100 protein-coding genes (1 of these 100 running past the window's edge) are annotated in these 115,343 nt (G+C 34.5%); 34 read left to right on the forward strand and 66 right to left on the reverse strand.

Annotated features, from left to right (window positions below; all coding sequences use genetic code 11):
• Positions 1-365: 365 nt before the first annotated feature.
• Positions 366-2,033 (forward strand): tetratricopeptide repeat protein, encoded by a 1,668-nt coding sequence (locus IRZ80_RS12685; protein WP_194641940.1) that lies wholly within the window; start codon positions 366-368, stop codon positions 2,031-2,033.
• A gap of 173 nt (positions 2,034-2,206) precedes the next feature.
• On the opposite strand, the gene tpiA is transcribed toward IRZ80_RS12685, so the two are convergent.
• From tpiA to IRZ80_RS12705, 4 genes are all read right to left on the reverse strand, one after another.
• Entirely contained in the window at positions 2,207-2,959 is a 753-nt protein-coding gene (gene tpiA, locus IRZ80_RS12690; protein WP_194641941.1) for a triose-phosphate isomerase, read from the reverse strand.
• A 47-nt stretch (positions 2,960-3,006) separates the two neighbouring features.
• Positions 3,007-3,510 carry a TlpA family protein disulfide reductase gene (locus IRZ80_RS12695; RefSeq protein WP_194641942.1) on the reverse strand — a complete coding sequence of 168 codons (504 nt, stop codon included), beginning with the start codon at positions 3,508-3,510 and terminating at the stop codon, positions 3,007-3,009.
• A 215-nt stretch (positions 3,511-3,725) separates the two neighbouring features.
• Positions 3,726-4,826: a BT_3928 family protein gene (locus IRZ80_RS12700; RefSeq protein ID WP_194641943.1), complete on the reverse strand. Its 1,101-nt coding sequence runs from the start codon at positions 4,824-4,826 to the stop codon at positions 3,726-3,728.
• Between the two features lie 46 nt (positions 4,827-4,872).
• On the reverse strand, positions 4,873-5,409 hold the full coding sequence (locus IRZ80_RS12705; protein ID WP_194641944.1) for a DUF1599 domain-containing protein: 537 nt from the start codon (positions 5,407-5,409) through the stop codon (positions 4,873-4,875).
• Between the two features lie 170 nt (positions 5,410-5,579).
• Between IRZ80_RS12705 and folP the strand changes: the two genes are divergently transcribed.
• The gene (folP, locus tag IRZ80_RS12710) at positions 5,580-6,395 is read left to right on the forward strand and encodes a dihydropteroate synthase (RefSeq protein WP_228520903.1); all 816 of its coding nucleotides are present in this window, start codon (positions 5,580-5,582) and stop codon (positions 6,393-6,395) included.
• A gap of 2 nt (positions 6,396-6,397) precedes the next feature.
• Positions 6,398-7,018: a hypothetical protein gene (locus tag IRZ80_RS12715; protein ID WP_228520904.1), complete on the forward strand. Its 621-nt coding sequence runs from the start codon at positions 6,398-6,400 to the stop codon at positions 7,016-7,018.
• A gap of 76 nt (positions 7,019-7,094) precedes the next feature.
• Here IRZ80_RS12715 and IRZ80_RS12720 read toward each other — a convergent pair whose 3' ends face one another.
• The gene (locus tag IRZ80_RS12720; RefSeq protein ID WP_194641945.1) at positions 7,095-7,562 is read right to left on the reverse strand and encodes a CHRD domain-containing protein; all 468 of its coding nucleotides are present in this window, start codon (positions 7,560-7,562) and stop codon (positions 7,095-7,097) included.
• A 227-nt stretch (positions 7,563-7,789) separates the two neighbouring features.
• Positions 7,790-8,263: a 23S rRNA (pseudouridine(1915)-N(3))-methyltransferase RlmH gene (gene rlmH / locus IRZ80_RS12725; protein WP_194641946.1), complete on the reverse strand. Its 474-nt coding sequence runs from the start codon at positions 8,261-8,263 to the stop codon at positions 7,790-7,792.
• A gap of 469 nt (positions 8,264-8,732) precedes the next feature.
• Here rlmH and IRZ80_RS12730 point away from each other — a divergent pair, with 469 nt between their 5' ends.
• Positions 8,733-9,515, forward strand: a complete 783-nt coding sequence (locus IRZ80_RS12730) for a sulfite exporter TauE/SafE family protein (RefSeq protein WP_194641947.1) — start codon at positions 8,733-8,735, stop codon at positions 9,513-9,515.
• 74 nt (positions 9,516-9,589) lie between these two features.
• Here the strand turns inward: IRZ80_RS12730 and IRZ80_RS12735 are convergent, their stop codons facing one another.
• The 21 genes from IRZ80_RS12735 to IRZ80_RS12835 all read right to left on the reverse strand — a co-directional run bounded on the left by IRZ80_RS12735 (position 9,590) and on the right by IRZ80_RS12835 (position 34,893).
• Complete coding sequence (locus IRZ80_RS12735) at positions 9,590-10,039, reverse strand: GNAT family N-acetyltransferase (protein ID WP_194641948.1); 450 nt, start codon at positions 10,037-10,039, stop codon at positions 9,590-9,592.
• Between the two features lie 243 nt (positions 10,040-10,282).
• Positions 10,283-11,185, reverse strand: coding sequence for a hypothetical protein (locus tag IRZ80_RS12740; RefSeq protein WP_194641949.1), 903 nt, complete (start codon positions 11,183-11,185; stop codon positions 10,283-10,285).
• A 198-nt stretch (positions 11,186-11,383) separates the two neighbouring features.
• Positions 11,384-12,388, reverse strand: a complete 1,005-nt coding sequence (locus IRZ80_RS12745; RefSeq protein ID WP_194641950.1) for an XdhC family protein — start codon at positions 12,386-12,388, stop codon at positions 11,384-11,386.
• Between the two features lie 29 nt (positions 12,389-12,417).
• Positions 12,418-13,944 (reverse strand): alkaline phosphatase family protein, encoded by a 1,527-nt coding sequence (locus IRZ80_RS12750; RefSeq protein WP_194641951.1) that lies wholly within the window; start codon positions 13,942-13,944, stop codon positions 12,418-12,420.
• Between the two features lie 42 nt (positions 13,945-13,986).
• Positions 13,987-15,036, reverse strand: coding sequence for a deoxyribonuclease II family protein (locus tag IRZ80_RS12755; protein ID WP_194641952.1), 1,050 nt, complete (start codon positions 15,034-15,036; stop codon positions 13,987-13,989).
• Positions 15,037-15,143: 107 nt separating this feature from the next.
• Positions 15,144-16,574 carry a hypothetical protein gene (locus IRZ80_RS12760; RefSeq protein ID WP_194641953.1) on the reverse strand — a complete coding sequence of 477 codons (1,431 nt, stop codon included), beginning with the start codon at positions 16,572-16,574 and terminating at the stop codon, positions 15,144-15,146.
• Between the two features lie 208 nt (positions 16,575-16,782).
• A complete protein-coding gene (locus tag IRZ80_RS12765) occupies positions 16,783-21,375 on the reverse strand; it encodes a molybdopterin cofactor-binding domain-containing protein (protein ID WP_194641954.1) in 4,593 nt (1,530 codons plus the stop codon).
• A 616-nt stretch (positions 21,376-21,991) separates the two neighbouring features.
• Positions 21,992-22,753 carry a tryptophan synthase subunit alpha gene (gene trpA / locus IRZ80_RS12770; RefSeq protein ID WP_194641955.1) on the reverse strand — a complete coding sequence of 254 codons (762 nt, stop codon included), beginning with the start codon at positions 22,751-22,753 and terminating at the stop codon, positions 21,992-21,994.
• A gap of 92 nt (positions 22,754-22,845) precedes the next feature.
• Entirely contained in the window at positions 22,846-23,220 is a 375-nt protein-coding gene (locus IRZ80_RS12775; RefSeq protein ID WP_194641956.1) for a four helix bundle protein, read from the reverse strand.
• 136 nt (positions 23,221-23,356) lie between these two features.
• Positions 23,357-23,677 carry a gamma-glutamylcyclotransferase family protein gene (locus tag IRZ80_RS12780; RefSeq protein WP_194641957.1) on the reverse strand — a complete coding sequence of 107 codons (321 nt, stop codon included), beginning with the start codon at positions 23,675-23,677 and terminating at the stop codon, positions 23,357-23,359.
• Between the two features lie 139 nt (positions 23,678-23,816).
• Positions 23,817-24,998 carry a tryptophan synthase subunit beta gene (gene trpB, locus IRZ80_RS12785; protein ID WP_194641958.1) on the reverse strand — a complete coding sequence of 394 codons (1,182 nt, stop codon included), beginning with the start codon at positions 24,996-24,998 and terminating at the stop codon, positions 23,817-23,819.
• A gap of 72 nt (positions 24,999-25,070) precedes the next feature.
• Positions 25,071-25,703, reverse strand: coding sequence for a phosphoribosylanthranilate isomerase (locus IRZ80_RS12790; RefSeq protein WP_194641959.1), 633 nt, complete (start codon positions 25,701-25,703; stop codon positions 25,071-25,073).
• A gap of 81 nt (positions 25,704-25,784) precedes the next feature.
• Positions 25,785-26,564, reverse strand: a complete 780-nt coding sequence (gene trpC, locus IRZ80_RS12795; RefSeq protein WP_194641960.1) for an indole-3-glycerol phosphate synthase TrpC — start codon at positions 26,562-26,564, stop codon at positions 25,785-25,787.
• A gap of 18 nt (positions 26,565-26,582) precedes the next feature.
• Positions 26,583-27,938: a Fic family protein gene (locus tag IRZ80_RS12800; RefSeq protein ID WP_194641961.1), complete on the reverse strand. Its 1,356-nt coding sequence runs from the start codon at positions 27,936-27,938 to the stop codon at positions 26,583-26,585.
• 28 nt (positions 27,939-27,966) lie between these two features.
• A complete protein-coding gene (gene trpD, locus IRZ80_RS12805) occupies positions 27,967-28,959 on the reverse strand; it encodes an anthranilate phosphoribosyltransferase (RefSeq protein ID WP_194641962.1) in 993 nt (330 codons plus the stop codon).
• Between the two features lie 95 nt (positions 28,960-29,054).
• Positions 29,055-29,462 (reverse strand): GNAT family N-acetyltransferase, encoded by a 408-nt coding sequence (locus tag IRZ80_RS12810; protein WP_194641963.1) that lies wholly within the window; start codon positions 29,460-29,462, stop codon positions 29,055-29,057.
• Positions 29,463-29,526: 64 nt separating this feature from the next.
• Positions 29,527-30,363 (reverse strand): c-type cytochrome, encoded by an 837-nt coding sequence (locus tag IRZ80_RS12815; protein WP_194641964.1) that lies wholly within the window; start codon positions 30,361-30,363, stop codon positions 29,527-29,529.
• 107 nt (positions 30,364-30,470) lie between these two features.
• The gene (locus IRZ80_RS12820; protein ID WP_194641965.1) at positions 30,471-31,037 is read right to left on the reverse strand and encodes an anthranilate synthase component II; all 567 of its coding nucleotides are present in this window, start codon (positions 31,035-31,037) and stop codon (positions 30,471-30,473) included.
• Between the two features lie 45 nt (positions 31,038-31,082).
• Positions 31,083-32,483, reverse strand: a complete 1,401-nt coding sequence (locus tag IRZ80_RS12825) for an anthranilate synthase component I family protein (RefSeq protein WP_194641966.1) — start codon at positions 32,481-32,483, stop codon at positions 31,083-31,085.
• A 265-nt stretch (positions 32,484-32,748) separates the two neighbouring features.
• Positions 32,749-33,321: a YceI family protein gene (locus IRZ80_RS12830; protein WP_194641967.1), complete on the reverse strand. Its 573-nt coding sequence runs from the start codon at positions 33,319-33,321 to the stop codon at positions 32,749-32,751.
• A gap of 294 nt (positions 33,322-33,615) precedes the next feature.
• The gene (locus IRZ80_RS12835; protein ID WP_194641968.1) at positions 33,616-34,893 is read right to left on the reverse strand and encodes a hypothetical protein; all 1,278 of its coding nucleotides are present in this window, start codon (positions 34,891-34,893) and stop codon (positions 33,616-33,618) included.
• A gap of 251 nt (positions 34,894-35,144) precedes the next feature.
• Between IRZ80_RS12835 and IRZ80_RS12840 the strand changes: the two genes are divergently transcribed.
• Positions 35,145-36,671: a choice-of-anchor I family protein gene (locus IRZ80_RS12840; protein WP_194641969.1), complete on the forward strand. Its 1,527-nt coding sequence runs from the start codon at positions 35,145-35,147 to the stop codon at positions 36,669-36,671.
• Between the two features lie 135 nt (positions 36,672-36,806).
• Here IRZ80_RS12840 and IRZ80_RS12845 read toward each other — a convergent pair whose 3' ends face one another.
• Positions 36,807-37,847: an agmatine/peptidylarginine deiminase gene (locus IRZ80_RS12845; RefSeq protein WP_194641970.1), complete on the reverse strand. Its 1,041-nt coding sequence runs from the start codon at positions 37,845-37,847 to the stop codon at positions 36,807-36,809.
• 1,099 nt (positions 37,848-38,946) lie between these two features.
• On the opposite strand from IRZ80_RS12845, the gene IRZ80_RS12850 reads away from it, so the two are divergent.
• Complete coding sequence (locus IRZ80_RS12850; RefSeq protein WP_194641971.1) at positions 38,947-40,206, forward strand: OmpA family protein; 1,260 nt, start codon at positions 38,947-38,949, stop codon at positions 40,204-40,206.
• A gap of 74 nt (positions 40,207-40,280) precedes the next feature.
• Here IRZ80_RS12850 and IRZ80_RS12855 read toward each other — a convergent pair whose 3' ends face one another.
• The 4 genes from IRZ80_RS12855 to IRZ80_RS12870 all read right to left on the reverse strand — a co-directional run bounded on the left by IRZ80_RS12855 (position 40,281) and on the right by IRZ80_RS12870 (position 42,942).
• On the reverse strand, positions 40,281-41,168 hold the full coding sequence (locus IRZ80_RS12855; RefSeq protein WP_194641972.1) for a carbon-nitrogen hydrolase: 888 nt from the start codon (positions 41,166-41,168) through the stop codon (positions 40,281-40,283).
• 65 nt (positions 41,169-41,233) lie between these two features.
• On the reverse strand, positions 41,234-41,779 hold the full coding sequence (gene hemG, locus IRZ80_RS12860) for a menaquinone-dependent protoporphyrinogen IX dehydrogenase (protein WP_194641973.1): 546 nt from the start codon (positions 41,777-41,779) through the stop codon (positions 41,234-41,236).
• Between the two features lie 95 nt (positions 41,780-41,874).
• Positions 41,875-42,294 carry a hypothetical protein gene (locus tag IRZ80_RS12865; protein WP_194641974.1) on the reverse strand — a complete coding sequence of 140 codons (420 nt, stop codon included), beginning with the start codon at positions 42,292-42,294 and terminating at the stop codon, positions 41,875-41,877.
• A 327-nt stretch (positions 42,295-42,621) separates the two neighbouring features.
• Entirely contained in the window at positions 42,622-42,942 is a 321-nt protein-coding gene (locus tag IRZ80_RS12870; protein WP_194641975.1) for a hypothetical protein, read from the reverse strand.
• A 432-nt stretch (positions 42,943-43,374) separates the two neighbouring features.
• Here IRZ80_RS12870 and IRZ80_RS12875 point away from each other — a divergent pair, with 432 nt between their 5' ends.
• Complete coding sequence (locus IRZ80_RS12875) at positions 43,375-44,382, forward strand: LLM class flavin-dependent oxidoreductase (protein WP_194641976.1); 1,008 nt, start codon at positions 43,375-43,377, stop codon at positions 44,380-44,382.
• Positions 44,383-44,633: 251 nt separating this feature from the next.
• On the opposite strand, the gene IRZ80_RS12880 is transcribed toward IRZ80_RS12875, so the two are convergent.
• The 6 genes from IRZ80_RS12880 to IRZ80_RS12905 form a co-directional block, all read right to left on the reverse strand.
• The gene (locus IRZ80_RS12880; RefSeq protein WP_194641977.1) at positions 44,634-45,320 is read right to left on the reverse strand and encodes an HAD family hydrolase; all 687 of its coding nucleotides are present in this window, start codon (positions 45,318-45,320) and stop codon (positions 44,634-44,636) included.
• Positions 45,321-45,392: 72 nt separating this feature from the next.
• Positions 45,393-46,262: a DUF808 domain-containing protein gene (locus tag IRZ80_RS12885; protein ID WP_194641978.1), complete on the reverse strand. Its 870-nt coding sequence runs from the start codon at positions 46,260-46,262 to the stop codon at positions 45,393-45,395.
• A 323-nt stretch (positions 46,263-46,585) separates the two neighbouring features.
• A complete protein-coding gene (locus tag IRZ80_RS12890) occupies positions 46,586-46,810 on the reverse strand; it encodes a heavy-metal-associated domain-containing protein (RefSeq protein WP_194641979.1) in 225 nt (74 codons plus the stop codon).
• A 63-nt stretch (positions 46,811-46,873) separates the two neighbouring features.
• On the reverse strand, positions 46,874-49,291 hold the full coding sequence (locus IRZ80_RS12895; protein ID WP_194641980.1) for a heavy metal translocating P-type ATPase: 2,418 nt from the start codon (positions 49,289-49,291) through the stop codon (positions 46,874-46,876).
• A 77-nt stretch (positions 49,292-49,368) separates the two neighbouring features.
• Complete coding sequence (locus tag IRZ80_RS12900) at positions 49,369-49,929, reverse strand: helix-turn-helix domain-containing protein (protein WP_194641981.1); 561 nt, start codon at positions 49,927-49,929, stop codon at positions 49,369-49,371.
• A gap of 868 nt (positions 49,930-50,797) precedes the next feature.
• On the reverse strand, positions 50,798-51,397 hold the full coding sequence (locus IRZ80_RS12905; protein ID WP_194641982.1) for a nitroreductase family protein: 600 nt from the start codon (positions 51,395-51,397) through the stop codon (positions 50,798-50,800).
• A gap of 478 nt (positions 51,398-51,875) precedes the next feature.
• On the opposite strand from IRZ80_RS12905, the gene IRZ80_RS12910 reads away from it, so the two are divergent.
• Positions 51,876-53,336: a hypothetical protein gene (locus IRZ80_RS12910; RefSeq protein ID WP_194641983.1), complete on the forward strand. Its 1,461-nt coding sequence runs from the start codon at positions 51,876-51,878 to the stop codon at positions 53,334-53,336.
• A 230-nt stretch (positions 53,337-53,566) separates the two neighbouring features.
• On the opposite strand, the gene clpB is transcribed toward IRZ80_RS12910, so the two are convergent.
• On the reverse strand, positions 53,567-56,173 hold the full coding sequence (gene clpB / locus IRZ80_RS12915) for an ATP-dependent chaperone ClpB (RefSeq protein ID WP_194641984.1): 2,607 nt from the start codon (positions 56,171-56,173) through the stop codon (positions 53,567-53,569).
• A gap of 151 nt (positions 56,174-56,324) precedes the next feature.
• Between clpB and ytxJ the strand changes: the two genes are divergently transcribed.
• Positions 56,325-56,723, forward strand: a complete 399-nt coding sequence (gene ytxJ, locus IRZ80_RS12920) for a bacillithiol system redox-active protein YtxJ (protein WP_194641985.1) — start codon at positions 56,325-56,327, stop codon at positions 56,721-56,723.
• Between the two features lie 29 nt (positions 56,724-56,752).
• Positions 56,753-57,427: a hypothetical protein gene (locus tag IRZ80_RS12925; protein ID WP_194641986.1), complete on the forward strand. Its 675-nt coding sequence runs from the start codon at positions 56,753-56,755 to the stop codon at positions 57,425-57,427.
• Positions 57,428-57,516: 89 nt separating this feature from the next.
• Here IRZ80_RS12925 and IRZ80_RS12930 read toward each other — a convergent pair whose 3' ends face one another.
• Complete coding sequence (locus tag IRZ80_RS12930; protein WP_194641987.1) at positions 57,517-58,704, reverse strand: hypothetical protein; 1,188 nt, start codon at positions 58,702-58,704, stop codon at positions 57,517-57,519.
• Positions 58,688-59,686, reverse strand: a complete 999-nt coding sequence (locus IRZ80_RS12935) for a DUF2157 domain-containing protein (RefSeq protein WP_194641988.1) — start codon at positions 59,684-59,686, stop codon at positions 58,688-58,690. The genes IRZ80_RS12930 and IRZ80_RS12935 overlap by 17 nt, the downstream gene beginning before the upstream one ends.
• A gap of 223 nt (positions 59,687-59,909) precedes the next feature.
• On the opposite strand from IRZ80_RS12935, the gene IRZ80_RS12940 reads away from it, so the two are divergent.
• On the forward strand, positions 59,910-60,536 hold the full coding sequence (locus IRZ80_RS12940; protein WP_194641989.1) for a hypothetical protein: 627 nt from the start codon (positions 59,910-59,912) through the stop codon (positions 60,534-60,536).
• A 70-nt stretch (positions 60,537-60,606) separates the two neighbouring features.
• Here the strand turns inward: IRZ80_RS12940 and argH are convergent, their stop codons facing one another.
• From argH to IRZ80_RS13005, 13 genes are all read right to left on the reverse strand, one after another.
• Positions 60,607-61,887 (reverse strand): argininosuccinate lyase, encoded by a 1,281-nt coding sequence (argH, locus tag IRZ80_RS12945; RefSeq protein WP_194641990.1) that lies wholly within the window; start codon positions 61,885-61,887, stop codon positions 60,607-60,609.
• Between the two features lie 209 nt (positions 61,888-62,096).
• Positions 62,097-63,167, reverse strand: coding sequence for a M20 family metallo-hydrolase (locus IRZ80_RS12950; RefSeq protein WP_194641991.1), 1,071 nt, complete (start codon positions 63,165-63,167; stop codon positions 62,097-62,099).
• A 67-nt stretch (positions 63,168-63,234) separates the two neighbouring features.
• On the reverse strand, positions 63,235-64,038 hold the full coding sequence (argB, locus tag IRZ80_RS12955; protein WP_194641992.1) for an acetylglutamate kinase: 804 nt from the start codon (positions 64,036-64,038) through the stop codon (positions 63,235-63,237).
• A 37-nt stretch (positions 64,039-64,075) separates the two neighbouring features.
• Positions 64,076-65,029 (reverse strand): N-acetylornithine carbamoyltransferase, encoded by a 954-nt coding sequence (locus tag IRZ80_RS12960; RefSeq protein ID WP_194641993.1) that lies wholly within the window; start codon positions 65,027-65,029, stop codon positions 64,076-64,078.
• A gap of 68 nt (positions 65,030-65,097) precedes the next feature.
• Positions 65,098-65,811, reverse strand: coding sequence for a DUF3307 domain-containing protein (locus IRZ80_RS12965; protein ID WP_194641994.1), 714 nt, complete (start codon positions 65,809-65,811; stop codon positions 65,098-65,100).
• On the reverse strand, positions 65,808-66,452 hold the full coding sequence (locus IRZ80_RS12970; protein WP_194641995.1) for a hypothetical protein: 645 nt from the start codon (positions 66,450-66,452) through the stop codon (positions 65,808-65,810). The genes IRZ80_RS12965 and IRZ80_RS12970 overlap by 4 nt, the downstream gene beginning before the upstream one ends.
• Positions 66,453-66,564: 112 nt before the next feature.
• A complete protein-coding gene (gene proB, locus IRZ80_RS12975; protein WP_194641996.1) occupies positions 66,565-67,335 on the reverse strand; it encodes a glutamate 5-kinase in 771 nt (256 codons plus the stop codon).
• A gap of 63 nt (positions 67,336-67,398) precedes the next feature.
• Complete coding sequence (locus tag IRZ80_RS12980; protein WP_194641997.1) at positions 67,399-68,202, reverse strand: GNAT family N-acetyltransferase; 804 nt, start codon at positions 68,200-68,202, stop codon at positions 67,399-67,401.
• Positions 68,203-68,268: 66 nt separating this feature from the next.
• Positions 68,269-69,465: a glutamate-5-semialdehyde dehydrogenase gene (locus IRZ80_RS12985; RefSeq protein ID WP_194641998.1), complete on the reverse strand. Its 1,197-nt coding sequence runs from the start codon at positions 69,463-69,465 to the stop codon at positions 68,269-68,271.
• A gap of 105 nt (positions 69,466-69,570) precedes the next feature.
• Positions 69,571-70,719 (reverse strand): aspartate aminotransferase family protein, encoded by a 1,149-nt coding sequence (locus tag IRZ80_RS12990; RefSeq protein WP_194641999.1) that lies wholly within the window; start codon positions 70,717-70,719, stop codon positions 69,571-69,573.
• 88 nt (positions 70,720-70,807) lie between these two features.
• Positions 70,808-71,785, reverse strand: coding sequence for an N-acetyl-gamma-glutamyl-phosphate reductase (argC, locus tag IRZ80_RS12995; RefSeq protein WP_194642000.1), 978 nt, complete (start codon positions 71,783-71,785; stop codon positions 70,808-70,810).
• Between the two features lie 78 nt (positions 71,786-71,863).
• Entirely contained in the window at positions 71,864-73,063 is a 1,200-nt protein-coding gene (locus IRZ80_RS13000) for an argininosuccinate synthase (protein WP_194642001.1), read from the reverse strand.
• A 51-nt stretch (positions 73,064-73,114) separates the two neighbouring features.
• A complete protein-coding gene (locus tag IRZ80_RS13005) occupies positions 73,115-73,744 on the reverse strand; it encodes a GNAT family N-acetyltransferase (RefSeq protein ID WP_194642002.1) in 630 nt (209 codons plus the stop codon).
• Positions 73,745-73,948: 204 nt separating this feature from the next.
• Here IRZ80_RS13005 and IRZ80_RS13010 point away from each other — a divergent pair, with 204 nt between their 5' ends.
• The 5 genes from IRZ80_RS13010 (at position 73,949) to IRZ80_RS13030 (ending at position 77,361) form a co-directional block, all read left to right on the forward strand.
• Positions 73,949-74,107, forward strand: coding sequence for a hypothetical protein (locus IRZ80_RS13010; RefSeq protein ID WP_194642003.1), 159 nt, complete (start codon positions 73,949-73,951; stop codon positions 74,105-74,107).
• 276 nt (positions 74,108-74,383) lie between these two features.
• The gene (locus IRZ80_RS13015) at positions 74,384-74,860 is read left to right on the forward strand and encodes a nuclear transport factor 2 family protein (protein ID WP_194642004.1); all 477 of its coding nucleotides are present in this window, start codon (positions 74,384-74,386) and stop codon (positions 74,858-74,860) included.
• A 132-nt stretch (positions 74,861-74,992) separates the two neighbouring features.
• Positions 74,993-75,274, forward strand: a complete 282-nt coding sequence (locus IRZ80_RS13020; protein WP_194642005.1) for a hypothetical protein — start codon at positions 74,993-74,995, stop codon at positions 75,272-75,274.
• Positions 75,275-75,516: 242 nt separating this feature from the next.
• Positions 75,517-76,179 carry a carbonic anhydrase gene (locus IRZ80_RS13025; protein WP_194642006.1) on the forward strand — a complete coding sequence of 221 codons (663 nt, stop codon included), beginning with the start codon at positions 75,517-75,519 and terminating at the stop codon, positions 76,177-76,179.
• Positions 76,180-76,185: 6 nt separating this feature from the next.
• Positions 76,186-77,361, forward strand: coding sequence for a porin (locus IRZ80_RS13030; RefSeq protein ID WP_194642007.1), 1,176 nt, complete (start codon positions 76,186-76,188; stop codon positions 77,359-77,361).
• A gap of 49 nt (positions 77,362-77,410) precedes the next feature.
• Here IRZ80_RS13030 and IRZ80_RS13035 read toward each other — a convergent pair whose 3' ends face one another.
• The 7 genes from IRZ80_RS13035 to tsaD all read right to left on the reverse strand — a co-directional run bounded on the left by IRZ80_RS13035 (position 77,411) and on the right by tsaD (position 84,347).
• Positions 77,411-77,977, reverse strand: coding sequence for a hypothetical protein (locus IRZ80_RS13035; RefSeq protein ID WP_194642008.1), 567 nt, complete (start codon positions 77,975-77,977; stop codon positions 77,411-77,413).
• Between the two features lie 2 nt (positions 77,978-77,979).
• Positions 77,980-79,161, reverse strand: a complete 1,182-nt coding sequence (locus tag IRZ80_RS13040; RefSeq protein WP_194642009.1) for a THUMP-like domain-containing protein — start codon at positions 79,159-79,161, stop codon at positions 77,980-77,982.
• 1 nt (position 79,162) lies between these two features.
• The gene (locus tag IRZ80_RS13045) at positions 79,163-80,254 is read right to left on the reverse strand and encodes an AI-2E family transporter (protein ID WP_194642010.1); all 1,092 of its coding nucleotides are present in this window, start codon (positions 80,252-80,254) and stop codon (positions 79,163-79,165) included.
• A 158-nt stretch (positions 80,255-80,412) separates the two neighbouring features.
• Positions 80,413-81,363 carry a zinc metalloprotease gene (locus IRZ80_RS13050; protein WP_194642011.1) on the reverse strand — a complete coding sequence of 317 codons (951 nt, stop codon included), beginning with the start codon at positions 81,361-81,363 and terminating at the stop codon, positions 80,413-80,415.
• Between the two features lie 609 nt (positions 81,364-81,972).
• Positions 81,973-82,611: a DUF4159 domain-containing protein gene (locus IRZ80_RS13055; RefSeq protein WP_194642012.1), complete on the reverse strand. Its 639-nt coding sequence runs from the start codon at positions 82,609-82,611 to the stop codon at positions 81,973-81,975.
• Positions 82,612-82,614: 3 nt separating this feature from the next.
• Complete coding sequence (locus IRZ80_RS13060) at positions 82,615-83,322, reverse strand: 16S rRNA (uracil(1498)-N(3))-methyltransferase (protein ID WP_194642013.1); 708 nt, start codon at positions 83,320-83,322, stop codon at positions 82,615-82,617.
• Between the two features lie 2 nt (positions 83,323-83,324).
• Entirely contained in the window at positions 83,325-84,347 is a 1,023-nt protein-coding gene (gene tsaD / locus IRZ80_RS13065) for a tRNA (adenosine(37)-N6)-threonylcarbamoyltransferase complex transferase subunit TsaD (RefSeq protein WP_194642014.1), read from the reverse strand.
• A 203-nt stretch (positions 84,348-84,550) separates the two neighbouring features.
• Here tsaD and IRZ80_RS13070 point away from each other — a divergent pair, with 203 nt between their 5' ends.
• The 5 genes from IRZ80_RS13070 (at position 84,551) to IRZ80_RS13090 (ending at position 92,700) form a co-directional block, all read left to right on the forward strand.
• The gene (locus IRZ80_RS13070) at positions 84,551-88,990 is read left to right on the forward strand and encodes a translocation/assembly module TamB domain-containing protein (protein WP_194642015.1); all 4,440 of its coding nucleotides are present in this window, start codon (positions 84,551-84,553) and stop codon (positions 88,988-88,990) included.
• Positions 88,991-89,308: 318 nt separating this feature from the next.
• On the forward strand, positions 89,309-90,295 hold the full coding sequence (pfkA, locus tag IRZ80_RS13075) for a 6-phosphofructokinase (RefSeq protein ID WP_194642016.1): 987 nt from the start codon (positions 89,309-89,311) through the stop codon (positions 90,293-90,295).
• A gap of 46 nt (positions 90,296-90,341) precedes the next feature.
• Complete coding sequence (gene gap / locus IRZ80_RS13080) at positions 90,342-91,346, forward strand: type I glyceraldehyde-3-phosphate dehydrogenase (protein WP_194642017.1); 1,005 nt, start codon at positions 90,342-90,344, stop codon at positions 91,344-91,346.
• 124 nt (positions 91,347-91,470) lie between these two features.
• Positions 91,471-92,322 carry an N-acetylglucosamine kinase gene (locus IRZ80_RS13085; RefSeq protein ID WP_194642018.1) on the forward strand — a complete coding sequence of 284 codons (852 nt, stop codon included), beginning with the start codon at positions 91,471-91,473 and terminating at the stop codon, positions 92,320-92,322.
• Between the two features lie 3 nt (positions 92,323-92,325).
• A complete protein-coding gene (locus IRZ80_RS13090) occupies positions 92,326-92,700 on the forward strand; it encodes a methylglyoxal synthase (protein ID WP_194642019.1) in 375 nt (124 codons plus the stop codon).
• Here IRZ80_RS13090 and IRZ80_RS13095 read toward each other — a convergent pair.
• Together IRZ80_RS13095 and IRZ80_RS13100 are read right to left on the reverse strand one after the other, a co-directional pair.
• A complete protein-coding gene (locus IRZ80_RS13095; RefSeq protein ID WP_194642020.1) occupies positions 92,681-93,061 on the reverse strand; it encodes a RidA family protein in 381 nt (126 codons plus the stop codon). The two genes, IRZ80_RS13090 and IRZ80_RS13095, sit on opposite strands and share 20 nt — an antisense overlap.
• A 189-nt stretch (positions 93,062-93,250) precedes the next feature.
• Entirely contained in the window at positions 93,251-95,977 is a 2,727-nt protein-coding gene (locus IRZ80_RS13100; RefSeq protein ID WP_194642021.1) for a putative LPS assembly protein LptD, read from the reverse strand.
• A gap of 94 nt (positions 95,978-96,071) precedes the next feature.
• Between IRZ80_RS13100 and IRZ80_RS13105 the strand changes: the two genes are divergently transcribed.
• From IRZ80_RS13105 to IRZ80_RS13160, 12 genes are all read left to right on the forward strand, one after another.
• Positions 96,072-96,914 carry an N-acetylmuramoyl-L-alanine amidase family protein gene (locus tag IRZ80_RS13105; RefSeq protein ID WP_410504231.1) on the forward strand — a complete coding sequence of 281 codons (843 nt, stop codon included), beginning with the start codon at positions 96,072-96,074 and terminating at the stop codon, positions 96,912-96,914.
• Between the two features lie 229 nt (positions 96,915-97,143).
• Entirely contained in the window at positions 97,144-98,286 is a 1,143-nt protein-coding gene (locus IRZ80_RS13110) for an N-acetylmuramoyl-L-alanine amidase (protein ID WP_317174767.1), read from the forward strand.
• Between the two features lie 51 nt (positions 98,287-98,337).
• On the forward strand, positions 98,338-99,297 hold the full coding sequence (locus IRZ80_RS13115; RefSeq protein ID WP_194642022.1) for an MlaD family protein: 960 nt from the start codon (positions 98,338-98,340) through the stop codon (positions 99,295-99,297).
• 4 nt (positions 99,298-99,301) lie between these two features.
• Positions 99,302-100,633: a (Fe-S)-binding protein gene (locus tag IRZ80_RS13120; protein ID WP_194642023.1), complete on the forward strand. Its 1,332-nt coding sequence runs from the start codon at positions 99,302-99,304 to the stop codon at positions 100,631-100,633.
• Positions 100,634-100,729: 96 nt separating this feature from the next.
• Positions 100,730-101,521, forward strand: a complete 792-nt coding sequence (locus IRZ80_RS13125) for a (Fe-S)-binding protein (RefSeq protein ID WP_194642024.1) — start codon at positions 100,730-100,732, stop codon at positions 101,519-101,521.
• 152 nt (positions 101,522-101,673) lie between these two features.
• Positions 101,674-102,159, forward strand: a complete 486-nt coding sequence (locus IRZ80_RS13130) for an ABC transporter ATPase (protein ID WP_194642025.1) — start codon at positions 101,674-101,676, stop codon at positions 102,157-102,159.
• Between the two features lie 12 nt (positions 102,160-102,171).
• Positions 102,172-102,786, forward strand: coding sequence for a phosphatase PAP2 family protein (locus IRZ80_RS13135; RefSeq protein ID WP_194642026.1), 615 nt, complete (start codon positions 102,172-102,174; stop codon positions 102,784-102,786).
• Between the two features lie 544 nt (positions 102,787-103,330).
• Positions 103,331-104,464 carry an N-acetyl-alpha-D-glucosaminyl L-malate synthase BshA gene (gene bshA, locus IRZ80_RS13140; RefSeq protein WP_194642027.1) on the forward strand — a complete coding sequence of 378 codons (1,134 nt, stop codon included), beginning with the start codon at positions 103,331-103,333 and terminating at the stop codon, positions 104,462-104,464.
• 328 nt (positions 104,465-104,792) lie between these two features.
• On the forward strand, positions 104,793-105,764 hold the full coding sequence (locus tag IRZ80_RS13145) for a zinc-binding alcohol dehydrogenase family protein (protein WP_194642028.1): 972 nt from the start codon (positions 104,793-104,795) through the stop codon (positions 105,762-105,764).
• A gap of 347 nt (positions 105,765-106,111) precedes the next feature.
• The gene (gene aroC, locus IRZ80_RS13150; RefSeq protein WP_194642029.1) at positions 106,112-107,173 is read left to right on the forward strand and encodes a chorismate synthase; all 1,062 of its coding nucleotides are present in this window, start codon (positions 106,112-106,114) and stop codon (positions 107,171-107,173) included.
• A gap of 94 nt (positions 107,174-107,267) precedes the next feature.
• Complete coding sequence (locus IRZ80_RS13155; RefSeq protein ID WP_194642030.1) at positions 107,268-108,536, forward strand: dicarboxylate/amino acid:cation symporter; 1,269 nt, start codon at positions 107,268-107,270, stop codon at positions 108,534-108,536.
• 190 nt (positions 108,537-108,726) lie between these two features.
• Complete coding sequence (locus IRZ80_RS13160; RefSeq protein WP_194642031.1) at positions 108,727-110,934, forward strand: response regulator; 2,208 nt, start codon at positions 108,727-108,729, stop codon at positions 110,932-110,934.
• Between the two features lie 89 nt (positions 110,935-111,023).
• On the opposite strand, the gene IRZ80_RS13165 is transcribed toward IRZ80_RS13160, so the two are convergent.
• Together IRZ80_RS13165 and IRZ80_RS13170 are read right to left on the reverse strand one after the other, a co-directional pair.
• Positions 111,024-112,274, reverse strand: coding sequence for a DEAD/DEAH box helicase (locus IRZ80_RS13165; RefSeq protein WP_194642032.1), 1,251 nt, complete (start codon positions 112,272-112,274; stop codon positions 111,024-111,026).
• Positions 112,275-112,385: 111 nt separating this feature from the next.
• Positions 112,386-113,426, reverse strand: coding sequence for a formimidoylglutamase (locus IRZ80_RS13170; protein ID WP_194642033.1), 1,041 nt, complete (start codon positions 113,424-113,426; stop codon positions 112,386-112,388).
• An 86-nt stretch (positions 113,427-113,512) separates the two neighbouring features.
• Here IRZ80_RS13170 and IRZ80_RS13175 point away from each other — a divergent pair, with 86 nt between their 5' ends.
• On the forward strand, positions 113,513-114,388 hold the full coding sequence (locus tag IRZ80_RS13175; protein WP_194642034.1) for a hypothetical protein: 876 nt from the start codon (positions 113,513-113,515) through the stop codon (positions 114,386-114,388).
• A 64-nt stretch (positions 114,389-114,452) separates the two neighbouring features.
• On the opposite strand, the gene hutI is transcribed toward IRZ80_RS13175, so the two are convergent.
• On the reverse strand, positions 114,453-115,343 hold the 3' portion of the coding sequence (gene hutI, locus IRZ80_RS13180) for an imidazolonepropionase (protein ID WP_194642035.1). Its footprint extends 360 nt past the window's final position; the window shows 891 of its 1,251 coding nt (coding positions 361-1,251); its start codon lies beyond the right edge, outside the window; the stop codon is at positions 114,453-114,455.

The following is a 115,343-nucleotide window of genomic DNA, read 5'->3' on the forward strand; positions in this document are numbered from 1 at the left end:
GCTAAAGCGGGATCCACTGAAAGTGCATAGTTTTAAACTCTATTTGAGACCAATAAATAATTTTCTTTTTCAACTCTTATATCTTTTTTGCTGTATAATCTGGAATATTATTTTGTAAATGAATTGATTGAGTTTTTTATTGATTAAAGGAAAGTGGAAATAAAACTTTTTTAGCAGAAATTATACTTTTTTTGAATGATATAAAATATGATTTTTATCATGTTTTTTAAAATATAAATCATTGAATTACAGTTAATTAACTCTTTAAAATTGATGTTTTTATTTTGATTTTTTTTATCTTTGTAATACTGTTTTAGGAAAGTTTTAAACAGTGTTATTCTAATAATCAAATTAATAAATCTATTATGAAAAAAGTTTTTATTTATACCGCAGCACTACTGTTTTTTGTTGTATTTGGGCATGCACAGGATATAAAACAAGTAAAGGAGGCTATCGATGCAGAACAATATGAAAAGGCAAAAAATATTTTAGAAACCCTTACGGCAGCTAAACCCTCAGATGGTTATGCAAAATTTCTTTTGGGGAATGTTTATCTGTTAATAGGTGATCAGGAAACGGCCAAAAAACATTTTGATGCTGGAATTGCATATTCATCCAAAGGAAATTTCAATTATATTGGATTGGGTAATATCGCATTGGATAAAGGTGATAATGCCGAAGCTGAAAAGTATTTTGCATTAGCAGTTAAAAATACCGGCAAAAGAGATTTAGAAGAAAAAGTATTTATTGGTAAAGCCTATACTTTTTCTGATCATCCGGATTATAAAAAAGCGATTGAGATTTTAAGTAAGTCAAGAGAAATTGATCCTGCTAATACTGCTGTTTTATTAGCCTTGGGAGATGCTTATAAAATCGATAAAAAGCAAAATGAAGCTTACGAATGTTATCGTGAGGCTTTTCGATTGGATAATACTTTGCTGAGAGCAAAAATGGGATTGGGTACATTAATCAAAAATGCCCATAATTTTCCAATTGCTTTAACCTCTTTTGATGAAGTAATTGCTATGAATCCAAATTACGGTCCAGTTTATCGCGAGCTTGCCGAGACACAATATCTTTGGGCGTTAAACGATGCTAGGAAATATGAAGAGCATATCTCAAAAGGTTTGGCATTTTATGAAAAATATATGTCTTTAACGGACTACTCTTTGGATTCCCGTATGCGTCATGCTGATTTTTTAATTCTTGCAACCGATTATAAATCACTTGAAAAAGAAGCGAATGAAATGAGTAAATTGGATAATGTAAATCCAAGAATATATCGTTATTTAGGCTATTCTGCTTACTATAATAATAATTTTGATACGGCTATAAGTTCTTTATTGTCTTTTGTTTCAAATGCTTCAAACCGTGTTATCGGCAGAGATTATTTTTATATTGGCGCTGCAAAATTAAGTAAAGGATTGAATGAGGTTCCAGTTGATAATACATTAATCAGCGATGGAATTTCAGATTTTAAAAAATCATTTGAAATGAGCCCGGCTGTAGCAGCAGAACTTCCCGATCAGGCCAAAAAACTATATGAGAAAAAATTATACGCTGATGCGGCATCTGTTTATGAAATCGCGATTGGCAACACGGAAACAAAATCCTATTTAATGGATAATTTCTTTTTTGCATCATCAGTTTATTGGTCTTATTATAATGCTGAGAATTTAACTGCACAGCAAACCGATCTGCTGAAAAAGGCAGATGCTTCTTTGGATATCATTATTCAGTCTTCACCATCAACTCAGGATGCTTATCTTTTTAAAGCCAGAATACAGGTCTTACTTAAAAACGATGTTCTTGTGGCAAAAAACTACGAAGATTTTATAGCTGCTGCTAAAAAGAAAAGCGTTGAAGAGTTGAGTTCCAAAGGAATGAAATCTAAATTAATAGAAGCTTATAATAATTTGGGAGTTATTTATGCTGCGAATGATAAAGTAAAAGCAAAAGATACTTTCAATAAAACATTAGGAATTGATCCAGCCAATCAATATGCAGCAGATCAATTAAAATCGTTACAATAGAGGTTGTTTATTTGATTATTGAAAAGCCAGCGGTATTCCTGCCGCTGGTTTTATGTTCTAAAATTTTAAAAAAATATATAGAACATAAAAAAAGGAGCTGTTTCAAATTGAATTGAACAGCTCCTTTTGTATTTGAATAATTGAACTTTTAGAAGTTAAATTATTTAAGGATTTTAGATTGATGTTACAATAGAAATAAAATCTTTTGCATTAAGTGCAGCACCGCCAATAAGTCCTCCGTCTACGTCTGGTTTAGAGAAGATTTCTTTGGCATTATCTGGTTTTACGCTTCCTCCGTAAAGGATCGTTAAGTCTTCGGCGATATCGCTTCCAAAAGCTTTACGAACAGTTTCTCTGATGAATTCGTGCATTTCCTGTGCTTGCTCAGGTGAAGCAGTTTCTCCGGTTCCAATAGCCCAAACTGGCTCATAAGCCAAAACGATTTTTTCCCAGTCTTTTGCTTCAATGTGGAATAAGCCGTCTTTTAATTGGTTTTCAACAATGTTGAAATGATTTCCAGACTGACGGTCTTTTAATTCTTCACCGAAACAGAAAATTACTGTCAAATCATGTTTCAATGCTGTATTTACTTTGCTAGCGATAATAGCATCAGTTTCATTAAAAATAGCTCTGCGCTCTGAGTGGCCTAAAATTACGTTGCTTACACCAACGCTTTTAATCATATCAGCAGATATTTCACCTGTAAAAGCACCGCTTTCTGCTTGGTGTAAATTTTGTGCAGCAACTGCTATATTTGAATGTGTTAAGTTTTCTACGGCTGAAGCCAAGTTTATAAATGTTGGAGCAACAATTACCTGTGCAGCAGTTTCAGCTGGAATTTGAGTTAGTAACTCGTTTAATAATTCTTTTGTTTGTGCAGCATTTTTATGCATTTTCCAGTTTCCTGCAACAATCTTCTTTCTCATTTTTGTAGTATTTATAGTTTTGTGTAATTAATATATGCTGCAGTTTTTTATTGCAGTTTTTTTAGTGTTTCATCAATTTGTGCAAAATCGGTTTCTATAGCACGGTATACAGCGATTTTTCCTTTTTTATCTATAATGATATATCTAGGAATCCAATCTAAGTCTATTGCTGTGCCAAAAGCACCTTTCATTCCGTCGTTTGCCATAAAATGCAATCCTTTTAATTCATGTTTTTCGATGCCCAGTTTCCACTTTTCAGCAGTTTTGTCCATAGAAATAAATACATACGAAACTTTTGGATTACCAGATTGAAGTTCTTTTAATTTTGGCATTGCTTTTACACAATCACCACACCAGGAAGCCCAAACTTCTATTACAGTAGTTTTTCCTTTTTGTTTTTTTAAAATATCTTGAAATTTAACCTGTTTATCATTTGAATCTAATAAGGTTTCAGAAAGTGCTTTTTCAGAGAATTCTGTTTTCTGAATTTTTTGGGCTTGAGTACAGGAGAATGTTACAAAAGAAATAATTAAAAGAGCAATTTTTTTCATTTAAATTAAGTTTTTACAAAGTTAACCAAAGAATTGTAAATTAAGTAAGCAGATTTTATAATTTTAAAATAAAAAACCTCAAAAAAGGTCACAATATCGTTATAGTTAATATTTTTTTCCTGTGCTTGATTTTAATTGATAACGGCATTTTAAAAAAAAGCCCTGCAGGAAAATAATATTTCTGCAAGGCTGATTTTTATAGTTAAAGATGAAATTTAGAAAACTAAATCATCGGTATCGTTATAATGTACTTTTTGTTTTACAGTTCCTTTTTCAAGAATTACAAAACTTGGATTAGCTCTTTCAATTGTTTTCAGCGGAATGGCATCACAGAAATAAAAATCGAAAGTGATTCCGTATTGTTTTTTGATTTCTGCAATCTTTTCCGGAGATGAAGCAGTCATACCGATCACTTTATAACCTTTTGCGGAAGCATTTTTATTAATCAGCTCCATTTTGGCAAGACCGTCAGCATTGGCAAGGGCTAGATCATAAGCAACTATCATTAGCAGTTTTGGCTCCTGAAGCAGTTCTTCTTTATAATCAGATCCGTCTTTTTCCATTGCAAAATCGTGGATAGGAGGAACGTAGCCTTCAGTAATAACTTTATCTTTTCGGTCTACAAAAGTGGCTCCAGCTGGAATATTCGATAAATCTTTTTCTGTGAATTCTTTGTCAACACCATTTACTTTGTAGATAAAAATCATTTCAACAACTGATTTTGGCGCACCTTCAGGAATTTCCATTCCTTTTTGGATGTTATTTCCAACTTTGTATGGACGAAAATCTTTTAAAGGCAAATGATTGATTACCCAATACCCCATGAATGCACAGAGTAAAACCGAAAGTACTGCTAAGCTATTTTGGATTTTATCAGAAAATAGAGGCTTTATCAATTTCATATTAATGTATAGAATCAATATAAAAAATAATAAAACAACGTCTTTTGTAAATGACTGCCAAGGTGTAAGGTGCAGTGCATCGCCAAAACAGCCACAGTCTTTGACCACATCAAAGTAAGCTGAGTAAAAGGTAAGAAAAGTAAATTTGATGATTAAAAGCAGTAAAAGCCAAATCGTCAGTTTTGATTTGAAACCAATTAGCAGCATTACGCCTAAAACTACTTCCAGAATTACAATAAACAAAGCAATTGCCAAAGAAAAAGGCACAAAAACAGGCATATTGAAAACCGGTTCGCTAAAGTATTCGGCCAGTTTGTAGGAGAAACCAACAGGGTCATTTAGTTTAATCAATCCTGAGATTATAAACAATACTCCGACAAAAATCCGGGAGAATTGGGTGATGATGTTTTTCATTTTAAGTTTGTTTTAGTTTGGGGTATTGTACAGAGATATTTTTAATCTATTTTTTCATTAAAATCAACGCAAAAACCGAATAATTAATCATATCCTGATAATTAGCATCAATTCCTTCGGATACTATTGTTTTTCCTTTATTGTCTTCGATTTGTTTTACGCGAAGCAGTTTTTGCAGAATCAGATCTGTAAGTGAACTTACGCGCATTTCACGCCAGGCTTCTCCATAATCGTGGTTTTTGTTTTCCATTAATTCTTTGGTCAAAGCTACTTTGGCATCATATAATTTTGTTGCTTTTTCGGTTTCCAAATCAGGCTGATCGACCACTCCTAATTCCAGCTGAATTAACGCCATAATCGAATAATTGATAATACCTATGAATTCTCCGCTTTCATCCTCGTCAATTTTTCGAATCTCATTTTCCTGTAAACTTCGTATTCTTTGTGCTTTGATGAAGATTTGATCAGTTAGAGAAGGAAGTCTCAAAATACGCCAGGCACTGCCGTAATCTTTCATTTTATTGATAAAAAGTGTGCGGCAAACAGTGATTACGCCATCATATTCTTGTGAAGTTTTCGTCATTATTGGTGTATATTTGTATAAAATTGCTTCAAAAATAAGAATAAATTTCGATTGAAGATTGCTGATTAACGATTTTTGACTGCAGAATGAGAAATGATTTCGGAAAATTTTTTGATTGAAATTGTCATTGATTTTTGAAATTGCTTACCAATTGTAAAAACTAATAAAGAATGAACTGTAAAGGCCGGCTTATCGATTTATCTGCTCCAAAAGTGATGGGTATTTTGAATATAACTCCAAATTCTTTTTTTGATGGAGGAAAATATAAAAATGAAGAAGAACTGCTGAAGCGAGTTGATAAAATGCTCAGTGAAGGCGCTTCATTTATTGATGTCGGTGCTTATTCGAGCAAGCCGAATGCAGAATTTGTTTCGGAAGAAGAAGAAATTTTAAGAATAATCCCTGTTGTGAATCTGCTGCAGAAACATTTTCCGGAAATTATATTGTCTATAGATACTTTTCGTGCTGGAGTAGCAAAGGTATGTATCGAGAACGGCGCTGCAATTATCAACGATATTTCGGCAGGATTGCTGGATGACAAAATGCTCGAAACCATTGCCGAATTTCAGGTTCCGTATATCATGATGCACATGAAAGGAACACCGCAGACGATGCAGACTTTTACTCAATATGAAGATATTATCAAGGAAATGCTGTTTTATTTTTCGGAACGTATTGCAGCAGCAAGGGCTTTGGGAATTAATGATTTAATTGTGGATCCTGGCTTTGGCTTTGCCAAAACATTGGAACAAAATTATGATGTGATGAAAAAAATGGAATTGTTTCAAATGCTTGAACTGCCTTTGTTAGCAGGGGTTTCCAGAAAATCTATGATTTATAAAGAGCTAGACACAAATGCCGAAATGGCTTTGAACGGCACCACTGTTTTGAATACAGTTGCTTTGATAAAAGGAGCTAAGATATTGAGAGTTCATGATGTGAAAGAAGCAATGGAATGTATAAGATTATATAGTAAATTAAGTTAAAAATGATGAAGTATATATTAGCAATAGCTGCGCTGCTATTTTTTTCCTGTGGCAATAAAGAAGATGTTCTGCTTCCAAAGGCTGATCGGACCATTGTAAAAGAAGTAGTGGATTTGTCTCCAATTTACATTTTTTTCAGAGTAAAGGATAGAGATACTTTAGCCGAAGTAAATAGAAATAACAGCATTAGTACAACAAATTGGATTTTGAATATTGACAAACGCCTGCCATTGCGACTGGTAATTCCTGAAGTAATAAAACTGCAGGCAAAAAAAAGCGGAGATGGTGCCCACAAAAATATAGCTGCCCAAAACTATTATTCGTATGCTGATTCTATTGGTAAAAATTTAGCTTTTCTGCCTTTTACGATGATACATTATAAAATGGAGAAACCATTAAAAGGCATAGTAGTTTTTTTCTCTAAAGATGGAAAGATAAAAGTAAACAATGAATTGGTTTCTAAAAATGAATTGCAAAACGTCATCAATAATTTTAATGATGGGCTGCAGAAAATAAGATATTGTTTTGATAAAAACAGCAGTTATGGGAGTTATATTCAGAATAAAATTTTTATTAGGACAATTGAGCTGAAAAATGTAATTTCTGAAGAATGTGTTTATTAATTTGATTTCTTTATTGTTTTAAATAACAAAAGTCTTTCTGTTTTGAATAGAAAGACTTTTTTTTAAAGTTTTAGAATTAATATCCTCCGCCGCCACCTCCGCCTGAAGTTCCTGCTTTGATCAGTGTGCCGCTGATTTCACCCGTTGGAAAAGCATCAGTATGCAGGTTTACATAGTAATGATTGGCCATCAGTTCTGCAATTTGGGCATCATTTATATCAAATGTCAGTTTTATTGGAGAGGCAGCAACAACTGCATCGGAGAAAGGAAAAACTATAGCGCCGTCTGCAGCGTGGATATGGCCATGCTTAGGTGTTATTCCTGTAAAAGTTACAGTAATTTCAAATGTCTTAGCTGTCTGGTTGAATTTAAGCTCAGCATTTCCTGATGCCATTGAGCCTGTACCAGATACTGGAGTTAGTGCAGCATTGAAAGTTACAATAACAGGAGTCGGAGTCGGAGTTGGGGAGTCGTCACTGCTGGAACAAGAAATTCCAGTAAAAAGCAATAGCAAAATTGCTGTAAAACCAAGTAAAGATTTCATAATTATGTATTTTTTAGGGTTAAAAAAAGGTTGAAAAAATACAATTATTAAATTTTATTAAGATTTAATAAAAATATAATAAATTTACGATTTATATTTTTAATTAAATCTCTTTTTGGTGTAAAATATTGATTATGAAACTTGTATTTTTATTAGTCAAAAAATAATGTGAATCCAAGGCTGATGCAGTATTACCATTTTGAATAAATAAGCGACAAATATGAGTTTTACTGATGATGGTAAGGCTCATTTCTCAAAATGGTAAAGCCTCTGTACAATTGTTCAATAAAAAATAAACGTACCATCTGATGAGAGAAAGTCATCAGCGAAAGCGATATTTTTCCATTTGCTTTTGCATAAACCGTATCCGAAAAACCATAAGGTCCGCCAATTACAAAAACCAGTGTTTTGATACCAGAATTCATTTTTTTCTGTAATTCGGCTGAAAAGGCTACACTGTTAAAGGTTTTTCCGTTTTCGTCAAGCAAAATAAGCTGATCTGTCGGAGTTATTTTGGATAAAATGAGTTCACCTTCTTTTTCTTTCTGCTGGCTTTCAGATAGATTTTTAACGTTTTTGATATCGGGAATAATCTCTAAATCAAACTTGATGTAGAAAGACAGTCTTTTGGTATAATCATCAATTAACGTCTGCAATGATTTATTGTCGGTCTTGCCTATAGCTATTAGTCTGATGTTCATATTTGATGTTTGAAAAGGCGAAGTTACAAAAAAGCAGTTTGTGTTTAGATTTATGAAAAATTCTTCTCAGTAATACTTTTGATGTTTTCTATAGTGGTTTAATTCAATTTTAAAGCTGCATTTTGCGCTTTCAGAACTTCTTATTACCGAAAACCAGTTCTAATTCGTAAGAAAAATATTTATTTTTAAAATAATTTTATTAATTTTTTATATAATCTAGTAAGTCCATAGGATTATTATTAAATTTATAAAAAAATGCGCGAAATGTATTTAATTTCTATGGTTTTAGTCGAATATTAAATGATTTTGGCAGCAAATTGCTTTTATATGCTATAATGCTAATTTGGAAATGATGCTTTTTTGATACTAAAGCAATGAATTTGAATGATTGAAGAGGTTATCGAGAAGCTCTGTGATGCATATAGTATTGGAGTTTTTTCTATTTTTGCCAAAAAAAAATTTCAATTTTATGGATTTTCAGATAGGTTTAATTATTGCCGGATTAGTTGTAGGTTTTATTGTGGGTATGACAGGAGTAGGGGGAGGGTCCTTGATGACACCTATTTTATTGTATTTTAACATACCGCCGTCTACAGCGGTTGGAACTGACTTATTATATGCTGCGATTACTAAATCTGGAGGAGTTTTGGTTCATAACAAAAAAAAGAATATCAATTGGACTATTACTGGCTGGCTTTCTCTTGGAAGTGTGCCTGCAGCCTTAATTACATTATGGATTTTGCACAGTCTGCATGCTGATACGACAGCTTTAAATAATATTATAAAATACAGTTTGGGATGGGCTTTGGTCTTTACTTCGGTAGCGATTTTGTTCAAAAAGAAACTTTTGGTTTTATCTCAAAAACATGCCGGAGATAAATTTCATAGCGAGAGCAGAACACAAAATTTATTGACTATTGCAATTGGTGTCTTATTGGGAGCAACTGTAACGCTGACTTCTATTGGTGCGGGAGCATTAGGAACGGTTACATTGTTTTTCTTATACCCGCTTTTGCCAACACCTCGTTTGGTTGGTACCGAAATTGCTCATGCAGTGCCTTTGACTCTTGTAGCAGGATTGGGACATGCCTCAATGGGTAATTTAGATTTGGCATTGCTTGGCCAATTATTGATGGGATCACTTCCTGGAATTTATGTTGGAAGTATGTTAAGCGGAAAAATGCCGGATTTATTGTTAAGAAATGCGATTGCAGTTATGCTGTTTTTTGTTGGATTTAAGCTGATCAGCTAGTAGTTTTTTAAGAGTTTATATATTTTTATAGAGCAGTAACATTGGACTTTTGTCTAAGGTTACTGCTCTTCATTTTATATTAGCTTTTTTAGGCAAACACTGGTTTCTACATTTTCATATTGGCCGTAATTGGGGATAATTTCGTAACCCGATCTGCGGTACAAAGCAATTGCTTTTGGATTGTTTGCTCCAGTTTCGAGAACACAGCTGGAGTAATTATTTTCACCTGCCCAAAGTTCCAGTTCTTTCAAAACAGCACTCGCAATTCCTTTACCCCGAAAATCAGGATGGACAAACATCCTTTTTATTTCGACAGTATCAGCATCAAATTCTTTGAAAGCGCCACAGCCAGCCGCTTCGTTATCCTCATAGCAGACCACGACATTTTTGATATTATCCAGTTTGTCAAACTGGGCATAAAAAGAATGGTCTTCGCCATCTAATTTTACCAGAAACTCATCAAGTAAAACGACAAGTTTTCGAAAGTCTTTGTTTTCGACTGTTGTTCTTATTGTGTTGGGCATGATTTAATAAATTATATCGCTTATTTTTTATTCTAAAATTATAATTTTATTAGCTTCATAATTTATTTTATTATTTGATTTTTCAGATTCTATTTTAGAAAAATGTAGTATCATTGATAAAGTATAAAAAAATATTCACTTTCTTTTTTTAGCCATTTTTTTTAGAAGTATTTGTTATTATTTTGATTCGGTGAATTAAAGCCTTTTATCATTCTACGATTTTTTTTCATAATATTTTCAGGTTTATTTTGCAAGACCGTGGTTTTTGTTTTGAGTGTCATTAACTTGACCAGAACTTTTCAAAATGTAATAACTACCTCTTTTTAATTTAAATAATGGGATATTATATGAAAATGTAAAAAAAAGGCGTCGTTGCTGATCTAATATTTGTCCAAATTCATATCCAACACCCGCAGCGATATTAAGACTTGAAATTGTTAGATGTGGAGCGATAACACTTGTAGTGTTTTCTCCATTAGTTGTCGAAAATAAAAGACCTCCATAAATGCTAAACGTATTTGCGAACTCTTCGTCTACGACTGTTCCACTTTCATTTCGAACAGTTGTTAGCTCTCCAAAACTAACTCCATATGATGCGCCCAGAGATGTAAAAAAATCTGCTTTGGAGTAACCATCTTTTTCTGGATCTTCGTTTCTGAAGCTATTAATACGAATAACAGGTAACGAAAAAACTGCATTTAACATTGTAACTTTATTTTTTATAGTTGAATTTTTCAATGCAAGATTATCTTCCTTAATCTGATCATTTATACTTTTTTCTTTTTGTACTTTGCCTTTGGGAGATGTTAATGTATTGTTCAACAACGAGCTTAAAAGTATAACGTCATCTTGTACCAGTAGTTTGACAACTGCTGATTTAATACCATTTTCATTTTCTGACCAAATATTTACAGATGTTCCAACCGTAAGTGTTGGAGCAAACTTTTGATTAAAGGTACTTTGATAATTGACTACTGTAGTATAATCAGCTGTATTATCCGAATTAGTATCAATTTTTACTAACGTAGTAAAGTCTGCGTTACCAATTACTTTGTCTTTCTGTAAAATAATATTAGATGGTGATACGACTTGGGAAAAATTTATTTGGCTAATAATTAGTGACCCTAAAATGTATATTTTTTTCATATCGATTATTTTATGTTTGTTATTGAGGTGAATTTTATTAGTAATTATCACAAGTTGTATATTGACGATACAAAACTTCAAAATTAATCCTTTTTATTTTTGTAAGAAATTTGTTTTATTTTTTTGTGTAAAAAAAAATATTAATATTTACAACTAATCAACAGAACTTTTATCGTTTTTTGCTCTATATTCTAATTTTTAAACCTTTTCATCAGAAAAACAAGCAAATTCTGCCTGTTTTTGGGTTCTCCAGGTGCTGGTAATCTCAGCCATTATGGACAGGGCTATTTCTTCAGGAGTTTGGCTTCCAATAGCCAAGCCGGCAGGTCCGTGAATTTTGTCAAATACCATATCATCAATTAGTATATCAGTATCAAGAATGGCGTTCAGTAATTTTTCTCTGCGATGTACAGGACCAAGAAGACCTATATACCGAACTTTTGAAGAAATTATGTTAAGTAAAAAGCGTAAATCTTTCGAGAAATTATGACTCATCACCACAACTGCGGTGTTTTCACAGAATAGATTTGGATCCAGATCTTCCGGTTTCATCGTAAAGACCGATTTTGCAGATGGAAAATCACTGCCATTTACAGCACTGTATTCAGAACCTATCACGATAACTTCCCAGCCCAAGAATGACGCCATTTGACTTAATTTTTCGGCATCGTGTTCTATTCCAAAAATACACAATCGGTTTAGGGGCTGAATTTGCTGTTTGAAAACCAGATTATTGGAATCTTTTTCGTAATTGGAATGATAAATCGTTATGTCTTTAAACTCAAAAGAAGTTCCAAAATTGGGTCTGCTTATTTCATCAGCCAGAAAAGAGCAGGACAACGAAAAAGACTGTCTTTGCTCAATAGCCTGTTCAATTAGACTTAATAGTTCATTGTCAGGCTGGAACATTTCTATTAAAATATAAATGCTTCCTTCACAGCCCAATCGAAAACGTCCGTCGTATTTAAAAACTTTCGGGCAATTCGATGAAAAAACACTGATAGATTGTCGTATAACTTCCTGTTCTACACAGCCTCCGCTTAATGCTCCTGTTATGTTTTCATATTCATCAATAAGCATCTGGGTGCCTTCTTTTCGATAAGAGGAACCTTCCACATGAACAATCTTAGCCAGAACTGTTCGTATATTCTTTTGGCTGGCTTTTTTGTAAGACTCTATTATTTTCAAAAACTCGTGCGTCATGAGCTGTGATTTAAACTTTTCGGGAATGATTAATTATTTCCGAAAAGAGCTTTATAGTTTAGCTGAATATATTCTAAAATCTCACTAGATGAAGGCTTTGGATTACCGGTCATATCTTCCAGAATATCTGCTATCAAATGGTGCAGATCGTTTACATGTAATTGCCCGGCTTTTAAATTCCACTTTAATGGTTTTACTGTCGGAATATCATCTTTGCGGGCATTTTCTAGATCTAGCAGACACGAAAAATCCGGTGCTGCTTTGTCTCTTTCGGTAAGTGAGCCTTCAAGGTTAAAACAATTTTGAACCGTTTTGATAATGGATGAATGATCAAATGGTGTATACCCATCCGGTCTTGCAATCAGTCCTTTTTTGATGTATGGATTAATGACCACACAAGGGACACGCACACCAAAGCGGTTGAAAAGAAATCCATCCTGACCCGCTCGTCCATCTTCATAAGGATTTTTGGCTCCGGTAGGAGGAGGGACGTGATCATAAGTACCGCCATGCTCATCATAAGTAATTATAAAGAGTGTACTGTCAAAAACAGGTGACGATTTTATCATATTGTATAGATCGGCAATCAATTTTTCGCCGGCACGGATATCTGTGGGCGGATGCTGATCGTTTTGTCCTTCTCCGCCATAGTTGGGTTCCAGAAAAGAATAACTCGGCAGATTTCCCTCTTTGCATTTGGTTTCAAAATCGGATAATGTTCCAAAATTGCTGTTGAATTTTGAATCATGTAACTGCGTCATGATAAGCCGTGTGAGCGAAAAATGATTGTCTCCAAATTCACCGTCAGCATCTTTAGAGTTAGCAAAATCATTGTTGCCAAAAATTCCCCAGCTAAGATCTTGTCTGCCTCCGTCGATAGCATCCTGTATCTGGTTAAAGATCGTTTTTGCATCACATTGAGCAGTCGGATTGTTATTGACATGTCCTGTTGATGTTGCAGCATGTACAAAATCACGGTTAGGAATTGTCTGGCTCGGAACAGAGCAGTGATAATGATCGCAGACAGCAAAACTTTTTGCCAGCTGGCTCAATACTGGAGTCTGTTCGGGTGTATAACATTTCATTATATCACGGGGATTGGTAGGGTCATCACCAAAACTAAAAGCGCCATACAGCATTGCATTTTGATAATTTTGGACAAAGCCCATATTAATCGCCGGCGGTGCATACTGCTGTGCTACATTGTATTTTGAAAACAATTGATGATTGGTATCTTTAAAACCTTCTCCCGGATCAGGATTTGGAAGAGTAAAATCTACAGGATTTGGAATAAATTCGCCTCTGCGTTTTTTTGGCTGACCGTTTTTCTCGACCATTACTTTTTCAATGAAAGGAATACCATCTGAATCTATATTATTAAGCGGATTCCATAAATCTTTTGTCAGTCCTTCAAACTGCTGGTTATGAGGCGGTTTTTTGTCACTGTACAGCCAGCCCAATAAGTTGTCGAAAGACCGGTTTTCCAGCATAAGCACCACAATATGCTTAATTGTATTTTGTAGTTTCTCTTTGTTTGGCTGCAGGTATTGGCTCATCTTACTGAATTGATTTAAGTTAGTTTTGGTAATAGTGCTGGTTCACTGTGTCGCTTTGATTAAGTTCTGCGCATCGACTCTTGAATGTCCAGGCGGCGCCACTATAAGATCTGTTTTTGATAAAGCAGCCCATAGTGTATTATCCTGAAATGCGATAGTGCCCCCTCCGCGTTTTTCCTGAGAAACCATGCGGTTGATATCGCCCACACAAACCCAGTCAGAGTCAACACTAACCGCCCATTTGGCATGATCGTGAGTTTCTGGCCAATTCCAGGGCACACCAAGCGGACTTAGGTCGATATATTTAACATCGAAAGTTTTGTGAATACCGTCACTGTCTAATGTCGGCGGAATTTTGCCTCTAATCCAGGTTTCGACATCAATATCTGTTCCAAGCGCAGGACCGACTAAATCATTCCAGAAATCTTTATTCCATTTTTGATTTTTTGCAATAACCTTGAAGTCAAATCCTCCACGGGATTGATAAGCCAACACATCTGAATCTCCTGCGGGATTAGGGTTCAGGGGCTGACTGAGGATATAAAGAGGATCATTTTTATCTAATGATTCTGGAATTTGTGGTAAATATACCTGAGGCACCTGATGGTCTGCCATTTGAGCAGCAATTTTGCCAGCTGTTTCAATATCTAAAGAAATACAGAGAAAAGTCTGCCCGTATTCTGGTGTCGGCATTGATGTCGCTTTGGCATCTGCGTATTTTGGCCAGGAATGAAGCAGCCATAAAGCCGTTTTTGTATCAGTATCAAAAGCAAGAACACCTTTGGTATGACCAAATGTACTGCTGTCTGTTCTATTGGCATCAGCAGGCATTTCGTCATTGTAAAGAATCCATCCGGTAGTTGGTGATGGGTTATCGAAGACTGCTTTTAGTGTAAGATCCAGTGCTCCTTTTCCGTCTGTAAGCAGGTTAGGAGACTGAACAACTTTTTTTATATTAGGATCATAATAAATGTATTCATAACCTGTAGCAGTAGGTTCGTCTGCGGTTTTACCCAATTTTGGAACTTTATAAGCGAACCACCAGTCAACAGGGCAGCCACTTTCATCTAATGCAGAAATTGTATTAGCCATTTAATATTTTTTAAAATTTTTAATAGTACTGTGTATAGTAAGACCGATTCAAATCTTTGATGATTTGAACCGGTATCTGACTATGAATTAATAATGCCTGCTGTGAATTATTTGTTAGGAGCTATATCACCGCGTCGGATAGGAACCTGAACAGCTTTGTACTGGGAAGCAAAACTTCCTTTTTCTGCAGCTTCTTTAGCAGTGAAGAAATTTTCCAACGCAATGGCTACCTGAAAAGAGAAATCCGTAGAATATACTGTTTGATTCATAGAAGTACCGCAGTCAATATTTTGGAACCATTTCATCCACTCATGTCCGCCTCCGCCTACTGGAGGAGCCTGCCCGCCATCTGGTGCTGCATTTGGCGGAACAAGTGAAGTAACCGCTGGGTATTGCGCCGCATTGTGGCATGACATGCAGGAAACCGTATTTAAATCTGCAGGACCGTCTAATCTTCCGTTCCATCCAAGGTGCTGTGGCGGAAGGTTTGGACCTTCGAAAATAACCGTTTCTTTAAGGTCTTTGTTAACTTCTGTTTTAATTGGCGGATATGGTGATGTTTTGTTGATTTTGTTTTGAGGATCATTACCCCAAGTCAGTCCAACTGGTACAAGATTCATCAGTTTGTTTTTCTTATTCAGTTTTCCGTTGTAACAGAAGGTTCCAAATACCCAGCCGGTTCCTTCAGGATTGGTAGGACTTCTGTCTGCTCTTGGATCACGAACAGAAATATCCATTTGTAAAAGGTGTACATCAGAAACAACTCTTGTGCTTGATTTCCAGAAATTTTCAGTGATATACGCTTTCCATGTCAATGGATTTACAAGATAATCTACGAAATCTGTTCCTTTTGGTGCATCGGTAAACAATAATTTTACGAAAACAGTTCCTGTTGGAAATCCGCCGTTATCATAACGTTTATCCAATACTTTAAGATTAGGATGCTGAGGGTCTTTCCACATTTTACCCATTGCATATGCTGCCTTATCATTAATTAAAGTAATGGCATATACAGAATAATCGCCGTCAATTCCTTTAAGTCCTGGTCCTAATTGTAGAGGTCCCAGAGGTGCTTCCTTAATAAGACCATGAAAACCTTCAGTACCTCCGTTTGGCGGATAAGCTCCTTCGCCTTCAACACTTGGATGCAGCCACGGAATATGATACCAGTCGCGGATTTTATTTTCGTAAGGATTCCAGTCTTCTGTGTTTCCTTCAAATCCATAATCACGAACCGCTTCAATATATTTTAGAGGTTCTTTTTTGAAATCGATATCTAGAAATTTAGGCATCCCTTCAGGCATTTCTGTTGGAAAGTCTGTTTTTAAGCGAAATATGGGCTGGTCAGCATATTTATCTCTGTATTCCTGTGGGCTTACCATATAGCCAAAATCAGGAAATCCATTTTCTTCATAGTTCTGTTTCTCTAGTGCGGTCAGTGCAGCAGTGTTTTTTTCAATAACTGGAGTTTCTTCTTTTTTGTGGCACGAAGCAAGAAAAATAAAACTTGCGATAATAAGAGGTTTTAATTGTTTCATTGGTAGGTAATTTGGTTAATATGTTAATGTTTGTTTCTATATAATGTTACATGACTATCCGCAAAGCATACTAAATGTTTTTTTGCCACTGATTACACAGATTCTCACAGATTTTACATGCATTTTTTAGAAATCTGTGTTAATCTTTATAATCTGTGGCCAATTTTATCGATTTGGTATTAGTCACGGATAGTCATATAATGTTATGTTATTCTCCAAGATCTTTTTCAGTGATTTCACAAGCTCTGCGTACTTCCTGGACGGTTGCAGGAGCATCTAATCGGAAAAGAGGAGATAGTTTACGGTCTTTTCTTGAGGCGCGGATAGCATCTTTTATGGCAAAGAAAACGCTGTTGGCAAGCACTAGAGGAGGTTCACCAACTTCTTTTGCCGAGAATATCTGATTAGGATCTTCAGGAATGCTTTGCACTGACTCTTCACCTCTTGGAAAAAGGAAAGTATTCATTTCTAACGGGATAGTAGTAACAGCTGGAATCTTGTAACGCCAAGTGTTTGTTGAATTTAATCTTCCTTTATTTGCTCCTTCTGTTTCTGATACTAATTTTTCAGTCAGAAGATATCCGATACCCTGAACAAAAGCTCCTTCAACCTGTCCTATATCGATGGCAGGATTCATACTCCATCCCATATCATAAATAATGTCAGAACTAATAATTTTAACTTCTCCAGTAAGAATATCAACTTCGGTAACGGAACATGCCGCTGAATAAGTGAAGCCGACAAATGAATCAACACCGCCTCCAAGCTTGGCATCTTTAACACGGTCTACGCCTGGAATATTTGGCTGATCGGCTTCGGTTTTGAATGTCATGGCCGGTATTTGAACTTCACCGCCTTTTATCTTAGTATTAAAAGAAGCAATAAGATTTACCCTTTGTGAAGCTGCTAAGTTGATAAGATGCTGCCAAATCATTAATTCATTTCCTTCACTGATTTTGATTTTTTTGGCCCAGCCTTTATTTTCTCCTGCGCCATAGTTCCAAAAATCAATGTTCTTGCTTTTGCACCAGTCTTCACCGTTTTCTTTCAGCATTTGGTAACCAAATTCCATAAGCCGGGCGCGCATTTCTTCGCAGGTTTGTTTTACAGCTTCGCAGGAATAAGGTGTTCCGGTAGAACCTCCTGTACTTGTTGGATTTGGAGTAACGCTCGTATTAACATTGTCAATAAAAATCATTTCCATCGGTATTCCCAGAACATAAGCGGCGACCTGCTGTGCTTGAGTCACTAAGCCTTGTCCGATTTCAACACCTCCCTGATGGATGACAACAGTTCCGTCGCTTGGATTTACAACCACAATAGCGGCAGATTGTTCCAATGCAAGCAGATTGTAGCCTGAGCCATATTTTACAGGTATCATTGAAATCCCTCTTTTATGCCATTTGTTTTCCTTGTTAAATTTTTGAACTTCCTGATATTTAGTTTCAAAATTGGAAACCTTTTTGGCATATGCCCATACCTGTTTCATGTAGCAATACGTAAGTGCCTGCCCGAATGGAGTAACATCACCACGGTCATAAAGATTCTTTTCACGCAGATCTTCCGGTCTCATGCCCAATGAGACAGCTGCGTCATCAATGGCATTTTCGACAATATTTTTGCCCTGTACATCGCCAAAGGCACGCATTGCTGTACTTGGAGCAGTATTGGTTCGGCACACATCGATCTGGCTTTCGAAGTTTTTGATTTTGTAAGCATTATCAGTCCGCAGCTGAATACAGTTGGATACGATAAAAGAACAGTCATAGAAAGCACCGCCGTCTCCCCACATTTTTAATTGGAATCCTTGAATAATTCCTTTATTATTTTCGTTATGCAGACCAGCATCGACGGCAATCTGATATTCACCATAATAGGCATGACGTTTTCCTATCATTGCAGTATCTTCATCGCGGGGAACTGCAAGGCGGACAGGTCTTTTAGTTGCCTTTGCTGCAACTGCTGTTGGTCCGGCAATAAAACGGGTCTGTTCCGTTTTTCCTCCAAAACCTCCACCTACCGGCGGTACTTCAACTTCGATTTGATGATGATACATTCCCAGTGCTGAAGCAACGGTGTCATGCATTCCTCCTGGACTCTGTACAGATGGCTGTACTTTCATACGATGTTCATCCATAGGCGTTACAATACAGGCCTGCGGTTCCATATAAAAATGCGCCTGCCCGCCACAAAGCTGAGAAGAGCTCACTACATTACAAGGCACGCTGTCAACAGTGACTTCCTGAGTATTTATTTTTTGATCACGAAAAAGAACTTTAGGTGCGATGGAATCATCATTTGTGGCCCAGTCAAATTGGCTTCCGGGACGGGTTATTTTCCAAATATGGGAAGCGAAAGATGCTGAAACCGGTGCATCAGGGAAAATGCTTCCTTTTTTAATAGCGTCAAATAAGTCTATAATTGGCTCACTCCATTGATCCGTCCAAGGGCTTCCAGGTTTTGAATACTGAACACATTCTGTAGATACGAAAGCTGCAATCTTAATCGCTTCCTGCTCAGTTGGAGCAAGAATCATGGCAATAGACTGACCCACATAGCTGACTAATTGTTCTGCAAAAAGCGGCTGGTCGCTTCCCATGCCCTGATAATTTCTACCACCGTTTTTTATATTTTCGGCTGTAATAATATCAGTAAAGGCTGGGAATTTATTTTTTAATACTGCCCGCAATTCGGGTATTGTAATTGTATTTTTTTTGTCTGGATTTATAAAAGAGTAATTCATTAAGGCACTTTGACTTTGTACAAATGCACCGTTTAAAGTCAAAGGCGGTACAGCTAATTCATGAGTGTAATTGGTCTGTCCAGATGTCTGGTACATTGCTGTAACTTTGATATAAGGCTGTGCTACCGGAGCTTTATAATCCTGTGTTTTGTAAGTCTGGATTCCCTCACTTACCGGCCAGCTGCCCCATTTTACTTCAGCGGTCGAAATCAGGTTTTCAGGTACGGGAGCTCCTTTTACAACCAAGGCGTTTACGATAGCTTTGTAGAAAAAAGAAACAGTTAATTGTCTGCGGTATTCCAAAGTAAAATCTTCATTTGGAACTTCTTCCATTCTTTTTTTCTGAGCATCAAGTTCTGCAGTAACTTCTTTCGCTAGTATTTTTGAAAGTTTTTCAGCATCTGCTAAGCTCAGTTTTTTATCCTTCATTGCCTTTTCAGTTTCAGCGGCTCTCCAAGGATAAGGTGCAATTCCGCCAAATGCCAGAATAGCTGATTTTACCATGCAGTCATCATTAATGCTAAAATTAATAGCTGAATTCACGATACTATGAGCATTCACTTCTCGAAGTGCTACTTTTTGAGCAAGCACGACATCATTTGTATCTTTCAATGGAATTGTATAGGAAACAAGTACAATTTCATCGGCTAATTTTGGATCTTTTATGACTGCTTCAACAAGTGCTTCGGCAGTTTTTGTATGTTCTTTGAAACTGCCATTTTTATCCAACAACAAATAGCTGATTTTTGTTTCTACAGCAAACAGAGCAGTAAAGAGATCTGACGGAAATGGTTCTCCGGTATGAATTGGAATGTGCTTAAGCACCAGCATTGTGTTACCGCCGATTGTTGCTGCATTACGGACAATACGCCCAGCAGTACGGCGGGCCATATAGTCTAATGATTCTAAAATAGATATATCAGATATAGCTGTTTTTCTATTAATCTGTTTTAGCTTATCAATGCCTTTAGAAAGAATTTCAATTAATTCACTGTAAGTAATGCTGGCAGCTATTTTGAGATAGTCATCTGTTAATTCATAGTCAGTATTCAGTTCTGGTATAAATCGGATATTAGCATATAAAGTAGTATCCAAATACTCGTTTTTATAAATTCCATACGAGGTGTTAGCATGTACGAGTCTTACATTTTTCTTGTTTTTGAAGATATCTGCAAGCTCTGACAATGATTTTGGAGTCAGCCAGCGGTCTGTAGAAACTCCTGACGCCGGCTGCTGTGCTGCATTAGGAAAAGGAATCTCAACATTAGCAGGAAGCTGGGCTTTTGTAACAGGATCCAGTTTACAGGGCATTCTGTTTTTTTCGTCAGCAGCACTCCAATCCGAGGCAAAGGTTTTCATGCCGGTAAGGATAGAGCGGTAACCAGTACAGCGGCATAAATTACCATCAAATGCGTCTTCAATTTCTTTTTTTGTAGCGTCTGGTTTATTAACTATAAATTCAGACATATTCATTACAAATCCTACGCTGCAGTACCCGCATTGGCTTCCGTTGTTTAAAGCTAATTGGTATGCTACTGGATTCATACCTAAATGTGACTGTTCCGAAGGATATTCCGAAACTTCGTCTATAATTTTGATCTCTGCAGAATTGACGCCATTGTGAAGACTCTGAGAGATTTTTTCCTGGACAGCAATTAGTTTTTGACCTGCTTCTTTCATTGCAGTATCCAATACTGGAGAATCGTCTTCATCAATAGGAACATTTGCCCGTGTTGAGCTGGATTTTTGCAATAAAAATTTTGGATCAGGTTTACGCGCCGCTCCAGTACCTTCAATTGTAGTAACAGAAAGCCCGCCTATCGCACATACAGGTCTAAGGCAGGAGTTTATAGCCAGATGCTTTGGTGCTTTTTCTTTATCATCCCACTCAGACACTATTACAGTACAGCCACCGCAGCCTCCCTGACCGCATGGCTTTTTAGGACCGGAAAGACTCACTTCAGGAGATCTCAGATAATCTATTAAAAGTAAATCTGGCGAAGGGTTTTCAATGGTAACCAGTTTGCCGTTTAGAAAGAAGTTAACTGAATTTTTCATAGTTAGTATTTGAGGTTTTTGCTGGTTTTTAAGATCTTTTTAGAAACTAATGAAACAGCATTCTTGTATGAATTTATTTGATATTATTTTGCTAATCAAAGTTGATAAATAGATTTATGGATTTAGAAAAAAAAAGTATTAACCCTAAGTATTGAGTCATAAAGAGGGGAATTAAGGTTATAAGTGTGGAATCAGTGCTTTTTTAAGATAAATTCCGAATTTTAGATTTTACTTTTATTGAGAACAATAGTTGGAGTTTGTATTGTTATTGCAGTCAGTTATTTATCTATGAAATTGACACAGGTGATTTGCACAAATAAAGATTTGTGCGGTGAAAAATTTAATTTAGGGATATAGGCAGTTTTCGTTTGTAATCAGAACTAAATTATTAATTTTTTGAAGCAGAATGATTGGGGCATTATCAGTAAGCATCGTCCCGCTTTTCATTGCAATCTTGTGTGCCTCTCGTCTTTTAGGACGAGACAGTACAAAAGGATTTTCGTTTCGGGGTTCTAAAGGGAGCGTTTTGCTTTTTTGCCATCATTCAAAAAAAATTGAAACAAAAAAACGGCGTCTAAATAAAATTTAAACGCCGTTTTTAATAGTGTAATGTGCTTTATCGAATCGTTTTTACAAACTCTTCAATTTTTCTGCTTCCGTTTTCTTTCAAATGCGTGATAAAAGCACTTCCGATAATCGCGCCTTTAGCATATTGTGTGGCCTGATTAAAAGTTTCAGCATTGCTGATTCCAAAACCAACAATCTGAGGATTTTTCAAATTCATATCGCCAATGCGTTTGAAGTATGCTTCCTGTGTGTTTCCAAAACCAGACTGCGAGCCCGTAACACTTGCTGAACTTACCATATAAATAAATCCATCAGATACACTGTCAATAAAATGGATACGCTCTTCTGAAGTCTGCGGTGTGATTAAGAATATATTCAGCAGACCGTATTTGTCAAAAGTAGCTTTATATTCATCAGCATATACATCAACCGGCAGGTCCGGAATGATTAAGCCGTCAATTCCTATTTCGGCACATTTTGCACAGAAATTCTCTACTCCGTACTGCAGCATTGGGTTGAAATACCCCATAATTACCAGTGGAATGTTTACGCTTTTGCGGATGTCTTTTAATTGTTCAAACAGGATTTGTGTTGTCATTCCGTTTTGTAAAGCAGTTGTAGAACTCGCCTGAATGGTTGGGCCGTCGGCTAAAGGATCGCTAAACGGCAGCCCGATTTCGATCATGTCGATACCGCTTTTTTCCAAATCTTGAATAATCTGTACTGAATCGTTTAAGTTTGGGTATCCAGCTGAAAAATAGATGGAAAGTATCTTTTTATCTTCTTGTAATTTTTGACTAATTCTGTTCATTTTTATATACGATTTACGATTTTGGATATACGATGTTTGATGCATGATTTACGATATATAAAATCGTAAATCGTATATCGAATATCTACTTTTTATTTTGTATTATTTATTCGAGCTGTTTTTAATGATGAAACTATTATTGCAACAATTTCGTTAGCTTCTTTTTTTAGTAATTCTATTTCTGGCTGTAATTCTGTTTGTGTTTTTTCTATAGCTGTAATGTCAAAAAGCATTTCAAGAAAAAAATGACTTTCATCAGCTTCTTCTTCAACGATTTTTAATTTATTGATGAAGTCTGCTGTTGATTTAGCTCTTTGTGAAGCTCTATAATTAGCACCAACAGAACTAGAACATCTAATAAGCTGATTTACGTAAGCATTATATTCTCTTGATTTTGGTAACTTAGAACAGAGAATCCAGCAATCAATTGCAAATTTCTTTGTTCTCTTTAACATTAGTTCTTTCATTTTAATATACGATTTACAATATTTTACAATTTAAGATTTACGATGTTCGAAATACGATATTATATTTATGCTTTAAAAATTAAATCATTAATTCTGAACATACAACCTCGTCTATCCAATATCGAAAATCGTATATTTAAACAGCAGCACTATATGCCCAAGCATTTTGATTCGATTGCAAATGCACTTCTACACGTTTGTAATGCAGGCCTTCATACAGATCTGTCTGACGGAGTTCACTCTGTGTTACTTCGTATAAGGTACCGCTGATGGTATCATTTGAGTCGTTGGTTTCTTTAATAATAGGGTAGTGTACTATTCCAAATTCCTCTTCGATTTGAATTTCATTTAGTTCATAACCTACTAATGTTTCTGGCGTTCCCTCAAGAATGCGGCCAAAAAGGTCTTGTTGTACATCAACATCTTGTAAAGTACCGTAAGCGAATAATTTTTGCATAGAATCTATTTTGAAAATGTTAATAAACTTAAATTTTATACTTATCTCGAATGCGCGTTAGGGATGGCAGTGGAGCTCTCCCGATTTTTCATCGGGAAGCGGGAACGTACAGCCCGACCCTTGGGGAACGCCCAAACTATTACAATTTGAAATAGTCAATATAGTTGTCCAAATCTTTGTCGCCGCGTCCTGAAAGACTTATTACAACAACATCAGTTGGTTTGAATTTTTTCTGATCAAAAATAGCAAAAGCATGCGCACTTTCAATTGCAGGAATAATTCCTTCTAATTTGGTGAGCTGTAAACCTGCATTCATAGCTTCGTCATCGGTTACCGAAAAGAATTCCCCACGGCCGGATTGTGCCAAATGTGCATGCATAGGTCCAACTCCAGGGTAATCAAGTCCCGCAGAAATTGAGTACGGTTCGGTAATCTGACCATCGGGAGTCTGCATCAGCAGGGTTTTACAGCCGTGAATAATGCCTACTTTTCCTAGTTTACTGGTTGCTGCGCTGTGACCGCTGTTTACGCCTTTTCCGGCAGCTTCGACAGCAATGATTCCTACTTCTGGCTCGTGCAAAAAGTGATAATAAGTTCCAGCAGCGTTGCTTCCGCCACCGATACATGCTACAACATAATCTGGGTTTTCGCGTCCTTCTTTCTCTTTTAACTGCCATTTGATTTCTTCGGAAATGATGCTTTGGAAACGAGTTACCATGTCAGGATAAGGATGCGGGCCGATAGCAGATCCGATGATATAATGGGTATCAACGGGGTTATTAATCCAGTCGCGGATGGCTTCATTTGTGGCATCTTTCAGCGTTCGTGATCCAGAAAGTGCCGGACGGACTTCGGCACCCAGCATTTTCATACGGGCAACGTTTGGTGCCTGACGTGCAATGTCGATTTCGCCCATGTACACGATGCAGTCCATGCCCATCAAGGCGCAGACTGTTGCAGTTGCAACCCCATGCTGACCTGCACCTGTTTCGGCAATGATGCGTTTTTTGCCCAAACGTTTTGCAACTAATATCTGTCCGATGGTGTTGTTTACTTTGTGTGCACCTGTATGATTCAGGTCTTCTCTTTTGAGATAGATTTTGGTGTTGTATTTTTCGGAAAGTCTTTTGGCAAAGTACAATGGGCTAGGACGGCCTACGTAATCTTTCAGCAATTGATTAAACTCTGCTTTAAAATCAGGTTCGGCTGTGATTTCTAAATATTTCTGACGTAATTCTTCTACATTTGGATATAACATTTCGGGAATGTAGGCCCCTCCAAATTCTCCGTAATATCCTTTTTCGTTAACGTTGTATGACATTTTTTATTTTGTTTTATCTGTAGAGACGCTGCATTGCAACGTCTGAACGTATTGTTGATTATTTTGATTTCGTTATGATATGACCTTTAGACGTTGCAGTGCAACGTCTCTACATAATTCTATATTTTTTAATCCTGGTTCAATTTCAAATTTACTATTTATATCAATTGCATAAATGGGTAAATTGGTTTTCAAAATTTCGGTTACGGCATCCAATTCCTCTATTCCAATTCCACCACTAAGGAAGAATGGTTTTGTAGATGGATATTTCTGTAATATTTTCCAGTCGAAAGTGGTTCCGTTTCCTCCAGGCAATTTTCCTTTGGTATCGAAAAGGAAATAATCACAAACAGCTTCGAACGGTTCTAAAACGCTAAAATCAAAATTCTCATCTGCCGAAAAGACTTTGATGATTTCAATTGAAGCATCTAATTTAGTTTTTAATTCTAAACAAAATGCAGCCGATTCGTGACCGTGTAATTGTATTGCTTGTAAATTGTATTTTTCAGTCTTTTCTAAGATTATTGGAATCGTTTCATTGACAAAAACACCTGTTTTTTTAATTGATTTTGGCAATTCAGGTAGAATTCCATCAAAATAACGTGCTGATTTTTCCCAGAATATAAAGCCCATATAATCGGGTAGGAGCGATCCTACTTCGAGTATATTTTCAGGGTATTTCATTCCGCAGATTTTGAGTTTCATTTGTTTAATACTTTAAGCAATAAGCTTTAGGCTTTATGCTAATTAATGATTTTTAAAAGCTTACGGCTTACAGCCTATTGCTTATAGCTGTCCAATAAATTCCGTTGCCGCTTTTCCGGCATTATCAGTTTTCATAAAGTTTTCTCCAATCAGGAAACCTTTGTAACCATAAGGTTTCAATTCATTGATGGCTTCAATGGATGAAATACCACTTTCGGAAACTTTTACGAAATCATTTGGAATCTGATGGGCCAATTGTTTGCTGAAATCAAGGCTAACTTCGAAAGTTTTTAGGTTTCTGTTGTTTACTCCAATCATGTCTAAAGTTGGCATGATTGATTTTTCTAATTCTTCCTGATTGTGAACTTCCAATAAAACTTCCAATCCTAAACCTTTGGCAAACTCTGATAATGATTTGATTTCGTCACGCGTTAAAACTGCTGCAATTAATAAAATCAAATCGGCTCCGTGTGCTTTGGCTTCCAATATTTGGTATTCGTCTACAATGAATTCTTTTCGCAACAGCGGAATATTTACAGAAGCTCTCGCCAAAAGTAAATCGTCCAAAGAACCGCCAAAATATTTACCATCCGTTAAAACTGAAATTCCGCAGGCACCAGCACTTTCATATCCTTTTACTACTTCTTCAACAGTAAAGTTTTGATTTATAATTGATTTTGAAGGTGAACGGCGTTTGTGTTCGGCAATAATTCCAGAGTTGCTGTTTCTTAAGTTTTGACTTAGCGAAATTGTTTTTTTACCAAAGAAAACTGATGCTTCCAATTGTGAAACTGGAATAATAGATTTCTTAAGAACAACTTCTCTTTTTTTGTCAACTATGATTCTGTCTAGTATGTTCATTTTGATTCTTTCGTATTTCTAAATATTACTTTTAATATTTTCTATTAATTTTCTACCTAATTCTTTTTTCATTTTTTCAATACTTTCTTTGTCAGGAAATTCATTGTAGGCATAGTTGTTTGCCCAAATTTCCAAATAATTGATAAAAAGTTTTAATGAATAATTTTTTGCTTCGAAAGAGATAGAAAAATTAATTTTATAAGGATTAGTGTTTTTTAAGTTTTTTAAACCATCTTTAGTGTGTTTCCATTCTATTTTAGAAACATCTTTTTCATAGAGATTATGTCCAAATATTTGAACTTCTTTAGGTTTAGTAGATTTTTCAACCGGGGATAACATTGAGAATATCGACTTTACAGGATATGTTTCATTCTTATTATTTACCAAATATTTAGTTTCGTTTTTACTAAACAAATCGTCAAATTGGCTGATTACAATTGATAATGGTTCCCAAATATCTTTATTTATAAATTGAAATATATTATAAATATTTTTTGGCGATTTGGTAAATTTTTCTCCTTCAAGCTGTCGTTTTAATAAACTAATTTCTTTATGTAAATCATCCTCTTCTTCAATATCAATGTTTTGAATAGCATTTAGAACCAGCTGTTCTGAACGTTCAACTAATCCTGCACAATATTCAAAAAATAATTCTTTGTTTCCGCCATATCCTTGGATATCGCTAATATAGTTGTAATAAATTTTGCGATCTTTTTCGTTTATCCAAAACGGATTATATCCTAAAGAAATAAGTATCAGATTGGTTAATATTCTAGCTGTTCTTCCATTTCCATCATAAAATGGATGAATGTCTAAATATTCCAAATGAAATTCCATCGCAACATCAATTGGATGTGGTGCATTTTTTTTATTAGCATGTATTAAATCAATGGAAGCATTGGTTTTGTTTAAAAGAGCGTGAATTTTACTAGGTACATCTTCGGGAGCAACAAAATCATATCTTTCACCTTTATGATTATAAATCATATTTGGTTCTAGCTTCCATCTCCCAATTTTATCTTTTTTGGTTTCATCATCTTCGTACATTATTGCTTTGTGAATTTTACAAATCCTTTTTTCAGAAAGTCTTAATTCTCTTTTGCCAATACGCAAAATTTCGCTAATTACTTTGTCGTGACCTTGCATTTCCAAAACGTCCTTTAGAGGTTTGTCATTAACCGTAAGGTTTCCGACCATTACACTACGAGTTTCTTCAATGGTAAGTGTATTGCCCTCCATACTATTGGAATTAAAATTCCATTCTAGTCTGAATTTGTAATTTATTTTCTTTTTTTGTTCAATAGTGAGTTCGCCAAAATCTACTATTTTAGCTTTAATAGCATCTATTGTGTCTTTTGTCTTTTTATAACTCATAATTTTTTAGTTAAAAGAAAAGGGTATTTTATTTACTCAAATTCTGTAATTTATTCAAAGCTACTAATCCTTTTCCGGAAAGTAAACTTTCTTTGGCTAATTCAAAACCTTCAAGAGGTGTACAGCCGTTAACAGTTGCAATTGCTATTCCGGCATTGGCACAAACGACATTGTTTTGGGCTTCGTTTCCTTTTCCGGAAATGATATTCATAAACATTTCTGCTGATTCATCGATGGTTTTTCCTCCTTCAATTTCGCTTTGTTGCAAAAGGCTAACACCAAAATCTGAAGGATTCAGCATACCTTCTTTGGTACTTGTAATAATTTTGGCTGGGCATGTCAAAGATACTTCATCATAACCATCGAGGGAATGTAAAATTGTAAAATTGACAGGTGTATTTTGATATAAATAACCATACATTCTTGCCAGTTCAAGATTGAAAACCCCAACTAATTGATTCTGTGGGAATGATGGATTTACCATTGGTCCCAGCATATTGAAAAAGGTTTTTACTCCTAATTCTTTTCGAATTGGCCCTACGTTTTTCATTGCTGGGTGAAATAAAGGAGCGTGCAAAATTGCAATTCCGGCCTGATCAATACATTTTTCTATAAAATTATTGTCATTACTGAATTTAATGCCCAGTTTTTCCATCACGTTACTAGAACCGGAAATCGAAGAAACTCCGTAATTACCGTGTTTTGCAACTTTAATTCCTGCTCCTGCAGCTATAAAAGAAGCTAGGGTCGAAATGTTGAAAGTATCTTTTCCGTCTCCTCCTGTACCACATAAATCGATGGTGTTGTAATTGGATAAATCCATTCGAATGCATAATTCCAAAAGTGCTTCTCTAAATCCCGCCAGCTCTTCGATACTAATGCTTCGCATCATATATACCGTTAAAAAAGCCGAGATCTGGCTTGGATTATAGCTTCCGCTGGAAATATTTACCAATACATTTTTGGCCTCTTCCTTGGATAGTATTTCGTGATTGATTAGTCTGTTTAATATATTTTTCATTTTTTTTAAGTTGCTAAGTTTCTGAGAAACTGAGTTGCTAGTTTTTTTATTTTAATCTAAGACTGCTTACTAATTACTGAAAACTGCCAACTTTTTCAGTGTTCGTTTCCAGAATAAATCCACATTGGTTCTGTGTTTCCAGCACGTTCAAAACCATTTTTTTTATAAAAATCAACTGATTTCCCGTCTGCGGTTAACATTTGCATGTGAAAGTGACTATATTTCTCCTGCATTTTATCTACTATCATTTTTCCGATTCCTTTTCCCTGATATTCCGGGAGTACTAATAAATGCGGATAATAAACCGTTAAATGCCTGTCAGAAATAGCATTTCCAAGTGCGATGAGTTTTTTGTCTTCCCAAGCTGTAATCAGCGTTTCGGAATTCAATAAACCATTGTAAAGCTGTGTTGGTTTCTCTGCAGAGCTCCAGCCATTTGCTTTGTACAAGACCAATATGTCATCGAGATTTATGTCCCTTGTTTCGGAAATGGTTATGTTCATTTTTTTAAAGTTGCTAAGGTTCTAAGTGACTAAGATTCTAAGTTTTTTAAACTGCTACTGAATACTAATCACTTTTTTTACGTTCTGACATATATTTCAAATAATCAATAATTTCCTCAGATTGCTGTTTTGTAATTCCTAATGTTGGCATTTTTACTTTGTGTCTAAAAGAAGCCGGATTTACAATATAATCGATCAATTCATTTTCTTTCCAATATTCGGTTACGTTTTTTGGATAATTTAACTCTGGTCCCATTTCTCCTCCAATTCCGTTGATGGCGTGACAGGTAATACAGTGTTTTTGAAATAATGTAAAACCTTTCATTGTCGTTTCATTATCTTTTGGTTGTAAGGCTACGATGTTTTTATTTTTTGGCTCCAAGTGAAATTTTATCACATTATAAGGCCATTTGTATTCTTGATTATTCGCTGAAACCGATGTGTAAACCAAATAAAACGGATCTGCATTCATTTCGTTTCCGTTTTTTACGATTCTTTCCCAATTGGAATCTTTTGGCGCATCAACATCTTTAAATGCTAAATATGGTTTGGCTTTCAAAAATAATTCAAGAGGCATTTCGGGTTTATAACCATCGATGCATTCGAAAACAATAATCGTATTTTTGATTTTAATTTTAGATAAATCAACTTCATTTTTTACAATATCTGATGCGCTTACAGCCTGATATTTTTTTGTTTTATGATAAACAGGATCGTTAATGACTGTAACCAAAGTGTCTTTTCCTAATTTGTCATTCTTTTGCAAATCCAATAAATCCAAAACCATTTTGGGTTGGTCAATAGTTATGGATTCTATTTTTGCTTCTTTCTTTTGATTACAGGAAAAAAGAACAAAAATAGAAAGGCAAAAAAGAATAATATGGATTTTGGTTGTTTTCATTTTTTTATCGCAATTTTTCGGTAGAGACGTTGCATTGCAACGTCTAACACACAGATAATAACAAATATTGTATCATAACGTTGCATAGACGTTGCAGTGCAACGTCTCTACGAATTTAACCAATTTTCCAAAATCTTTTTCCCGTTTGGTGTTAATACGCTTTCGGGGTGAAACTGTACACCGCGAACATCGTATGTTTTGTGGCGTAAAGACATTACCTGACCGTTTTCGTCAAAGGAAGTAGCTTCCAAAACATCCGGTAAATTAGCATCCACAACCCACGAATGGTAACGACCCACCTCGAATTCATTTTCTAATCCTTCAAAAAGTAATTCGTCACTAACCGATTTTTTTACCAATGTGGCGACACCGTGATATACTTTGTCCAAGTTGGAGAGTGTTCCTCCAAAAACTTCTCCGATGGCTTGTTGCCCAAGGCAAACCCCGAAAATACTTTTCGTTGGTGCGTACTTTGCAATTACAGCTTTCAATAATCCCGCTTCATCAGGGATTCCAGGCCCAGGGGAAAGCAAGATTTTATCGAAACCTGCTATTTCATCAATATCAAATTCGTCGTTTCTGTAAACGGTTATTTCGCAATCTAAATCTTCAAGATAGTGTACTAAATTGTAAGTGAAACTATCGTAATTGTCTATGACTAGTATTTTTTTCATTTTATTGTTTTTTATTTTAGAGACAAGTCGCGACTTGTCCTTACATTATATTGTTTCGGCCAAATCCAATGCTTTGTTCAAGGCAAGCAATTTATTGTAAACTTCCTGCATTTCGCTTTCTTCGTCTGAACTGGCGACAATTCCGGCACCTGCTTGACAATGCAGCTGGTGATTTTTGGAAAGAAAAGTTCGGATCATAATGGCGTGATTAAAGTTTCCTTCAAAATCCATAAATCCGATGGCACCGCCATAAAAATTACGGTTTGTTTTTTCGTAATCTTCAATCAGTTGCATTGCTCTGTGTTTTGGTGCTCCGCTTAATGTTCCAGCCGGAAAAGTATCGGCTACGACTTGCATAGTTGTTGCTTTTTCGTGTAAATGTCCTGTTACTTTGGAAACCAAATGGATTACGTGGGAGAAAAACTGAACTTCTCTGTATTTTTCTACATTCACATTGTGTCCGTGACGGCTTAAATCATTTCGGGCTAAATCCACCAACATTACGTGTTCGCTGTTTTCTTTTTTGTCTTCTGATAATTTTTTTGCTAAATCAGCATCTTTTTCATCATCACCGGTTCTTCTGAAAGTTCCTGCGATTGGGTGGATTTCTGCTTTTCGGTTTTTGACGATGATTTGGGCTTCGGGCGAAGAACCAAATATTTTGAAATCGCCATAATCAAAAAAGAACAGGTAAGGGGATGGGTTGATGCTTCTTAAAGCTCTGTAAACATTGAATTCATCACCTTTAAAACCTTGGGAAAACCTTCTGGATAAAACCAATTGGAACACATCACCACGGAAACAATGCTTTTTGGCCAAAGCCACATTTTGTTTGAACTCATCGTCGGTCAGGTTTGAAAAACCTTCGCCTTCTCTTGAAAATTTATAGGAAGCAATGTTTCGGGATTGTAATAGCTGTTCGATTTCCGAAATGTTATTTTTTCCATCAAGGCTGTGGCAGAAAATGTATGCTTCGTTTTTAAAGTGGTTGATGGCAATGATATTTTGGTAGACCGCATAATACACATCAGGAATGGTGTTGCTGTTTTCTTTTTTGGCAATGGTTACTTTTTCAAAATAACGAACGGCGTCATACGAAATGTAGCCGAACAATCCGTTATTGATGAATTTGAAATCATTTTTATCAGACTGGAATTGTCCTGAAAACTGCTGAATAACTTCAGGAATATTGGTATTTGTATCAATGGCAATGGTTTCCGAAGTTCCGTCAGGAAAGCTTTTGAAAATGGTTTCGTTTTCAATTTTTATCGAAGCAATCGGATTACAGCAGATATAGGAAAAACTGTTGTCGTTTCCGTGATAATCGCTGCTTTCCAGTAATAAGCTGTTTGGAAATTTATCCCTGATTTTAAAATAGATACTTACTGGCGTTATAGTGTCGGCCAGAATTTGTTTATGGTTAGTCTGCAGTTTATAGGTTTTCATATGTTGTTGATACTTAATTGTTTTTTTTGGAATAAAAAAAAGGCCTGTCGTGATGACAAGCCTTTTTATATTTATAGTTTAAATAATACTATAGGAGCTTACTTCACGACGTTTGACGTAAATTGTTCCACCACCAAGTATTATTTGTTATTGTGTTCATTTTTTTGTTTTGTTGCATGCAAATATAAAAATCATATTTGGACTGACAAAAATTATGAATCAAAAAAAAAGATATTTTTTTTGGTTTTTTGTTAAATCGTTGAAATTAGTAAACCAAGACTACGTTTAACTCAAAATCATCATAAATTGTCTTGTCTCCCAAATCGTCAAAATAGCTTCCTGATCCGTATTTAATGTCATATTTGGTTCGGTTGATATTCAAAGTTGCTGTAGCTTTGTTTTTTTCGGCTATGACGAAATCAAACTGTATGGAGTTTGTGATTCCTTTGATTGTTAAGTCTGCAGTCACGAGGTAAGTATTATTTCCTTTACCGGCAATACTTTTAAAGACTAATGTCGAAGTTGTGTAAGCTGCCGTGCTAAAAAAATCTTCTGATTTTAAATGGCCTTCCAGTTTTTGTTTTGAAGAACCTGTCTGGTCATCATTGGATAAGGTACTCATATCTGCTGTAAAACTTCCTCCGGCTAGTTTTTTATCTTTAAAAAGAAGATAACCGTCCTTGAATTTGATGCTTCCTACGTGTTCACCAGTTATTTTTTTTCCTATCCAGTGGATACTACTTTTTGAAACATCAATTTTGGACGTCTGCGCATTTCCTTTGCCGAAAGCGAAAAAGATTAGTAAAACAATAATGCTAAGTGATTTTGAATTTCTCATATTTTTTCTAAATTAAATTAATAAAAGATAATAAAATGTAGGCTGAATTCATTTTTGGTAAAAGCAATAATGAGATCGATTTGAAATAATGCAAAAAATAATAAGGGACTAGCAATAAATGTTCTATAAAGTTAATTTAAAATTTTGTATATCAGCTGTTTTTGGGTTGTTATTTTGAAGCTGTATTTCTAATTTTATAACATGTTTAGAAGAAAGTTTTGAGTTGTAGTTCTGAATTTTTTATAAAAAAAAGAGCCTGAACAATTTCAGGCTCTTTTACAGGTGAAAAAACAATTATTTTAAACTTACTATCGGATTTGTATTCTTAGTTCTGAAATCGGGAGAATTTTTAATGTCTGATTGTATAAATAATTCTGTATCCGATAATTTTGTAATATCTAGTGAAAAAGTTTCGCTATTGTACCAGGTATTTAGCTCTGGATTATAACTTGAGCTTTCGCTTAAAACGATCCCTCCGCATCGGTTAACCTGTATTCCCTGAATGTTGATTTTTGCTAAATTAGCCGGCAGTGTACCAATTTTATTTTCGAGTAAAACACAGCTGCTAAAGCCATCGATAATACTGTTGCTGATGTTGAAATAACTTTTTTCCTTAACATAAACCGCTTCCCGAACCAAACCTTGATTATTATCTTCAGTATTTGTCAGTGTCATATTTGTGGCAGTGATTTTGGTTAATTTTTTGGTTACATCTGCATTTTCAATTTTATCGTATGAGTCAATTTCAAAACAGCGTGAACCGGATATGTCTGAAGAATAAGGATTACGGATAGCAATACTGTTAGAAATTGTGCATTGAACACCTTGAGTGAAATCAAAGTCGTCATCGGTTGCTCTGTATGAAATCAAGTTGCTGAAATTAACATCACCTCCATACGATTCGAATGAGTCATCATTTGAGAAACTAATTTGGATGAATTCAAATTTAGTACCTCTTCCAACACCTCCCAATGACAATCCGTTAAGTTCTTTAAGGGCATTGATTTTGTGACCTGAATATTCAATACGTACATATTTTAATATACCCGAATTACTGTTTGGGTCTTGTCCTCCATAATAACTGACAGCTGGATCTAGATTGAAATCCAAAAAGTTAACGCCGCCAACTTTATTTATAGGAGCATCTCCTAATAAGATAATGCCTCCCCAATCACCTGGCTTTCTCATTAAATTTGAATTGTTTGATGTGAAAACAATAGGTTCAGCAGCAGTGCCTTCTGCAATGAGTTTGCATCCTTTGGTAATTATAAGCGTACCGCAGGATTCTTTGTCTCCTCGAATGACAGTTCCGGGTTCTATTGTTAAAACTGCTTTATTAGTCACATAAACAGTTCCTATTAGTTTGTATGTATTGTTTTTGGTTAATTTTAGATCTTTGTCTATAATGCCCGTTAAAATCTGATTAGCTTCTTTATAAACGGTAGTCGCAGGCTTGAAATTTGTCCAATTGTCCATCCAATTGTTATGACCGGTAATTCCTTTTGTTTGTTGGGCACTCAGTGAAGTAACTGAAAATAAGATGATGGTGATTACTAGTAGTTTTGCTTTCATAACACTAATTGTTATAGTTTTTTTGATGTTTTTAGTTTTTCTTTTCAAAATTACCATTACAATGTTTTAGGGATATTTTCTTAGCGTTACCGATTCGTCATTATTAAGTTAAGATATGTTGTTTGTTTTGAGCTACATGGCTTTTTTTTTATAGTAAAAAGAGACTTTAGTATATTAAAGATTTCGTAATATTTACTTAATAGCTGATGCGTTTTGGGAAATTATTTTTGAAAAAATAAAAATTAACAAAAATGATAAGAAAAAGCCTTGTTGCATCTGCAGTCCTATTTTTGATTATTAGCTGTGAAAACGGTAATGATTCTAATGAATTGACTGTAGAAACTGTAAATGAAAATTCATCGAGTTTTAAAGAAATTGGTTCAATAACGATTGGCGGAACCGGAGCTGCAGAAATCAGTACTTATGATGAAACTACCAAAAAACTGTTTACAGTAAATAATAGCAGTACAAACAAAATTGATGTGATAGATTTATCAGATCCTTCCAAGCCTGTTTTGACAGCGAGTATTGATCTGACTGTTTATAATGGAGCAGCAAATAGCGTGACAACATTCAATGGGAAGCTTGCAGTGGCTTTAGAATCAAAATCAAATAAGCAGGCTCCGGGTAAAGTAGTTGTTTTTGAAACTTCTAATTATGCTTTTGTTAAAGAAATTACTGTGGGAGCATTACCTGATATGATTACTTATTCTCATGATGGTAAATTTATTTTAACGGCTAATGAAGGAGAGCCAAATGATGATTATTCCCAAGATCCTGAAGGTTCGGTTTCTATTATTGAGGTGGCATCAAATTATGCGGTAACCACATTGAATTTTGCAGGTTTCAGCAGTCAATTGGCAGCTTTAAAAACAAAAGGATTTAGAATTGCCAGTGCAACGAATAATTTTGCTGCCGATATTGAACCAGAATATATTACTATTTCTGAAGATTCAAAAACAGCTTGGGTTACTTTGCAGGAGAATAACGGTATTGCTAAAATTGATTTGACAGCTAAAAAAATTACCGAACTTTTTCCATTAGGTTATAAAGATTATAGTTTGGCTGAAAATGCAATTGATATTAGTGATAAAGACGGAGCTACAGCTTTTAATACATGGAAATTGAAAGGAATGTTTCAGCCAGATGCAATTAGTAATTTTGTGGTGAATAATGTATCATACGTTGTTACTGCAAATGAAGGAGACACGCGTGAATACAGCGCTTTTACAGATGTGAAAAGAATTGGCAGTTCTTCAGTTATATTAGATCCTGCGGTTTTTCCTAATGCCGTGGCTTTAAAAGCTGATGCCAGTATGGGAAGATTAAACATTAATACAAAAATGGGAGATACAGATGGTGACGGTGATTTTGATGAACTTGTTGGATTTGGAGCGCGTTCTTTTTCTATTTGGAACGGAACTACAGGTCAGCTGGTTTTTGACAGTAAAAACGAATTGGATAAAAAAGCGTATGAGTTTGGGGTGTATGATGATGCACGAAGTGATGATAAAGGAGTAGAGCCAGAAGCTGTTTATGTGGCCAAAATGGGAGATAAGCAGATTTTGTTTGTGGGATTAGAAAGAGCTGATGCATTAATGATATATGATGTGAGTAATCCTGCAGCTCCAAAATATTTGCAAACATTAAAAACTGGTGATGCTCCAGAAGGAGTATTGTATATTCCAGCTTCTAAAAGTCCGACGAAAAGAAGCTTGTTAGTAGTTAGCAGTGAAGGAGATGGCAGTGTGAAAATTTACCAGCCCGATTTAAATTAAGAAAACAGACAGTAATGTTCAGGTAATGGAGAATGGAGATTTAAAGTAAATATTTCTCTGTTTAATAATTAAATAAAAATCTGCCAAAAGTAAGTTGTTACTATGGCAGATTTTTTTATTTATAGCGTTTTGAATTTATTCTGGAATCTGCTGGCTTAAACAGTGTAACGTTCCGAATCCCCAAATAAAATCAGTTGCGCTGATTCCTATGATTTCACGGTCAGGGAAACATTCTGCTAAAATGTTTAAGGCAGTGCGGTCATTACTGTCATTAAATGTCGGAACCAAAACACAGTTGTTCAAAATTAAAAAATTAGCATAACTTGCAGGTAAACGTAATCCTTCAAAATCAATGCGTTTTGGCATTGGCAATGAAATAATAACCGGTGCTTTTCCGTTTTCCAGTTTAGCATTTTGTAATCGTTTTAAATTATCCTGCAAAGGTTTATAGTTATTGTCGTTTGGGTCTAACTCAACAATTGTTACGATTGTGTCTTCATTAACAAATCGGCATAAATCATCGATATGTCCGTGGGTATCATCCCCTTCAATTCCATCGCCCAGCCAAATTACATTTGTTACCCCTAAATATTCTTTGAAAACAGCTTCGTAATCTTCCTTTGTGAAATTTTCGTTTCGAACCTGAATAGAGGGATGCATTAAACACTCTTCAGAAGTCAATAATGTACCACGCCCATTTACATCAATTGCACCGCCTTCGACAATAACAGGTTTGCCTTTGTACATCACCTGAGTAACTGGAATGTTTAAAAAATCTCCGACTTTTGTCGGTACGTGCTTGTCTAAATTGATGTTTTTATATTTTGCCCAGCCATTAAAATTGAAGTTCAATGCTTCTCTTTCAGTACCGTTTTTTACAATAATTGGTCCAGAATCACGCATCCAGCTGCGGTTGGTTTTGTGTATAATGAAAGATATGCTGCTCATTTTTACGTGAGCTGTTTCCAGCATTTCGGTTACTTTACTTTTTTGATTCTCATCAGCTACTACAAGAAAGACTTGTTCATATGTGGTTGCTTTTTTAATGAATTCAACAAATGCCCATTGTACGGCTTCATATTTTCCTGGCCAGTCTTTGCCATTATGCGGAAAACACAATAAAATTCCTTGCTGTTTTTCCCACTCTGCCGGAAATCTTCTAGTAACTGTTGTCATATATAAATACTGATTGTAATGTGTGCAAAGATATATAAACAGCAGGATTAATAAAAGAAGGAATCGTGATCTGCTGAAGGTTTCTTTACCGTAATTTTTATTAATAGAGAATGCAGGGGACAGCAGAAAACCATTTATTCTGACAAACCCTTTTATTTCTCTTCTCAAGCAACATCTGATAATTTGTATTGGCTCATAAATGTTTTGAATAAGTCATTTCCAGACTGAATGTAATTGCTAATGGAGAGGATGCATCAGTGAATAAAAATTCTAAAGAAGCACGCCAAATTGTAAGAAGAATTACTTTTCAGGTGAAATAAATTCCTTTGAATAAAACTAGCTAAAGATCGTTTCAAATGATTTGAAATTGTCTTTTTATGGAAAATTGTTATTCAAATTATTTTTTTTGGCTATAAACCTAAAAAAAAAACAATCTCATTCGTTTTTTTTAATGGCTTTAACAAGTTTTAAAATTTATAAAATCGGCTATTTGTTGTCTAGTTAATTAATTAACATATTATTGTTTATATGAATGTTTTTAATCACTAAATAATTACTTTTTTATTAAAAATTCAATTTAGCAGGTTTTTAATTATTTGATAAAAAAGCATAAAAGCAATGATTTTTATTTGTTTTTCAATATTTTTTAAGGTTAATGTGTTAAAAAGTAGGGTATTAATTTAGAAAATAGCTTTAAGGCTTGTATTTGCTCGTTTATTTGTATTATATTTGAAAACGTAATCTAAATACTAACTTAAATATAACATTATGGGAAACTGCAGCGCTATTGTTTAGTTTTATATTTACAAATGCCCGCTGTGTAATTATTACTTAAATAACAAATATAAAATAAACAAATATATCTTGTTGAAAGAGAGTCTTCAATTCTTATTTAAAAACATTAAAAAACAAAATTATAATTTCAGTTTCGCATTATATTATGAAACTATATGTATGAAATAAGCAAATCTTAGGAATTTCTATTTCAGTCAATTTTAAAAAAAGCCCCAAATTTTTTTAACTAATATTAATATTTTTTAACAATTTTCAAATGTATTTAGATTTTGGATCTAATCATTTTTGATTAAACTTTTTTATTATGAAAAAAAAATTTTCTTTTTTAACTTTATTATTATCATTAGTAGCTACCGTACAGGATGTGAGTACGGTTTCAGCACAGTCTTCAGCTGAAAATACTGCTTATAACAAATGGTCAGTCGAAATAAATTATGGTTTTAATAAGCCAATTAGAACACTGACAGCCAGATATAACACTCCTACTCTTAATCCAACTCATATAGATTTAGGAGCAAGATATATGTTAAGTCCTAAATTTGGTTGGAAACTTGATTTTGGTTATGACAAGTTTAATGAGCGCGATAATACACCTTCGTTTGAGAGCACTTATTTACGATCAAGTTTACAGGCAGTTATTAATCTTGGCCGAGCATTAAATTTTGAAACCTTTACTAATAATTTTGGAGCGTTAATTCACGCCGGACTTGGTGGTTCGCAATTGACATCCAAAAATGGTTTTGATGGTCAGGATTATACTGCTAATGGAATTTTTGGTGTAACTGGTCAAGCCAGATTAAGTAATCGTGTTGTTTTAACTGCAGATTTAACGGGGATCCTGAATGCAAGTCAAGATTTTAATTTTGACGGAATGGGTGCAACAAGTCCGACAGCAGTTGATGGCGTAATAATAAACATAACTGCTGGTTTAACTTTTTATTTGGGTAAAAATGAAAAACATGCTGATTGGATAGCTGAAAAAACAATTTCTGATGATTTAGAAAAACGCTTGAGTTTATTAGAAAAAAGTCTCTTGGATTCTGACAAAGACGGCGTAGCCGATTTATATGATCTGGAACCAAATTCTATTGCAGGTGTTGCTGTTAATACAAAAGGACAATCTATAGATCATAACCAGAATGGTGTTCCAGATGAATTAGAAAGCTACTTAGATAAAACGTATGGTAAAAAAGGAGACAGTGTACCATCAAATAATAACATAGAAGAACTGATTAACGCTGGATATGTAAATGTTTATTTTGATTCTAATTCAAGTAAACCAACAAGTACTTCTTTATCAGGAGTTGGTTTTATAGTTAAGTATCTGCAAAGCAATCCATCTAAAAGTGTTGATGTTATAGGATATGCTGATGAAATCGGGTCTTCAAGCTTTAATACTGAATTATCAAGAAAAAGAGCTGAAGCTGTAAAAGAAATAGCAGTAAAATCTGGAATTGATGCTTCTAGATTAAATGTAATTGCTAACGGAGAAGACGCTTCTGTGGATAAAAATTCTAAAGAAGCACGTCAAATCGTAAGAAGAGTTAGTTTTAAAGTAAAATAATTCTTTAAAACCAAAATAAAAAAGCTGTTTCAATCTTTTTGAAACAGCTTTTTTTTATGGAAAAAAATAAACTACTAATCAATAGCTCTTTTTGTAATATCTCCAAAGGCATCAATTCTTCTGTCTCTAAAGAAAGGCCAGTTCTGACGCACATTTTCCTGTAAATCTAAATCCACTTCGGCAATCAGTATTTCTTCTTTATCGTGTGAGGCCTGCGCCAAAATTTCTCCTTGCGGTCCTGCAATAAACGAAGAACCCCAAAACTGAATTCCTGCTGTTCCTTCAATGTATTGTTCCAATCCAATTCGGTTTGCAGCTGCTACATACACACCATTAGCAACGGCATGTCCTTTCATCACGTTCATCCATGCTCCGTGCTGGTTTTCACCATATTGTTCTTTTTCAAGAGGATGCCATCCAATTGCTGTTGGGTAAAACAATACATTGGCTCCTTGTAAAGCGGTCAAACGCGCAGCTTCTGGATACCATTGATCCCAGCAGATTAAAGTTCCTATTTTTCCTTTTTCGGTTGGAAAAGCTTTGAAGCCTAAATCACCAGGTGTAAAATAGAATTTTTCGTAGAAATGCGGATCGTCTGGAATGTGCATTTTGCGGTACAATCCAGCCTCTGTTCCGTCAGTATTAATGATATAAGCGCTATTGTGGTAAATCCCTGCCATTCTTTTTTCGAAGAAAGGGACAATGATTACCACACCCAACTCCTTTGCCAAAGCACTAAAAGCAATAAATGAAGTGCTGTACAACGGCTCTGCCAAAGCAAAATTATCTACATCTTCACTTTGACAAAAATAATGACTGCTGTATAACTCTGGCAGCGAAATCACCTCGGCTCCCTGACTAGCTGCGTCACGCACCCAGCTCAAACATTTTTTAAGGTTATTTTCGGCAACATCGTTTAGATTCAATTGAATAACCGCTATTTTGTATTTCTTCTTTGACATGTTAAAAAAATTAGACTGCAAAAATAGTTCTTTTTTAAAACAGTTGCAGTACTGATTGCTGGTTTTTATATTTTAGCAAAGTATTGACTAAATTCATTTACTTTATTCCAATCAGTATATTCTATCACTGTTTTGGAATTAACAGGTCCTTTTGTTATTAACATTATTAACTGTATCATAATTCGATCTTTAAAACTATAAAGACTGTAATCCAGTTTTCCAGCAAAAACCGCAACAGTTGTAGGCTGCCATTCTATCGCATTTAGAAATTTAATTACATATGGATTTGTATCTGCTTTACTTTTTTCAACTTTCCGAGCAACCAAATTTACAGAAATAAATGCTGTTTTTTTTGAATTTAAAAGTTCAAAATTCTCTTTTATAAGATATTCAATTTGATCGTTATGCTTTCCATATCTTATGCTCGAAGCAATAATTACTTTATCAAAGTCTGTTATTTTTTTGCTAAAATCATCAATCGAAAAGATTTCAGTTAAATGATTATTCTGAATTAATATATCCTTTATATGGTGACAGATTCTTTTCGTTAAACCATTGACAGATGAATAAATAATAATTGTTTTTGTTTCTTTTCTAAATTTTTCGTTCATTAATTTTTGTTCTGATATTACAGGAGTTTAATATAGTTTTCTTAATTATCATAAATACAAAACCAACTTTTCATTAAACTGACTGCGCAAATCTGTTAGCGGTTGTAATTATTCTTCCACACGATTAAACTATCATTAGGTAAGTCGTATTCGTATATTTTTTTTGATATACTATCAATATAAATCCATCCATCAGAGGTAAATCTTGGTTCAGTACCATCTTCTTCTGATACATCTTGACCAATATTAAAAATATAATAATTTGTAGAATCAGTTTTTTCAGTTCTATCTAAAAGCCATTCAATTCGTTCTTTGTTTTTTAAAGAGGATTTAATAAGTTTATTATCTGATTTTTTAATATAATCAACAATTAAATCATCGTACCAATTTTGAGCTTTTGATTCAGTTTTTGCTTTATTTACAGATAAAGGATCAATTTGTTTTTCAACTTGACTTGTTTTGCTACATGACAAGAGTGCTGATGAGATTAATAATAAAAGTGTTTTCTTCTTCATTAAATATAAGTTTTGATTATAAATTCTTTCGTTCGGCTCAGGTATAATGTATGACTAATACAGTCACAACTTTTCATTAAGCCAATTGCCCAAATCCGTTGTAGCTGTTATGGGTTACCTTTCTTCTCAAGATATAAATAATTCGGAAAGATAGAATCTTTCTCAGTTTCGTTTATTTTCTTTATCCATTCAGGAAACTTGTAATTAACTTTTATGACTGAATCATTTATTAAGTAATATTTACAAAAACTGTCACCATTCTTTGGATATTTTTTGATTCCATTTGAGTGTCTTAAGTATTTCATATCAAGTAAACAATCGGCCTTATTAAGACCAAAGTAGTTCTATTTTGTCAGCTTTAGTGTGATAGTGATTTGTGAAAAACCAATACAAGCATTGACCATGAAACTGATAAACAGCAAATTCTTTTTGGAAAATAACTCTTATCCAATATCTTGTGCCACTTTGTTTAGCTGACCATGCAAAATCTCTATTGTCTGACATATAATCACCAATTATCTTTGGAGCTTTTTCGGTGTTTTTAGCAATTAAATTTTCTTTGACTTTAAACTTTGGATTCCCTTTATGATTTTCTTTTCTGCAGCTTATTAAAAAAACGATAAGAAATAAAACTGCAATTTTTTTCATGTGAAGTTGTTTAAAGGTAACCCATATAATGTATACTCGCTGGATTATAGCGATAATACATCATATATGAGATGTTTTGTGCTATAATTATAGTAAATGTATTCTATTTAATTTCAAAAACAAAGTTTTAATAATCACCTTACATCATCACTACAACTGAAAAATTAAAATATCCCGCCTAGTCGCGATAGCAGTTAAAATCTTTGTTTTTCCGGTGTTCGGCAACCAAGATTACTTCATCATATAATTTTTTTTCATAGGAGTTCAGTGAACTTTGTTTGTAACGTATAGCGGGACTGCTGCTGTAGGAAAGTGACTAACTTCTGCTCCCAAAAAACATGCGAAAGAAAAACAAAAATTATAATTCAATTAACATCTTGGATAAAATACCATTGGTGGTAATGCCTAAATTTGTGCAAACATGAAATGTCTATGAAAACCCCAATCCCCATATCTTTATTAGAGTTAGCCATAATCACTGAAGGCAGTAATGCTGCTGAAACGATGCACAAAACCAAAGAGCTGGCACAGCTGGCGGATGGTTTGGGATACAATCGGTTTTGGCTGGCGGAGCACCACAATATGGCACATGTGGCGAGTACGGCTACGGTGGTTTTGATAGGATATGTGGCGAGTCTGACGCAAAATATACGAGTTGGATCGGGGGGGATAATGCTGCCTAATCATTCTCCGCTTATTATTGCTGAACAATTTGGAACATTAGCAACTTTATATCCAGACCGGATTGATCTTGGTTTAGGAAGGGCTCCAGGCACCGATTCACTGACAGCACAAGCTATACGAAAAGATTTTTTTGAGGAATCTCAGCGGTTTCCTAAAAATGTTTCGGCACTGCAGGATTATTTTTCTGTAGAGAATGCTGTATCAAGTGTTCGTGCTTTTCCTGCCGAAGGGACAAATGTCCCTATTTGGATTTTAGGTTCAAGTATGGACAGTGCAGCATTGGCGGCGTCATATGGACTGCCTTATGCGTTTGCGGGACATTTTGCACCCCGGCAAATGATTCAGGCTTTTGAATTTTACAGAGAAAACTTTAAACCGTCGGTCTATCTTGAAGAGGCGAAAACAATGGCATGCGTCAACGCAATTGCAGCTGATACGGACGAAGAAGCTGAAATTCTGTCTACAAGTTTATATCAAATGTTTCAGAATTTAGTTCAGAACACTCGAAAGCCATTACAGCCTCCTGTGGCTTCGCTGAGCGATCTTATGAATAATATGAGCGAAGAAGCTCGTTTTCATGTTAACCAAATGACGGCTGGTTCTTTTATTGGCAGTAAGGAAACATTAATCAAAGAATTAAAAAAGTTTATTGAGTATTCCCGCATCAGCGAATTGATGATTAGCAGTCCGATATACAGTCATCAGGATAAAATGAAAAGTCTGCGAATGCTGAAGGAAGTTGTAGATAGTATTTAATTTCATCAGCAGTTTTTGAGGTAAAAAATACTGTATTTTATTTTGTTAAAATGCAGTATTTCTATGTTTTAATATTGTTGTTTTAATTAACTGCTTTAAGTCTGAAAAGTTCCTATAGTATCTCACCAAATTTGAAGCCATAGCAGGACGGCAGCCTTAGTCCCATTATGTCATCTAAGTCTAAGAGGGTTTCTTCTTTCCATCCAATTTCGTTAAGCAGATTCTTTACCGAGGTTTTAGCTTGGTCATCATTACCACATATTTTGAGCTAAAATGGTTTCATCGTTTGGCTGTATGATCTTAATCAAATCCAGGGGGCTGTTTATTATGTATTTAGCTCCTGCAGCGATTAATTCTTCCTCCAGACGGTATCCCCATGTCACGCCTACTGCAGACATGCTGGCATTGACAGCAGTCTGCATATCAATATCTGAATCTCCAGCAAAAATAATTTCTTCGGCCTCTAGTCCCATTTTTTTGCTTATTGCAATGGCCTCAGTAGGATTTGGCTTTTTTAATGCTTCAACGCTTAAACCGACTACAGTGTCAAAATACCCAGGAAATAAATCGGCAGTAATTTTCTTGGTAAGCGCATCTGATTTATTCGAAAAGACACTTAGTTTTATATTATTTGAAATCAAATGATCTAATAATTCGATAATTCCATCATATGCTTTTGTTTTTCGGGTGCAGTTATGACTGTATTCTTCAATCATCAGCTGGTAGCAGAGATCAATATGCTTTTCATCATTATTGGTTTCCGGCAGTGATCTGTTTACCAGATTTCGAAGCCCGCTTCCAATGAAATATTGATATGTTTCATAACTGTGCATTGGATAGTTCAGCCCTTGAAGAACCGTATTCATAGCATCTGCAATGTCCTCCAGAGAATTGACCAATGTGCCGTCTAAGTCAAAAATAACGCCTTTGAATTTCATTTTTATTTTTTAGTATTTGTAAAAAGTGGTGACAAAGTCATTTGGATTTTATAAAAAAAGCTCATTTTACATTTATTTCTTTCCAGTTATTTTTTTGAAAACGTTTACTATACCTACGCTAAGGAAACCAATTATAAGTGCCACACAAAATTCTTTTATGACAGATGGTAACTGCGGAAATAAATGATGTAAAAATTCAATGTTGTGCACAAATATGCCGCCTGCTACAAGAAGTAAAGCGATTGTGCCAATCACGGCCAGACTTTTGATGACTTTTGGCAAAGCCTGTACTAATATGTTTCCTATGATTTTTAGTAAACTGCGGTCGTTTTTACTTTGCTTAATCATTTTATAGCCCAGTTCGTCCATTCGGACAATCATGGCTACAATGCCATAAACTCCAACTGTTGCCAGCATTGCAATTATTGAAACTACAACAATCTGGGAAAGCAACGGTTTTTCCATGACTGTTCCAAGCGCAATAATTACAATTTCTACCGATAAAATGAAATCAGTCACTATTGCTGATTTTATTTTGTCTTTTTCAAGAGCAAGGATTTCTTCTTCGATGTATTCTTTGATTACAGTTTCAGTAACGGCGTGTCCGCGGTGAAACAGATATTCGTATATTTTTTCGGCACCTTCATATGCCAGACAAAGTCCTCCAAGTACCAAAACGATTAGTACTCCCAATGGGAAAAATCCGCTCAGCAGAAAGGCAATAGGTAAAATGATTAGTTTATTTAAAAGAGAACCTTTTCCAATAGCCCATAAAACAGGAAGTTCTCTTGAGGACATAAATCCAGAAGCTTTTTCGGCGTTGACCGCTAAGTCATCACCCAAAATCCCAGCTGTTTTTTTTGCAGCGACTTTACTCATTATGGCAACATCATCCATAATTGCTGCGATATCATCTAATAGTACGAAAAAGCCTGATGCCATTTTAAGTGTTTTAGAAACTGTTTTTTATTTGTTTCAAATCTTTTTAAAGCCTAGATTTTTATTGATGCGAATCTACTACTTTTTGTTGGTTTTTTTGCAAGAATTGATTTTGAAGAACTAAAATTCATGGTCATTATAACTCAAATAAAAAACACCAGCCTCTCGACCAGTGTGTTGTTTTAATTTTGAAAAAAAAATATATTTAGCTGTTTTTTTTAATATTAAAAGTGCTGTGCCGAAAGCCTTAATACTGATTGAATGTTTTTGATACAGCATTTCCGGCTTATAAGATTTACATCATTCAGGAACAGCTGTCAAAGTTATTAGTTTAACGATTCAATTTTAAATCCTGCTTCCTGTACTTTTTCTATTATTTCTTCTTTGGTAATTCCATCGGTTTTTATGGTGAGAATTTTGTCTTTGTTTTCTGTATCCACTTCCCATTGGAAAATGCCTTTGGCATCATTAAGAAAAGGTGTTACTTTGGCAATACAGCCACCGCAGTTGATGTTCGTTTTAAATTGTAAGCTGTTATTTTCTGTTTTCATGTTTTTTATTTTAAAAGTATTAATGCAGATTCAATAGGGCAGGTTTTGAAAAATTACGTTTGGTTATTTCTTCCATTTTAAACGCAGGCTGTTACTTACCACGCTCACACTGCTTAAAGCCATTGCAGCACCCGCAAGCATTGGATTCAATAAAAATCCGTTAATAGGGTAGAGGATTCCCGCTGCAATTGGGATTCCTATCAGGTTGTAGATAAATGCCCAAAAAAGGTTCTGTCTTATGGCTGCCACAGTTGCTTTTGATAATCTAATAGCCTCGGGTATTTTTTTAAGATCTGATGAAATGATAGTCATTTTTGCAACATCTATTGCAATATCACTGCCTTTTCCCATCGCAATACTTACATTTGCCTGTGCCAATGCCGTACTGTCATTAATGCCGTCGCCAGCCATTGCTACGACTTTACCATTGGCTTGGAGTTCTTTAACGAATACCGCTTTTTGTTCTGGCAATACTCCGGCTTTGTAATGATTGATGCCAACATTTTTGGCTATTGCTCGTGCGGTGGTTTCATTGTCGCCTGTCAGCATATATACTTCAATACCATTTTTTTGCAGTTCGGCAATTGCGGTTTTTGAATTGGGCTTTATTTGATCTGCAATGACATATATGGCTAATGCTTTTTTACTGTTGGAAAACCAAATGACGGTTTTAGCTTCATTGCTCCATTGTTCTGCTTTTTTTAATAGTTTGTTTTCAATTGTGATTTCATTTTCCTCTATCAAAGTTTTATTGCCGACAAAATAGGTTTCGTCCTCAAAAACAGCTTTAGCACCTTTACCGGTAATGCTTTCAAAATTTGAAACAGCTGTTTTTGTTTGTGAATTTAAATGCTTCACTATTGCTTCTGCCAGTGGATGTTCTGATTGTTTTTCTATGCTGAATAAAATTTGCTGTGACATATTGTCTTCGGCTAACGAAAATTCATCAGTTACAATTGGTTTTCCTTCGGTTATGGTTCCGGTTTTGTCGAGTACTATTGCATTGATTTTTTTTGCTTGTTCCAGACTTTCAGCATCTTTTATCAAAATCCCCATTTCTGCGCCTTTGCCGACTCCGACCATAATTGCTGTGGGTGTTGCCAATCCTAATGCACAAGGGCAGGCAATTACAAGTACGGTTACTAAAGCCATTAAGCCTTGCGTAAAGCCATTTTCACCTCCAAAAATTGTCCAAACGATAAACGATGCAATGGCAATGATTATAACAATTGGCACAAATACACCAGCGATTTTATCGGCCAATTTTTGAACAGGAGCTTTGCTACCCTGTGCATCCTGTACCATTTTGATGATTTGGGCAAGCATGGTATCGCTTCCAATTTTTTCAGCTTTGAATTGAAAACTTCCCTTTTGGTTTATAGTCCCTGAAAAAACTTTTTCGTTTTCGTTTTTTAACACAGGAATCGGTTCGCCGCTCAGCATGCTTTCGTCTACATAAGAGGTGCCGCTAATCAGCGTTCCGTCTACTGCTATTTTTTCTCCTGGTTTTACCAAAATAATGTCGCCAATCTGTACCTGCTCAATAGGAGTTTCCGTTTCATGCCCGTTTTCGTTAATAATGATAACTGATTTTGGCTGTAACCCTATTAATTTCTTAATTGCAGACGAAGTATTTCCTTTGGCTTTTTCTTCTAGCAGTTTTCCTAATAATATAAAAGTGATTACAACTGTAGCAGCTTCAAAATACACATGAGCATGTAATCCTCTCTGATGCCAAAAATCAGGAAACAGCGTATTGAAAACACTAAAAGTATAAGCAGTTCCAGTACTCAAAGCTACCAAAGTATCCATATTGGCAGTTCGGTGTCTGGTTTGCTTCCATGCGTTTGAAAAAAAATCCCTTCCAATCCATGCAATCACAGGCGTACTCAATAGCCACATGATTTCATTTGCGTAAGGTATATTCATAAAAAACATACTAATAATTACTAATGGAACAGAAAACGCCATTGCCCAATAGGTTTTCTTTTTCAGCAAAGCAAATTTTGCATGCTGCAGGTTTTCGATCGTATTGATTTCCTCTTTATTTTCTTCGATCAATAAATCATAACCGCCGGACTGTACAGCTTTCTTTAGGTTTATGGGGTTTGTTACTCCCGGGATATATTCGACAGCAGCGGTTGTCGTAGCAAAATTAATTGCTGCATTTACAACGCCCTGCTGTGATTTTAAAATGTTTTCAGCATTTGCAGCACATGAAGCGCAGCTCAATTCTAATACTGGAAATGTTTTTTTGATAGTAGTTACGCCATAGCCTAAATCTTTTATAAGATGAACTGCTTCAGAAACTGCTTCGGTATTAGCCGCCTGAATAACGGCGCGTTTGTTGTTTAATTCGACTTTGTGGGTTTTAATTCCCGGCTGTCTGCTCAATGCCTTATCAATGATTAAGGCGCAGTGTTCGCTTTCGACCCCTTCGAGAGGCAGAAAGATTTCTGTAGTACTTGCTTTTGCTGTCATGTTCTTTAATTACATAACAAAGGTCGCGGTATCAGGTCTATTTCATGTTACCTGATTTTGGATAGTATTTGTAACATTTACAGTTCGTCTAAAGGTCTGCGTTTGTTTTCCTTGATGTTCTTAAAATAAGTAGGAGTGAGACCAGTGACTTTTTTGAACTGATTACTTAAATAAGCAACACTGGAGTAATTCATTTTTACAGCAATTTCGCTTAATGACAACTCATCATAAACCAGCAGTTCCTTTACTTTTTCTATTTTTTGGGCAATAAAGTATTTTTCTATAGTTATGCCTTCAGTCTCAGAAAACAAATTGGAAAGATAGGTATAATCGTGGTGAAGCTTATTGCTTAAATAATCGGAGAGATTGGTTTTTATATCACTTTTTTGACGATGTACAATTTCGATAATAGAAGATTTAATTTGTCCAATAATTCGGCTTTTCTTGTCGTCTATCAATTCAAATCCCAGATTTTGCAAATGCTGGCTGAGTATTTCTTTCTCTTTTTCAGTAATTTCTTTTTCTAATAGTACTTCGCCCAAAGTAATATTTAAAGGGTGATGCCTAAGTTTTTCCAATTCATTCTTAACCGCCGCAATACAGCGGTTGCAGACCATGTTTTTAATGTAGAGTTTCATAGTAATTCGGAATCCTTGTGTTTGGCAAAAAATAAGCCTCACTGTAAACAAGTAAAGATATTGTTTTTAAACATTCATACACGGCATTCGCATTTAAAAAAAATATAAACACGAATTTCACCAATTAACACTAATTCTTATCAAAATTGAAATCAAGTTTTACAACTTTTACAGTTTCGAATATTTTGTGTAATTAAATAGCAATCTTAATTCGTGCAAATTAGTGTAATTCGTGTCAGAAACTTTTAAAAGCGAATGCCGTGACATCCTTAGATTCTCTGAATTCTATTTATTTTAGTTACTGCAGTGTTCTTCAAAAAGCTGCTTTTCTTGAGGTTTTCTTGTTATTGGTTCCTCAGTTTTTTTAGTGAAGTTTTTAGTCTTTGCAGGACTCATGTCAGTAATCCACTTCAGATATTCCCATAAAAAAGTAAAAGAATTATAAACCATATCATACAGAGAGGCAAAAAAACGAACTGACAGTTTTATAAAATTATAACCCAAATCATATATATATGCAAAAAAGTCAATAAAGATATTTAGTAATGATATTTTTTTATTTTTTGATGCTGATCCCAAAATAGTATAGTTTATTTCTTTTGTTTTTAAATCATTTGAAGGACAGGTGATTACCGGTTTTTTGTTTGGTTTTGGCTGTCAAAATGTGGCGCAAAATTAGTTAAACTATATTAAAATAGCGACAAAATGCATTTGTTTTATTTCAAAGTAGTAAAAAACTTATTTTTAAAAACAAAGGAAATCTGGTTTATTTATTCCAAAAAACCAGAAATTTATTGTTACTGATTTAGCTTCAATGTGTTGATTTCGGAATTGCTTTTGCTATTGATGTGAATGGAGAAATCAGGATTTAAATAGTTTCAATTACACTTTCCTGCGGTCTTCTGGATTTTGGTAAAACTTCAATTCTGTTGAAATCGTCTTCCGAAGCATAACCTACAGCCATTGCAAAAAGCGGTTTGAAGGCTGGCATATTTAGAATGTCCCTATACTTATCCGATTCTATACCTTCCATTGGTGTCGAATCCAGTCCTAATGCAATACTGGCTGTCAAACCAACTCCCAAGGCGATATACACTTGCTGTGACAGCCATACTTTTAAATCGGCTTCGGGTTTATTAGCTTTAATCTGATTGTACCAATCCCTTCTTGCCTGTGGTAATTCGTTGTCTACTATTTGCTGAAAAGCATCGAGATCATCGGCTACGCTGAATACAACCAAAAGTTGGGCTTGATTTACTTTTTCAGTATTATGCATCGAAACCGAAGCTAATTTGGCCTTGATTTCCGGATTCTGCACAAATGTAAATTTCCAAGGCTGTATATTTATAGAAGAAGGAGAGAGACGTAATATTTCTTTTAAGTCTTCAATTTTTTCTTGAGGTATGGTTTTGTCAGTGTTGTATTTTTTAGTACTATACCTTTTTTTTATTAATTCTAAAATATTCATGGCAGTATTTTTATAAGATAAATTATATGTGCAAAGTTAAGTTAATAATAGTTTTATACAATTTGATTGAGTCAGATGCGTATTACATTTTGTAGTGAATGCTAATTTGGGATATTTCACAGTGTATGAGACATTGCTTTGGCGGGATGTTCGAATTTATGTTGGCTCTTGGAGTCCTGTCCTTGAGGAACGAAGTACTCGGGAGAGATCCTTTGGATAATCACATTTGCAATATTTTTTCCAATGATTTGCCGAGTTTGTTTTTTATAGTGATATTTCGAAGAGAGGGAAATATTCGTATATAGACTTATGAAGTATATACTTGCATTATTAAATCAGTATTTACTTATACGTATTTTTCCTGTCTTCATGCCTAAATATACAGAGCTTAAGGCATTTTTTTTCAAAACGGTTAGTTTATTACATAATTTCATTTTTTTTAAACTCATAAGATTAAATTTAACTAAAGAAGTCTAATATGAAAACGACAAAAAAACTATTGCTTTTAATTATCCTAGTCTTATTTTGTGCCTGCAAAAAAGATTCAAAAGATGAAAATTCAAGTTATACGAGTACGAGTAAAAGCACCAGTGCCAGTGTCTCAGAATGTTTAGCTCCGGCTAGTTGGTTTGCGATGGAAAACAATACCAGAAAAACTCCTGCGCCAAATGAAGGACCAACAAGCGTATTTGCAAACAATGCAACTGTAACTAATTGTGACTTTCATCAATGGTCTTGGCAAAAGTTTCTTTGGTTAACCAATGAGGTTAATGGACAGCCATCATTTATTACAACTTTGATTCAGGTGAATTCGGCTGGTAAAAGACTAGATCAAAGTAAAGGGATTGTTTTGACAGATACTGGTCAGGCAAGTTCACCTACTACAGATATTTTGAAAACACCAAATTATCCATCGGGGATTCCGCCTTCTACTACGGTTTATTATTCAATATTTATGGATAAGCTTCTTTATGCAGCAATGCTAAAATATGGACCAATAGCAAAAAGCGATCCTACAAAATTGAAAGACGTAACTTTTCCCGTAGGCTCATTGGAACTTAAAACGTCTTGGATAAAGGCAAGCGTTCTTAAGGATACCACTTCCTATTTTATTACCAAAGGGGAAATCAATGGAGTAACAACGAGAGTGGCTCTTTTGGGAATGCACGTAGTTGGGGTTGTGGAGAATCATCCCGAATTTGTATGGGCTACTTTTGAACATGAAAATCTTGCACCTGCCTATGATTGGTCCAAGGCTACGCCTACAACCGATGCACCGGTGACCAGCACTGTCGATTATCCTTTTTTCAATAAAAGTTCCACTGCTACGGTTAAGAATATAACTTCAAAAAATGGTATTTACACTGACGTTTTTTCGGTTTACAAATACGGCGTTCCTGTTGAGAAAGCAATGAAAGGATCTCATAATGTACAGCTTTATATGAAAACAAGCCAAAATGGTTCAGAGAACTTAGGTAATATTCGAGCTATAAATCAAAGTGTTAAGTCACAGCTGAAAGGTGTTTGGAATAATTATTTCTACAATGGTTCAATATGGATCAATACTGCAGGATATGTAGGTCCTCAGGCACAAGCAGCCCTATTGGATTCGTTAAGTTATAATCTTTCAAATTCTCAACCCGGAAAATTGACAAGAGGTTCTGTTGCTGCCTACAATATTACTATGGAAACCTATGTTCAGGTAGGATTTACTCCGACTTCTATACATGGAACTACAGTTGACAATCTTGTTAATTGCTTCTCCTGTCATAATACTTATAATAGTACTAGTACTGGTTCTAATCTTTCACCGCTCTTTATTAGTCATATTTTTAAAGGATATGTAAAAAATCTGCAGGGTTTAAATACCAAACAAATCAAGCAGGCACATGCTGATGAATTCATGAAAGAATACAGATTGCGCCTAAAAGGAATTTAGTTGAATAAAATCAGTTGTTATTAATTCAAATGACAAATACAAAAAACCACAAGCTGTTGTTTGTGGTTTTTTTTATGTTTTTTTTGAATGAATTATCTGGAATTTGCAAAGACTTTGATTATGGAATTGTATTATTTGTTTAGCTTGTATGGCGAAGTCTTCTGTACCCTAAAACAAAAAAAAACTGCAAAGCTTGTGACTCTGCAGTTTTGAAGATTTATTGTTATTATTTATTCGTGTACCAAGTCTGTTTGGTTCCTGAAAACGAGTTCGTTGTCGAAGGCATCAAGCAGGATGATGCTGTCGGGTTTTACTCGGCCGGCGAGGATTTCTTTGGAGAGCTGGTTGAGAACGTCTCTTTGGATTACTCGTTTTACCGGTCTGGCACCAAACTGCGGATCAAAACCTTTGTCGGCCAGATACTCGATTGCTTGAGGAGTTGCGTCCATCGTAATGCCTTGCTGTGCGAGCATATTGGTTACATTCTTCAGCTGCAGGCTTACAATTCTGGTAATGTTCTGTGCGGTAAGCGGTGTAAACATTACAATTTCGTCAATACGGTTGATGAACTCGGGGCGTACGGTTTGTTTTAATAATCCCAGTACTTCGACTTTGGCAGCTTCGGTGGCGGCTTCGACGCTTCCTTTCAGGTTTTCAAATTTTTCCTGTATAATCTGGCTTCCCATATTAGAAGTCATGATGATAATCGTGTTTTTGAAATCGGCCAGACGTCCTTTGTTGTCGGTCAAGCGTCCTTCATCAAGCACTTGCAGCAGGATGTTGAAAGTGTCAGGATGCGCTTTTTCAATCTCATCCAGTAATATTACTGAATATGGTTTTCTACGCACAGCTTCGGTCAATTGACCGCCTTCGTCATAGCCCACGTAACCCGGAGGCGCTCCTACCAATCGGCTCACGCTGTGGCGTTCCTGATACTCGCTCATATCGATTCGGGTCATGGCGTTTTCATCGTCAAAAAGATATTCGGCCAAGGCTTTGGCAAGCTCGGTTTTACCAACACCAGTTGTTCCAAGGAAAAGAAAAGTACCCACTGGTTTTTTAGTGTCCTGAAGACCGGCACGGTTGCGTCTCACGGCATCGCTCACAGCTTCGATAGCTTCTTCCTGACCTACAACTCGGTGGTGCAGTTCGTCTTCCAGATAAAGCAGTTTTTCGCGTTCGCCCTGCAGCATTTTCATTACTGGAATCCCGGTCCATTTGGCTACCACTTCAGCTATGTCTTCACGGGTTACTTCTTCTTTTATCAATGAGGTTCCCGATTGGTTTTCGGCCAATTGTTTTTGATATTCAGTCAATCGATCTTGAGCTTCCTTGATTTTTCCGTAACGGATTTCGGCTACTTTACCGTAATCGCCGTCACGTTCGGCGCGTTCGGCTTCGTGTTTAAAATTTTCGATTTCGGTTTTCACATCCTGAATGTTATCGGCAACTTCTTTTTCAGCTTTCCATTTGGCGTAAATAATATTTCGTTCCTCTTTGAGATTAGCCAGATCCAAGCCTAATATTTTTAGTTTGCTTTCGTCCTTTTCACGTTTGATCGCTTCGATTTCTATTTCCAGCTGCATTATTTTTCGATCTAAAACGTCTAGTTCTTCGGGTTTGGAGTTTATTTCCATGCGTAGTTTCGAAGCCGCTTCGTCCATTAAGTCAATAGCTTTGTCTGGAAGAAAACGATTAGAAATGTAACGCTGCGAAAGTGTAACTGCCGCAATGATCGCATCGTCCTTAATCTGTACTTTGTGATGTGTTTCGTATTTTTCTTTGATACCTCTCAGAATCGAAATGGCACTTTCGGTATCGGGTTCTTCGATGATAATTTTCTGGAAACGGCGTTCAAGTGCTTTGTCTTTTTCGAAATATTTCTGGTATTCGTCCAAAGTCGTCGCACCAATGGCGCGCAGTTCACCACGGGCCAAAGCTGGTTTCAGAATATTAGCAGCATCCATTGCGCCCTCACCGCCGCCTGCACCTACAAGCGTGTGGATTTCGTCAATGAAAAGTACAATATCTCCTTCAGAAGCGATTACCTCTTTAACAACCGATTTCAGTCTTTCTTCGAATTCTCCTTTGTATTTTGCACCTGCAATCAGAGCTCCCATATCGAGTGAGAAAACGATTTTTTCTTTCAAATTATCGGGTACGTCGCCATCTACAATTCTGTGTGCGAGTCCTTCGGCAATAGCGGTTTTACCCACACCGGGTTCTCCCACAAGCATCGGGTTATTTTTTGTACGACGAGTTAAAATTTGTAATACTCGTCGGATTTCCTCATCACGGCCGATTACGGGATCTAGCTTTCCTGTTCTCGCCAGTTCGTTAAGGTTTTTGGCGTATTTGTTCAATGAATTGTAAGTCTCTTCAGCTGAAGCAGAGGTTACTCTTTCGCCTTTGCGCAATTCTTCAATAGCTGCTTTCAGTCCTTTTCCGGTAACGCCCTGGTCTTTCAGGATTTGGGACACTTTGCTTTTAGAATCAAATATTGCCAAGATTAAATGCTCGATTGAAACGTATTCGTCATTCATTTTTTTGGCAATGATTTCGGCTTCGTTCAAAGCGGTATTAGCTGTTCTGGAAAGCTGTATTTCACCTCCAGAAACTTTTGGAAAACTCTGAATTGTAGCATCCAGAATCTGAAGAAACAGCGGTACATTTACGTTGAGTTTTTTCAAAATAAAAGGCGCAACATTTTCATCGACTTCAAAAATAGCTTTGAAAATATGTTCGTTTTCTATTTGCTGCTGCCCTAAACTCTGAACCAACTGTTGTGAGAGCTGTATGGCTTCCTGCGATTTGATTGTAAATTTGTTTATGTTCATGGCTAAAGGTTTTATATTTTTTTATAGGTTTAATAACTAACTTTGCAAATAATCATCAAACGGTATTCCAGTCTAAATTTACAGACAATTTGGCGCTTTAGTGATGATTTTTATCAATTTATAAAGACAAAACGACATAAAATACGACAAAATGAGCCTTTTTAATTCACTATTCGGAAGTTCAGAAGAGAAGAAAGATACATCAAGCAAAATCAATTGGATTCCGTTACAGCATATGGGACAATTGGATGAAATTACTGCTTTATCCGATCAGGCACCTGCGATTATCTTTAAGCACAGTACGCGATGCAGTATCAGCAGATTTGCATTGAAACAATTTGAAAAGGAATTTGATGTAGAGACATTGGATTCCAACGTTTCTGCTTATTTTCTGGATTTATTGGAGTATAGAGATATTTCCAATGAAGTTGCCAGCCGTTTCAACGTGTTTCACCAATCGCCACAATTATTACTGATTAAAAACGGTAAATCAGTTTATGATGCTTCGCACAGCGATATTAATGCAGAAGAATTGAATTCGAAATTATAAATAAATCCCCCTAAATCTATTGTAAATAAATGAAAGTAAGCAAATGGTTAATGGGCAGTGTTATTGCCGCTCAATTATTATGTTCCTGCGATGCAGTCCGTATTAGTGAAAACTCAAATTATCAGGATTCTCAGTTTGTTTTTGGAACTGATAAAACTGCTATTCTTGTTGGTAATGATGATGTTTTAATAAATGAATTTACTAAGACATTTAATAAAAAATATAAGAAAAAACATGATTTTGTGAGCCATTATGATAGTTTATGTTCTGTTAAACTGAAAGAAGAAAAAATTTTTGGTGAAATAAAACTTGATAAATCTTTTGAATCTGTTTCAAATGATTCTATGACATTGACTATGGATCAGAAAAAAAAGATTGATTCGTTATTTACAAATACAACTGCTGATTATCTGATAAAAATTAATAATCATGAAGTTACAAACAGTATTCAGGGAAGTGTAGGAGCACCTGTGCTTATGGCTGGTGGAGGAATGGGGATGACGAGTACCCAAAGCGAGAGCTGCATTATAAATTCGCATTTTCAGATTTACGATATTAAGACTCGAAAAAAGGTGCTTGATTTTGTTTCTAAAGGAAGCGGATCAGTTCTATTTTTTGCATTTGAGCAAGCTTTTACTGATGCGATGAATAGTTCAATCAAAAATTCAACTGTATATCTAAAAACTGGAAAATTAAAATTTTAAATTAAATTTCTACTGATTGATAAAAATATAGCTGCATAAAAAAATCCATAAAATTAATTATGGATTTTTTTATGTAATGAAATAAACGTCTAAAATTCCCCTCCAGAACCGCCGCCACTAAACCCGCCGCCGCCAAATTCCATTGGAGATTCTTCAGGTTTTATCTCGGGTTTTATTCCAAATTGCGAAGCAGACACAAGAACCTGAATATTGGCAAAAGCATTGGGATTGGTAAAACGATCTGCTTGGAACGTGATTCCGGTTTCATTGTGTTTTGTTTTTTTTATGGCAAAATAAGTAAAGGCAAATAAAACCAATCCGCCAATAGTCAAAGCGGCTTCAGGCGGTAAAACATGATGATACGTTCTGAAAGTAAAAAAGCTGAAACAAAGTGCTAAAAAGCCAATCCAAAGCATCATTCGGTCTTTGTTTTTCAAAGAAAAAACGAGATATAGTATTGGAATTGTAAATGTAAATACCCAAAAGAGCAAAGCAAATGGAATTTCGGGACTCGGGCCATCATATAAATAATCTCTAGACAAATTGAAATTCAATTCTCTGACCACATAATAATTCCCAGCGAGATAAAACAAAATCAGGCAAAAGCCTTTGGCTAATTTTAGTCCTTTATAATAGTAAGGAAAAGATAAGTTTTTCAATGTTTTTTTAGAAATAAAATAGCCTATACCCGAAAATAACATCATCACAAAAGGCAATATGGCTTTGCCTATAATAAGATATTCAAACGTCAGATAAGCTATAGTTCCTGTTATCCCGATACAGGCCAGCAGTGCCAATGAAAGATTCAGATAACGCAAATAAGCTCCACTTGATGCAATTGCGATTACAATAATAGCAGCAAGATAATTTGGATCGTAGTTTATGTCAAATGTGAGGGAGACTGCAATGGACAGAGATAGAATTGCTCCCAAAATAAAAGCATCATCTAGGCCAAAACCGAAATATTTCATTTCTCGGGACATAAATTCTTTGGTACCAAAACCTATTATCGCAAAAAAATAAATAAAATAGATATATTCATTACCGTTGGAAGCAAGCAATAGCAATGACACAAATCCGCAGATTGATGAATACAGCAAGCATCCTAGAATAAAAAAAGCAATCCGGATAAAAAGATTTTTGTGGCTTTTTAGCTTTAATAATTGCTTGCTGAATGATTTGTATTGTTCCTCACTAATAAACCCCGATTGCTTTAAGCGATGGGCTTCTTCATCTAAATAGACATTGTTTAAAAGGTCTTTATCGTATGCTGTCATCGGAAGTTTTTTTGTTAAAATGTTTAATCAGTTTTATAAAGCCAATTATAGCGCCAATGAAATAAAAAGGGGTTGTAAAAATGAAAAGAAAGAAAAAATCATCAAAGTGTATGCTGTCCAAGAGTCTTGCAAAAAAGATATTCATCCCTATAAAACCATACAAAACCGTGAAAATAAACAACGAAATAGACCTGACTTGAAAACTTAAATTATAAAAATAGTAAGATGCAATTCCCAAAATCAGACCAAATGGGAACCAATAATCCGCACAAAGATTAACGATACAGGCAATACCGATTAAGTGCAGGGAAAAAGTAAGATAGACCAGATTAAAGTGTTTTTTCAAACTGATTTTAGAGGCATACAAGACCCAAAGCAGCAGCGTCAGTCCAAAAGCCAGACCAACATAACTCAAATAAGTATTGTCAATCATCTCATTGTCAAAAATATGTTTTGGGTCTGCTGAAATTCCAAGATAAGCTGCCATTCCGGTGATTCCAATAGAGAGAACGCTTTTGTTATCAAAATAATAGGCACAAAAAAGACTAATGACAGTCGGAACCAGAGTTGCTAATCCATAATGAGTTCCAAAAGTCTGGTATTGAAACTGCAGATAACCTATAAATGTACAGCTCAGTATAACGGCTGTAAGCACCAGATAATCATAAAGCGGATTAGGAAAAGGCGCTTCTTCTTTATTGAATCCTGGATGATTTTTAAAGCAAAAATAAAAACAGCCAATTGTAACTAACAGCAATAAACCAAGAAGTACAGTATGTCCAATGGTATCAATGTTCTGATAGATTAAAATACCAATTCCAGAAGTAAATAACAGCATTGAGAGGTATAATAAGAACTTTAATTCATTGTGTACTGAAAACAGTTTTAAATTACGATAAGCGCGGACAGCTTCGAATTGTTCTTCAGTAATATGATTTTGATCAAATAGCGTCTGCACCGCTTGACCCTCGAAATTCGGCATATAATTTTAATTAAGATATTTCTCAAATATATAGATTTTTTGCAATTAATTATGAAAGTGATATTTGTTTTTGATACATCAAAAATTATCCCTTAACATTTTCTTGGTTACATAAAACTTCAATGTTTATTATTCTTTAATTTGTGGAGAAACTCAAATTGCTTAAATAAAATTGCATTACAAAGCACAATGATGTATATTGCAGAAACATAAAATATTTAAGATGAGTGATTTGAAATATACAAACAAAACAAAAGCGGCTTTTATTCTGCTGATTGTTATGGTTCTTATTCTATTGAATAATTTCAGGACACTGCATAATTCCAAAAAAACAAATGAAGATATTAATGCCATTTTTAATGACCGATTGGTAGTAGAGCATTATATTTTTCAATACGCAAATGAAATTCATTCGATAAAAGCAAGTGTAATACAATCTCAATTAAATGATAATCAGAAAATTGAGGCGATTGCATTAGCATTAGGTAATATTCAAGATATTGATAAACTATATTTAAAAACGGTTTTGACTTCTAATGAGAAATTATTTTTTAACTCTTTTTTATCTGCCTGTACTTCGATTAAAGAACAAAACCGAAATAAAAACTGGAATCAAATTACAAACCTGAGCAATAATGCGTTGCAAACATTAGGAAAATTGTCTAATCTTCAAATAAAGGAAGGAAGGTCCAAATTAGACCATGCTACAGCCATACATAATGGTAACAACAGTTTGGGCGAACTCGAAATTGCCTTGCTGGTCATTTTAACTGGGATTACTACTTTTTTATTAATGGCGAAGAAAAATAAAATCAAAGTCAAGATACCCGAAGCACCAAGTTTGAATTAATGCAATAAAAAAGGCATCAGAAATTGAATTCTAATGCCTTTTTGTTTTTGTAATAATTCTTATCTGTTTGTTAATAAGAATCTTTCATTTTGTTTTTAATTTCTGCCAGACAAAGGTTATTGATACTGCCTTCGTGCGTATGTTTGGTTTCTTTCGGAGATTGATAAATGCCGGCTTCCAATTGTTCAGCAACGGCTTTGTATGCATCCCTGAAAGGTATTCCTGCAACAACCATTTCGTTTAAAGTATCTACCGTAAACAGATAATCATATTTTTTATCAGCAAGAATATTATCTTTTACCTTGATATCTTTAATAGAGAAAATAGCAATATCCAAGCAGGCTTTCAGGTTTTGAATTGCTGGGAATAAACCTTCTTTTAATAATTGAAAATCCCTGTGATAACCGCTAGGCAGATTATTTGTGATCAAAGTAATTTCATACGGCAGGGCTTGAATTTTGTTGCATTTGCCACGGATCAATTCAAAAACATCTGGGTTTTTTTTGTGTGGCATAATGCTTGAACCTGTCGTTAAATGTGATGGCAAACCGATAAAATCAAAGTTCTGACTCATGTACAAGCACACATCCATTGAGAATTTTGCCAGAGTTGCTGCAACGCTGCTCATGGCAAAAGCAACTGTTTTCTCTGATTTACCACGGCTCATTTGTGCGGCAACCGAATTGTATTTCAACGTTTCAAAACCTAATTCTTTGGTTGTGAAAGTTCTTTTGATAGGGAAGGAGCTTCCGTAACCTGCAGCAGAACCCAACGGATTTTGATCTACAACTTTCAGTGCTGCATTAAGCATTGTAATATCGTCAATCAGGGTTTCGGCATAGGCAGAAAACCACATTCCGAAAGAGGACGGCATCGCAATCTGAAGGTGTGTGTAGCCTGGCAGTAATACATTTTGGTATTTCTCTGCTGATTCCATCATTAAATCGAAAAGCGTTTTTACCTGCTCTTTCAATTCTTTAACAGCATCTTTGAGGTATAAATTCACATCGACCAAAACTTGATCGTTACGGGAACGTGCGGTGTGGATTTTTTTTCCGGCATCGCCAAGTTTTATCGTTAGTAAATATTCAATTTTGGAATGTACATCTTCAAAGCTGTCTTCGATTTCGAAATTGCCTTTTGCTATATCAGCAATAATATCTTCTAAAGCCAGCACTAAAGAAGCAGTTTCTTCAGAAGTTAATAAACCAATCTGACCTAGCATTTTTGCATGAGCAATAGAGCCTAAAGCATCATATTTGGCCAAAACCAAATCTAATTCCCTGTCATTTCCTACCGTAAAATGTTCGATTTGTTTGTCGGTTGGTATTCCTTTTTCCCAAAGTTTCATATCGTTTTTTTATTTCGTAGGGACAAGCTGCGACTTGTCCGTACTGTTTTTAATTTTTTCGGTGACAAATAACGACTTGTCCGTACTTTTTTAATTCAAATTTTCTTGATTTACTGAATGTCCTAGCCCCGATGGAAGCAACATCCTTTCCTGCCGGGGTTCGGCAGGAAAGATATAGCGGACAGCGGGATTAGCTCCTGAAAACTATTTTAATTTTTGAAAAAGTTTCCAAGTATTTTAATGTACAATTGGATTCCTTCTTCGATTTCGTTTACATATATAAATTCGTCTGCCGAATGTGACCGCAAGCTTTCTCCCGGTCCTAGTTTTAATGACTTGCAATACAAAACAGATTGATCCGAAAGGGTAGGAGAGCCATAAGTGGTTCTTCCCAAAGCGATACCTGCCTGTACCAATCCGTGCGAAACAGGGATTGATGATGCATTTAAATGCATTGAGCGGGGTGTAACTTCGGCTTTAACATTGGCTCTTACGGTTTCTAGAATTTCGGTATTGTTGTAGCAGTCATTGACACGGATATCGACTACCAAATGGCATTCGGCCGGAACTACATTGTGCTGTTTTCCAGCATTTACTTGAGTTACAGTCATTTTTACGGGACCTAAAACCTCCGATATTTTTTCGAATTGAAAGGTTTTGAACCAATCAATCACGGGCATTGCATTATAAATTGGGTTGTCTGGATTATTGTGTGCAGCGTGGCTGGCAGTTCCTTTTACGACTATATCCAATACTAGCAAACCTTTTTCGGCGATGGCCAGCTGCATTAAAGTTGGTTCTCCAACGATGGCGCATTCCAGCTCTGGCAAGTGCTTCAAAACGCTGTTTAAGCCATTTTTACCACTGCTTTCTTCCTCTGCCGAAGCCACAATAACAATGTTGTAAGGCAGGTTTTCGCAGGCATAAAAATGGGTGAATGCTGCAATTAATGAAACCAAACATCCGCCGGCATCGTTGCTGCCCAAACCATATAGTTTGCCGTCTTTTACTATCGCTTCAAACGGATCGTTAGTATAGCCTTGATTGGGTTTTACAGTATCGTGATGCGAATTGAGTAAAAGTGTAGGCTTTGATTTATCAAAATGCAGGTTGTAAGCCCAGATATTATTGTTTTCCCGTTCAAAAGGAATGTTGTTTTGTGTAAACCAATTTTCAATTAAAAGCGCAGTCTGCTCTTCTTCGCTCGAAAAAGAAGGAGTTTCAATCAGCGATTTTAAAAGAGAAATGGCTTCTTGTATGAGGGTTTCTATGTTTTTCATTTATTTTATTTTCAACGCAAATTTCACGAATTAATTTGTGCAAATTAATGTAATTTGTGTTTAATTTTTACAATTCGATTGTTGTAAAAATTGCGTTTGTGTTTTGTAACATTCTGTGATGACCAATCCGTATTTTTTGAACGCCTTTCGATAAGCTGTTAAAACAATTATCCAATTTAGGAATCATACCGGAATGAATGGCGCCTTCTTCTTTTAATTTTGAATAAAGAGCTGAATTTATTTGCTGGATTACTGAATTTTCATCCTCTATATCGGTTAAAACCCCTGCTTTTTCGAAACAATAGGTTAAAGTAACATCAAAAACTTCGGAGGCAGCGATAGCCAATTCACTAGCAATAGTGTCAGCATTGGTATTCAATAATTGCCCTTGTCCGTCATGTGTGATGGCGCAGAATACTGGTGTTATGCCACTGTTTAATAATGTTTCCAATAAAGGAGTATTTACTTTTTGCACATCGCCTACAAAACCATAATCAATTGTTGGATGATTGCGTTTTGTTGACAGAATTAAATTCCCGTCAGCTCCAGAAAAGCCAATGGCATTAGTATTATAGGCCTGCAGCTGAGCAACCACATTTTTATTGATTTCGCCTGCATAAATCATTACTACTACATCGAGCATTGGTGCATCGGTAATACGGCGTCCGTCGATCATTTGGGGAACCAGGCCAATGCTCTGAGCCATTTTGGTAGCTGATTTTCCGCCTCCGTGAACGAGTATTTTATTACCTTCTATTTTTGAAAAATCAGTAAGGAACTGTTTTAATTCTGCTGGATTGTCGATGATGTTACCGCCAATTTTTATGATCGAAAGTGCTTCGGGCTTTGGGCTTTGGGCTTTGATATTCATTTAATTAGTTTAAAGTCTATACTCTTTATTCTATTATCTATTTGTCTAATTTTTTCAGGATTTTCTGCAGTACTAATTGAGCTGAATACGTTCTGTTATTCGCCTGCTGAATTACAATCGAATTTTCACTGTCGATTACTTCATCAGTAACTATTACATTACGTCTTACCGGCAGACAGTGCATAAATTTAGCATTGTTGGTCAGTTTCATTTTATCAGCAGTGATGGTCCAGTTTGGATCTGTATTGGTGATTTTTCCGTATTCTTTATAATTGCTCCAGTTTTTAGCATAGATAAAATCGGCATTTGCAAAAGCTTTGTCCTGGTCGTGTTCAATTTTAGAATCTTTGGTGATTTCAGGATTTAGTTCGTAGCCTTCCGGATGTGTGATTACAAAATCCATTTCGGTCTGTAACTGCATCATTTCCACGAAAGAATTGGGAACTGCCTGCGGTAAAGCTCTCGGGTGCGGTGCCCATGAGAGAACGACTTTTGGTCTGTGTTTGGTTTTGTTTTCCTCCATTGTGATTGCATCTGCAAGTGACTGCAATGGATGTCCTGTGGCGCTTTCCATATTTAGAATTGGCACAGTGGCGTGTTTTACGAAGCCGTTCATTACCGTTTCAGCGTTGTCTTTTTCTTTGTCAACCAATCCCGCAAATGCTCTGATGGCAATAATATCTGCATATTGAGAAACTACTTCCGCTGCTTCTTTGATGTGTTCAGAAGCGCCTTGGTTCATAACTGTTCCGTCTTCGTATTCCAGTGTCCAGCCTTCGCTACCAAAGTTCATGACCATAACGTTCATCCCTAAATTTATGGCTGCTTTTTGAGTACTCAAACGGGTTCTCAAACTGGAGTTGAAAAATAGCATTACTAACGTTTTGTTTTTTCCCAGTTTCTTATTCTTAAGCGGATTTTTTTTGATTTTTAACGCTTCTTTCACCCATTTTTGGAGTGAATCTATTTCTTTTATTGAGGTGTAGTTCATTTTTTTATAGTTTAATCGGTTAATCGTTGATTTGTTTAACCGAATTATCAATTAAATAATTCAACTTTTTATAATTTTAATAAATATTGAGTTAATAATCCCACTATCAAGGCAATTCCAAAGCTCAATAATGTTCCTATTAATATATATTCTGTCAGTTTCCGCTCTTTGGATTCTTTTAAATCTCCAAACCTGAAAACCGATTTTGTCGCTAATAAAAAGCCAACGGCTTCGAAATGATTCGTGCAGATAAAAAGAAATACTAATAACCTTTCTAGTATTCCAATGTATTTGCCTGCGTTTTTGAGAGACTGCTCTTTTTCATTGAGGATTGCATCCGACCAAGGTTTTATAAGCACACTCATTATTATCGAAACGGGCTGTGTCAAAAAAACAACAGCCGTTGTCAGTATTAGAAACGAATTAGAAAACAATAATTCTAAAAGTTCTTTTTCTTTATTTATCCAAAACAATCCCAAAATTAGAATTACTGCCAGATGCGCTATTTGGTCAGCAATGAACCAAGTAATCTTGGTGCTTTCTTTTTGAAAATTTAATTTGGCGTAATCTATGATTAAATGACTGAATGTTATCATTGTCACCAATTTCCAATCCGTTAGGTCAAATAAAATCAATAATGACAGCAGTCCGTGAATCATAGCATGGGCATATAACTGCCATGCCAATGCTTTATTTTCTTCTTTTGCTTCTACCCAGCTATTAGGCTGCAACAAAAAATCACCCAGAATGTGTGCCAATATTAATTTTACTATAATTATCATTGCACCAATGTTTTTAGCTTATGGCGGTACATTTTGTCTAATTCCAAAATTTCATCAACATGAGCACGTTTGAATCTGCCACTCACAGAATTTTGTCCAATACCCAGAATCGTTCCTATTTCTGCCTGTTTTTTTTCAGGATCTTCAAAAATCGTAGTAAATAATACTGCCGAATTTACTGTCCATGCGTCCATTTGTATAACTGCCAATTTCAGGTATAAATTCATTTCATAATCAAAATCAGGAAATGAAGACTGAATTGCCAATGTTGTTTTCTCTTTCTTCAGTTTTTCAAACTTTTCGCCCGAATTGATGAACGCCGTACCATTACTTTCCGAAATTCTGCCGGCTGTATATTCTTTTGTCCCTAAACCAATTGATAATCGAACATCAATTGGAGCTGTTTTTTTTTGTTTTTCATTTATAAATACACTCTTTATCAATGCTTTTATTTTTAAGCATACAAAAAGGGCTTCTTTTGGATCTTCAATTTCAATTTGAAAATAATCACCTCTAAAAATCTCCCATTTTTCGGGTGCTGCGCCATACGAACGCAATAATTTTTTTAATGGCGAAATCCATATTTCTTGATTTATCAATTTTCTTGAATTGATAATATCTGCTGTAATAACTGCTATCATAATTCAAATATCGTATTAATTAGCGATATTTCAAAATATCGTCTAAATACATGATATTTTTTAATATCGTCTAAATACGTGATATTCTAAAATATCGTTTAAAAAAGTGATATTATATAATCTTTGTAAACGCAATTTTATTGTCTAATGCCTTCAGCATAAAATTATCTTCAAGCCCGTTCACAATCCAGGTTTCGATATTCCCTGCTTTGGCAATCGCAGCCGAATCAATTTTAGACTGCATTCCGCCTGTTCCGTGAGACGATTTTTTGTCCCCGATTTCTTTTTGCAAAAGCGATAAATCAGTAACTAATTCTATCGTTTCCGGCACTTCATCGTTAATTGACGATTTGGTGTAAATACCGTTGGTATTTGTGGCAATAATTAGAATGTCAACATTCAATAGAACTGCTGTTAAAGCGGCTAATTTATCATTATCACCAAATTTAATTTCATCTGAAGCAACAGTGTCATTTTCGTTGATGATGGGGATATAATGATTTTTCACCAATACATTGATGGTGTTTACGATATTGTCTTTAGTCTGTTTTTTTTCAAAATCAGAATAGGAAAGGAGGCATTGTGAGGTGAATAAACCTAAATCACGGAAATTCTCGTTATAAATCCGCATTAAATGAGGCTGCCCAATCGATGCCAAAGCCTGTTTTACGAAAACATCTTTATCGTGATTATCCAGTTTTACAAATTGTTTGGCAGCAGCAATCGCTCCCGAACTCACAATAATGAATTCATATTCATCCTGCAAAGCGGCTATCTGTACCCCAATATCCTCAATCTTTCCTCTCGAAATATGATTGGTTTCTTTGGTTAATGTGTTACTGCCTAACTTTAATAATATTCTTTTTTTACCTGATTTATTCATTTTTTTGTTTTTAAAGCTAACAAAAGCTGATAATCAAAATTATATAATCTTTTAAAATTGAATTTAACCTATATTGCCTCCAATTCTATTGTATATGTTTGAGAAATTCAAATCTCTTTTTTTACCTAATCTCATTCTTTTTGCTGTTTTAAATTCTTTATATCCGTATTTATAAAGAAAATCAACTGCATGAATATTATCCTTAGGAAAACATGCATTATCATGATTTGTAAATCTCATTTTCATAAGTTCAATTCCTGCTTCTTTAGTTTTAGAAAGGATTAAACCTTCTCCAAAAGCAGGCAGGTAAAATCCTTCTACAACTGAATTATTATGATAAACAAACCCTTCTTGCAGATGTTTTTCTAAATGAAATATTCTGTCTTCACCACTGGTAAATTTGTCAATAGCCTCAATTTCGGTTTTATGATCAGGATGAAATGGCACGACATTACTTGATATTCTCCAAGATTTCTCTGCTTTTATATTTTTAAAAAAAAGGTATTCTGTTTCCGTTTCAAACCCTGATTTTATGTAAACCGGTGCTCCAAGATCGGTTGCAATTAGATAAATAGTATCACATTTTTTTGCTTTTGAATCCTTTATCAAAGATTGAGTAATTAATTGCCCAATTCCTTGATTTCGATATTCGGGATGAACAATAATATGTCCTAACCATGCTATATCATTATGGATTATAGTGGTTCCAATTCCAACTATTTTGGTGTCAATATTAATTCGAATAGAAGAACAAAAATCTGTATTTGTTGTATAAAACTCATGAGCAGGCAAAATTGTGCCCCAACCAGAAGGCTGTAATTCATCTAGTAAACCAACATCACTATTATTTAAGGTTTCTATTGTCATTATTAATTATAAAAATATTTTATGAGTTCTAACAATCTAAAATCGTTAATGATAATCTGCAATTTTCTATCTTATCTGTCCATCACCATAAACATACCATTTATTGGTAACCAAATGCTGTAAACCAATTGGTCCGCGTTGGTGCAGTTTGTCGGTGCTGATTGCTAATTCTCCTCCTAAACCAAACTGACCTCCATCGGTGAATCGGGTAGAGGCGTTTTGATATACTGCCGCTGTATCCACATTTTCCATGAATTCTTGGGCAGCTGCATCATTTTGAGTTATAATCGTTGCCGAATGTCCCCCGCAGTATTTATTTATTTTTTCAATTGCTTCTTCATCAGAATTAACGACTCCGACAACAATTTTATAATTCAAAAATTCCTCGTACCAGATTTCTTCGTTTTCAATTGCAGGAACCTGAGCTGCATTTGCGAAAGCGTCATCACCCAAAATCTCAACATTATATTTCTTTAATTCTGCTGTCAATTCTGCTGCAAAAATCTGCCAATTCGGTAATTTGGTGTCGATCAAAACCTTGTCCAAAGCGTTACAGACACCAATATTGGTCGTTTTTCCATTGATGATAATGTCAAGCGCTTTTTTCAAATCGGCTTCTTTATTTATGTAAAGAAAGTTATTTCCGCGGCCGCTGACAATTACTGGACAAGTCGCATGTTTTTTGGTAAATTCGATTAGTTGTTCTCCTCCTCTAGGGACAATTAAATCGACTTTTTGTGTTGGGTTTTCTAAAAATGCCTGAGTTTCAACGCGGTTGTAATTTAGGTATTCTACCCAATTTTTGTCAATTTCATTTTCTTCCAAGGCTTGGTGCCAAAGAGAAACAATTTTCAAGTTGGACAGCAAAGATTCTTTTCCGCCTTTCAATAAGATTTTATTCCCAGATTTAAATGCAATTCCTCCTGCTTCGACAGTTACGTCAGGACGGGATTCGTAAATAATCATAATCGTTCCGAAAGCTGCAGTTTTGTTGGTTACTTTCATGCCGTTTTCGTGCGTGAAAGTAAAACGTATCTGCCCCACAGGATCTTCTTGGCTTGCTAATTGCTGCATAGACAAAATCATTCCGTCAATTTTGGCATTATCAACCAGCAAACGTTTTTCCATAGCCAAATCCTCTCCAGAATAATTATTTAAATCCTGCTGATTAATCGCTTTAATGCTGGCTCTTTCTTGTTCTAAAAGCACAGCCATGCGATTCAGAACTGCATTTCTTTTTTGTATCGGTAATAAAAGGCTCATTGGTTGTTTTAGTTAAAAGGATAAAATAGTATTTAAACATATAAGTGATATAAGTTTTTTATAATTTTTTAGAATCAAAACTTAAATGACTTATATGTTTTAAAATTAAGCTTCAACAGCTTTCAATTCAGCTAAGCTTTCTTTCAAAGCGACTACGAATGCATCAATAGCTTCTTTTTTGATCGTCAAAGGCGGAAGAATTCTCAATAGATTTTTATTATTGGCACTTCCTGTGAAAATCAATTTTTCGACAATCAGTTTTTTGCGTAGCGGACCAACTTCAAAATCAAATTCTACTCCAAGCATCAATCCTTTTCCTTTTACCTTAATGATTTCAGGAACTTGTTTAATCGCTTCAAGGAAATACGCATAAACTTCATTTACGTTGTCAATCAGTTTTTGTTTTTCGATTACATCCAGAACAGCAATTCCAGCAGCACAGGCAAGGTGACTTCCTCCAAAAGTAGTTCCTAGCAATCCGTGGCTCGCTTTGAATATAGGTGAAATCAAAATACCACCAATTGGGAAACCATTCCCCATTCCTTTGGCAAGTGTAATAATGTCCGGTTTGATATTATGGTGTTGAAAAGCGAAAAACTTACCGCTTCTTCCGTAACCTGATTGTACTTCGTCTAAAATTAAAACCGCTTCGTATTGTTTGCAAAGTTTTTCTAATCCTTGGAAAAATTTGGTAGTTCCTTCGTCCAATCCTCCTACACCTTGAATTCCTTCAATGATAACAGCACTAACATCACCTTTTTTCAATTCGGCTTCAACAGCTTCAAGGTTGTTTAATGACAAGAAAGTAACGACTTGCTGCGCATTGATTGGAGCAACAATTTTCTTGTTGTCAGTAACAGCAACCGCTGCAGAAGTTCTTCCGTGGAAAGAGTTATCAAAAGCAATCACTCTTGATTTTCCGTTGTGGAAAGAAGCTAGTTTTAATGCATTTTCATTGGCTTCGGCTCCAGAACTGCACAAGAATAAGCTGTATTCTTCGCATCCTGAAAGTTTGCCAAGTTTTTCGGCCAATTCCACTTGTAATGGGTTTTGAATAGCATTTGAATAAAATCCTAGATTATCCAATTGATTTTTCAATTTGGCTACATAATCCGGTTGTGTGTGTCCAATAGAGATTACTCCGTGGCCACTGTATAAGTCTAAATATTCTACTCCGTTTTCATCAGTAATTGTGCAATCTAGCGCTTTTATGGGAGTAATGTTGTATAATGGGTAAACGTCGAATAAGTTCATTTTCTTTTTAGTTTTTGGTTGATTGTTGTTGGTTGTCGGCTCTAGCGTTGTTTCTATCAACTATTTACCAGCAACTATCAACATAATATTAAAATCCGCTTGGTTTCAAATGTAATCCTGTGGTTTCATCCAGTCCGAACATTAAATTCATGTTTTGGATAGCTTGCCCAGAGGCGCCTTTGACTAAATTATCGATCACCGAGGTGATCAAAATCCGGTTCCCTTTTTTTACTAAACTAATAATACATTTATTTGTTTGTACCACCTGCTTCATGTTGATACCAGTTGTGGTAACAGTTACGAAAGGCTGGTTCTTATAAAATGCTTCATATTTGGCGACAATATCTTCCAAACTTTCGTTGCAAGCCGTGTATAAAGTAGCAAAAATTCCTCTTGGGAAATCCCCTCTGTTTGGAATGAAAAGCAATTCGTTTTTATAATCTGCCTGCAATTGGTGCAAACTTTCTGAAATTTCACCCAAATGCTGGTGTTCGAAAGCTTTGTAATGCGACATATTGTTGTTCCTCCAGCTAAAATGTGAGGTTTCTGAAAGACTTACTCCGGCTCCTGTACTTCCAGTTGTAGCGTTGATGTGAACATCGTCGTTCAATAATTTGGCATACGCCAAAGGCAATAAAGCCAATTGGATTGCAGTAGCAAAACAACCGGGATTAGCTATAAATTGAGCGTTTTTGATCGCAGTTTTGTTTAATTCCGGCAAGCCGTAAATGAATTTTTTACCGTCAAAAACTTCGTCTTTGTTCAATCTGAAGTCATTTCCCAAATCAATGATTTTGGTATGGCTTGCAAATTGGTTTTCAGTCAAAAAAGATTTCGATTTTCCATGTCCCAAACACAAGAAAACCACATTTACTTCAGGGTTTACTTTGTCGGTAAAGTTCATTTCGATATCGCCCAACAAATCGTGATGCGCCACCGAAAGTGGTTTACCTGCATTGGTCGTGCTGTACACAAAATCGAGTTTTGCATTTGGGTGAAACATCAGTATTCTGATGAGTTCTCCGGCCGTATAACCCGATCCGCCTATTATTCCAACATTAATCATAATTTTTTATTTTTATTTTGGTTGGTAGAGACGGGTTTCAAACCCGTCTGTACTTTGTGGTTGAATAATATATAATATTTATTCGTAAGTCTCTTGATTTACAGATGAAAATATATTCTGTGCGTTACCTAAAATTTTGATGAATCCTTTGGCATCATCTGATGTCCAAGCGTTATTCATTTCTCCGTATTGACCAAAACCAGTGTTCATTAAATCATTTTTGGATTCAATTCCGTCCAATGAAAAGTGGTATGGTTTAAGCGAAACAGTTACTGTTCCGTTTACGGTTTTTTGAGTGTCTTCAAGGAAAGTTTCGATGTTACGCATTACCGGATCTAAGAACTGACCTTCGTGGAATAACATTCCGTACCAGTTTCCTAGCTGCTCTTTCCAGTATTGTTGCCATTTTCCAAGTGTATGTTTTTCTAACAAATGGTGCGCTTTGATGATGATTAAAGGAGCAGCAGCTTCAAAACCAACTCTTCCTTTAATTCCTATAATGGTGTCACCTACGTGAATATCTCTTCCGATGGCGTAAGCGTTAGCTAGTTTTTCTAAAGTAACAATGTTGTTTGAAGGTTTGTCTTTTTTACCGTTTACAGCAACCAATTCTCCTTTTTCGAATTCTAAAGTCACTTTCTCTTCACCATTTTTTTGCAATTGTGAAGGATAAGCTTCGCTTGGTAATGGCTGTCCTGAAGTCAAAGTTTCTTTTCCTCCAACGCTTGTTCCCCATAAACCTTTGTTGATAGAATACTGTGCTTTTTCCCAAGAATATTCAACACCGTTTGCCTGTAAATAGGCAACTTCTTCTTGTCTTGAAAGTTTTAAGTCTCTGATAGGAGTGATGATTTCGATTTCAGGAGCGATGGTTTGGAAAATTAAGTCAAAACGAATCTGGTCATTTCCTGCACCTGTACTTCCGTGTGCAATCGCTTCAGCACCTACAGATTTTGCATATTTTATAGCTTCGATTGCCTGAAAAACACGCTCAGCACTTACAGATAGCGGGTAAGTGTTGTTTTTTAATACGTTTCCGTATATCAAATATTTGATGGCTTTGTCGTAATATTTATCAAGGATAGTCAAGTTAGCGTGTTTTGCACTTCCTAATTCATAAGCTCTGTCTTCAATCGCTTTTAATTCGGCATCGTCAAAACCGCCTGTGTTGATCAATACAGTATGAACTTCATATCCTTTTTCATTTTTTAAATATTTAAGACAATATGATGTGTCCAATCCTCCGCTATATGCTAATACTACTTTTTTACTTCCCATTTTGTATTGTTTTGTGGAGTTTGAAAAGCTCCGATTTGATAAATTATATTTTTAACTTTTGGTTTCTTTTTTTAAAAAAAGCGCTTGTTTAATTTCTTTCAAACGATTCCAAATCCTTACGTTGTAGGGATGTTTTGGCGGATCTTTTGGTTTTTCTTTTGGATCATAAAGCATTCCGGTACACAAACACATTTTGTAATCTTTGCTTTTTAGGATTTCAAAATTGGTACAGGTCTGGCATCCTTTCCAAAAACTTGGGTCATTGGTCAATTCTGAAAAAGGAACCGGTTTGTATCCTAATTCCGAATTGATTTTCATTACTGCAAGACCAGTTGTGATTCCGAAAACTTTAGCTTCAGGATATTTTTTTAATGAATAGTCAAATACAAAAGATTTAATTTTTTTTGCCAGTCCCAAATTTCTGTAATCCGGATGTACAATCAAACCGGAATGAGCCACAAACTGACCATGCTGCCAGCTTTCGATATAGCAGAAACCGGCAAAAATCCCGTTGTTAAGCGCAATTACAGCATCACCTTTTTCCATCTTTTTTATGATGTATTCCGGCGTTCTTTTGGCAATTCCAGTACCTCTCAGCAGGGCAGAAGATTCTATCGTGTCGCATATTTCCTGCGCATACTTATGATGTTCTTCCTGAGTTACTACAATAGAAATGTTCATTTCAAGAGTTATATTTTAGGTTAAAAAATGTGCTGTAACAGAGTTTGTCCTGCTCATTTTCTGTAATGCCAAATATAAGGCAAATACAATAAATGGCAATCCAAATAATTGAATTACAGAGAGATAAAATTTGTTTGGTGATTTCTTCTGGATTTATTAATCCAAATAAAAATGGAAATAATTTCAAAACGATAAAAATAAAAAATGAATAATATAATACGATTACACAATGGAGGCTATAACTATAGCATCCGTACTTCGGGAGAAGTCCTAAGTGTCATTATCCGAGAGATAACTGTTTTATATGTTTTTATTTTTTTCATCGGTGCAAAAGTACAATTATTTTTAATTAATAAATGCTAAAAAAACGGTAAAAGTGATTTTTTTAACAAAACGAATTATTTTTGTAATAAAAAGTAATTTAAAAATGTAAACAGCTGTTTTTATGGGTAATTTTTCTTTTTAATGAGGTGTGGAGCTTTTTATGTTTGAATTATTTTAAATGAAATGGGGAACTTTTTGTTTTGTGATTTTATACAGAGTATGGTGTTAATGTACTTTTAAAATTTGTAATTGATATTTGGTATATTTGGAAAGGAAATAGGACTGTTCATTTTTTTAACCAACTAATATTGAATCATGAGAACATTATTTATTTTATTATTAGTATCTATCAATTTTGCCTTTGGACAAGTATCCAAAGATTCGGAATTGTTTTTGGCTTTACAGAAACACGACAGTATCTTCTTTGAGAGAGGTTTTAATAGGTGTGACATCGATTATCTTGTAAGAATGACACATAAAGATTTGGTGTTTTATCACGATCGAGGCGGAATTCAAGATAAAAATAAGTTTTTGGAAAACACAAAGAAGAATCTTTGTTCTGACAGTAATAAAAAGCCAATTCGCAAAGTACGTAAAGAATCTTTGGAAGTTTTTCCGTTATATAATAATGGTGTTCTTTACGGGGCTGTTCAAACCGGTATTCATGACTTTTTTATCCGGGAACCAAATAAGGAAGACATATACACAGGAACTGCAAAAATTACACATGTTTACTTACTGGAGAATAAAGAATGGATTCTCAAAGAAGTTTTGAGTTTTGATCACAAGTAATATGGGAGAAAAACAAAGAAAAAAGAAACTGCTTATTCGTAATATAATCAAAAATTTTACTGTTATAGTTTTGATAGGTGTTGTTCAATACTATTTTATAAAGGACAAACCTGCCTGCAATGAATCACAGCTTTGGTAACCAAATATAATACTGCCTGTCCTGTGATGATAAGTAATGATATCTGCATGGAGAGTGTGAATCAATTGCCTATTTTACTTTTAGTCCGTGTTTTGAAAAAGAGTATTGATGTTACGGCTTTGAAAAAGTCCGTACAGAAAGAAATATTGGATGCTTCCAAGGCAAATCCCAGTCTTGAAGCATTTAGAAGCAATGAATCAACGGTGGTTTATCATTATATGGACAGTAATCAGGAAAATTTATTCATTGTTGCGTTAACTCCAGAAATGTATTAATGTTTTTTTGAACTATTAAAAATCTGGCTTTTTCTAAATAAAATTATCCTTCTAAAAACAATTTGTTAACTATATCGTTTGATAGTTTTTAATATCCATTTTAAATAAAATTAATCGTCCAAATATGATAAATATCAATATTTGCAAGGTTTCATGATTCTAAATTTGTTCTTTCATTGACAAGGATAAGTTAGCCTGAACTTTTTGACAGCTTAGATTTGTCGCAATTTAGGAAAACGATCATGATTAAAAAAGGACTGCTTTATCTATTATTTATAAGCGTATTTTCTGCTTGTAACCACTTTGAAAAAAACAATTTAACTCCGTTTCAAAAACTAGAAGAGGGGAATAAAAGATTTGCTTCGGGTAAACCCATGCATCCCGATGAAACGCTGGAACGGCTACGGGAACTCAAAAAAGGACAGCATCCTTTTGCTGCTGTGGTAAGCTGTGCAGATTCCAGAGTACCGGCCGAACTTGTTTTTGATCAAGGACTTGGAGATATTTTTTCAATCAGAACTGCAGGAAATGTGATTGGAGATTATGAATTAGGGAGTTTGGAATATGCTGTTGAACATCTGGACTGCAAATTGATTGTTGTAATGGGGCATAAAAGCTGTGGAGCCATAAAAGCATTCATTGATTCAAAAGGCCATTATGATCACAAGGATCACATCAAAAATATAATCAACTATATCGAAAGTGAGAGCGAAGAAAAAAATCTTTCTAGTACCGATAAATTGTCTATCGATAATGCCATAGATGCTAATATTGCCCACGGAGTTGCTTTCTTGAAAACGGCAGAACCCATTTTGAAAGAGCGTTTTGATCACAAGAAAATTACAATTATTGGTGCACTGTATGATATTGAATCTGGCAAAGTGACTTTTAAAAATATACAATAAGTTATAATGAAAAATTACTTTATTTGCTGCATGTCTCTCATGGTGTCGCTTTTTTCTTTTGGACAAAATGAAATCCCGAAAGAAACTGTTTCGACAGCTTCCTTGATACCAACTTCGAAATTCTCGCTGTTAAAAGATGTAGATGTTATCTTTAATTCCCGTTTCGCTTTCGATAATTATTTTGCGGATAGCGAGCATGTGAATTCACTTTTTTCGATTAATCAGTTCCGATTTGAAGTTAAAGGTAAAATCCATGATAAAGTTTTCTTTAGATTCCGAAACCGATATACCAAAATTGCCGATCCCAACACAATTGACAATGCCAGCCGTGCGGTTGATATGGCTTATTTGACCATCGATGCTGCTCCGCAAACGAAATTATCTTTTGGAAAAATGATTGGTGATTGGGGAGGTTACGAACTCCTAACAAATCCAATTGAAATTTTATCGTATAACACGATTAATAATTATGGTGAAAATTTCATGGTGGGTGCATCGCTTTTATATGCATTAGCAGATCATAAGAACAAATTCAATTTTCAGGTGCTGAATGCAAGAACCAAAACGTTTCAGGATCAATTTGGTACCACGATTCCACCGGGAATTACAGCTACAGAAACACCATTGGCGGGAGTTGCAAACTGGAAAGGAAGTTTGTTTGACGGGAAATTGGAAACTACCTATAGTTATGGTTATTTTATGGATGCCAAAAATGCCGGCCGAAGCTTAATTTCTCTAGGGAACAAGTATAAAAATAATAAACTGCTGCTGTATTATGATTTTCAGTACAGTAAAGAGGATTTGGATCAAAAATGTGTGGTTTCGAACATCATCAAAGCTAAGCACCCATATGCAGCAGAAAATGTTGCTTATGTCGAAAACTGGATTAGAGCTGAGTACCAGATTCGTCCAAAATTAAATCTTTTGCTTACTCTAATGAATGACAATTCGTACTGGAAAGGCAATCTCGATTCTAATAAAAACAATCATATGCTTACTTCATATGGAATTATTCCAACGATTGAATATTCGCCTTTCGCGGACTTAAATATGAAGTTTTATGCAGGTTATATTGCTAAGAAAAATAATTATTCGTCCTATGCCAAAGATAATTTTGGCGCTGTGAACGGAACCTCAGGACAGCTTAGTTTCGGAATTATTGCTCCATTGTTAGTACTGTAATGAATCAGATTTTTCGATGTAACATATTATTTCATGTATAACATTAGTTTTACTCAATGCATCTAATGTTATTCATGAAATATGTTTCAGGCTGGTATGTTTTTCCGTCAAGTTCGGCAGTGAATTCTTTTTTGAAAACATAATCTTCTACGTCTGTTAGGTATTTTATACGCATTAAAATAGCCGGAGATTTTTTCAGCTCTTCGTAATTGTCTTTTGCAAACATAAATGTTCCGGCTTTTACCCTGTTGTCAAAGCCTTTGTCATCACGAATTAATGATCCGCAGTTTACTTGGTCAATGTGTATAAGCGTTACAATTTTACCATTTTGCAGCTGTAGAAAGATTTTTGAATTTTTGTCAAAACAATTAGCTTTTACAAAGTCTTTGCTTTTTTGAATAAACTGCAGTGATAAAGTTGGCAGTCCGTCTGTTAATGCTAAGGAACAAAAAATGTAATTCGAATTTCCTCCAAAGACTTTTTCATGAATTAAGTATTCTTTTGTTGATTTGTATGTACCGATTGAATCGGTAACATTAGTAGAGTATTCACAAGGTTTTTGAGCGTAAAGTGTAATATTTAATATGCAGAATGCTAGAACTAGTATGTGTTTCATTTCTATTTTATTTTGTTGCAAATTAAAACAATTTTACTGTTATTTTCATCAGTCGTAAAAAAACAATATAAATTTCCTCCTTCTTTTATTTTCCATTTTTTTCGAATGTTTTCTACAGTATCAGTAAAATTTCGGGTTGTGATATTTGCTTTCTGGTTTTCCAGATGGATTTTCATTTCACTTTTGTTATAAGGAATGCATTTTTCTATTTGAAAAATTCTGCCGGGAAATGGTATTAATTCATCAGAAGTATAAAGATGTGAGTGTTTATGCAGTTTGTCTAATTTATAAAACAGTCCAACCTGGTCAAAACCTCCAGACTTCATTATGGCACTATTTGGCTCGTATAAATACTTTTTTGGAAGGCTAAAACTTGGCAGTTCTTGATTTTGGTCCAGAATAAATTCAAAAGTATCGGTTTTTTCTTTTGCAAGATTTATAGCTTTAATAGTAATAGCTCCGTTATAACCTTTGTTTAATTCCCAGAGGAGTTCTTTTACTTCATTGTCAACTGCAACAATGTGTATTGTTGTGATGTGGTTCAATTCATTGATTCCTGCAGAAATGTCTAATATTGGGGCTGTTTTTATTAATATGTAATTAGTTTTTTCAAAATAAAAATCCAGATTTTCGGGAACATTCGGCAGGCAGTCTTTTAGCATAAAGACTTTACCTTTGGTATCATTTCTTCTTGAAGGATCAATGTATATCCAGTCCCATTTTGTTTTTAATTCAGAAAGGATTTCATTACTGTCACCAGCACAGCAAGTAATATTCTTATTGTTTAAATGACTGAAGTTATGCTTCACAATTTTAGATAATTCTGAATTTATTTCGCAATGCGTTACATTTTTTATTTTTTTTGAAAAATAATAATCGTCAACACCAAATCCTCCGGTTAAATCAATTAAGTTTTCGCCCGAAACAATAGATGCTTTGTGGAGTGCAGTTATTTCCGATGAAGTCTGTTCAACCGAAATTTTGCTTGGATAAATAATATTTGTAGCCGCAAACCAAGTTGGGAGTTTGTCTTGTGCTTTTGATTTTGCTGCGATTTGATTCAAAATTAAAATCCATTCAACAGTTGGAAACGGATTTTTTTGAAGCGCCAGTTTTGAAACAGAAACTCCAATATTTAAATTTATAAATTCCTGTATTTTAGGATTTAAAATGTCTAAATTCAATTTATATGTTTTTTGTTATATTTTGTATAAACTCATTGTCAGGAAAAAATTCTTTGCAAACCACCTTCAAAATAGTATACAGCGGTATCGCAATTATCATCCCTAAAATTCCAAAAGAAAAGCCGGCAATCAATATTACGAGGAAAATTTCCAGCGGATGAGAACTTACGCTTTTGGAAAAAATAATGGGCTGTGAAAAATTATTATCAATTAACTGCACTACCCAGAAACCTATTAATATGTAAATTGTGGCAGGTAAAATTTCGGTTTGAAAATCGGATCCTAAATTGCTTAACATCGTCAAGATTGCTGCAAATACCGAAGCAATCAGCGGTCCTAAATAAGGGATAATATTTAAAACTGCACATAGAAAAGCAATTACAAAGGCATTTGGTATTCCAAAAATGAATAAAACAATGGTATATAATATGAAAACAATAAAAAGCTGAATCAATAATCCAATGAAATACCGGGAAAGCAATAGGTTTATTTTCTCTATTGAGTTTAATATTTTTTCCTCGTGTGAATCAGGGATCAATAATTTTGCGCCTTCAAGAATTATTGATCTGTCTTTAAGAAAGAAAAAAGTAATAAACAAAACTGAGCCAAATCCCATGCCAAAACCGCTGATTGTTCCTAAAACCGAATTTAGAAAATTGGGAACTGTATTAAAATTGATAAACGATTTAAAGCTGTTAGGGTTAAAAACCTTTGCAGAATCAATATGATGATGTTCAAGAAAAGTGTTTATTTTTTGAATGAGTTCTAAGCTGTTTCTCTCTATTTCGGCTGTGTTCAAAAGAGATAGATTTTGTCCCTGCGAAATTATCAAAGGAATAAACATCATGATAAAACCCAATATTAATAGGAAGTAAATAGATAAAACCGTGATTGTAGCTATTGTATGCCTGAATTTTAATTTTTTCTTCAAAAAATTCAAAATAGGCGTGCCTATTAAAGTTAGTATCAGTGATACCAAAAGATAAATTAATATATTCTGAATCTGATATAAAAAATAAAGCACTAATGCAGCTAAAATCAAAACTGCGATAGCTCTCAGGATACCATTCCCTATAATTTTGGATGTAATCATATAATTATATTTAGTTATATATCTGAGTGTGATTTCATTTGAAGCTAGCTTGCTTTTTTTTTGATGAAATCCTTAATTTTAGAACTTCCTCAGGTTATAAAGATAAAAAAACCCGCTAACAAGAAGCGAGTTTTTAAAACTAAAATATAATGGGAAAATTATATTCCAAATGAAGCTCTTGCACCACCTGAAACAAATATGGCAGAGATTCTAGATTTTTGTCCTGCTGAGAACATATACATTGCATTGTCATCGGTGTAATCCATATAATTCATTGTCATTTCTACCGGAGTACCAGCACAAGTGCTATAGTGTGGATAAACTGGTGTACCAAAATTTTTATCATTATGTGTAGGTGTGTCAGATACCAAATCACTACCGCAAGTAGCGTCCCCCCATATGTGTCTTAAATTCATCCAGTGTCCCACCTCGTGAGTAGCGGTTCTTCCTAGATTGAAGGGCGCATTTGCTGATCCAGATAATCCAAAATATTTAGAATCAATGGCAACTCCATCAGTAGACGAAGCTCCACCAGGAAACTGTGCGTAACCTAATATTCCACCTCCAATAGTACAAACCCACATATTAAGTTTTGTAGTTGGAGAGATTGGCGCAAGACCGCCTGTGCTTGTTTTTTTCATTGCATCATTTGTTCCCCATGAAGTTTTTGTTGTGGATTTTCTCACTATTTGGTCTAATACAAACGTAATACCTACATTGGCTTTAACTCCTGCAAATAAAGCAGGTACAGAGTTGTAGTCCGAATTTAGAGCATTATAATCTTTATTCAAAACATCGATTTGAGATTGAATTTGTGCGGCAGAAATGTTTTCAGAAGTAGTTCGGTATAAAACATTAACAACAACTGGAATTTCAATTTTTCCATTTACTAAACGCTTTGTTAATAATGCCTTCTGAGTAAAAGCTTCAATTTGATTCATTCTAATGGCTAATGTTGGGTCGGCTTTTAATTGAGCTTCCAAAACATCTTGCGTTGCACATTTTCTTTGTGTAACTGCATTTGTTGCATCAGTAGTTAATTCGTTTTGGTCGTTTTGACAAGAAAACAACATTAAGCAAGCAGTTGCTGATAAAATTAATTTTTTCATAATTGTAATGATTTTGTTAAATAATAGTTTGTTTGGTTAATTGTTTTACAATTTTATAACAAAAACATGCTAATGGCAAATTTTCACAACATGTATTTAAGCCTTTTTTTAAGAAAGTATTGTTTTTGCTGGGTTGTAAAAATGCTATTTGGGGGTAATTACGTAGGTTTTTTTATGTTAAATAAGGTTTTAGTCCCCTCTCTTTGAATAAAAGTGATTGTTTAAAAATAGTATTTAACTTGTTAAATTTTGATTTAAAAACCCAAAAAAAGCATCAATATATTTTTAATGAATTGATAAACTAACTCATCAGTAACTTTTTCAATATAAAAAAATAGATTTTCGGATGTTAAAAAACAAACATTTGCACTTTAAAAAAAGTGGTTAAGGAAGGAAAATGTATTAGTTCTATGGGTTTGAAATGATATTTTATGACTATCTTTAACTAATACCAAACAGATCGAATTAGCATCAGGTTAAAAAGATTTACCCAGATTTTTTTTTAAAGTAATGAAGTCTGTGAGAATCTGCGTAATTATTGGCGAAAAAAATACATGGTATTATTTACGGACAGTCATATAATATTTTACAAAAGCGGATTGTAGTAAATCAATTTGTAAAAATGTAATTGATAATATTTGCTCCCATTTTTAAAGCTTTTTCCCGGACTTCAAATGGATCATTGTTAACTTCAGCATCTTCCCAGCCATCGCCAAGATCACATTCATAAGTGTAGAGCAATACAAGTTTGTTTTCTACAAAAATGCCAAAAGCCTGCGGTCTTTTCCCGTCGTGCTCGTGAATTTTTGGCAGACCGTTTGGGAAAACAAAAGGTTTCTGAAAAATAGGATGGCTTGACGGAATCTCAATTAAGTCATTGTTTGGAAATATTTTTTTTATTTCCTTGCGGATATACTTATCCATACCATAATTATCATCTATATGAAGAAAACCTCCACCCGATAAATATTTTTTAAGATTTGTAACATCGGAATCACTGAACACAACATTTCCATGTCCTGTCATATGTACAAATGGATAAGAAAACAAGTCGGGACTGTTGGGTTCTATTGTTCTTGGTTTGGATTTTATTCGTGTATTTATATTTGCATTGCAATATTTTATTAAATTAGGCAGAGACGTGGGATTAGCATACCAATCGCCTCCGCCATTGTATTTTAACAAAGCAATTTCTTGTGAGAAACAAGGTATAGAAAGCAATAATAATACAAGCAATATTTTTTTCATACTTTAATCTTCGTTTGTAAAGACAACACTGTGGCAGGCTACAATAGCTGCCGTTTCTGTTCTTAATCTTGTTTCACCCAAAGAGACAGGAATATAACTGTTTTCAAGCGCCAGTTCAATTTCTTTACTGGAAAAATCGCCTTCTGGGCCAATTAATATTGTATAATCTGTACCAGCTGTAACAACTGATTTTAGTGATTTTTTATTGGTTTCTTCACAATGAGCAATTAATACTGTTTCAGTTTTTTCTGTCTTTACAAATTCCTTAAAAGTAACAGCTGGATTTAATTTAGGAAGATACATTTGGTTGCATTGTTTCATGGCCGAAAGAATGATTTTTTCAAATCTTTCTATGTTGATTACTTTTCTTTCGGAGCGGTCACAAATAACAGGCGTGATTTCATATATGCCAATTTCAGTTGCTTTTTCAAGAAACCACTCATAACGGTCATTCATTTTTGTTGGAGCAACAGCAAGATGCAGTTTGTATTTGGGAGCTTCAGTTTTCTCAGCGGATACTATCTGAACGGTGCATTTATTATCTGAGGCTAAAGTGATTTCAGTTTTAAATAATAATCCTAATCCATTGGTAACATGGAGAGTGTCTCCGTCTTTTTTACGTAATACTTTAATAATGTGTCTGCTTTCTTCTTTGTCAAAAGAAAAAGCTTCAGTAGTCTCGTTTATTGCTGGGTTGTAAAATAACTGCATAATTAAAATTGGATTCTTGCTTTAGAAACGACATCGGCTGTTTCAAATTTTTGAGATAAAAACTTTTGGTACCCTACAATCCCAATCATTGCTGCATTATCGGTTGTGTATTCGAATTTTGGAATAAAAGTTTTCCATCCGTATTTGTTTTCAGTCGCTTTCAAAGTATTCCTGATTCCAGAATTGGCAGAAACTCCGCCGCCTATAGCAATTTGTTTAATTCCCGTTTCTTTTACAGCCATTTTTAACTTATCCATTAAAATTTCAATAATGGTATGCTGAATGGATGCACAGATGTCATTTATATTTTCATCTATAAAGGAAGGATTTTCAATTTTTTTCTTTTGAATAAAATATAAAATTGCTGTTTTTAATCCAGAGAAGCTAAAATCTAATCCGGGAACTTTTGGTTTGGTAAAAGGAAATGCTTTTGGGTTTCCTAATTGGGCATATTTATCGACCAAAGGGCCGCCGGGATAGGGAAGCCCCAGGATTTTGGCACTTTTGTCAAAAGCTTCACCAACAGCATCATCTGTTGTTTCTCCTATAACTGTTAAATCAAAGAAATCATCAACTCTTACAATCTGTGTGTGTCCGCCGCTAATGGTTAATGCTAAAAACGGAAACTCAGGTTTGTCAAAACCTTCTTCATCTATAAAGTGAGCCAGAATATGGGCATGCATATGGTTTACGGCTATCAAAGGTATTCCTAATGCCAATGCCATTGATTTTGCAAACGAACTGCCAACCAAAAGCGATCCCATGAGTCCTGGGCCTTGTGTAAAAGCGATTGCAGATAATTGTTCTTTCTTAATATCAGCTTTTTTTAACGCAGCTTCAATGACAGGAACGATGTTTTGCTGGTGTGCGCGGGAAGCTAATTCTGGAACCACACCGCCATATTGATTATGAATTAACTGGTTGGCAACAACATTAGACAGTACTTTGTCGTTACACAATACAGCAGCAGCAGTATCATCGCATGAACTTTCTATGGCAAGTATAAAAACCTCAGGAATTTGCATATAAACAGATGATTTTTGAAGTATATTTGATGGATTACCATAAAAAGAGTATTTTTACAGCTGTGCCAAAATTAAATATTTTTAGCTAAGATATTGCCATTTCTAAAGGCAAATTATTTATTTGTACAAAAAAAATAAAAACACTGCGTATCAAAAAGATTAAAAAAATAGTATTCCGTACTTTCGTTGGACTAATATTACTTTTGTTAGTACTTTTTATAGCCATTACAACACCTTTTGTTCAAACGAAGCTGGCAAAGTATTTCATGGAAAGCATGAATGATGATTTTGGAATTCACATGAATGTTGATGAAGTGCAGTTAACTCTTTTTGGAGGTGTTAAGCTTAAAAAAGTTTTAATTATTGATCATCATAAAGATACTTTAATTTACACCAAAAGAATCAATACTTCAATTCTTGGTTTCAAAAAAATGCTGGATGGCGATTTGATTTTTAATGATGTAGCTCTGGATGGCGTACTTTTTAATTTAAAAACGTATAAAAAAGAAAAAAAGACAAATCTGGATTATTTTGTTGATGCTTTCGGGAAAAGTAAAACTCCTTCCAAAAAACATTTTTTATTAACTGCTACAAGTGTTGATTTGTCAAATGGAAGATTTATATTGACTGATGAAAATCATACAACTCCAGTATCTGTAGATTTTACCCGATTGAAAATATCGCTCACCAATTTCAAAGTCTATGGTCCCGAAGTCTATGCTAATATCCAAAAAATGTCCTTTTTGGATCATAGAGGTGTGTACATTAAAAACCTAAAAGGAAATTACAGTTTCACGCAGCAGCACATGATACTTGATAAAATGGAATTAAAAACCGAAGAATCGAGTATTAAAGGTTACGCAGCATTGAATTATGAAATTGAGGATTTTTCAGATTTTGTGAATAAGGTAGAATTTGATTTTAAGTTTAAATCGGCCAAAATAGCTTCTAATGATGTCCGCTGTTTTTATGATGAATTAGGTAAAAATAGAGTTTTTAGACTTAGAAGCCATATTACAGGCCCTTTGAATAATTTAAAACTTTTAGATCTGAGCCTAAATGACAATAGAGGCACAAGGCTGATAGGTTTTATAAATTTTAAAAATCTTTTGGGTAATAAAGATCAAAAATTCTATATGAATGGAAAGTTTGATCATTTGAATTCTGATTATGATGATTTAGCTGGTATTCTGCCTAATGTTTTAGGTAAAAGACTGCCCGTTATTTTGAAGAAATTAGGAAAAGTTTCATTGGTAGGAAATACACAGCTCACAACTACTTCAATTCATGCAAATCTTACTGCAAAAACTGATTTAGGCGCGGTTACGTCTAAATTTATAATTAATGACATGAATCAAAGTGATAAAGCAGTATACAAAGGTTATGTTGTTTTGCATGATTTTAATGTTGGTAATTTGCTGGATAATAAGAATCTGTCGCAGGTAAGTTTGAATTTGGATGTTGATGGAAAAGGATTTTCTGAAAAATATTTAGATACTGCTTTGAAGGGAGAAATTTCCAGATTTGCGTATAATGGTTATGATTACAAAAACATAAAAATAAATGGAAATTTTAAACTGCCATTATATAAAGGGTCAATTATTGTCAATGATCCCAACCTAAAAATGAATTTTGACGGGTTGGTTAATTTAAGTAAAAAAGAGAGCCAATATGATTTTCAGATAAAAATAGATAATGCGCAGCTGCACAAATTGAATTTTGTAAGTGATACAATTTCTCAATTTAAAGGTGACGCTATCGTTAATGTGCAGGGAAATTCAATTGAGAATCTGCATGGAAATATTTACATCAATAATGCTGTTTATGTTAACCCAAAAAATACTTATCAATTTAATGATTTTAATCTAAACTCCAGTTTTGACGAAAAGAGAATTCGTACTATAAAAATCACCGCTCCTGATATTACGAACGGTACTATTATAGGTAAATTTAAATTTGCTGAATTAAAAGGTCTGATCTCGAATTCTTTAGGAAGTCTTTATACAAATTATAGGCCGGTAAAAGTTAGAAAAGGCCAGTTTCTGAAATTTAATTTTGAAGTTTATAATAAAATTGTCGAAGTTTTTTTTCCAGAAATGAAGATAAGTGAGAACACCGTTGTAAAAGGAATTATTAATTCAGACAATAATGAATTTAAGTTTAATTTTAATTCTCCAACGATAACCGCTGCGGATAATTCTTTTGATAATATAAGAGTTGCTATTGATAATAAAAATCCATTGTATAACGCATATATCGAATTGGACAGCATTAAAACAAAAATGTATAAAATTCGGGATTTCAGCCTGATTAATGTCACTTCAAAAGATACTTTGTTTTTCCGTACAGAATTTAAAGGAGGTTCCAAGGGCAATGACTATTTTAATTTGGATTTATACCATACTATTGATAAGGATAATAAAAATGTGGTTGGTTTTAGTAAATCGGAAATTAAATTAAAAAACAGTCTGTGGTTTTTAAACGAATCAAATTCGCCTAATAACCGCGTTGTTTTTGATAAAAAATTAACTGAATTTAAATTTGATGATTTTTTGCTTTCAAATAAAGATCAGGAAATAAAACTTAATGGTGAAATCAAAGGCAGTTCTTATAAGGATATAAACATTGAATTTAAGGATTTTGATATTGATGAGTTAACATCGGCTCAGAAAAGTTTTGCTATTAATGGTAATTTAAACGGTAAAATTAATTTTAATCAGAATAAAAATGTTTATAAGCCTACAGCTTCATTAATTGTTGACAATCTAAAGGTTAATAATTATGATTTAGGTGTTTTAAAATTTGATATAAAAGGAGATGAGGAATTCAAAAAGTTTACTTTGTATTCAACAATTGAGAATAAAGATTTCGAATCTTTTAGTGCTGACGGAAATTTTGAGATTATAAATAAAGAGACATTGTTTGATTTGAATTTAAAATTTGACCGATTCAATCTGGCAACCTTAAGTTCTTTAGGCGGTGATGTTATTTCAAATATTAGAGGAGTTGTTTCTGGTAATGCAACCATTGGAGGTTCTGTAAAGAAACCAGATATAAACGGACGTCTTTTTGTAAATAATGGAGGTTTGAGCATACCTTATTTGAATGTTGATTATGCCTTAAAAGACAGAACGATTATTGATTTGACGGATGAAAAGTTTCTTTTCAGAAATAATACGATAACCGATACTAAGTTTAAGACAATTGGGACTTTGAACGGGGTAGTGGAGCATAAGAATTTTTCGGATTGGAAATTAGATTTGGGTGTAAATTCTAAAAGGCTTCTTGTTCTGGATACTCAGGATAGCGAAGATGCGGCTTATTTTGGAACTGCTTTTATTAACGGAAATGCAACAATCAAAGGTCCAGCAAACGGATTGTTCATTAAGGTAGATGCTAAATCTGAAAAAGGCTCTGTTCTCAAAATACCAATAAATAATGCTGAAAGTGTAAGTGAAAACAGTTTTATTCATTTCATAACTCCTAAGGAAAAATTCAATCTGCAAAAAGGAATTGTTGAAAAGACCAGAAATTATAACGGACTTGAATTAGAATTTGATTTGGAAATTACTCCAAATGCGGAAGTGGAAGTGATTTTGGACAGGAATTCTGGACACGGTATGAAAGGCAGGGGTAATGGAAATCTATTGCTTCAGATAAATACGTTGGGTAAATTTAATATGTATGGCGATTTTTTACCTTATGATGGAACATATAATTTCAAGTATGGCGGATTGATAGATAAAAAATTCAATATTAAAAAAGGAGGTTCTATTGTTTGGGAAGGAAACCCTATGAGAGCACAATTAAATCTTGAAGCTGTTTATAAAACATCTGCTAATCCTGCTTTGCTGCTAGAAAATTCGAATGTTAATAAGAAAATTGATGTTGAAGTTGTAATTGGGATTCATGGCGATTTGGCACATCCGGAACCTGATTTTATGATAGAATTTCCAACGATTAAAAGTGTAATGAAATCAGAATTGGAGTCTGAGTTATTCGATAAAGATGTTAGGCAGACACAAGCTTTGTATTTGTTATCAACCGGAAGTTTTTTAAGCAAAGACGGCTCTAGCCAGGCAGTATCATCGAGTTTGTATGAAACCGCTTCTGGGATGCTGGGCAGTATTGTGTCTTCAACAGATGAAAAGTTTACAATGAATTTTAATTTTGTTTCACCAGATAATAGGCCAAGTTCACAAACAGATGCCCGATTTGAAGCAATTGTTTCTTCAAAAGTTAATGAAAGAATTACTATAAACGGAAAAATTGGCGTTCCATTTGGAGGTGTTCATGAATCATCAGTTGTTGGAGATATTGATATTAAATACAGAATGAATGAAGATGGCTCTTTTAATCTGCATTTCTTTAATAAAGAAAATGATATCAATTATATAGGACAGGATATTGGTTACACACAAGGGGTAGGTATTTCTTATGAGGTAGATTTTGATACTTTTAAAGAATTAGTAGATAAGATGTTTAAAAGTAATAAGTTAAACAAAGTAAATACTGCGAAAGTAAAACAAGTTGACAGTGACTCAAATTTTAACCCCAATTTTATCAATTTCAAAAAACCTGATGCTCCAAAAGCAGATAAGCCTAAAGTTAATCAAGATGCTGTTCTTCCAGAAGAAGATTAGTTTATAAGTTGTTGTTTTTTAGTGTATTGTTTGTTTTTTTGTGGATTTTATTAATTTTGCTTTTATTTCAATTTTGGATCTTTATTTTTATATCTAAAAAATGAATTTTTATTGTTTTTTAGAAAATGAATTTATAAAGAAAATTAATCCTACATCCAGCATTATAGTTTAAAAAAAGGAATTAATTACAAGCTTTTTTCTAATAGAGAAAACTTATCAACGAAAACGTTTGAATTTCAGTTATTTTATTAAAATCTTAGAAAGCACCCCTAAAATATCTTTGATATTTGCTAAATTTACACTTTAATACTTAAAAAAATGTCAAAAACAATAAAAAAGATAGGTGTACTTACATCTGGAGGAGACTCTCCAGGTATGAATGCCGCCATTCGTTCTGTTGTTCGAACGTGCGCTTTTCATAACATAGGATGTGTTGGTATTTATAGAGGCTATCAAGGAATGATTGAAGGGGATTTTAAAGAAATGGGACCCCGAAGTGTAAATAACATTGTAAATAAAGGAGGAACTATTTTAAAATCGGCAAGGTCCATGGATTTTAAAACTCCGGAAGGACGTGCAAAAGCACACAAGAACCTTGTAAAAGCAGGTATTGATGCTTTAGTGGTTATTGGAGGCGATGGTTCTTTCACTGGAGCTTTAATTTTTAATTCGGAGTATGATTTTCCAGTAATGGGAATTCCGGGAACGATTGATAATGATATATATGGTACAAGCCATACATTAGGTTATGATACCGCTCTGAATACAGTTGTAGATGTAATTGATAAAATTCGTGATACAGCAAGTTCTCATAATAGATTATTTCTTATTGAAGTAATGGGGCGTGATGCAGGCCATATAGCATTGAATGCCGGTATTGGTGCCGGTGCTGAAGAAATTCTTATTCCTGAAGAAGATTTGGGATTAGACCGTTTATTGGATTCTCTGCGAAAAAGTAAAGCAGCAGGAAAATCATCAAGTATAGTGGTAATCGCAGAAGGTGATAAAATAGGTAAAACTGTTTTTGAGCTTAAAGATTATGTTGAGAATAATTTTCCAGAATATGATGTACGCGTATCAGTATTAGGACACATGCAACGTGGTGGTGCACCATCGTGTTTTGACAGGGTTTTAGCGAGTCGTTTGGGGGTAAAAGCTGTTGAATGTTTATTAGAAGGTAAATCTAATTATATGGTTGGTTTATTGGCAGATAAAATTGAACTTACACCTTTAGAACAAGCAATCAAAGGACATACAGAAATTGATCAGGAATTACTTCGTGTGTCAGATATTATGTCAATTTAAAATAAAAGAAAGAAAAGTAAAATAAATATAAATTAAATTAAATACAATGTCAAAAGTAAAATTAGGAATTAACGGATTTGGTAGAATTGGAAGAATTGTTTTCAGAGAATCTTTCAATAGAGATAATATAGAAGTAGTTGCAATCAACGATTTGTTAGATGTTGATCATTTAGCTTACTTATTGAAATATGATTCAGTACACGGTCGTTTTGACGGAACTGTAGAAGTAAAAGAAGGAAAACTTTATGTAAACGGGAAAAATATCCGTATTACTGCTGAAAGAAATCCTGCAGATTTAAAATGGAACGAAGTTGAAGTTGATGTAGTAGCTGAATGTACAGGTATCTTTACAACTATCGAAACTGCAAATGAGCACATCAAAGGCGGTGCTAAAAAAGTAATTATTTCTGCTCCATCTGCAGATGCTCCAATGTTTGTAATGGGAGTAAACCACGAAACAGCAAAAGCTTCTGATTTAGTTGTTTCTAATGCTTCTTGTACTACAAACTGTTTAGCTCCATTAGCTAAAGTTATTCACGATAACTTTGGAATTGTTGAAGCTTTAATGACAACTGTTCACGCTACAACTTCAACTCAAATGACTGCTGACGGACCTTCTAGAAAAGACTGGAGAGGCGGACGTGCTGCAGCAATAAATATTATTCCTTCTTCGACAGGTGCTGCAAAAGCTGTTGGAAAAGTTATTCCAGAATTGAATGGAAAATTAACAGGTATGGCTTTCCGTGTTCCTACAGCTGACGTTTCTACAGTAGATTTAACTGTAAAAGTGGCTAAAGAAACTTCATACGAAGAAATTATGGCTGTTTTGAAAAATGCTTCTGAAACTTCATTAAAAGGTATTTTAGGATATACTGAAGATGCAGTTGTTTCTCAAGATTTTATTTCTGATAAAAGAACTTCAATTATTGATGCTACTGCAGGAATTGGATTAAATTCTACTTTCTTCAAATTAGTATCTTGGTACGATAATGAGTATGGATATTCAAGCAAATTAATTGATTTAGCTGTTCATATCACTTCACTAAAATAATATTTATATTTTTACAAGATCCCATTAAGTGAAATTAATGGGATCTTGTTGTTTTGTTTCATTTGATATTTGTTAAAACATCAATGAACAATAAAAAAAATAAACCAAATAAACCAAATTAAATATGAAATTAATAGTTGATAGTGGTTCTACTAAAGCAGATTGGATTGCGATAGATGACGATGGAAAAGTAATGTTTACAACACAAACATTAGGCTTAAATCCAGAAATTCTTAACAGCGACGAAATTCTGGCTCGTATAGACGATCGTTTTGACATAAAACAAAATAAAAAAACAGCGACCCATTTATTTTTCTATGGTGCGGGCTGTGGTACTGATAGAATGAAAAGCATGCTTAGCGAAGCTTTTAAATCTTATTTTTCTAATGCAATTGTAGTTGTAGAAGAGGATACATATGCTGCTGTTTTTGCAACAACACCAAAAGGAGAAGAAGCAATCGTATGTATTTTAGGTACAGGTTCTAACTGCAGCTATTTTGACGGCAAGGTTTTAGAACAAAGAGTTCAGTCATTGGGTTATATCGTAATGGATGACTGTAGCGGTAATGTTTTTGGAAAAGAATTAATTAGAAAATACTATTTCAATAAAATGCCAAAAGAATTGGCTGAAGCATTTGAAAAAGAATATAATTTGGACCCGGATTTTATTAAAAATAAATTATATAAAGAACCAAATCCAAATGCTTATCTTGCAACTTTTGCTAAATTTTTGATTCAGAATAAAGAACATGAATTTTGCCGCAAGATAATTTTTAAAGGGATGAAATCTTTTATTAAAAATTATGTCAAGCAGTTTGAAAACTGCAAAGAAGTACCAGTAAATTTTGTAGGTTCTATCGCTTTTTATTTAAAAGAAGAACTTGCTGAAATTTTTGAAAAATACGAACTGCAGTTAGGTAATGTACTTAGGAGACCTATTGATGGTTTGATTGCTTATCACGTAGCTAATAAATAAAATATGGAGATAGCAATAATTGCACATGACGGGAAAAAAGAAGATATTGTAAAATTCTTAATTAAAAACCGTGAATTGTTACAACAGGAAAAAATACAATTTATAGCAACAGGAACAACGGGAGGCAGAGCCGAAGCCGAAGGTTTTAAAGTCAGAAGAATGCTCTCTGGTCCTTTAGGAGGTGATGCTCAGATTGCAGGGAGAGTTGCAGAAGGAAAGACTCAAATGGTTTTGTTTTTTAAAGACCCACTGTCAAGCCATCCGCACGAAGCTGATGTTAATATGCTTATCCGTGTCTGCGATGTTCATAATGTGCCGTTGGCTACAAACGAAGCAACAGCACAATTATTGATTAATGCTATAGCACTGCAATCATAGATATTTCTACATTTACATTTTTCGGCAGACATGCCACTTGAACCGTTTCACGAGCTGGAGCGGTTTTTTCGTTAAAATAAGATCCGTAAACGGTATTAATACTGCCAAAATCATTCATATTCATGATGAAAATAGAAGTTTTTACAACATTTTCAAAAGTCATTCCGGCAGCTTCTAAAACCGCTTTCATATTTTCCATGACTTGCTTCGTTTCCAATTCGATAGTGTCTGTCACTAATTCCATCGTTGCAGGATTAAGTGCAATTTGACCGGATGTGTATAAAGTATTTCCTGTCAGAACAGCTTGATTGTATGGGCCAATTGGAGCTGGCGCTTTTTCAGTGTAAATTATTGTTTTCATTTATAATTAGATTTTTATATTAATGTTAATTCAGATACAATGTGGAATTAAGTGTTTTTAATAAAAATGGTAAATTCTCCATACATACTTTTTTAGTATAAAGTAAATAGACAGTAATTCAGTAACGACTAAATGTATTAATTATTAATCGTTTTGCTATTAGCTGTAATTGTAATTTAAATAAAAAATCTAGAAATTTTGATTTCTTTTTTCCCATTTAATATCGCTGAGAACACCAGATTTGATTCCAATAAAGAAATTCCAAGTTGCATTTTGTCCAAAAGGAGTCCAGTTAAAATCCATTCTCCAGCTCATTAAATCTCTTTCAAAACGCAATTGAGTAAAAGTAACGCCTTTTTGAACAAAATCAAAACCAGTTGAAATACCAGCTTTCCACTTTGGTGTTAAATCGGTATTGGCTGAAATCATAATGGAATTCCCTGTTATTTTTTTCTCTCTATTGCTGTTTCCATATGTAAGAGAATAGGCAAATGTCATGTCCCAAGGCAATTTAGATCTAAAAAATTCGGTAACGGCATCTTCACTTTTATCATCGTCATCAGTAAACTGGCTGTTTTTTCGATAACTTCCGGTGTCAATATCAGAACCAAATAAATCATCTTCCCGGCCTCCATTTCTTTCGGCCTGCGAATCTTTTTTCTTTTTTTTCTCTCCTCTGCTTGACAGGGAATAATTCATAGTCAAATTGGCACTTGTCATTCTAAAAAGACTGCCTCCATTGTTAATATTGAAAGTATTTATTCTATTTCCACCATTATCAATCGCATAAGGATCCAAGGTTGTTCCAAAATTAGCCCCCAATTTATTATCGAAGAATTGAGTTCCACCGCTTATCCTTACAGGAGCCCATGCAAGTGTTTTGGCATTGGCATCATAACTGGTAGAAAGATTTAGATTGTTTAACAGCATTATCTTTTTCGGCTCGGTTTTGGTGGTATCCTTATCTGCAACTTTTGCTTCAAAAGTATTACTAAGGTTGAATCCAAATGAATTGGAGCTATTAAGACCGGGCGCACCGTACATACCGCCTTCAAATCGAGTGTAATCTTTCTGCATACCGCCACTTCCGTCGATTGCGTAGGTGTCATAGTATTTTTCAAAACTAGGAGCGTAGCTATGAGAAATTGCGGGTCTCATTACGTGTCTGATTGACTGTATTTTTTTATCAGCTCCAAAATTAAAAGTTCCGTAAATGGTTGTTCCAATACTAGTTGATGAAGAATATGTTCTAAAAGCATCAAACCCTTTTACTTCGTTAGTAACTACTGTAGCTAATTGATTGTCGTAATGTTTTTCGATAGTTTTAAAATACCAGACTTCATCATAATTTAAAGAGGTAGAAACACTAAAATATTTGAAAACTTTAAAGTTGGTGCTTAACGGAATGGAATGCTGGAATCCAATATCAGCATTTTGGAACATTTCAGGTTTAAAAAATAATGAATCGGTTGTCTTAAAGCTGTTTTTTCCGTTTAAGTTGTACTGTAAATTAATGTTCTTGAAAAAACCTTTTTTCGTGCCGTCACTTTTTGCAAACGGATACACACGGTCTACGCTAAACTGCAGTGTAGGAAGAGTCATGTTGATTTCTTTTGTATTGGTATTCTGAGAGTGAGTTGCTGTAAGTGATATTCTGCTTTCTGGTACAGAATGAAATACTGTGCTATATGATATTGACGAACTCAATGAATTATTTAAAGAAGAACCTACATTGACTTGATTAATAGTTCTTTTGAAATATTCACTGCTCCCTAGATTCACCGAAGCAGAAAATGTTGAATTTGGATTGGCTTTTGAATCCTGTGAGTGAGACCATTGAATGTTGTAGATCTTTGTTTTAGAATAATCTGGATAACCTCTTTCGCTGACTATGTTATTTTCGTATCTAATATTAATGTTTCCTTGAAAATTGTATCTTTTAGCATAAGACGACTGCATTCCCAAAGCGTAACTTCCATTGGTGTAGTAATCTCCAACAACAGTTAGATTGTAATGATCGCTTAGCGCAAAATAATATCCTCCATTCTGTAATGAAAAACCCTTGGTGTTTGAATCGTTATAGGAAGGCAGAATAATTCCGGAAACACTCGTTTCTTTTGATAAAGGGAAATAGGCAAAAGGCATGTATATTGGCGTTGGCACACCTGCAATTACCATGTAAGTGGAACCTGTAATTATTTTTTTTCCCGGAATGAATTTTATCTTATTGGTTTGAAAATAATATTCAGGATTGTCAACATCTTTGGCGGTAGTAAATCTTGCGCCTTTAAGGAAGTATACGGAATCATTTTCTTTTTTAGTAATAGCAGCTTTTACATTGAATTCCCCTTGAGTAGTTCTTGAATTCCAGATTAAAGCCTTTTTTGTTTTGAAATTAAAACGGATAGAATCTGGTTCAATGACATTCGAACCTTGTTTGAAATTTGGAAACTGAGTATAGTTGCCTAGGGAATCTTTAATCCGGCCAGCATATACCTCGTTTTTCTCATAATCCATGACAATGATACCCGATTTCAATTCAATATCCTCATAGTACAATTCAGCTTTATTGTACAAAGTCATGAGTTTTTTCTTTTTCTCAATTTTCTGGTAATCTTGGGCTGTGTATTTTACCTGTCCGTTCAGGAAAACTTTTTTAACTTTTATTGTGTCTAATTTGACTGTATCTTTTGGTGTTTCAGCTTCAGTGTTTTTATCTGCCGTATCATTAACAGGTTTTTTAACTTCTTGTTTATTAGGAGTAATAGAAGTTTGTTTCTTTTTTATATCTTGAGAATATAAATTAGAACAGCCTAGAGATAGGAAAATTGATAATAAAACGATATTAAATAAGTTTGTATGCAAAGGTTTAAATACTATTTTTGTAAAATGAAGATAGGAATATATTTGAGCCAAAATTACTATATTTTTCGGCAAAAATAATCAAAACATAAATTTATAATAGAACTGTTGTAATAAAATTAACTATTAGATGGATATAACAAAAAAAATGAAAATTGCATTCACATTTTTAATACTGCTATTTGTGGGCAATATTTATGGGCAATCCAATAATTTTAAAGTTACTCTAGATGCAGGTCACGGCGATCATGATTTTGGAGCTGTTTATAGCGGAAGAATCGAGAAAAACATTGCATTGGCTATAGTATTAAAAGTGGGCAGAATTTTAGAATCTTATCCTAAAGTAGAAGTGATTTACACCAGAAAAACAGATGTTTTTATTGATTTAGTAGAAAGAGCCAATATTGCAAATAGAGCCGATTCAAATATTTTTGTTTCCATTCATTGTAATGCAAATAAAAATACTGCTGCAGACGGTACCGAAACCTATGTTATGGGTATGAATAAAATTGCTTCGAATCTGGAGGCTGCAAAAAAGGAAAATGCGGTAATTACCCTGGAAAAAGATTATAAGAAAAAGTACGAAGGATTTGATCCAAACTCTCCGGAAACAATGATTGGGATGACTTTGATGCAGGAAGAATATTTAGAAAACAGTATTTCATTGGCTAGCAAGGTAGAAGATGCTTTTGCCTTATTAGGAAAAAAATTGCGTCATGGAGGAGTAAAACAGGCTCCTTTTATGGTTTTGCACAAAGCATATATGCCTAGAGTTTTGGTTGAAACAGGTTTTATTTCTAATCCGGCTGAAGGTGACCTGCTTAATTCAGAACAAGGGCAGGATGATATTGCTAAAGCAATTGCGAATGCTATTATTGGTTACAAGAATGAATATTTTGGAGATGGAGGTACAGAAACCTTTGAAGAAAAACCATCACAGATACTTAATGAAAATCCTGTAAAAACTAATGAAACACCAGGTAATAATTAAGGTGTAATTAAAAAAGAAACTTTGTAATCTATTTAATAAAAACTGTTTTTTTGTTCCGAAAAGCAGTATTGAAATTTAGAAATTTTTAATAATTACAAATTATTTCACACATTTATGAAGATAATGTCTAATAAATGCATTTTTGGAAGAAATACTGACTATGAAGGCGCAAGGAATCAATTGATGAATTTATAACAGAAGTCATATAATTATATTAATTTTTAGAATTATGATGTTTTCAAAAAATAAATTTAAAGCAGTAATAACTTTATTTTTAGCAATTCTAAGCTTTACTGCCGGCTCAGCACAATCGCCTGCAAAATTCAAAGTTGTTTTGGATGCGGGTCATGGCGGAAAAGACCCTGGAGCGAAGTATAATGGTCATAAAGAGAAAGACATAACTTTGGCAGTTACCTTAAAAGTTGGTAAATTGTTAGAACAGAACCCTAGTATTGGTTTGATTTATTCCCGTAAAACAGATGAATTTGTTGAACTAAGAGAAAGAGCCAAAAATGCAAATCGTGCTAATGCAAATTTATTTGTTTCAATTCATTGTAACGCTAATAAAAATAAAGCAGGAAATGGAAGTGAGACATATGTAATGGGAATGTCAAGAACAAATATGAATTTTGAAGTTTCTAAAACAGAAAACTCCGTAATCTTTCTGGAAGATAATTACAAAAAAGCCTATAAAGGTTTTGATCCAAATAACCCAGAAACATTAATTGGGCTGAAAATGGTACAGGAGAATAATTTGACTAACAGTATTAGTTTTGCAAAAAAAATACAGAATAATTTTTCAAAGTCTTCGGGAATAAAATCGCGGGGCATAAAACAAGAACCTTTATGGGTATTAGATGCTTCTATTATGCCGGGAGTTTTAATCGAGATAGGCTTTATTTCAAGTCCGAATGATATTTCTTATCTGGGATCTGAAAATGGTCAAAATGATATTGCCAAAGCTATTGCTGATGCAGTTGTTAGTTATAAAAATGAAAATTTTGATTATGAGGAAGGAGAAAGTATTAGTGAGAAATCTGTTCAGAATCATGATGAAAACCTTGAAAAAAAAGAAGAAAATCAATCGGTTTACAAAGGAACTGTAAAAAAAGATACGCTGGGGTCAATTTTTAAAGTCCAATTTGCTGCCAGTAAAAACAAATTGCCTTTAGAATCAAAAAATTTTAAAGGACTAAAACATGTATCGTTAGTATATGAGGATAATGTCTATAAATACTTTTATGGAGAAACTTCCGATTACGAAAATGCTAAGAATCAATTGAAAGAAGTAAAATCCAAAGGATATGATTCGGCTTTTTTAACGGCATTCAGGAACGGTAAAAAAATAAGCGTTCAGGAAGCGGTTAAATAATTATTAGTTCGAATATTTTATATTAAATTTACCATTAAAAAAAACAAAATTTTGAAAATTACAAGAGAAATAAAGACTGCTATTTTAGTTATTACATCAATTTTATTATTCATTTGGGGATATAGTTATTTAAAAGGGAAAGATCTTTTTAATAGTTATAAAACTTTCTATTCGGAATATGAAAATGTAGAAGGACTTGCACCTTCAGCTCCTATAACTATTAACGGGCTTGTTGTAGGAAAAGTAAAAACAATAACAATAACAGAAAAAGGTACTTTGTTAGTTGAATTACAGGTAAACACTGATTTTCCAATATCTAAATCAAGTACAACAGCAATTTATGATGCCAGTCTTATTGGTGGTAAACAATTAGCGATTCGCCCTAATTATACCGATAAAAATATTGCCGAAAGCGGTGATTATTTAAAGGGTGCTGTACAGGCTAGCCTTATGGATTCTTTAGGCGACAAAGTTGGTCCGGTTCTTGCCAAAGTTGAAAAATTAATGACCAGTGCCGATCAATTGGTTATTAGTTTCAATGAAGTTTTAGATGCCAAAGGTAAAGCCGATTTAAAAAAGAGTTTAGCAGAACTTAGTGCTACAATGGAGCAGTTTCATAAAGTTGCTTCAAATGCAAATGTAATTTTAGAGGAAAACAAGGGACAATTGAAAGGTGTTGTTTCTAATTTCAATAAGGTTTCAGATAATTTTGTAAAGATTTCAGATTCATTAAATAAAGCTGATCTGGGTCTTACCGTTAGAAACCTGAATGCAACATTAGCTAAAGTTGACGGTATAATGAAAGGTATAGAGTCTGGTAAAGGGACAATGGGTAAATTAATGAAAGACGATGCTTTGTATGCTAATTTGTCCAAAACTTCAAAAGAGTTAGAATTGCTTTTACAGGATGTGAGACTAAATCCAACACGATATGTAAATGTTTCCGTTTTTGGTAAAAAGAACAAACCATATGTTGCTCCAAAAGATTCTATTACAAACGTAAAAAACTAATTTCATGAGTTATCTTAGTAATGTTTTATTTGCCATTGTATTGATTATTGGATTCGGATATTTTTATTTGAATGTAAAAAAAATCATTAGGAATATTAATCTTGGTATTGATGTAAATCGTAAAGATAATGCAAAAGCTAGATGGCGAAATATGGCTATGATTGCTCTTGGACAGTCCAAAATGGTAAAAAGACCAGTTGCAGGAATACTGCATATTATTGTGTATGCTGGTTTTATTATCATCAACATAGAATTGTTAGAAATTATTATAGACGGCTTGTTTGGGACTCATAGAATATTTGCTCCGATTGGAGCTGTATATGATGTTTTAATAGCCTCTTTTGAAATTCTGGCCGTTTTAGTTTTATTTTCGGTTACTGTTTTTTTGATAAGAAGAAATATCATCAAGCTGAAAAGATTTATTCATTCGGATTTGAAAGGCTGGCCAAAAGGTGATGCCAATTATATTTTATATTTTGAAATTACTTTGATGACTTTGTTTTTATTGATGAATGCTTCGGATCTGCATTTGCAGAATGTGCCTGGAGGATTTTCACATTTCATAAAAGCAGGTTCTTTTCCAATAAGTCAATTTATAGCTCCAGTTTTTAATGGAATGTCAAATGAATTGGTCATGCTGCTGAATGAAGCGTTTTGGTGGATGCATATTGTTGGAATTTTGGTTTTTATGAATTATTTATATTTTTCAAAACACCTTCATATTTTATTGGCTTTTCCAAATACATATTTTGCCAGCTTAAATCCTCAGGGACAATTTGATAATTTGGCATCGGTGACGGCAGAGGTAAAACTGATGATGGATCCTAATGCTGATCCATTTGCTGCAGCGCCGGTTTCGGAAAATGAAGTTCCAAATAAATTTGGAGCCAGCGATGTACAGGATTTAAATTGGGTTCAGTTATTGAATGCTTATACATGCACTGAATGTGGACGCTGCACATCATCGTGTCCTGCAAATCAAACCGGTAAAAAATTGTCTCCGCGTAAAATTATGATGGACACAAGAGACCGATTAGAAGAAGTAGGAAAGAATATCGATGCTAACAAAGGTGTTTTTGTACCAGACAATAAAACGTTATTGAACGATTATATTACTCCAGAGGAATTATGGGCTTGTACATCATGCAACGCCTGTGTGGAGGAATGCCCGGTAAATATAAGCCCGCTTTCTATTATTATGGATATGAGACGTTATCTAGTGATGGAACAAAGCGCAGCTCCAATGCCTATTAATGCCATGATGACTAATATCGAAAATAATGGTGCTCCTTGGCAGTACAGTCAGCAGGACCGTTTGAATTGGAAAAATGACTAATAGTTTAATCGTTTATTTGGTTATTTGTTTAACCGAATAGCTGATTCACAAATTAACGATTAAACGAATAAACAAATAAACGAATTTTTAAAAGAAATGTCAGAAAATTTAATAGTGCCAACAATGGCCGAAATGCTAGCCCAGGGAAAACAGCCAGAAGTTTTATTTTGGGTAGGATGCGCAGGAAGTTTTGACGATAGAGCAAAGAAAATTACTAAAGCATTTGTGCGTATTCTGAATCGTGCAAATGTTTCTTTTGCAGTTTTAGGAACAGAAGAAAGCTGTACCGGAGATCCCGCAAAAAGAGCAGGAAATGAGTTTTTGTTTCAAATGCAGGCCATGATGAACATTGAAGTTTTGAATGCCTATGAAGCAAAAAAAATAGTTACTGCTTGTCCGCATTGTTTCAATACTTTGAAAAATGAATATCCGGAACTTGGCGGTCATTATGAAGTGGTACACCATACTGAATTCCTTAAATCATTATTAGATTCAGGACGATTAACGATTGAAGGAGGGCAGTTTAAAGGGAAAAGAATTGCTTTTCACGATCCTTGTTATTTAGGCAGAGCTAATAATGTATATGAAGCGCCAAGAGATTTAATTCAGAAACTTGATGCTGAATTAATTGAAATGAAACGTTCAAAAGCAAATGGTTTATGCTGTGGTGCCGGCGGAGCGCAAATGTTTAAAGATGCTGAGTCTGGAAATAAGGAAATCAATATTGAAAGAACAGAAGATGCTTTGGAAACAAAACCAAACATTATTGCAGCTGGCTGTCCTTTCTGCAACACGATGCTGACAGACGGAGTTAAAAATAAAGAGCGGGAAGATGACGTTAAAGTAATGGATATCGCTGAGTTAATTGCAAATGCTCAAGACCTGTAAAAGTTTAATTGTTTAAGATAATGTTTAACAGTTTGAAAACAACAATCCTAAACTATTTTAAATAATCCTTAAATAACTTTAAACTTTTTTCAGTCTAAATCTAAAATTATAAATCTGCAGTCTAAAATCTGCATTCTAAAATCATAAATACAATGTACGTTCCTTTTGAAAATTTACCCGGAGAATCTAGAATTTGGATTTATCAATCGAATAGAAAATTTTCGGATGCAGAGTTTTCCGAAATTGAAACTGATCTGCAGTCTTTTCTTAACGAATGGGCAGCGCATGGAACAAGTCTAGAATCATCTTATTTATTAAAATACAATCGGTTCATTATAATCGCAGTTAATCAGGAAGTGCAGGCAGCAACAGGCTGTTCAATCGATTCATCGGTAGAATTTATCCAAAGTATAGAGAAAAAATACAATGTAGATTTATTGGATAAAATGAATGTAACCTTCAAATTGGGTGAGCATATTGCATATAAGCCATTAATTGATTTCAAGAAAATGGTTAAAGATAAAGCGGTTACCGAAAACACAGTTGTTTTTAATAATCTGGTAAATAATATCGAGGAGTTCAATGAATCTTGGGAAGTTCCTGCTTTGGACAGCTGGCACAGCCGTTTTTTCAATTAATTAAAAGCAAGGATGTCTAAAATTATTTCTTTTTTATTAGTACTGTTTTGTTTTTCGATTTCTAATGCCCAAAACTCAGATATTGATCTTTTAAAAAAAATCAATCTCAATAGAAATACTAATCTCGAATCAGCAATGATTGGAATTACGAACAGTGCAATGCCTGTCAGTGTTGGTACCCCTGTGATTATTTATGCCGTTGGATTAATCGAAAAGGACAGTACTACGAAGAAAAAAGCAATATTCATGGGTGAGTCTTTGGCAGCTTCGGTATTTATTTCTGTAGCTTTAAAAAGTATTACCAAAAGAGACCGCCCTTATGTAACCTATCCGGAAATTGAAAATGTTACAGATGAATCCAGTACCTCTTTTCCTTCAGCTCATACTTCATCAGCTTTTGCAGCTGCAACATCCTTAAGTATGGCATATCCTAAATGGTATGTAATTGCTCCGTCCTTTATATGGGCAGGTACAGTTGGATATTCCCGTATGTATCTTGGCGTGCATTATCCTACTGATGTTTTGGCTGGTGCGCTTGTGGGAAGCGGTTCTGCTTTTTTGTGTTATAAACTAAATAAGTGGATTAATAAAAAAAGAAAACCTCATCAAAAAAAGCTTTGGGAGTAATATCATTGAAGATTTCAGATTAACGATTTTTGATTTCTGATATGTGAATGCTTAAAACAGATTATTTTTATATGACTGTCCGCAAATAATACCATGTATTTTTTTTCGTCACTGAATACACAGATTCTCACAGATTTCATTACTGTTTTTTTTTAATCTGTGTAAATCTTTTTAATCTGTGGCTCTTTTAGATCTGTTTGGTATTAGTTAAGGATAGTCATAAACTTTTATATGCAGGTGGGTTTTTCTTTCCCGCTTTTTTTATCAATTGCCCCAGTCCAAAACTGAGCTTCACTACAAACAATGTTCTCTTAATTTTGTTGAAAAAATATTGCTTCGAAGAAATTCCTTCTGTAAAAAAGCTTTGAAAGTAACTTTAAAAATGTTAAAATTTAACTTTTTTTTCATAGAAAACCGCTCCTAATCTGCTTACATTCGTTACGCTTAAAAATAGATATTAAATCGGCATAAAATCGATGTGAAGGAAGTATTCATATTCGTGTGCAGATTAAATATATTCAATAAAAAACAATCAAAAACATATATGAAAATAGCAATTGTTTGTTATCCAACTTTTGGAGGAAGTGGCGTAGTTGCAACAGAATTAGGTCTGGAATTAGCAAGAAGAGGACATGAAATACATTTTATAACTTATAGTCAGCCTGTACGTTTAGCACTTCTTAATCCAAATGTGCATTATCACGAAGTAATTGTCCCGGAATATCCTTTATTCCATTTTCAGCCTTATGAATTGGCTTTGTCCAGTAAGCTGGTCGATATGGTTAAATTGTACAAAATAGAATTACTGCATGTGCATTACGCAATTCCGCATGCCTACGCAGGCTATATGGCAAAACAGATGCTAAAAGACGAAGGAATCGATATTCCTATGGTGACCACACTGCACGGAACCGATATTACTTTGGTAGGGAACCATCCTTTTTACAAGCCTGCAGTTACATTTAGCATTAATAAATCAGATTACGTGACTTCGGTTTCCCAAAGCCTGAAAGATGATACTTTGAAATTATTCAATATTAAAAATACGATTCAGGTCATTCCTAATTTTATTGAATTGGACAAAAAAGATTATGACCCAACGATTCCCTGCCGGCGTTCTGTTATGGCTAATCCCGAAGAAAGAATAATTACACATATCAGTAATTTCAGGAAAGTAAAGCGAATTCCGGATATCATTAAAATATTTTATAAGATTCAAAAAAAGATTCCATCCAAGTTGATGATGGTAGGGGATGGCCCCGAAAAAGAAAAGGCTGAAAAATTATGCAGGAAGTTTGGTATTCAGGACAAAGTCATATTTTTTGGCAACAGTAATGAGATTGACCGCATTCTAGGCCTTACCGATTTATTTCTTCTGCCTTCCGAAACAGAAAGTTTTGGTTTGGCAGCTCTCGAAGCAATGGCTTGCGGTGTTCCAGTGATTTCAAGTAATTCTGGAGGTCTGCCGGAAGTAAACAGGGATGGTGTTTCGGGTTATCTGAGTGATGTTGGAGAAGTGAATGAAATGGCAGAAAATGCATTAAAAATATTAAAAGAGGACAGTGTTCTCAATGAGTTTAAAAAGAATGCACTGCATGTAGCAGAACAATTTGATATTAAAAATATTCTGCCTATTTATGAAGCTTTGTACCAGAAGGCAATTAATAAATACAAATAACGGAATGTGATTGTTTTTTTGGAGCAGAACATGATTCCTCCCGCTTTCCGTTGCAATCTTGTGTGCCGAACCCCGGTTCACAAGGATTTCCACTGAAATAGGGGCTAAACGAGATATTTTAGATGATTTAAGAAAGTTTATTTTTTGCGTTCACGAGAGAAGTTTCTGCTAACAGAGGTATTAGTCAATATTTAGAATTTATCTGCTTTACATTGTGGTGAGAGGTTGCACTCGGGTGATAGCGAACTGACGAAGTAATTCTGCCTATTACTGAACTGATCTACTCGATCGTGTGGTACGACGAAAAATTAATAAAAAAACAGAAAAAATGAAAGCAGCAGTTGTATTTCAAAAAGGTGAATTACCAAAGTATGTAACAGACTTTGTAGAACCAATTGTGCAAAATGAAAATGAATTATTGATTTCAGTAAAGGCATCTGCTGTAAAAAATCTTGACAAATTGCGGGCAAGCGGAAAACATTATTCACTGCAAAACTTTGATAAACCAATTGTAGTAGGTGGCGACGGAGTTGGCTTACTCGAAGACGGAACAAGGGTTTATGCAATGGGCGTAAGCGGAATGATTGCCGAAATGGCAATCGTTGAAAAAAGCAGAGTTGTTAAACTTCCTGAAAATATTAATAATGCGATTGCTTCGGCTTTGCCTAATGCTGTTATGGGTTCTGCATTAGCGCTTCGTTTCAGGGCCTCATTAGAAAAAGGACAGACAGTTCTAGTGAATGGCGCTACAGGCGTTACTGGGAAAATTGCGGTTCAGCTTGCCAAATATTACGGAGCAAAAAAAGTCATCGCGACAGGCAGAAATGAACAATCGTTACAGGAATTACTGATGCTTGGAGCAGACGAAATTATTTCAGTTAAACAAGATGATGAAAGTTTTATTTCACAAATTAAAAAAAGTCACAAACAAAATCCAATTGACGTTGTAATAGATTACTTGTGGGGACATAGTGCGGAATTGATTTTGTCATCATTAAAGGGTAATGGTGACTTTTCGCACCGTACACGTTTTGTTACAGTTGGCGGTATGACAGGCGACATAATTACTCTTTCATCTTCAATTTTGCGAGGAACAGATATTCAAATTTCAGGTTCGGGTTTGGGTAGCTGGACAAGAGAAGAAGTAAAACTCTTGTTCGCTGAAATACTTCCTGAAATATTCCAGCTTGCAGCCGACAATAAATTAAAAATAGAAACCGTGAATGCTGAATTGAAAGACATTGAAAAAGTTTGGGGAATGAATATTGACGGAGGAAAAAGATTAGTAATAGAGATATAACAATCCCAATCTTGTATTTGAAATCCGCCAATCCTGGTATTAAACAGTTTTTAAGCTTTGCTTTGCCAGCACAGAATGCAATTCGTTATCATTGTGCAGGTCTGCGCGATCGGATTTTTTTTGATTCTGTTAAGAATCTTCGATTGCTATTCCGTATCGATGTGGACTTTGTTTGTCGCGTTACTTGTGAGGATGCTTACAGCATGATAAGTTTGTATCTTAATGTTGAGTAAAATAGGGGTATTAGCAAGCCTGCTAGCTAAATAAAGTAATCTAAGTAATAAATTTTCATTCCTTACTTCTTATATTACTTCATAAAACTTACATTTGCCAAAAACTTTAAAACAATGGCAGGAAACAGCTACGGAACACTATATAGAGTAACCACTTTTGGAGAATCACACGGAGAAGCATTAGGCGGAATTATAGATGGTTGTCCATCGGGAATACAACTGGATTTTGATGCAATTCAATTTGAAATGGCTAGAAGAAAACCGGGCCAGTCCGCAATAGTTACACAGCGTAAAGAACCAGATGATGTACAGTTTTTATCTGGAATTTTTGAGGGGAAAACTACTGGAACACCAATCGGTTTTATTATTCCGAATACCAATCAGAAATCAGACGATTATTCCCATATTAAAGATAATTACAGACCAAGTCATGCCGATTATGTGTATGATAAAAAATACGGTTTCCGTGATTACAGAGGCGGCGGAAGAAGTTCTGCCCGCGAAACGGCAAGCAGAGTGGTAGCTGGGGCTATTGCAAAGCAAATGCTGCCTGAAATTAAATTCAACGCTTATGTCTCTTCTGTTGGTCCAATTTTCTTGGAAAAAGAATATCACGAATTGGATTTTTCAAAAATTGAGAGCAATCCTGTTCGCTGTCCAGATGAAGAATCGGCAGCGGTTATGGAAGAATATATCCGCCAAATCCGTAAAGAAGGAGACACGGTAGGAGGAACGGTAACTTGCGTAATCCAAAATGTGCCAATCGGTCTTGGTGAGCCGGTATTTGATAAACTGCATGCCGAATTAGGAAAAGCAATGCTTTCTATCAATGCCGTAAAAGGTTTTGAATTTGGAAGCGGTTTTGAAGGCGTTAAAATGAAAGGAAGCGAGCATAATGACTTGTATAATCCTGACGGAACTACCAAAACTAATCGTTCTGGCGGAATCCAAGGCGGTATAAGCAACGGAATGGATATTTATTTCCGAGTTGCTTTCAAGCCGGTGGCCACGATAATGCAAAAGCAGGATTCATTAGATAATCAAGGAAATATTACCGAGATGACTGGTAAAGGGCGTCACGATCCTTGTGTTGTTCCCCGTGCAGTACCAATTGTAGAAGCTATGGCAGCAATGGTTATAGCAGATTTTTTCCTTTTGAATAAAACGTACTTGTAATTTAAGAATTATAGAAAGTTTTTTTTATAAAGAAGAAAAAGTATTCAGTATTTTGACGAGCTAAATATTGAATTTTAACCTTGAAATTAATTAAATGACTACAATTGAAACCAAAAAAGTATCTTTTTTTAAAGGATTAACTGGTCAAATCCTTATTGCAATGCTCTTAGGAGCGGTATTAGGTATTATAATTCATAATTCGGTTGCTTTGGAAACGACCAAAGAATTTAGTACCAAAATAAAAATGCTGGCCACTGTGTTTATCAGGCTTGTGCAGATGATTATTGCACCGTTAGTTTTTACCACTTTGGTAGTAGGAATTGCAAAATTGGGTGATATAAAAGCAGTCGGCCGAATTGGCGGAAAAGCACTGGGATGGTTTTTTACAGCTTCTTTCTTTTCATTGTTAATAGGAATGCTGTATGTGAATTTATTACAGCCGGGTGTTGGGTTAAATCTGTCCAATGTCGATATGGCAAGTGTTACAGATGTAACCGCAAAAACTCAGAGTTTGTCTTTTGAAAATTTCATAGAGCATATTGTTCCTAAAAGTCTTTTTGAAGCCTTAGCGGTCAATGAAATTTTACAGATTGTAATTTTTTCAATATTCTTCGGTTTGGCTGCTGCTTCGATAGGTGATCAGTCAAAACCTGTTATAGATTTTTTGGACAGGTCTTCACATATCGTGCTGAAAATGGTAAATTATGTGATGAAATTTGCGCCAATTGGAGTTTTTGGAGCAATTGCAGGCGTTTTTGCTGTTAGGGATTTTCAGGAACTGGCTATTACATATTTCAAGTTTTTTGGTTCTTTTCTTATTGGTATTGGTACGTTGTGGCTGGTTCTTATTGCTATAGGATTTATTTTTCTGGGCAATAGAATGAAAGTATTATTAAGGCATATAATCAGCCCATTGATCATTGCTTTTGGAACTACAAGTTCTGAGGCAGTTTTTCCTAAACTTACCGAGGAATTAGAGCAGTTTGGAGTGAAAGATAAAATTGTTTCTTTTATGCTGCCTCTAGGATATTCTTTTAACCTTGACGGAAGTATGATGTATATGACCTTTGCAGGTATTTTTATTGCTCAGGCTTATGGAATACATCTTGACTACCCAACCCAGTTTACGATGCTTTTTGTATTGATGTTAACCAGTAAAGGAATTGCCGGTGTTCCAAGAGCGAGTCTGGTAGTTGTTGCGGCAACCTGCGGTATGTTTAAAATCCCAGTTGAAGGCATCGCTTTGATATTGCCAATAGATCACTTTTGTGATATGTTCAGGAGTGCTACAAATGTTTTAGGAAATGCCTTAGCCACATCTGTAGTGGGTAAATGGGAAGATGAAAAGGAAAATGTTCTGTAAAAATATTTGCAGTTTATTTTGAACATTCTAGCATAAAAGTAAATTTTAAAATAAAAAATAAAAGAGCAGTTACAACTAAAAATGTAACTGTTTTTTATTTTTATGTCAAAATAGATTCTTTGAAATATTCTCAGTACAAATGCACTAAAATTGTATATTTTGATGTACATTTGGAGAAATAACATCTATTATGCCCCCAATAAGGATAGTTTTATTATTTATTCTCTGGTTTAATTTTTTAGGAACAGCTTTAATTGGACAGACTCAACTGCCTGCTAAGAAAGAAATTAATGGATTAATTCAATCTGCGACAAAGTTAAGAGAATCTGGAGATTTTGAAAAATCTTTATTGATTTCCAGATTGGCTTTGCAAAAAGCGATTTACATAAAAGACAACCTTCTTATTGCTGAAAATTATAATAATGTTGCAGCCAATTTTAATGCTTTGGCAGAATTTGATAAAGCTATTTTTTATTACGATAAAGCTTTAAGCCATGCAGATTTAACTCAAAATGATACTATAAAACAAAGGATTAATAACAATCTGGGAAATATGTATTGTTTTGAAAAAAAGAACTACAATAAAGGGATTTTTCATTACCGTAAAGCAATTGAATACAGTAAAAAAATTGCAGATTCTTCCCAAACAGCTTTTACTAATCTCAATTTAACATGGGCGCTTTTCGATATCGGCAAGTTTAAAGAAGGAGAACAAAGTTTAAAGATAATTAATTCATATTATAAAAAACATAAAAATAATTTTGTCGTTGTAGTGCTTAATATGCTTAACGGTATGTACTGCAATTTTAAAAATGAAGACAAAAAAGCAGATTTTCATTTCCAGAAAGCGATTCGGCTTGGTAAGGAACTCAATGAAAAATCAGATTTGTCATTTTCTCATTTGGAATATTCTAAGCTTTTATTAAAGCAGAAAAAATATAAAGAAGCCTATGAGAACCTGCAGGTCTATACACGTCTTAATGAGGAAATTTATGCTGAAGAAAAATTAGAAAAGGCAAATGTTGAAGGGATTAATTTTCAGCTGGACGAATACAAACGAACTATTGATAAAATTGAAAATGAAAAAGACCTGCAGTTTCAGAGTTTAAAAAAATCAAGAATCATTGTTTTACTTTTTATAATTGCGACTTTCGTTTTATTGCTTTTCCTGAATTCATTAATTAAAAACAACAGGTTTAGATTAAAATCAAATGCCGATTTACTGCTTGCAAATCAAGAACTGGTTATTGCTAATAAGAAAGCCGAAGAATCAGCTTTGCTGAAAACGCAGTTTATATCCACGATAAGCCATGAATTAAGAACTCCCTTGTATGGCGTTGTTGGTATTGCTGATCTGCTTTTGGAAGAGCATAAAGAGCTTGAAAAAAGTCCGCATTTAAATTCTTTAAAATTTTCTGCACGCTATTTATTGTCATTGGTAAATGATATTCTGCAGATTAATAAAATTGAAGAAAATAAAATCGTTTTGGATCAGATGATATTTAATCTGACAGATGAATTATATATGATTAAAAATTCATTATCATTTATTTCCAAAAAAAACAATAATAAAATATACATTGACGTTGATCCATTAATTCCAGAAAGTTTAATTGGCGACAAACTTCGATTTGCTCAAATTTTGATGAATTTAGTTAGTAATGCCTTAAAGTTTACAAAAAATGGAAAGGTTGAAATAATAGCAAAACAAATACAAACTGTAGGAGAAATAAATTCTATTGAAATTAAAATAAAAGATAATGGAATAGGTATTGCTCCTTTGGATCAAGGTAAGATTTTTGATAAGTTTGTTCAGGTAGGCAGAAAAGAGCTCGATTATCAAGGAACTGGATTGGGCTTGTCTATTGTGAAGAGACTGCTGGAACTTTTTGGCAGCGATATTATTGTTGAAAGCGAATTGGGAAAGGGAACAAGTTTTACCTTTTGTGTTGATTTTGAATGTAACTCTGAGAAGACTAATGAAATGATAAATAATATACAAGTTGATTTGAATTCTAATCAAATCTTTAAAGTGCTCGTAGTTGAGGATAATCATATTAATCAATTGATTACCAAAAAAACTATGGAGAAAAACAACTATTCCTGCAAAGTTGTTGATGATGGTTTTATGGCTTTGGAAATTTTAGGCCAAGAGGAGTTTGATATTATTCTAATGGATATTAATATGCCTTTGATGAATGGATTTGAAACTTCCAGACGAATAAGACAGGAAGGAATTGAAACGCCTATTATTGCATTAACGGCTTTTGATAAAAATGAGATTACTGATGAAGCAATAGCTGCAGGAATAAATGATATCATTGTAAAACCGTTTGAATCTGTTCAATTGTTTAAAGTTATAAATTGTCACATTCTAAAATTCAAAACAATAGTTTAGTATGTGCTGCTTTTATACAAAAAAACATCTTATAAATTGTATTTTATAAGATGTTCTCAAACTATTGGTTGCTTGAAATTATAAATTTCTTAATACCAGCGTTTTTTATTTTGCTTTGAAGCATTCGATTTTCTGGATTTGTGAGCACCTCCGCTTCGATTTGAATTTTTAGGAGGATTGCTGTCAGCAACAGGATTTCCAGAATGCCACGGATAAGGATGATTGTCTATAGTTTCAACATTTACTTTTATAAGTTTTTGAATATCTTTCCAGTAATCTTTCTCATCCTTACTGCAGAAAGAGATTGCTATACCGCCATTTCCTGCGCGTCCAGTTCTGCCAATTCGGTGAACATAAGTTTCAGGGATATTAGGCAGGTCAAAATTGATTACAAAAGGCAGCTGGTCAATATCAATTCCTCGCGCTGCAATATCTGTGGCTACAAGAACACCAACTTCTTTGTTTTTAAATGCGTCTAATACACGTTGTCTTGCGTTTTGTGATTTATCACCATGAATGGCTTCGGCAGGAATATCTTTCTTCCTCAAAGCTTTAACAACATTGTCTGCACCATGTTTTGTTCTGGAGAAAATTAGAACATTTGATAAATTTTCATTTTTAATCAGGTGGTATAATAAATTTCTTTTTTCTGATTTTTCAACAAAATAAATACGCTGTTCCACATTTTCGGCAGTTGATGAAACAGGAGAAACAGTTACTGTTTCAGGATCTGTCAGGAACATTTCGGCTAATTCTCTGATTGCGATTGGCATTGTTGCCGAAAAAAAAAGAGTTTGTCTGTTCTTAGGCGTTAGCTTTACAATTTTTTTGACATCGTTAACAAAGCCCATATCAAGCATCTGATCGGCTTCATCCAATACCAAAGTATGCAGATGATTCAAATCGATAAAACCTTGCTTATGCAGGTCTAATAAGCGTCCTGGCGTTGCAATTACGATGTCAACTCCATTTTTTAAGGTATCTACCTGCGGGTTTTGTGATACTCCTCCAAAAAGCGTTAACTGCGTCAGATTAGTATATTTGCCGTAAGTGTCAAAACTCTGTCCAATCTGAACGGCTAATTCTCTTGTAGGCGTTACAACAAGTGCACGGACTACTTTTGCTTTTTTTGATGAGCCTACGATTCGGTGTAATTGATGAATGATTGGTATTGCAAAAGCAGCAGTTTTTCCAGTTCCGGTCTGCGCACAGCCAATCAGATCTTTTCCGGCTAATACAATAGGTATTGATTGTTCCTGAATAGGTGTTGCTTCTGTATAGCCTTCTTCAAATACGGCCTTTTGTATACTTTTTGAAAGTGATAAATCTTCGAATAACATATTTTTGAAATTAAAATATCTTGTATTTAGTACATAGATAAGGGCGCAAAGATAGTGTTATTATTTTGGATGAGAATTATTTTACTTTTAAGCGGTGCGGTTTCTTTTATTTTAGGCTTCAATTGAATTATGAGATTTCATGAAATCAGTTACTAAATATCCTATTAGTTTTCCAATTAAATGATTGTTTTTGTCTTCTCCTAAATCAGGAGCTCCTTCACAAATATGCAGATAAGCTGCGTTTTTATTTTTGGCAAAAAATGAAACAAACTGACGAAGCTCTTCAATTGAAAAACCGCTTAGAGTCATTGCGCTGCTTGCAATATTTGGAATCGCATCCAAATCAATTTCAATTCCGAAAGGATCATTTTTAATGAAATCAAGAGCGTTTGCCATTTCTTCAGAAAAAACTTTTTCTTTTCTGATGTTAACGCTGTCGTAAGTATTGTATCGAACCCGGTCTTCAATTTTTTTTATAATATCCAAAACACTTTTGGAGGTGTAATTTTCATGCAGACCAAAAATGAAATATTTTTTTAAAAAGCCTTCTTCATAAGCATATGAGAATCCATTACCGCTATGACGGCCTTCCAGAATTCTGAAATCAGAATGCGCATCAAAATTGACAGCATTTATGGCTTTCCCTTTTGCCAGAGCGGCTCCTTTTATATTTCCATAGGAATTATTGTGTCCTCCGCCAATTACTATCGGGATTTTTCCGGCCTGAATGATTTTGCAGATAATATGGGAAACCTCTTTATCAATTCGTTCTACTAACTGGCTTAATTTTGACCGGTCATCAATATCATTAAAATCAAGATTTTCTACCTCTTTCATTTCAGACTGAACATTCAAATGTCCTAAAACAATAATTTGATTACCTTTTGAAAAACGGTTATGCTGAATATTTGCAATACTTTGTATCGCACTCTGCCAGGCAGATGCTGCTCCAGGTCTTCCATAATTTGCTCTGACTCCAATGTCTTCAGGAATTCCAAATAAAACGAATTTCGCCTCACTGTTTTTTATAAAATCGATAGGGTCTGTATCTTTGGGAACAACAAGTATTTTCTCGCCAAATTTAATTTCACCGCTTCTGTGATTGGTTACTTTTGCTAGGTCGTTAATACTGAATGTAATAAGTTTTTCCATAAAAAAATATTTTTCAAAAATAATATAATTGATTTAAGTTGCGTTATATATATTATTAAATTTGTAGAAAACAATTATATTTTAACATGGAAAATCAAAAAAACAATTCAAGTCTTAAAGCTGTCATAGCTGTTTTGGCTATTTTATTAGTTGGGAGTTTAGTTTATATTTTTAAAATGTCTTCAGAGGTTGATTCAGTTCATACTGAAATCGTGAAAGTAGGTTCAGAAAAAGAATCTGTCATGAAAGATTTACAGGATCTTAAAGCAACTTATGATGCAGCAATCGCAGAAAACACTTCTATGTCTGAAGAGTTACTGCAGGAAAGAGATAAAGTAGTCAATTTGATGGATGAGCTTAAAAAATCAAATGGCGATTTGTCAAAATACAGAAATCAGGTTAAAGCCCTGCAAGGACACATGAAAGAATTAATGCAGGAAAATGAAGGTTTGAAAAAACAAAATGTTACTTTAACAAATCAGCGTGACAGTACAGTAGTTGTTTTAGGAGAATCAAAAAAATTCAATGAAGTTTTAGTTGGTCAAAACGAAGAGTTGGCTAAAACAGTTGAAAAAGGAGGTAAATTATCTGTTTTGAATTTACAGACTGCAGCTTACAAATTAAAAAGCTCTGGAAAAGAAATAGCAACTGACAAAGCAAGCAGAGCGAATGTTCTTAAAATAAGCTTTACCATTGCTGAAAATTCAATTGCAAAATCTGGAGATAAAGATTATTATGTGCAGGTAATTGACAGTAAAAACAATGTTTTGGGTGAAGCTAAAAAAGTTACTTTTGGAGAAAAAGAATTAACGTATAGTTTTGTCTCAAGTGTAAAATATGAGAATAAAACAGTTCAGGTTTCTCAGGATTTAGCTGGCAAAAACTTTGAAAAAGGTCAATATGCTGTAAATGTTTATGATAAAGATCAATTAGTGTCATCATCAAGTTTTTCTTTGAAATAAGAATTTTACATTATATAAAAAGAGCGGTACTCAAATTAGGATACCGCTCTTTTTTTGTGCTAAATCAGCCATGAAAATTATAAATATTTTTTCCGTTTAATATCACGCAGTCAATTAAATTGCTTCCAAAAGCATAAGGCAATTGATAATAGGACGGGATTTTTTTTGTTATAATCAGATTCGCTTTTTTTCCTATTGTAATACTTCCGTGGGTATTTGAAATCCCCATCGCATAAGCTCCATTAAGGGTTGCAGCATTAATAGCTTCTTCGGGTGTCATTTTCATTTTGATGCAGGCGGTCGCGACTACAAAATTCATGTTTCCAGATGGAGTAGAACCAGGGTTGTAATCTGTTGCCAGTGCCAAAGGAAGACCAGCAGTTATCATTTGGCGAGCGGGAGTATAAGGAATGCCTAAAAAATAAGAACAGGATGGCAGAGCAACTGGCATTGTTTCTGTGTTTTTTAAAGCTTCAATATCCTCAGGATTCATAATTTCCAAATGATCTACTGAAAGAGCATTATATTTAATACCAGCTTGAATGCCGCCAATTGATTTGAATTGATTAACATGGATTTTTGGCTTTAGGCCAAATTGAATTCCCGCTTCCATAATTTGTTCTGTTTCTTCGGCTGAGAAATAACCGGTTTCACAAAATACATCAATAAAATCGGCTAATTTGTTTTTGGCAATTTCTGGAAGCATTTCATTTATAATGCTGTCAATGTATCCTTTTTTATTGTTTTTAAAAGCACTGGGGAAGGCGTGTGCGCCAAGAAAAGTTGCTTTTATTGTTATGGGGTAGTTTTTAGATAACTGCTGAATTACGCGAAGCATTTTGAGTTCTCCTTCAACAGTTAATCCGTATCCGGATTTAATTTCGACTGCTCCCGTTCCCAGCTGAATTACTTCTTCCAACCGAGCTTTGGATTGATTGAAAATATCTTCTTCAGA

This window comes from Flavobacterium sp. HJJ (assembly GCF_015351475.1).
GTDB lineage: Bacteria > Bacteroidota > Bacteroidia > Flavobacteriales > Flavobacteriaceae > Flavobacterium > Flavobacterium marginilacus.

What these genes read in the sequence shown, in the direction of transcription:
- proB (WP_194641996.1), bottom strand. Translation starts at nt 67,335, where the DNA reads ATGAATAAATCAGGTAAAAAAAGAATATTATTAAAGTTAGGCAGTAAC.
- IRZ80_RS13095 (WP_194642020.1), bottom strand. Translation starts at nt 93,061, where the DNA reads ATGAAAACAATAATTTACACTGAAAAAGCGCCAGCTCCAATTGGCCCA.
- IRZ80_RS12775 (WP_194641956.1), bottom strand. Translation starts at nt 23,220, where the DNA reads ATGAAAGAACTAATGTTAAAGAGAACAAAGAAATTTGCAATTGATTGC.
- IRZ80_RS13105 (WP_410504231.1), top strand. Translation starts at nt 96,072, where the DNA reads ATGAAAATTGCATTCACATTTTTAATACTGCTATTTGTGGGCAATATT.
- IRZ80_RS12850 (WP_194641971.1), top strand. Translation starts at nt 38,947, where the DNA reads ATGAAAAAAAAATTTTCTTTTTTAACTTTATTATTATCATTAGTAGCT.
- IRZ80_RS12910 (WP_194641983.1), top strand. Translation starts at nt 51,876, where the DNA reads ATGAAAACGACAAAAAAACTATTGCTTTTAATTATCCTAGTCTTATTT.
- IRZ80_RS13130 (WP_194642025.1), top strand. Translation starts at nt 101,674, where the DNA reads ATGTACGTTCCTTTTGAAAATTTACCCGGAGAATCTAGAATTTGGATT.
- gap (WP_194642017.1), top strand. Translation starts at nt 90,342, where the DNA reads ATGTCAAAAGTAAAATTAGGAATTAACGGATTTGGTAGAATTGGAAGA.
- clpB (WP_194641984.1), bottom strand. Translation starts at nt 56,173, where the DNA reads ATGAACATAAACAAATTTACAATCAAATCGCAGGAAGCCATACAGCTC.
- rlmH (WP_194641946.1), bottom strand. Translation starts at nt 8,263, where the DNA reads ATGAACATCAGACTAATAGCTATAGGCAAGACCGACAATAAATCATTG.
- IRZ80_RS12855 (WP_194641972.1), bottom strand. Translation starts at nt 41,168, where the DNA reads ATGTCAAAGAAGAAATACAAAATAGCGGTTATTCAATTGAATCTAAAC.
- IRZ80_RS12715 (WP_228520904.1), top strand. Translation starts at nt 6,398, where the DNA reads ATGATGAAGTATATATTAGCAATAGCTGCGCTGCTATTTTTTTCCTGT.
- IRZ80_RS12740 (WP_194641949.1), bottom strand. Translation starts at nt 11,185, where the DNA reads ATGAAAAAAATATACATTTTAGGGTCACTAATTATTAGCCAAATAAAT.
- pfkA (WP_194642016.1), top strand. Translation starts at nt 89,309, where the DNA reads ATGTCAAAAACAATAAAAAAGATAGGTGTACTTACATCTGGAGGAGAC.
- IRZ80_RS12845 (WP_194641970.1), bottom strand. Translation starts at nt 37,847, where the DNA reads ATGACAACAGTTACTAGAAGATTTCCGGCAGAGTGGGAAAAACAGCAA.
- IRZ80_RS13175 (WP_194642034.1), top strand. Translation starts at nt 113,513, where the DNA reads ATGGAAAATCAAAAAAACAATTCAAGTCTTAAAGCTGTCATAGCTGTT.
- IRZ80_RS12895 (WP_194641980.1), bottom strand. Translation starts at nt 49,291, where the DNA reads ATGACAGCAAAAGCAAGTACTACAGAAATCTTTCTGCCTCTCGAAGGG.
- folP (WP_228520903.1), top strand. Translation starts at nt 5,580, where the DNA reads ATGAACTGTAAAGGCCGGCTTATCGATTTATCTGCTCCAAAAGTGATG.
- IRZ80_RS12730 (WP_194641947.1), top strand. Translation starts at nt 8,733, where the DNA reads ATGGATTTTCAGATAGGTTTAATTATTGCCGGATTAGTTGTAGGTTTT.
- bshA (WP_194642027.1), top strand. Translation starts at nt 103,331, where the DNA reads ATGAAAATAGCAATTGTTTGTTATCCAACTTTTGGAGGAAGTGGCGTA.
- IRZ80_RS12840 (WP_194641969.1), top strand. Translation starts at nt 35,145, where the DNA reads ATGATAAGAAAAAGCCTTGTTGCATCTGCAGTCCTATTTTTGATTATT.
- IRZ80_RS13165 (WP_194642032.1), bottom strand. Translation starts at nt 112,274, where the DNA reads ATGTTATTCGAAGATTTATCACTTTCAAAAAGTATACAAAAGGCCGTA.
- IRZ80_RS12870 (WP_194641975.1), bottom strand. Translation starts at nt 42,942, where the DNA reads ATGAAAAAAATTGCAGTTTTATTTCTTATCGTTTTTTTAATAAGCTGC.
- tpiA (WP_194641941.1), bottom strand. Translation starts at nt 2,959, where the DNA reads ATGAGAAAGAAGATTGTTGCAGGAAACTGGAAAATGCATAAAAATGCT.
- argH (WP_194641990.1), bottom strand. Translation starts at nt 61,887, where the DNA reads ATGAAACTTTGGGAAAAAGGAATACCAACCGACAAACAAATCGAACAT.
- IRZ80_RS13125 (WP_194642024.1), top strand. Translation starts at nt 100,730, where the DNA reads ATGTCAGAAAATTTAATAGTGCCAACAATGGCCGAAATGCTAGCCCAG.
- IRZ80_RS12825 (WP_194641966.1), bottom strand. Translation starts at nt 32,483, where the DNA reads ATGAAAACCTATAAACTGCAGACTAACCATAAACAAATTCTGGCCGAC.
- IRZ80_RS12950 (WP_194641991.1), bottom strand. Translation starts at nt 63,167, where the DNA reads ATGAAAAACATAGAAACCCTCATACAAGAAGCCATTTCTCTTTTAAAA.
- trpC (WP_194641960.1), bottom strand. Translation starts at nt 26,564, where the DNA reads ATGAACATACTAGACAGAATCATAGTTGACAAAAAAAGAGAAGTTGTT.
- IRZ80_RS13170 (WP_194642033.1), bottom strand. Translation starts at nt 113,426, where the DNA reads ATGGAAAAACTTATTACATTCAGTATTAACGACCTAGCAAAAGTAACC.
- IRZ80_RS12940 (WP_194641989.1), top strand. Translation starts at nt 59,910, where the DNA reads ATGAGTGATTTGAAATATACAAACAAAACAAAAGCGGCTTTTATTCTG.
- trpA (WP_194641955.1), bottom strand. Translation starts at nt 22,753, where the DNA reads ATGAACAGAATTAGTCAAAAATTACAAGAAGATAAAAAGATACTTTCC.
- IRZ80_RS13145 (WP_194642028.1), top strand. Translation starts at nt 104,793, where the DNA reads ATGAAAGCAGCAGTTGTATTTCAAAAAGGTGAATTACCAAAGTATGTA.
- IRZ80_RS12985 (WP_194641998.1), bottom strand. Translation starts at nt 69,465, where the DNA reads ATGAGCCTTTTATTACCGATACAAAAAAGAAATGCAGTTCTGAATCGC.
- IRZ80_RS12900 (WP_194641981.1), bottom strand. Translation starts at nt 49,929, where the DNA reads ATGAAACTCTACATTAAAAACATGGTCTGCAACCGCTGTATTGCGGCG.
- IRZ80_RS12695 (WP_194641942.1), bottom strand. Translation starts at nt 3,510, where the DNA reads ATGAAAAAAATTGCTCTTTTAATTATTTCTTTTGTAACATTCTCCTGT.
- IRZ80_RS12965 (WP_194641994.1), bottom strand. Translation starts at nt 65,811, where the DNA reads ATGATAATTATAGTAAAATTAATATTGGCACACATTCTGGGTGATTTT.
- IRZ80_RS13000 (WP_194642001.1), bottom strand. Translation starts at nt 73,063, where the DNA reads ATGGGAAGTAAAAAAGTAGTATTAGCATATAGCGGAGGATTGGACACA.
- IRZ80_RS12835 (WP_194641968.1), bottom strand. Translation starts at nt 34,893, where the DNA reads ATGAAAGCAAAACTACTAGTAATCACCATCATCTTATTTTCAGTTACT.
- IRZ80_RS13050 (WP_194642011.1), bottom strand. Translation starts at nt 81,363, where the DNA reads ATGAAAAAATTAATTTTATCAGCAACTGCTTGCTTAATGTTGTTTTCT.
- IRZ80_RS13015 (WP_194642004.1), top strand. Translation starts at nt 74,384, where the DNA reads ATGAGAACATTATTTATTTTATTATTAGTATCTATCAATTTTGCCTTT.
- IRZ80_RS12875 (WP_194641976.1), top strand. Translation starts at nt 43,375, where the DNA reads ATGAAAACCCCAATCCCCATATCTTTATTAGAGTTAGCCATAATCACT.
- IRZ80_RS12760 (WP_194641953.1), bottom strand. Translation starts at nt 16,574, where the DNA reads ATGAAACAATTAAAACCTCTTATTATCGCAAGTTTTATTTTTCTTGCT.
- IRZ80_RS13120 (WP_194642023.1), top strand. Translation starts at nt 99,302, where the DNA reads ATGAGTTATCTTAGTAATGTTTTATTTGCCATTGTATTGATTATTGGA.
- IRZ80_RS13085 (WP_194642018.1), top strand. Translation starts at nt 91,471, where the DNA reads ATGAAATTAATAGTTGATAGTGGTTCTACTAAAGCAGATTGGATTGCG.
- IRZ80_RS13155 (WP_194642030.1), top strand. Translation starts at nt 107,268, where the DNA reads ATGACTACAATTGAAACCAAAAAAGTATCTTTTTTTAAAGGATTAACT.
- IRZ80_RS13135 (WP_194642026.1), top strand. Translation starts at nt 102,172, where the DNA reads ATGTCTAAAATTATTTCTTTTTTATTAGTACTGTTTTGTTTTTCGATT.
- argC (WP_194642000.1), bottom strand. Translation starts at nt 71,785, where the DNA reads ATGATTAATGTTGGAATAATAGGCGGATCGGGTTATACGGCCGGAGAA.
- IRZ80_RS12780 (WP_194641957.1), bottom strand. Translation starts at nt 23,677, where the DNA reads ATGCAAAAATTATTCGCTTACGGTACTTTACAAGATGTTGATGTACAA.
- IRZ80_RS13010 (WP_194642003.1), top strand. Translation starts at nt 73,949, where the DNA reads ATGAATAATATAATACGATTACACAATGGAGGCTATAACTATAGCATC.
- IRZ80_RS12930 (WP_194641987.1), bottom strand. Translation starts at nt 58,704, where the DNA reads ATGACAGCATACGATAAAGACCTTTTAAACAATGTCTATTTAGATGAA.
- IRZ80_RS13035 (WP_194642008.1), bottom strand. Translation starts at nt 77,977, where the DNA reads ATGAAACACATACTAGTTCTAGCATTCTGCATATTAAATATTACACTT.
- IRZ80_RS12700 (WP_194641943.1), bottom strand. Translation starts at nt 4,826, where the DNA reads ATGAAAAACATCATCACCCAATTCTCCCGGATTTTTGTCGGAGTATTG.
- tsaD (WP_194642014.1), bottom strand. Translation starts at nt 84,347, where the DNA reads ATGCAAATTCCTGAGGTTTTTATACTTGCCATAGAAAGTTCATGCGAT.
- IRZ80_RS13045 (WP_194642010.1), bottom strand. Translation starts at nt 80,254, where the DNA reads ATGATTACATCCAAAATTATAGGGAATGGTATCCTGAGAGCTATCGCA.
- trpD (WP_194641962.1), bottom strand. Translation starts at nt 28,959, where the DNA reads ATGAAAAATATATTAAACAGACTAATCAATCACGAAATACTATCCAAG.
- aroC (WP_194642029.1), top strand. Translation starts at nt 106,112, where the DNA reads ATGGCAGGAAACAGCTACGGAACACTATATAGAGTAACCACTTTTGGA.
- IRZ80_RS12880 (WP_194641977.1), bottom strand. Translation starts at nt 45,320, where the DNA reads ATGAAATTCAAAGGCGTTATTTTTGACTTAGACGGCACATTGGTCAAT.
- IRZ80_RS12905 (WP_194641982.1), bottom strand. Translation starts at nt 51,397, where the DNA reads ATGAATATTTTAGAATTAATAAAAAAAAGGTATAGTACTAAAAAATAC.
- IRZ80_RS12810 (WP_194641963.1), bottom strand. Translation starts at nt 29,462, where the DNA reads ATGAACATAACCATTTCCGAAACAAGGGACATAAATCTCGATGACATA.
- IRZ80_RS12980 (WP_194641997.1), bottom strand. Translation starts at nt 68,202, where the DNA reads ATGACAATAGAAACCTTAAATAATAGTGATGTTGGTTTACTAGATGAA.
- IRZ80_RS12865 (WP_194641974.1), bottom strand. Translation starts at nt 42,294, where the DNA reads ATGAAGAAGAAAACACTTTTATTATTAATCTCATCAGCACTCTTGTCA.
- IRZ80_RS12970 (WP_194641995.1), bottom strand. Translation starts at nt 66,452, where the DNA reads ATGATAGCAGTTATTACAGCAGATATTATCAATTCAAGAAAATTGATA.
- IRZ80_RS12925 (WP_194641986.1), top strand. Translation starts at nt 56,753, where the DNA reads ATGAAAGTAAGCAAATGGTTAATGGGCAGTGTTATTGCCGCTCAATTA.
- IRZ80_RS13110 (WP_317174767.1), top strand. Translation starts at nt 97,144, where the DNA reads ATGATGTTTTCAAAAAATAAATTTAAAGCAGTAATAACTTTATTTTTA.
- IRZ80_RS12890 (WP_194641979.1), bottom strand. Translation starts at nt 46,810, where the DNA reads ATGAAAACAGAAAATAACAGCTTACAATTTAAAACGAACATCAACTGC.
- IRZ80_RS12685 (WP_194641940.1), top strand. Translation starts at nt 366, where the DNA reads ATGAAAAAAGTTTTTATTTATACCGCAGCACTACTGTTTTTTGTTGTA.
- IRZ80_RS12790 (WP_194641959.1), bottom strand. Translation starts at nt 25,703, where the DNA reads ATGAAACTCAAAATCTGCGGAATGAAATACCCTGAAAATATACTCGAA.
- trpB (WP_194641958.1), bottom strand. Translation starts at nt 24,998, where the DNA reads ATGTCATACAACGTTAACGAAAAAGGATATTACGGAGAATTTGGAGGG.
- ytxJ (WP_194641985.1), top strand. Translation starts at nt 56,325, where the DNA reads ATGAGCCTTTTTAATTCACTATTCGGAAGTTCAGAAGAGAAGAAAGAT.
- IRZ80_RS12815 (WP_194641964.1), bottom strand. Translation starts at nt 30,363, where the DNA reads ATGAAAACAACCAAAATCCATATTATTCTTTTTTGCCTTTCTATTTTT.
- IRZ80_RS13055 (WP_194642012.1), bottom strand. Translation starts at nt 82,611, where the DNA reads ATGAAAAAAATATTGCTTGTATTATTATTGCTTTCTATACCTTGTTTC.
- argB (WP_194641992.1), bottom strand. Translation starts at nt 64,038, where the DNA reads ATGAATATCAAAGCCCAAAGCCCAAAGCCCGAAGCACTTTCGATCATA.
- IRZ80_RS12755 (WP_194641952.1), bottom strand. Translation starts at nt 15,036, where the DNA reads ATGGCTAATACAATTTCTGCATTAGATGAAAGTGGCTGCCCTGTTGAC.
- IRZ80_RS12735 (WP_194641948.1), bottom strand. Translation starts at nt 10,039, where the DNA reads ATGCCCAACACAATAAGAACAACAGTCGAAAACAAAGACTTTCGAAAA.
- IRZ80_RS12935 (WP_194641988.1), bottom strand. Translation starts at nt 59,686, where the DNA reads ATGCCGAATTTCGAGGGTCAAGCGGTGCAGACGCTATTTGATCAAAAT.
- IRZ80_RS13060 (WP_194642013.1), bottom strand. Translation starts at nt 83,322, where the DNA reads ATGCAGTTATTTTACAACCCAGCAATAAACGAGACTACTGAAGCTTTT.
- hemG (WP_194641973.1), bottom strand. Translation starts at nt 41,779, where the DNA reads ATGAACGAAAAATTTAGAAAAGAAACAAAAACAATTATTATTTATTCA.
- IRZ80_RS12720 (WP_194641945.1), bottom strand. Translation starts at nt 7,562, where the DNA reads ATGAAATCTTTACTTGGTTTTACAGCAATTTTGCTATTGCTTTTTACT.
- IRZ80_RS13090 (WP_194642019.1), top strand. Translation starts at nt 92,326, where the DNA reads ATGGAGATAGCAATAATTGCACATGACGGGAAAAAAGAAGATATTGTA.
- IRZ80_RS12745 (WP_194641950.1), bottom strand. Translation starts at nt 12,388, where the DNA reads ATGACGCACGAGTTTTTGAAAATAATAGAGTCTTACAAAAAAGCCAGC.
- IRZ80_RS12990 (WP_194641999.1), bottom strand. Translation starts at nt 70,719, where the DNA reads ATGAACTTATTCGACGTTTACCCATTATACAACATTACTCCCATAAAA.
- IRZ80_RS12800 (WP_194641961.1), bottom strand. Translation starts at nt 27,938, where the DNA reads ATGAGTTATAAAAAGACAAAAGACACAATAGATGCTATTAAAGCTAAA.
- IRZ80_RS13025 (WP_194642006.1), top strand. Translation starts at nt 75,517, where the DNA reads ATGATTAAAAAAGGACTGCTTTATCTATTATTTATAAGCGTATTTTCT.
- IRZ80_RS13030 (WP_194642007.1), top strand. Translation starts at nt 76,186, where the DNA reads ATGAAAAATTACTTTATTTGCTGCATGTCTCTCATGGTGTCGCTTTTT.
- IRZ80_RS12750 (WP_194641951.1), bottom strand. Translation starts at nt 13,944, where the DNA reads ATGAGCCAATACCTGCAGCCAAACAAAGAGAAACTACAAAATACAATT.
- IRZ80_RS12765 (WP_194641954.1), bottom strand. Translation starts at nt 21,375, where the DNA reads ATGAAAAATTCAGTTAACTTCTTTCTAAACGGCAAACTGGTTACCATT.
- IRZ80_RS12820 (WP_194641965.1), bottom strand. Translation starts at nt 31,037, where the DNA reads ATGAAAAAAATACTAGTCATAGACAATTACGATAGTTTCACTTACAAT.
- IRZ80_RS12705 (WP_194641944.1), bottom strand. Translation starts at nt 5,409, where the DNA reads ATGACGAAAACTTCACAAGAATATGATGGCGTAATCACTGTTTGCCGC.
- IRZ80_RS13160 (WP_194642031.1), top strand. Translation starts at nt 108,727, where the DNA reads ATGCCCCCAATAAGGATAGTTTTATTATTTATTCTCTGGTTTAATTTT.
- IRZ80_RS12830 (WP_194641967.1), bottom strand. Translation starts at nt 33,321, where the DNA reads ATGAGAAATTCAAAATCACTTAGCATTATTGTTTTACTAATCTTTTTC.
- IRZ80_RS12885 (WP_194641978.1), bottom strand. Translation starts at nt 46,262, where the DNA reads ATGGCATCAGGCTTTTTCGTACTATTAGATGATATCGCAGCAATTATG.
- IRZ80_RS12960 (WP_194641993.1), bottom strand. Translation starts at nt 65,029, where the DNA reads ATGAACTACACCTCAATAAAAGAAATAGATTCACTCCAAAAATGGGTG.
- IRZ80_RS13005 (WP_194642002.1), bottom strand. Translation starts at nt 73,744, where the DNA reads ATGAACATTTCTATTGTAGTAACTCAGGAAGAACATCATAAGTATGCG.